Genomic DNA, 115,343 nt, shown 5'->3' on the forward strand with positions numbered 1-115,343 from the left:
TCATGGTTGGGGAAATCCGTGATCGTGAGACGGCAGAAACGGTTTTTCAGGCGTCGCTATCAGGGCATCTGGTTGTGACCACATTTCATGCGGGTAGCGCAGCTGAGGCTGTCAGCCGTCTATCAGATATGGGAATTGAGCCTTACTTACTACGTAGCGGATTATTAGCAATTCTAAGTCAGCGCCTCTTGAGGCGTCTTTGCTCATGTGCGCAATTTTCAGATAAGGAAGAGGATCGTCTGGGTTTGCATGTTGAGAAATGGAAAGTACCCTCAGGGTGTTCTGATTGCGGTCAGACCGGATACCTAGGTCGAGTTGTTCTGACAGAAATGCTTCAGCCGAATCACGTTGATGTGACGAATGCGATTTTAAATCGGGCAGATTCGTCTGCATTGCACCAGCTGGCGGTTCAATCAGGAATGCGCACACAGTGGGATCGTGCATTACAGGCAGTCAACCAGGGAATTGCAAGCCCTGCAGAAGTACGACGAATTTTGGGTATGACTCGCACGGAAACCTAAATGAGGTGACCTGATTAACAAACGGCAAAGAATAAAAACAGTACTGAAATGATCGTTTCTATCTAAGAGAGTATGAACATGAATTCGAGAGAAGGTTCAGAACCATCGAATCCAATGGAAACGAAATTTGAACTTGATGAATTGATTGCCTTGAATGAAGAAATCATTTCATTAGTTCAGGCAGGGATACCACTGGAATTAGGTTTGCGAGAAATGGGCAATGAACTTCCTGACCGCTTGGGAAAGATCAGTTCAAAATTAGCAAACCGAATGGAACGAGGTAGTTCATTATCTGAAGCGATGAACTCTGAAGGCTCTCAGTTTCCCAAAGTTTATCGAGTGATTGTCGAGGCGGGAATCAAATCTGGAAAGTTAACGGTGGCCTTGGAGGAAATGTCAAATTATGCCTGGGAACTGTTTCATTTAAGACGTCAGATCGGCATGGCAATGGTTTATCCGCTGATCGTATTTAGTCTAGTTTATGGTTTGTTTCTAATTTTTCTGTTCGAAATGCTTTCGCGCTTCAATATGGCTTATGAAATATTTCGGTTCGAACAATCTCGACCATTACATTTTTTAAATACAATGGAATCAACAATCATTTACTGGGGGTTAATTCCACCATTATTACTGTTTCTATTTGTCATCTTATGGATGCGAACAGGTAGCTCCCAGTTACTCAACTTTAAAGGTACCAGTCGCCTGGTCGGATGGATTCCTGGAGTTCATAAAATTGCTAATTATTATCGCTATGGCAACTTTTCGGAGTTACTTTCGCTCTTGATTCAACAGAATATCCCCTTTGCCGAATCCATCGTGTTGTCAGCGGAGGCAACCGGCGATGATCAATTGGTGAAATCTGCGAATCTTATGGCAGAGCGACATTTAAAATCTCAACAGGAAACAAGTGAGTCAGCAAAAGAATATGGCTGGCCACCACTGTTAACCTGGCTATTGACAACAAAAAATCAACAGGGTGAGTTAAGTCTCGCATTAAAAAACGCTGCAGATATGTATCGGAGAAAAGCGACCAATTATACACGCTGGTTCAGGGTCCTATTTCCTATTTTTACCGGAGCAATCATCGGGGGGGGAGCTGTTTTGTGTTATTCTCTCGTTTTATTTCTACCGTTCTCCGATATGCTTAAACAATTGGCAGAGCCTTGAAGTTCTAGATCTAAAGAAGAGTGAATTACTTTTAATTTTGAATATCGTGATATTTTATAACGATTATTCGTTTTCACGGGATTGAAAATCGATGGTTTGGTATCGTTACCAGGGAATCAATTTGAAAGGAAAAAATGTATCAGGCCGTATTCATGCCGCTGACCGGGATGAAGTGGCCAGCATGCTTCAAAATCAGGGTGTGAAAATTGAATGCATACAGGAAGAAGCGGCCGTTTATGCTACTTCTAGTGCAACCAGTGAGAATAGTATGTCAAATTTGTCTTCTGGTGATTTTGAAGTGATTTCGGAACATCTGTCTGATTTGACACGCGCTAAGCTGCCTTTGTCTGTTGGATTGGAGGCCGTTTCACATGAAATCGAAAATGCTCGCCTCCGTTCCGCAGTACAGAAATTGGCAGCACAGCTTGATGCTGGTAAAGATTTGGAAACGGTGTTATCAGAGTCTAAAGCACCACGCGAGCTTTGCGCTCTGGTTCATGCTGGTATCCGGTCAGGAAGAATGAGTGAAATTTTAGCCGATTATGTTGCTCACACCAGACAACTGGGTGAAATGAAAAGCCAGTTACTAATGGCACTCAGCTATCCTTTGATTCTAGTCGGCTTCGCATTACTGGTGTTGTTGAGCATGTTGATTTGGATCATTCCCTCTTTTAAATCGATCTATTTGGACTTTCAAATCGAATTGCCGGAAATTACTCTGAAACTTTTTCAAATGTCCGATTTTTTGTGTACTCAGTGGTGGTGGTATCTGCCAGCAGCACTGTTTGGAATTGCTGGCTGTCTGTGGCTTATGAAAACAGAAATTGGTCAAAGGGTGATACAGAAACTCATTTATCGCTTACCATTGGTAGGAGGGCTTTTAAGTGGGATTACAGTCTCTCGATTTTCTCATTTACTCGCCTTACTTGTTGATAATGACGTCCCTTTTATCGACGCATTGAAAATGACTGGTGAAAGCTCAAGCAACTATGAAATCCGGACTGCCTGCAGACAATTCTCACAAACCGCTTCAACAGGACAAGCTCAAATTTCATCACTGGAATCATTAAATATCTTTCCTGTTACTTTTTTGCAAACACTATCAAACCAAACAGGGACCTCTTCACGTATAGGACCAAAATATTCTGTTGAGATTCTCAATGCATTGGCAGACATGCTGAATAGCCAAACGAGGGTTCGTATCACGTTTTTTGCTTCAGTGGTGGAACCACTCATTATTATATTCTGTGGAATTTTAATGGGGGGGTTATTTATTGCCATGTTTGCGCCATTGATTCAACTGATGAACTGGATCGCTTAAGAATAGAGGTCCAATTCCATTTGAATCTTCTATCTATCAGACAGTAAGTGGAACTTGTTGAAAGAGATCATTAGTCAATGACCAAGCGGGACAGCTTCAATCAGTTCGAGCGATTATTGCGTCTGGAAAATAGTTCTATTTTGCGTGGATCGTTTTCTTTTTTAGGACGAGTGACTAAATCTCAACAAGTGGCATTACTACGTATTTTAGCGGTCGCTTCAGAAAAGCAGCTTCCGTTAATCGATGTACTGGAAGCATTCGCCAAAGATGTGCGAGGTCATTGGAGACATCAAATCATACGTTTAGTCGATTTGCTCAGAAGTGGGATCCCTTTAGCGGAAGCATTGGAGAAGATCCCGTCTGTCATTCCCACAAAAGCTTTTTTTCTGGTTAAGGCTGGGGCAGAATCTGGCACGCTCCCTTCAGCCCTGGCAATGGCTGCTGAAGTTTGTGCAGAACAGCGCAATGAACGCGATAGTCTACGCGCAGGAGTCTCCTATTACATTGTATCTGTCCTGTTTATCTTAACATTAATCCTAAGCTTCATCTGCTACTGGATTATTCCCAAAATGAAAAAGATTTATTTCGATTTTGAAGTCGAGTTACCAGCTTTAACATTGGATATCATTAGGGCTTCAGATTGGTTGGTAAGATACTATTGGATCTTTCCATTACTGCTTTTAACAATCTATTTACTACGTGCATTGTTAATCAAAACCGAATATCTCGAGTACAGAGGGAGACCGATGTATTTTTCAGGTATTTATCCGCGAGGAAGGGCACCTGATGTATTGCGGTTTTTACATGTCGTGACAGACTCAGGACGTCCTTTGATGGGAGCATTTGAGACACTAACTCATTGCACAAAAAATCGTTTTCTATCACAACGTTTTCGAGCGATTTTGGAAGACATTCGAAAAGGTAACGATTGTTGGACTTCCTTGCACGATTACAGCCTATTGACACCAGGTGAAGTACGCTTGCTACAGTCAGCTCAACGAGCAGGGAATTTGAGCTGGGCTCTTAAAGCCATTGCGAAAAGTATCGAACGACGCATTGATTACCGAATGGCGTTAATCAGGGAATATCTGGAACCAGCTTTGATTCTAAGCATGGGTTGTCTGGTCGGTGTGTTCGTAATCGGTTTATTTTTGCCACTTGTGGAACTTATGAATAATTTAGCATAAATGTTTTGTTTTGGTTAACACAGTGAAAAATAAATATCACATCAATCAAGAATTTCCCTTCGCTAAGAACCTGCAATGTATTCAGCGGGGATTCACACTTGTTGAAATGATGGTTGCCGGCGTACTGTTAATGACAGTCACGATGATTATTGTTCCAGCCATTTATTGGGTACACTGCGAACAAAAGCAAACAGAACATTGCCAAATTGCAATCGTCGAAGTTGAAAATCTGATGGAACGCATTGTTGCTTTGCCTTTTGATGACGTCAACCAACCAGCAGTAGATAAATTTGCTCTCTCAGAAAGCACATTGGGACAGTTACACGATCCTAATTTAGCTATTGAAATCACTGAATCCGGTGATCCTCCACTAATGAAAAAGATTCAGATAGAGTTAGGCTGGAAGGATCAGCATGGAGTGAATGTGGCACCTGTGCGATTGACTTCATGGGTGTGTCCCAAAGAAAGTTTGTAGTGATGCAGCGTTTTATTGTTAGTTCGATGAAAACACACCACGGAAGTGCTCCTGGTATTTCACTGGTGGAGGTAGTTGTTGCAATGGGAATTGCAACGGTGCTGATGGGTATCAGCATGACAACAATGAATACAGTCATGCGTACAGAACGCGAAACCAGTAAAGCGACATGGTTAGGATCGTCCTTTTATCGATTTTCTCGTCTCATTCGGTCTGATATCCATGCGGCTGACAGCTTGGACTTTCTGGATGAGGATACTCGTAACAGTCCTGAATTGACGATTAAAAAAGCCGGTAATGAAGTTGTGAAGTATCGTATCGAGGGCAGTCGTATTTTCCGTATCGTTACTCGGAAAGATCAGCAGGTTCATCAGGACGTATTTTATTTACCTGAAGGATCTCATGCTTATTTCTTTCAACGAAAGCGTTCAAATCAAGCAGGAATTTCAATCAATCGAGCACGTCAATTAAATTTACCAGCACAAAATGATGCCAATAAAAACGAAGCTTCAACCAGAGAATTGTCAATTATTTCTATAATAGGCCATGACCATCGACTGGCCTCAATCCGAAAAAAACAACCGGAAGAAGAAACAAAATAAAAGAACAGGCGAGGTCATTAATATGCGTAGTTCAGCAAATTCACAAGTATCACTCGGCAGAATAACGCCTCGCAGAGGTGCTGTATTAGTAATTGTTATGATCTGTCTCCTATTAATTTCACTTTTGATGTCGTCATTACTGAAATCTGCCTTATTACAAAGGCGACAAATCATAAGAGAGCAAAATCGTGTACAGGCAGAATGGATTTTGGAATCAGCACTGGAACGGGCTGCACAACAACGACTGGAAAACAATGAATACAAAGGAGAGGTCTGGGAGATTAGTCCTATGGACCTTGGAACGCGTTATGCAGGTTCTGCAGAGATAACGCTGAAAACTGAGGGAAAAGATGATCGTCAGATCTCGATCCAAGCGCGTGTGATTTATCCTGAAAATGCATCATTTTCAGTCACTCGTACAAAAAATATAGTTTTGTGATCTAATTTATATCAGAGATCCACCAAATTGATTTTATAATTCTTATTTGATTCTATTTTGTAAGCTATTATTGATTTTATATATTTGGAGAATGAAATTTATGAAAAACCCTCTTCTCAATTATCGAAGTCGGTCCAGTGGCGAACCCCATGGATTCACTTTGATTGAACTTCTTGTTGTGATTGCCATTATCGCGATTTTAATTGCACTATTACTGCCAGCAGTTCAACAAGCGCGCGAAGCAGCCCGACGCACACAGTGCAAAAACAATCTGATGCAAATCAGTCTAGCAATTCAAAATTATGAAATGGCATTTGAGATTTTACCCGCCGGAGTCTACAACCAGACTGGCCCTATAAAAAATGAACCCGTGGGTTATCACATGGGATGGTTGGCTGGTTTAATGCCTTATCTGGACCAGCCGATTTTGAATCGTTCAATTGATTTTAATGAAAGCGTTTATGCACCAGTGAATCAGCAAGCTCGAAAAGCACCTGTTTCGGTTTTACGGTGCCCTTCAGACCCGAAAGATTCGCTCACAATATCTAAAGCAGAGAATAACATTGAAGTCTATCAGACCAATTACGCAGTTTGCTATGACGCAATAGATACCCCCATCAATATTGATAATTCTGGCGTGATGTATTTAAACAGCAGCATCAGCTACGACCAGATTACAGACGGCAGTAGTAATACGATTTTTATCGGTGAGCATCTATTTCAAGATAATGACCTGGGTTGGATGTCGGGAACAAAAGCCAGTTTACGAAATACGGGTTCTTTCAATGCGGATTTACCGAATAATCTGAGACACTACAATAGACCCAATCAATCTTCGTCTGACGAACTGAATGAAGAAAAGATAGAACCAATTGATCCACTACTCAGAGTGGGAGGGTTTGGCAGTTACCACCTAGGTGGTGCCCAATTTGGATTCGGAGATGGCAGAGTCAAATTTATTTCGGAAGATATTGATGCTGCCTTGTTTGAACAATTAGGTAATCGCGCTGATGGCAAATTGATCATGAAAGAGTTTTAATTGAAGCCGACAAAGCGTGATTGTTTTACCCTCGCGGATGATACATCTGATGCACTGCTTTCAAGCGGCTGTGATCTACGTGTGTGTAGACTTGAGTCGTTCGGATGTTAGCGTGCCCTAATAGTTCCTGCAGGGCACGGATCTCAGCACCACCAGCCATCATATGTGTGGCGAAACTATGCCGCAATGTGTGAGGGCTGACCTCTTTACTGCAACCAATTCGGGCTGCATTTTTCTTAACGATATTCCAGACCATGATCCGTGATAATTGCTTACCTCCACGGTTGAGAAAGAGCGATTGTTCCGCCTGATTTCGTTTTATCATGTGCGGTCGTTCATGATTCAGATAGGCTTCAACGGCAGCTACAGCAACAGGATTCAGTGAAACGATTCGTTCTTTATTCCCCTTGCCGATACACCGAGCGTAGCCTTCCTCAAGCTTAACGGCACTTAAAGGTAGATTCACAACCTCACTGACACGACAGCCTGTGGCATACATCATTGCCAGAATCGCACGATCACGTAATGGATAGCGATCTCTTTTACAAGGAGCCATCAATAGTTCGTTCACTTTTTCAGGACTTATTACCTTAGGTAAGTAATTCCAGAGTTTGGGAGAGTTGATCAGGTCGGCAACACTCTCAGCCAAAATTCCTTCCAGAACCAAGTAGCGAAAAAATAACTTGATTGATGCTAAGTGACGCGCAATGGTTGTTGCTGCCAGTTTTCGTTTATTGAGATGTTGCAAGTATTCGGACAGAAATTTTAAATCAACATCACTGAAAGGACGTGGTTTCTGCTTACAATACCAATCTAGAAATTGAACAATGTCTGACCTATACGCTGATAGTGTATTGTGAGCCATTCCACATTCTGCCTCCAGATAATTCAAATAAGGCTCTAAATGCACTTTTGGATCAGCATTCTTACGGGCCTGAAATTTAGATTTTGCTGGTGGCTTTTTACGTGGTGGCATGCAAGGACCTATTGGCTACTGATCGCACAAAACTATTAAAGCGAACACGTTAGAACTGCTGGTGATTCCTCAGCTTGAATCGAGACCTGTATTTTATCGGTGGGAAACGAGGTGAGCCTTGAGCCTGGAGCCGATTAGCGCAGTCCCAACGGTTGTAATGGACAATGGGCGGCCATAAAGGTCTGACTTTCTTTCTCATTGTCAAAAATGACATTGACCGCTCGTTTTCGGGCATAACCACTCATTGATATGACTGTACCAACACCATAGCGCGGATGCCGTACACGCATACCGACTGAAAAACCTTGTGGAAGATCTGCTGCTTCTGGAGTCTCTTTCAAGAGATCTGCGCCTGTCATCAACAACGGGCGTTTTGATGTTGTAGCTTTCAATGTTTCGGAATCAACTTCACCACGTTTGACTGATTCAACAAACTCATCAAAGTGAGATTTCGAGTCAGATATGTGATCCGTCTGGTCTTTAACATCGACATCGATTTCTTTCAGGAAATCACTGGTAATGGTTCGCCAGGGACGACCTCTTAAAGAACGTTCTCGGGTTTGCGTCAAGAAAAGACGTTGTTCGGCTCGAGTGATACCAACAAAAAATAGTCGCCGCTCCTCTTCCAAACCGTCTCGATACTCGTCACGTAGAACACGCTCATGCGGAATCAGGTTTTGTTCGACTCCGATGATAAATACGACTGGATATTCCAGTCCCTTGGCAGCATGCAGGGTCATTAATGTTACGCGGCCAGCGGAATCATCTAATTGATCGGTGGCACTAGCCAAGGTACTCACTTCCAGAAATCCTTCCAGTGTTGTTTCTTCTCCGAAAATTTCATCATATTTCCGAGCCGTTGACAGCAATTCATTGACATTGGCAATCCGCTGTTGATCTTCTTCGTCAGGACTTTCTTTCCAGCTGTCGACCAAGCGTGTACTGTCGATAATCGCTTCCATTAAATGCGCAACTGAGCCAGAGTCGGCCATTGAAAAGCTGGAAATCATCTTGGCAAAACGGGCAACCATCGTAGAGGCTCGTTTGGAAAGAGTCGGACAGTCTGTAGCTTGATGAGCAGCCTCTAAGAGACGAACCCCTCGTTCATCCGCCCAGCGAATCAGCTTATTCTGCGTTGTCTTACCGATCCCTCGTAATGGTTTATTTACAATCCGAGAAAAAGCAATACGATCATCCGGGTTATTAATTAATTTCAAATAAGATAGCAAGTCTTTGACTTCTGTCCGTTCATAAAAGGCTACGCTTCCGGCCAATTGATAAGGAATTTTATATCGCGCAAGCGCCAATTCGAGTTCTCGGGATAGCGAATTCACCCGGTAAAAAATTGCGAAATCCGAGTAATCAAAGTCTTCCTGATCTATAGAATTACGAATTCGTAAGGCCACTTCATCAGCCTCTTGACGTTCATCATTAAAGCACAACAATTCAACGGGTTTGCCCTCTTCATTTTCAGTAAACAGAGTTTTGGCTTTACGTTTCTGATTATGTGAAATTAAACAGTCAGCTACGCGCAGGATTTCTTTTGTACTGCGAAAGTTTTGTTCCAACCGAATCGTTTTACAATCTGGAAAATCTCGCTCAAACTGTAAGATGTTTTCGATTTTTGCACCGCGCCAGCCATAAATGGATTGATCAGGATCACCAGTCACACAAAGATTCCGTGTGTTCAAAGAAAGCCCCATCACAATTTGATATTGCGCCAAATTCGTATCTTGGTATTCATCAACAAGAATGTACTGATATCTCTCATCCAGACTCTCCCGTAACTCGGGAGAGTCTCTTAAAAGACTGGCTACATGCAACAGTAAATCATCAAAATCAACGGCATTTGATTCCAGTAGTAATCTCTGATACACCGGATAGACCCGCGCGGCAACCGCTTGTAGGTGATCTCCAACAGACTCCTGATAAGCTTCAACAAACTGTTCTGCACTAATCAGATCATTTTTCGCGCGACTGATCATTGATCCAATCGTTGATGGATTGTAGGCAACAGTATCGATATCTAATTCGTTCAGAACATGACGAATGAGTTGTTGTTGATCAGTCGTATCGAAAATCGAAAAATTACTATCAAGTCCAACCACATTTCCATATCGTCTTAAGATACGAACACAAAATTTATGAAAAGTAGAGATTTCCACACGAGCGTTTGGGATCAATTGTTGGACCCGTTCGCCCATTTCATCTGATGCTTTATTCGTGAATGTGATGCCTAAAATTTGGTGCGGGGAAATCCCAGTATGAATCAGTGAAGCAATGCGGTGGGTGATCACACGTGTTTTACCGGAACCAGGACCAGCAAGCACTAAAAGTGGACCTTCATGATATGAGACCGCTTCAAATTGCGGTGAAGTCAGGACCTGCTGAAAATCCAAGAGAAATTCCTTTAGTGTCGTAAAGTTGAATTCAAACAGACGAAGTCATCAATGTATGTTGTGGACTCGGAAATTCCAAACCGAATGACCCGATTATCACACCACCCAAATGTGAACATATGTATGTTTTGCCTATGATGTGAATACAAGTTGCTTTGGTTGATTGCACAATATTTACGGGTCCACTAGACTGCGCAGAAGTGGTGCTATGACGTGCTTGGATATGTTGCAAAAAGAATAATGACTTTCTGACATTGTCGATACCGAGAATTAGGCTGTTTACCTAGAATATTCAGCCTGTAATTTTCTATCAAAAATGAACAAGTATTCTGTAAGAAAATAACAACATTGTTGAAACCTGCTTATAGGCAGGGTTTTGCAGATTTTGATGCTTTAATAGTTGAATGGTAGTGTCTATGTATTATTTCACACATACTCACTGCCAACAAATGACGATAATTTATTTTACAACGGTAGTCCCCACCTCTACCTAATTTGTAATACGGGCCAAATCTGTCCTGTGTACTTTTTAAACGGTGGCAGCCGTTTTTCAAATCCCTTTGCCGATGGAGTGCGATTAGACATGCTTCTAAAGGAATCAAAACCTTCCAGAAACAAACAACAGTATTTTGGTATGGTTAGTTTAGCAGTTTTAGGTATCGCCAGCTTGGCGTTGGTTGTGACAACCACAATGGCTGTCGAAGGAAAGCAGCCTCAAAAAGAAGACGTTGGTTTACAAGGCATCTTGCCTGCCGAAGTTCCTGAAGATCTCTCAACAGAGTCCTTAGAAGGCCTGAAAGGTAAATGGGCTCAATGGGAACAACAAGTTTCTGAACTGTTGGGAAAATTGTACGAATCAGATTTAACTCTGGATCAACAAAAACAGACATTAGCAGCTTTGCAGGCAAAAATTAAAGAGGCGCAAGGTCAAGCTGACTTATCGGAATACTGTAGTCGTCTTCAACGACGTATTGATATCGCTAATGCAGTTCTCAAAACACTTGGACAAGATTGGGGAGCTGTCAAAACTGCTCAAATGAAGTCAAAGCAAACCGAATTAGCAGCAGTTGCTAAGTCATTAAAGAACTACCTCAATTCGTTACAAAATGGCGATGGCTGGGTTGAATACCTACAGTTGAATGAACTGCAAAAGGAATTAAAAAACAATTACTCTGAAGTGGAATTGCTTGATCTTTTGAAATCACTGCAGGCCAAGTTTGAAGCTCGTGGCGCATTAAAAGATGCGGAACAGCGAAAATTCTTTAATCGAGAACAATTCAAGGACTTAGAAAAATCCGTTAAAGCGTTTTTAACCGAGTCTAAAGCAAGCACAAGTAAAATTGATGTTAACAAAATCCGAAAACAATTGACGGTTCTTGTGACTAACCTTGAAGAATATGAAAGCTCTCAAAGTAATAAGAATGCTTTTGAAGCGCGTAAAACCTACGCCCAATTACGCAAAGAATTGGGAAGGGGCTTACAACCTTTAACCACAGCTTTACGGAACAACTACTTTAATTATAACTTACGAGTGATGGTCGCCGAAGATTTCATTAACCGGTTGATCAATGATAGCACATGTGAAAAAGGCCCTGTAGTCGATTGCATTCTGGGAGCTTATGTTACTGGAAATCAAGCAACAACAACTGAGGTCGGAGTCGACTTCAAGCCCAGCGATTCCTCACTTCGATTCGATTTGACGCTGAATGGTGTTACAAACAGTGAAACCTCTGGTACAACAAGCCAGGCTGTTATTTATACTTCAGGCCATCATCAAATCTGGGGCGGGAAAGAGATTAACTTTGACGGTGATACTTTTACAACTCAACCTGCCTGGGTTCAGGTTGATGCACATAACACAACTGTCGGAGCCAGTACAAATTTGGATGGCATTCCTCTTTTGTCAGGACTCGGTCGTTCCATGGCCTATCGCCGTACAGCACAATTAAAAGGTGAAGCAGAAGCAATTGCTGCTCAACGAGTTCGTGATCGAGTTCGCCCACGTTTTGATGAAGAAGTAGATGATCGAATCACACGAGCCAACGAAAAAGTAGGCGGCCAGTTGAACAAGCGACTGAGAGATAACAATCTGTTTCCTTCAGCTAGAAGCTTTGCATCTACAGACAGCCACCTTTATATTCGCACTCGGCTAATGGATACGGGTGAATTGGCAGCCAACTCGCCTCCACTTTCGATCTCCTCGAAAGATAGTGTTGTTCTGCAATTGCATGAATCTGTCATTAACAACAGTTTGTCACGCATGGCCTTAGAAGGTCGTAAAATTTCTGATCAAGATTTAATCACAGAGTTTGAAAAGTCGATCGCCGATATTTTGGATCGTAAAGTCAAACTGGAACGTCCTCCTGTTGATCCTGATAAAGGTCCGAATATTCTCGCATTCGATAAAAAAGATCCGATTCGCGTTCAAATTAGCGATAACACAGTGAATCTCATTTTGCGTTGCGGGTTCGAACAAAAAGGCGAAACAGCAGTACCAACACAGATCATTACGGTTCCTCTGCATTTCAAAGTGGAGGGAGATAAAATCCATATCACTCGAGGAAACGTTAAGTCATCCCCGGTTGTACGGCCTGATCGGATTGCTTCACAAATCGCCCGTGCTGGTGTTGTAAGAAGCAAGATGGAAAAAGCTTTTCCGAATCGTGTTGAGCCTTCTCAGGTAAAAACGAAGCTGGAAAACAGAACCGTTTACTTACACATAACCGATATTTTGGCAAATGATGGTTGGTTAACAGTAACTGTTGGCAATGACTTGACTGTTGAAAAACATGATGAAGTTCCGCCGGCTGTAGAAGAAACTGCTGCGGTAAATTAGCCTAGTCCATTTATCCAATATTTTGTAAAAGAGGCGAATCATCTGATTCGCCTCTTTTTTTGTTCAGATTCACAAAATTTAGTCTTTAGGCATTATCTGACGAGTGCTTTCCTATTCTTATATCGTACTTGAATATGAGACTGAGTATGAAGAACCGTTTTGCATTATTGAATTGTGTTATCTGCACTTTCGCATCCACATTTCTAAGAACATCCAGTCGCTCATTTCATAGAAAACCATTACGGAACATCGTATTTTCATTGACGCTAGTAGCCACAATTGGCAATGCGGAATTTGCTTTGGCTGTCAATGAGTACGATGCGTTTCTAAGTTTTGTTCGCCTTTGGGTGCCTGAATTGCCTCCGTCTAAACAAAAACTTTCGATTCAAAAACAAGAAGAATTTAAGAATGTCTGGACTCAAGTAGGACTCGCTGGAGAAAACTGTGAGTCTGCTTGGGAAAACGCTTTACAAAGTGATCCGTTAATGAGGCGTGCTTTGAAGGCCTATGATCGTTTTGGCGAATTAGAAATTCAGTATAATGATTTACGAAACCAACTCAGATCTGAATATGGCAAAAAACAGTTTCGTGAGATGGAGGCAAAGAGAAACTCATGGTTAAGAACTCAGGAAAATGAATGGATCGATTTGGAAGATCACGACATGATTCGGCTGGCTGTTTGGGTCTTGAGTTATGGTGGTAATCAAAGCTGGCTCTATCAAAAACCATTTGCTCAAGCTGCCAAAGAAGTTATGCGAAATAAAGAAGGGCCCTTTTTAAAGTTTGTCAGGAATGCCATTCGAAACAAAGGGCACCAATTGAACACAGAAGAAATGCTATCTCAGCTTCTTACTAATCAGTATGGAGCACTAAGTGAGGCAGACAAGCAGGAAATCTATAAGAGAGGTGTACTATGGATGAGGCAACAAAATCGCAGCAAAAAAGAAAAAACTGATCTTCCCGACCTCATGCAACAATATCTGAGAGTACGGGCTGAAGCAGAATACTTATTCGAAATTGGTGAAACTTATTTAAGAATGGCACCACAACCAAAGGTGGAATTGGCGAAACAAGAATTCACGAACTTACTAAAAAAAGCTCACGCCATTCGGCCAGACCTTATAGACGTGTTAATTGAAGTTCATAAAAACTAATTTCCTCAATCAATTGAAAATTCTATACCTGAACAAAATCAGTAATCGATATCATCTGCCTCGACAGCTTCTTCCATAATGAGATCATAGCGAAGAGAAGGATCTTTCCCAAAGAGCTGAGAGAAGGTCGAATCCGCTTCTAATTGACTATCAATATCGACTTTCAATAGAACACGATGTTTCGGGTCCAGCGTTGTCACTTTCAACTCACTGGCGGTCATTTCGCCCAGCCCTTTAAAGCGACCAATTTCGTATTTTCGGTTGGCGGGCAACGACTCCACAATATCTTCTTTCTGAACATCGTCCTGTGCATAAAATTTTTCAGTTCCAACGGTGATACAGTACAAAGGTGGCTGTGCCAGAAACAACTTTCCCTGCCGAATCAATTCCATCATATGCCGAAAGAAGAATGTCAGCAGTAATGTGCTGATGTGATAACCATCACTATCAGCATCCATCAGCAGGATAATACGGTTATATCGCAGTTTGTGAATGTCAAAGTTAGCGCCGATACCTGTTCCCAATGTCTCAACCAAATCCTTGATCTCCTGATTTCCCATGATCTTGGAAACCGCCAACGATTCGGTATTTAACACTTTACCACGAAGCGGTAATACCGCTTGAATACGACTGTCACGGCCCATTGCCGCCGTACCGCCAGCAGATAAACCTTCCACAAGAAAGAGCTCCGACTCTTCGGGTTTGTTAGAGCGACAATCGAGAAGCTTCCCTGGCAAAGTCGATTTTCGATTCGTGGCAGACTTTCGGCGAACTTCTTTTTGTGCATCTCGGCTGGCCAAACGGGCACGTGCCGCTAACACAATACGACCAACCACTGCATCGGCAATACTTGGGTTATTATTCAACCATGTTTCTAAAAGTGGACGCACAATTCCTTCCACAAAACCACTCACTTCAGGATTATTTAGCTTTTCTTTTGTCTGGCCCTGGAACATTGGATCGTTATGGAAAACCGAAATCAAGCAAAGTACGCCTTCCCTGATATCTTCTGTAGTGATGGAAAGCCCTTTGTGTTTGATATTATGTACGTCCATGTAATTCTTCACTGCTTTGGCAATCCCGGAGCGCAAACCACTTTCGTGCGTTCCTCCAGCATGTGTGCGAATTCCGTTGACATAACTGCGAACTTGCTCATCAGTTGCATCAGTCCAACGCAAGACCATTTCAACGCGAACATTCTTATCTTCTTTTTCCGCGAAAAACAGCTGTTCGTGTACCGCCTTTTTCTGCTGTTCCTGAGTCAGTTTTTCCAGATATCCCCGAATTCCTTCCGGATGAGAAAGTTCATGAGTCTCTTTTTTGACTTCATCCTTAAACGTAATTTTCAATCCACCATGAATAAACGCAACATCTTCCAGATGTTGGCGGATCGTATCAGCATTGAAATGAACACGTCGAAAAATGGTATCATCGGGCCGGAAATAAATCTCTGTGCCATGTCCGCGTAACGGTTTTACTTTTTTGACAGGCGTAGTTGGTTTCCCTTTTTTATAGCGCTGGACATATTGATGGCCATCACGAACTACCGTAGCCATCATTTCAGAAGAGAGTGCATTCACAACTGAAGAGCCAACTCCATGTAAACCACCACTGCGAGCATAGTTTTTATCGGAAAACTTTCCACCAGCGTGTAATGTGGTCAAGATCAATTCCAGTGCCGACTTTTTGGTCTTAGAGTGTTTATCAACGGGAATACCTCGCCCGTTATCTTTGACACTGCACGATGCGCCGTCCTTATGGAGCGTAACTACGATTGTGTCTGCTTCCTTCGCGAGATATTCGTCGACCGAATTGTCAACAATTTCCCAGAGCAGATGATGCAGCCCCCGAATATCAACTCCTCCAATATACATGGAGGGTCGTCTGCGGACGGCTTCCAATCCTTCCAGGACTTCGATGTCGGCGGCTGAGTATTTCTTCGTGTTCGATGATTTTGCTGCGGTTGCCATAATAGATGTGATAAATTTCTCTAGATAAACTGCAAATATGAAACTGATGTTATCTCAAAGCCTCGACTGGCCCAAGATGAAAAAATGGAATGAGTCTACTCTTCATAGTCTCCTAGCTCATCCCAGTCAACAACTTCAATTGGTGGATACAATATTTCAGCAAAGCCACTTCTCTGGCTGGTTTTAACTCCTTTGCCACCTCGGGAAGTCACCCCATATTTCATTTGGCCAAACGTCATTTTCTTGCCATTTGTGTTTATCACCCGTAAACAGTCACTTGGACGACTCAACTGGAGCGCTCCAATGACAAAGTCATCTTTTTCAAGACGAATCCCTTTGACTCCCTTACCCGGATTGGAGAGTAATGCCGCTTCTTCAATCTCACAGTGCAACACTCGAGCATCATTCGTTGCAATAAACATTGTCTCTGCATCTTCGACCAAAGCCGCGTAGACCACACGATCGTCTTTACCAAGCCGACAGTATTTACGCCCCGCCTTTGTTGATGCAGTACGAAATGTACTGAAAGAGACCCGCATGATCTGGCCTTTTTCGGTGACAATCAAAAGATGGGGAGTGGGAATGGGCTTTCTGCGAGTCGACTTATCTTCAGGTGTGAACCGTGAATCAGTTGTGATAGCTGCAACCAGATTCACACCATCTCCCAGACGTGCATGTTTTGAAAGTGGTTCACCATATCCAGAGGAAACAGGTACCTGTTCGATGGGTAATGTATAGGCAACACCATCACTGGAGAAAAACACGACATGGTCGAGTGTACTTCCTGGTGCCACCGCTAACACACTGTCACCTTCTCGGGTGCGCGTTTTATCGAGTTCCCGAGTTTCCCCTTTTGTTTTGAGACGTCCTACCCTTTTGATCCAACCTTCTCTGGAGACAACGACATTTGTATTTTCCCTCACAATATAAGCCTGAGGGTCAAATTCGGTAATTTCATCGGAAGAACCCAGTTTGGTTTGACGTTTCTCAGGAAATTCCTTCCCAATTTCAACCAGTTCGTTTTCAACGACTTTCCAAAGTCTTCTTTTAGAAGCAAGAATACGGCGGATACGATCAGCTTCTGCCTGTTTTTCTTTTAACTCTTCTCGAATCGTGTTTATTTCCAGTTTGGAAATACGATAGAGTTGTAATTCCAGAATTGCCATCGTCTGAATTTCATCCAGACGAAAATTTGCCATTAGTTTCTTCGCGGCATCCTGCTTACCATTACTGGCACGAATTAACTTTAACGCTTTATCCAAACCATTAAAGATAATTTTAAAGCCTTGGAGAATATGAATTCGTCTTTCGAGCAATTCCAGTTGATACTCAAAACGACGCCGAACACTCACGAAGCGAAAATCGAGGAAGTATTGCAACATCTCCTTCAAATCACAGCGTTGTGGCACGAGCACGTCAGACTCATCTGGCACGAGACAGGTCAGATTGACCGAAAAATTCTGCTCCAGATGTGTATGCTTATATAAAAAGGCCATCACTGTTTCAGGATCAGCATCTGGCTTGATTTCCAGAACAATTTTCAGGCCATTTTTATCGTCTGTCTCATCAGCAACATCAACCAGTTGCGGAAGTTTTCTCGCTTCAACAATACCACCAATCTCTGAAAGAAGCGAACCCGTTTCGACCCCATAAGGAACGGAATAAATAATCAGACGGTTCATCCCTTTCGAACGCCTGTCAGTATCAGGTTTCCATTCACCTCGAATCTTTATGGGACCACGCCCCTCTTTATAAACACTTGTTAAAGATCGCTTATCAGTCACAATCCGGCCTCCCATAGGGAAGTCAGGACCTTTAATGTGCTTCATTAACTGGGCGACGGTTGCATTCTTGTTATGAATAAGATGTGTACAAGCCTTAATGACCTCACCCAGATTATGCGGAGGAATATTCGTTGCCATCCCGACTGCAATTCCATGTACCCCATTGACAAGCAGGTTGGGAAATCGCGCAGGTAGTACGACAGGCTCATTACGTGTACCGTCATAATTGGGACGCATCTCAACTGTTTGAAATCGCAGCTCATTCATGAGATGTTCTGCTATTCCAGTCAGCCTTGCTTCGGTATAACGTGCCGCTGCCGCAGGCAATCCCATAATAGAACCGAAGTTACCCTGACCATTGATCAGAGGATTTCTCAGGTTGAAATCCTGTGCCAGTCGTACAAGAGCGTCATAGACAGATGCATCGCCGTGGGGATGGTAATTACCCGTGGTATCACCACAAATCTTGGCACATTTACGCGGCTTCGCATTGGCCACGAGACGCAAGTCTTGATACATAACATACAAGATACGTCTTTGAACCGGTTTAAGGCCATCACGGACGTCTGGTAAAGCACGTGACGTAATAACAGACATCGCGTAATTCAGATAGCGTCTGCGTGTCACTTCACTAATAGGAATATATTCAATACGGTCGGTTTCACTCCCGACTTGTCCATTTGTGCCTTCGGTTTTGCCTTTTTTGGCTGATTTTCGTTTAGCCAAGAGTCTCTCCAATACATCTATGACTCAGCCGTATGAACGACGGGCTGAGAATCTACAATAGCCACATTGATCAATGGCTCTCGTTAAGAATTCGGGTGATCCCAGATGGTAACTTAAGAAAAATATGTCGATTTTGCCACTTAAACAAACACTAAGGATTGTATCTGTTGAAACGATTATTGAATAGATAAGGCCACTCGTAACCCTTTAAATAGACGATAATTCGGGAAAATAGGACGAATCGTCATTGTAGTTACAAAATGACTCATTCCGACGATTCCTGCCAGCCGAAATTTGAACTAGTGACTTTCGTTTTTGAGAATCACTATTTGGCGATTGAAACATACAAAAATGACCAGAGATCTGAAAAGTGAAATTTCGCGAAATTCGGATTTTCCTTCGGTCTTTATAAAGTGGCTTTGTCTCGTTTATAAGCCGACAAAGGTTCTGAAATTAGACAACTGATCATTCATATTGACTGGGAGAGTTGGACGACTCTCTAACACAGTCTAATTGGTGGATAAACCACAACAAAAATCCAGGGAGGGATTGTTATGGCTCGTTCGAGTCTCAAGGTAACCTTGCTTACCGGGCTGTTACCAGCATTTTTGCTGATGGCACCAGCGGTACAGGCAGCGGAAACAGGTGCTGTCAATAATGCTGTGATTCAGCAGGAAAGTCGCTCAAAAGCATCAAAATATAATCCGGTCAGTTGGTTGAAACAAAAATTATCCCGATCGGCTGGCAAGCCATCTAATATCAAGCAAGTCAGCCATGAACGAGAAGCAACTTCCCAACCACATAAGCAAAGTTCGTTTGCAAAACGACCGAAGCTGGGTCGTCGCAGTCGAAGTAGTAGGTATATTCAACAGGTCAGTAATCAGCCTCGAATGATTCAAGCAGCTCCTGCTCGTTTTGATCAATCACAGCAGGCACGACCAATCAGCTATTCGCACGGGCACTTTAAACATCATAAAAACTATAAAGCACCTCAACAGATCCGATCGACGGCGGGTATGAATGTATTACCAGGATATCCTCAACTGGGAGCTCCAATGTACCCTTCTCCCAAACCTGGTATTCCTAACTATGTCGGACGAACTATCATCACAAACCAGGCATTGGCTCCTCAGGAAATGTTATATCCACATGAGTACAAAGCCATGTATGGCCCTTATTACTACAACGTAAAGGGGGGCTGGATGTGGACACCATTCGGGATGCGATCTCATGAACGATGGAAGCTGGAAGGTACTCAGGTTCATGTAAAATACAAATCGGATTTCGGCTTCTTCCCAAGGTTCATTCCTCCGTTGGTAAGGTGACAGCTTAAGAGTAAACGGCTGTTGAGACCAGAAAACGTTTATCACTCTGAGGCTATTCGCTCGGAGATACCATCAGGAAAAAATATCATGCACAATTTTACCTATAAATTAACAGGACTCATTGTAACGACAGGGATCATTACAACCCTGTCGGTTCAGAGCCTGCAAGCTGGCGAACCAGCCAGTCTGAAACAGCACCAGAAATCAGGTTCTCCGATTAAACAAGTTGGGTTTCTAAAAGACAAGTGTGGCTGTAAACAAAACCATGTATATTCTTATTCGAATAGTCCTTCTTACACAAGCAACGGTTGCCCCCACTGTCGTGCTGGATCAAGAACTTCTGCTGGTATTGGGAAACGCGGTTCCTTACGCAACTTTTTCCGTTGCAAATTCGGTTACTTCATTCCTACCGGATGTGGTGGTAAAGGTTGTCCTCCCATCGGCCACTACAATATGACGTACGCCGTTGATCCCTACTCGTTCGATCAGCGGGATGGACGAATCTATGGTGCACAAGGTTACGGCGTTCCGATTGCTGTTCCACTGGCTCCTAATGTTCGACAGAGCTACAACTATGGTTGGGGGATTCCTTCAAGCCGTATTACTCCAATCTCTCGCATCGTTCAATAATTATAATATTATCCTCAATGAGGTTCAGGAAGATCGTTATGAGAATCTTAAACGTACAACTGCTTACTATTCTGGCAGTGACCGGTTTCGTGATCAGCACTACGTCAAATGTAAGCGCTGATGATAGAACCACAGTGAACGATGGAAACGTCCAACAAGTGGCCCATCACGTTCGCGGCGGTGGCTATGCTTACAATTGTCCTCCCGGGTATTCGAATCGCTATGATGGCGATGGAACTTACCGAAACTACACCTCACGAGAAGGCCGGGCCTTTTTAAGAAAGTGCCATACCTCTCCAGGTCATGGTTGGTGCCCTCCTTCTGCACAAAGTATTCAAAGGACTCCGGTTCAGTACCAACGTTATTACTCGAATCAATTTATGGGACAGCCAGGTCCCACAGCTGCTGTCAATTACCCACAGGTTTACATGCCAACTGACACAACGCAACTTGGTTTTTATTACCAACGTGTGCCAACCTGGCAACCACGTAGTGGCATGATTCCCCCACCACCAAATCCAAATATGTACCATACACGTGATTGTCGTTCCTGCAGAGGCCATGGTTGTCGACATTGCCGAGGACAGCACTACGGTGGACCAGTATATTATATCAATGAAAGTCCGGAAGCTTCTCAACCAGAGGCAGCACCAAAAACAGAAAATGCGAACCCACCGGTTCCTCCGTCACCTTCCAAATTAAATCAGGCTTCATTCGAAAAATAAATATCTTCCAAGGCAATCCTGTTTCCTGAGAAACACTTGTTAAACAAACAGAGTCGTTCCTGATAACCTTAAAGGAATGACTCTGTTTTTTCATGCGCAGAACAATCTTCCAATACTAAATTGCCCTTGACTAATTCAAGGCTTTCAAAACTTCCGTTTAATACCAATTAGCAGGTGAATATTTCCGACTTGACTCAACCGTGCCAAAAGACAAACTCCCTGTTTATGGCTCGCGCGCGAGAAAAAATTCTAGTGAATCTATCTACCTCACTGAAATTGATAGCACTATAAAACCTAACTGTTTTAACCAAAATTGACTCCAGAAGTTTAAATTTGCTTCCGTTTGTGCATGTCCCTATTTGCCAAAAAGTACCACTTTCGAGACAATAACGCGCAAAAGTAAATTTACGACTGACTATGCATCCAAACAGAGCAAACATAATAATTCTCACAAGATTCTTGATGAATACAACATGAAAGCGGACCTTGTACCTACACCATAGTTACCTGACTTATTAATCGCTGCGTAATAACTTGAAGGTAGATCCACAATCTGGCCTGACAGAATTAAACCCAGAAAAGATAACCATCACCGTTTCTACAAGTAAAACTTTCCCCGTCAGATTATATTCGATATCATCTATCTCATCGAAGATGAACATCAGCAAGCAGTGTCTAGCAGTAGAGCAGCAAAAAAATATCTGTGTGTCTCTCTCTAACAGAAAGAGTAGATCTGAATGGTGATCAAACAGAGTTCCGATCGTGGTCAGGGTATCAAAAACGGTTTTTTAAGACGTACCAATTTGCTCTTCTTTTTGACTGTTTTATCAGCCCCTGCTCAAGGACTGTGCGAGGAATCGAATTCCGAATTTCCGATTGTCAGTCGAAATCAGCCAATCCAGGCGTCATTGGATGCGCAACCGGGAAAGATGCTGTTCCTGCCTGCAGGAGATTACGAAATCTCGGCCAAAATCAGTATTCGCAGTGATGGTAGTGGTCTCTATGGACCAGGACGCATTATTCAAACCAATCCGGATGCACCTTTTATTGAAATCGAAAACCGATCCAGGGTTCAACTTCGAGACATCGTATTAACACGCCCTGAACAGAAACAGACAACGGCAACTGAAGCCATTAAGGCAAGCGGATGCCAGGATATCGTTCTCGATAATGTAACGGTCTTGAATCACAAAACACGTTCTGGCGTGTTTTACTTATTAAACTGCAAAAACACCACCATCCGCAATTGTACAATCACGAACTACATGCGCATTTCCATAGATGATCGAACTCAATCACCAGACTGGGGGTATGCGTTCCACTGTATTGATGGAAGTGGCATCGTCGTCAACGCCAGCACTGGAACGCGCATTCAAGGAAACCGCATCATCGAAAATGATCTGTTACCCACACAGGAAACACAGAAAAAATTCAAACTGGGTCAGTTTGTTAAGAAAAACAAAACCAAAGGAATTTTAACGAACCCCCAGGTCTGGGAGCGAGAGTCTGTCAATAATTGGCATCAGGGGTCCGCGATTGTTGTGACCTCACCCGCAATCAGTAATCAGACTCAAATTCTGGGCAACACCATTGAAAATGCGGCGCAAGGCATCGACTTGCATTCAGATCATGCAATCGTTTCACAGAATATCGTCTCTAACTGTTTTGTGGGCATGAAAGCCATGCATGGTTCCCGACACGTATTAATTCTCGGGAATCAGTTCATCAAAAACGACCTGTGGAGCATTGGACTCATGCCGGGTGCTGCCTCGTATGCGTCTCGTGAGGCTAACAAAGACCAACCAGCCAGATCCGATAACAGTGATGGTGGCTCCATCATTGCCAACAATATCATCTCAGAATTCGGTTATGGCAACGCCCATTGGATTTGGGGCAATAACGGAAACCCTATTTTGCTTGATTCCGGACAAAAACCTGAGAACACACCCCTGGCAGACGTGATCATTCAAGGCAATCTGGTACAAAACTCAGGCCGCCATTCAGCCTCAAAAGAGAGCCAGCAACCGCGTTATGTTTATGCGGTTCGCGTCGATCAGAAGGCAACCGGTATTCATTTCTCTGATAATATTCTAGACCCAGGTCGAGAGGGCATCAGCAATATTGAAATTAGGGAATAGAAATGGAATTGGAATGAGAGATCGGTGAATCATCGAATTTGTGGCCAGGATTCAGAGACAATGAAAGTGCGATTGATTTCGTGGCAAATCGTGTCTTGGCATGCCAGGACACTGACGAGCAAAGGTCGCTCTTCATTCAAAAAGTGCGCATCAAGCTGGCTTTTTAACTCTTCAAACGAGTTTAAATCTCCACTTTGAGAATGACTCACTTCAGGAGACAACCAATACGGTTTATGCAACACGCGAAACATGAGATGACTGTTCTGGTCATTGAGCCAGAGGATTTCTGAATGGCGTATCCAAGTCCCTTTCAAATGCGAGGCCGACATATTCTCAGGCAACTGGTGCGGACGGGCTACATGAGGGTGATAAAAAATATAACCTTTCACAAATGCTTGACGCTGAGTCACTTCCGGAAAGTATTTTTGACTGAATGGCAGCTGATGCTCCAATAAACGTTTGATCTTCTTTTCGAACGTATCTACAGCATTGGGGCCAATGAAGTGGCTGCCTGTTTCATTGTCTTCAGGAAAATGTAAATAGAATTTGACCGCGGTTTCCCAGTGAGTGAGAACACCTGTTTTGTCTTCAAAAAGAAAGTCAATCTCGCCGACCGTTCGGTTTTCCTCAAAGATTTGCTGTTGCTGTTTAACGATTTTTAGTTTGCAAATCGCTTCCAGCCAATACAAAACCAGTCCCTCAAAGTAGGTGCCCACTCGGAAATTTGAATACTGTTCTAGAAAGGCCGCCAGATCTTGTTCATCAATGGGCGTCTCGTCGATAAAACGGGGCATCTTGGCTTCAACGTTGGATCCTGTGATCAACGAAGGGCTGGTTATCGCCCATTTTAAATCACGGACGTATTGCGAATCCGATGTGTCCTGGGCTGGTTGGGATCCGGGTTCCTCTTTCATAAATTCAACAATGTCCTGAAACAAGCTACACTACTAATAACCGACGGCAACCCCATCTTTGCGTGATTCTGTCGCTCCTTTCAATACACCCGCTTCCCAATCAATCAAAATACCTTGATAGCCACCGAACTCACCCTTGGAACGCAACACATGGTGTCCCTTGTCCTGTAAGGCTTTGATCGTCATATCTGAAATCCCTGACTCCACCACGACCGTTCCAACACCTTGTGGCAGTTCACCTGTGGGAGTTGCATCTCCGAAATGTCGCACCCGGGCTGTGTCACCAGCCGCCTGCACGTTCATTTTGAAATCGATCAGGTTAACCAGTACTTGCACATGCCCCTGCGGTTGCATGTCGCCTCCCATCACACCAAAACAAAACCAGGGGCGACCATCTTGCGTCACCATTGCAGGAATGATCGTATGGAACGGACGTTTGTTTGGTTCCAGACGGTTTAGATGATGTTTGTCGAGCGCAAATAAGGAGCCACGATTTTGCATTGCAAATCCTAGATCGCCCGGTGTTACCTGCGAACCAAAGCCGAAATAATTACTTTGGATCAACGAACAAAAGTTTCGGTCTTTGTCAACAACAGATAAATAAACGGTGTCCCCATGTTTTAACTTAGGATCTCCTGCAGGAACATCGGCCGCTGCTCGATCTGGATTGATTCGCTTTCGCTGCCGATCGGCATATGCTTTTGATATCAGTTCATCAACTGGTAACTTCTCAAAATCAGGGTCCGCATAAAACTGCGCCCGATCGGCATACGCCAGTTTTTTTGCTTCCACCAATAAATGCAAATATTCGGCACTCCCCGGACCCATTGAGGCAAGATCATATTCCTCCAACAGATTTAACATTTCCAGAGCCGCAATGCCCTGCCCACTGGGAGGTAACTCCCAGATGTCATAGCGTCGATAGCTGGTAGATACAGGGTCAATCCAGTCATCACGATGGTCCGCCAGGTCTTGTAGCGAAAAGAACCCTCCATGATTTTGACTGAATTCAACCAGACGTTTGGCGATAGATCCCTGGTAAAACTCCTGCTTCCCTTTGTCTGCGATCAACTGATATGTGTGAGCGAGACGCGGATTACAAAATAACTCTCCCTCACATGGTGCACGGTGACCATCAATCAAAAATGTCTCTGCCGAATCGAGCCAGGCAGAAAGTTTTTTTTCTGAGTTCTTCCAATAACCGGCAATGATTTCAGTAACCGGAAATCCTTCTTCGGCCGTCTTGATCGAAGGACTCAGTAAGTCCGCCAGGGACTGAGTCCCGAATCGCGTATGCAATGTTTCCCAGCCACTCACACAACCGGGTACGGACCAGCTTAATAACCCGTGATCCGGAATGGATTTTAATTCGCGCTTCGAAAATTCATCTCGGGACAAACTGGAGGGGCTTCGGCCACTCGCATTCAGCCCCAACAATTTTTGTGACTTGGCATCCCAATAAATAGCAAAAAGATCGCCACCAATCCCACAGCTCATCGGCTCGACCACGCCAAGCATCGCATTCACGGCAATTGCAGCATCGACGGCGTTGCCACCTGATTTCAATACATCTAACCCTACCTGGGCAGCCAAAGGCTGGCTGGTTGCCACCATGCCATGCCGGGCAACAGCTATAGACCGACTTTGCTGTCGCAGACCATAGGGGCGATCGTAGCCACCTCCCAGTTGATCTTTTGACCGAGACTCCAAATCTTTTCTCATGATTACATGCTTTCAAAATGATCAGGCTTTTTCAGTCACGTTCTTTAGATGCCAGCTCGCATCGAGATTAAATAAGGAAAAACAAACAAATTATCGTAAAAAAGACAAAGATGAGCTAACTTGGTAGATGCAAAAGCACAGGATAGGAGAGAAAATCATAGAATTCCAGGCACGAAAGTTTCATTCTGTAATAAATCATTTTCAAAGTCATTGAAGTTTCTTATTTAATCACAAGGAAATTTGAATCATGGGGCAAGTTCAGAGCTGGATGATCCCGTTGGCAGTCATCCTGCTATCACAAGTACCAACGCTCGCAAAGGATTCTACCACTCAACAAAAACCGCATCCCGACGCTGTCGCAAACTCGCACGCGCCCGGCGAAGTCGATAAGCCGGAACTCGTTCCGTTCGTCGTGTCTGATCCTGCAAAATTACCTGGAATTGTCATCGATGAAACAGAGGCCCAATTAATCGGAACCTGGCAGTATTCAACTCATACTCCCCCCTATGTAGGACTCGGCTATCTACACGACCAGAAGAAAGGCAAAGGGAAGAAAGCAGTCGTTTATACGCCTAAACTTCCCAAATCAGGCCGCTACGAAGTACGGCTCTCACATTGTTATAACATCCGCAGATCAACGAACACTCCGATTACCATACATCATGCTGACGGAGAAAAAACAATACGCATCAATCAACAAAAAATTCCCGAATATAAAAAACTGTTCCGCAAGTTGGGAGTCTTTCGATTCAGAGCAGGGAAATCAGGCTGGGTCAAAATATCCAACGAGGGCACAGACGGAAAATATGTCATCGCCGATGCAGTCCAGTTTTTATATATGGGTGATTGAGGCGTTTGCTCACCCTGAAAAATCAGATCTGCCACAGGGATCGAATCGGATCGTGAATGTCTTCTGTATGTTCCAAGATCGCTTCAATGCCAGCTGTCATACCGGCAACCGCCGTTTCTTCGGACATACTTGGAGCACCCAGATGACATTCCATAGCGGCAACACTGGGAAGATGTGGCAGGTGAATCCAACCGGCTCGGATATTAAGATTCTCCGTCGCAATATGGTGCAGGATACCATACATCAAATGATTACAGACAAAGGTTCCCGGCGTATCTGAAATGTCAGCGGGAACCCCTGCTGCCCGCATTGCTTTCACAATCGCGCGAATGGGCAGCGTTGTATAATAACCAACGGGCCCTTCAGGATCGGTCGGCTGATCTTGAAGTCCGCAACCTTCATTATCAACAAGTTGGTAACGTGTGGCATCGTTAAAGTTATTCGCGATCCGCTCCACCGTGATCATGGATCGACCACCGTATTCTCCCAGCATTATGACTACGTCCGGCTGAATATCTGCAATCACTTCTTTGACATATTCAATCGATTTAAAAAAGGCCGCGGGAGCGATTTTGGCTATCACAGTCGCCCCGTTGATCGTCATTCCGTCCAGTTTTCTGGCAACACTTCCCGCAGGATTCACAGGAGTCGTTCCAAAGGCGTCAAATCCGGTTACAAGTACTTTTGTCATCAAACTTCAATTCAAAAATAGCAGAGTGCCTGCATCAAGTTCTAAAACCACTTTACTTAGCATATCGAGAACATTTTGAATGACCACAAGTAGAGATTTTTTTTGATCAAAGAATAGAATTACTCGAGCTCGAAGCAGTATAGCGGTAACGACTTACGTCTTTGTTAAAAACTCTAATTCACCTTTTTTTCTTGTCGTGTGAAAGGTTTCCTTTTGTGGTGGATATTTACTGGTAAGGAACGAGAATAAATGCATGGAATCACCAGTCCCTGATACTCGAAACAGCCTGATTCTGCGACTACCTGACAAACGAGATGTCGAGGCATGGGATCAGTTTGTATCGATTTATGAACCGCTGGTGTACCGGCTGGCGCGGGCAAAAGGTTTGCAGGATGCGGATGCCCGGGAAGTTGTGCAGGAAGTCCTTGTATCGGTTTCATGTGCGATTGAACGATGGGAGTTTGAACCGGAACGCGGTCGATTTCGTGACTGGCTGTTTCGGATAGCCCGCAATTTAATGATCAAGTATTTGACTCGTCGGAAGTACCGCTCGATTGGCACTGGGGACTCAGGCATGGCGCAAATCCTGGAACAGCAAGCCGACTCAGTCAGTGAAGAAGAAGAGTCAACTCATTTTGATTTGGAATTTCGACGTGAAGTGTTTCGGTGGGCGGCAGAACAGGTCCGGGAACAGGTAAAAGAGCGTACCTGGCAAGCGTTTTGGCTGTCGAGCATTGAAGGGCAAGAGACAACAGACGTCGCACAAAAACTCGAAATGAGCGTTGGTGCAGTTCACATTGCCCGCAGCCGCATTCGAAGTCGTTTGCGGGAAACGATCAAAACACTGGAACAGAACGAAGAAGAAAATTCTCATCACACCACGCGAGGTAAAGACCGTGACGAGTCATCTAAAACATGCTGACGATGCAGAGCTGCAAATTTTGCTCTATGGAGACGAAGACAGCAATGAATATCGCACAGCGGCAGCGCATGTAGAGAATTGTGAAGTATGTCAAAAGCGACTCAACACAGCTGCAGGACCGGCACAACTTGATGTGGAAACCAGAGAGTTACTCAGTGATTATCCCTGGAAAGAGTTATCAAACAGTCGCACAGGTTTTCAAAGTATCGATGGAACACACAACCAATCAGAACACCTGGCCTTTCTAAACCCACCGAATCATCCTGAGATGCTTGGCCGTCTTGGGCGATACGAGGTTGAGCGCGTGATTGGTTCCGGTGGGATGGGGCTTGTGCTAAAGGCCTTTGACTCTGAATTGAATCGCCCGGTGGCCATCAAAGTACTGGCACAGCATCTGGCACATAGCGGAGCCGCGCGACAACGTTTCGCCAGAGAATCACGGGCGGCTGCAGCCGTAGTGCATGAGCACGTCGTCGCGATTCATAATGTGGAAGCCGACGATGAGAGCCCTTTCCTCGTAATGCAGTATGTTGCAGGCGAGTCGTTGCAGGCGCGTGTTGACCGGGAAGGACCGCTCGACGCAAAAGAAATCATGCGCATTGGCATTCAGGCCGCATCCGGACTCGCAGCAGCACATGAACAGGGAGTGATCCACCGTGATGTCAAACCTGCAAATATCCTACTGGAGCAAGGCATTGAACGCATTCTACTCACCGACTTCGGATTAGCAAGAACCGTCGATGATGCCAGCCTCACTCATACAGGGATCATCGCCGGCACACCTCACTATATGTCACCTGAGCAGGCAAACGGCGACACAATTGACCATCGTACGGATCTCTTCAGTCTTGGGTCAGTACTCTACTTCATGGCCACAGGTCGGCCACCGTTTAGGGCCGAACGAGCAATGGGTGTACTCAATCGAGTTTGTCACGACACGCATCGTCCGGTATGGCAGGTCAATAGTGACATTCCCGACGACTTATCGGACATCATCGACCGACTGCTGGAGAAAAAGGCGTCGCGCCGATTTGAGAGTGCCATTGAAGTCCGGGAATCGCTGGTTCGATTGCTTGCCAGAACACAACAGTATGGAACACGTCACCGAAGCCATATCATGAAATTGATTCGACGGCGTCCGTTTCTTACCAGCGGAGCATTCTTCTGTCTGATCTCAGTCATCGCTATAGCGTCGATGTTTGTGTCACCAAAAGTGGTACGCACAGAAAGATCTTCGACACCGCCACCAGAGACCGTTGTATCAGAGAGTGACATTACACTGGCTCAGCAAGATCAAGCGATCGCCGCAGAGTCCGCTGCATATTCCGCAGCAGCCCATGACATTTCAGAACGCCTTCGGCAACTCGAAATCATCTCGAACGCAGGACAGTTTGCACAACCAGTAAATGATGAATTCTGGCACAACTCTGAGTCGATTAAAGCACATTTAGACCAATTGGAACGTGATGCATTCCGCGATCCTTTAAACTCTTCAATTAAGGAAGAATAATGAAAAAAACAAGCTCGCTTAGAATTAAACTCTCTTGTGGAATCGTAGCTGTTCTTTCCACAGTGTTGTTTGGCAATATCGGTTTTGCACAACGATCAACGACAAAGGCGCAACAAAAAACAAACGACCCATTTGGTCAGTCGCTTCAACCAGTCCCTATTCAGCAATATCGTCCAAGCCTCAGCAATCCGGCTCGTTCAAACTCCCGTTATATTGGACATTTGTTTGAACATACCATCTCGCAGAAACTCCAAAAACTTCGCCAAGAACTCAAGAATGCAAAATCAAATGAACAGAAAGAAGAAGTAGAAAAATCAGTGCGAGAAGCGCTCCTTGAATACTTTAACAAGGACATGAAACATCGCGAAGCAGAACTGGAGAAATTAATGTTACGCAGTTCCAAAATGTCAGCAGCACTTGAAAAGCGCGCCGCGGCAAAGGAACAACTTGTCGATTTGCAACTCAAGTCTTTCAAATATGAAATGGATGGACTGGGCTTATTTACAAAACAGGGGCTGACTTCCCAGTGGAAGTCAGCAACACGTGCTTACCCCACTTACACTATCGTGAATTCGTTTGACAGCGAAGGTCTATACTTGGAAGCAGCAAAACCGAAAGTTGACCCTTTAAAGACAGCAATGGACACTGTAAATACTATGCTTCAGAAACTACGAAGTGAGAAGTCGGATGAAGGTCGAACCAAAGCAACGAGCGAATTGCGTAAAGCACTCAGCAATTATTTCGACTTAGACCTGAAAGCTCGACAAAAGGAAATCGATAAAATTAATGCAGGACTCAAAAAGATGCAGACGGGACTCCAGAAACGAGCCGACGCAAAGGACAATATTGTTGACCTGCAGTTGCAAATTATTGTGAACGAAGCCAAAGGTCTCGGATTTTTCCGCAGCTCTGCATTAAATTCAGCTCAGCATGGAATTGATCTGAGGTTACCGGCCCTCGATAATTTAGGTCGATCAAAAAAAGATACGTTTTTCCTTCGTAGAAATATTTTACGCTAACCTGGAACGAAGTAGCTCGAAACCAGTAAAGAGACTTCAATTTGGTTACTTCTGACTGTAAAGCTAAGCTAGTCAACACTGTGTGAAGGAAAGCAATGAGTGGTTCGTATTTGACTGATTCTATTCGTTGAGAGTGTTTACACTTTGAGCCTTTTGGGATTTATTTTTCAAATTGGCGTGATATTGTCTAATTCTATCCGCCTATCAGGTAATTAGAACATTTTAACGCTCACACAACACAGAAAGTCAGTCACATGAGCCAACCATCTGCTACCACTAAAAAAACAGACAAGAAAACACTCATTCTGCCACTGCTCATCATCAGTATTGGCATCGGTTGGTTGTTAACAACACTAGGAATCGTTCCCGGTATCAACTGGATCTGGACGCTCGGTCTAGCGGTGGTAGGCCTGCTTTCCTTTGCCGTCAGTGGTATCGATAAATCAACGGTGGTTATCGGCCCCTTTTTTCTCATCTCCAGTTGTCTGTCTGTTCTACGTCAAACAGGGCGAATCACATTAGACGTCGAGGTGCCTATTCTTGTCATCGTAGTCGGCTGCCTACTGTTGGTCGCCCGAAACAAGTCAATTCCGATTCCTGACTGGGTTGTCTTAGAATCCAAAGAGAAAGCTAACAAGTAGTCTCTCTACTACTTAAAACAAAATTTGTGCTACCACATTCAATCCGCTATTATCTCTCAGGTCAGAAAGATGAATCAGGAATGAATACCTTAGAGATCAGGCACCATTCAAAATGCATGGAACCGAAACACAACAACGCATTTTTAATGAAATTGTTGAACCATTGGAAATCGATTTTGATACGGAAAGTCCCCTCGAAATTATCCAGAAACCGGGATATATCGATTCTCCGGTTGCGACACATGATTTCGCAGCGGCGGCACTAGGAGCATTTGGAAAAGCAACCGCTACGATCGGTCAGATGAGAGGACTGGGCTCACAAGCGATTCGTGTCGATCGTCGGCATGCGGGATTGATATTAAATTCGGTTGCCTATCATTTTCAAGAGGGTTGGCAGCTCGATATCTCTCCCGTACACACGCCTGTGAATAACTTCTTCCAAACTAAGGATGGTCGGCAAGTGATGTATAACGGAGCTTACACGCACTTACGGGAAGGAATTCTCAAGTTTCTGAACTGTGTGGGAGCGCATGACGCGATTGCCCAGGCAACCTTACAATACGACGCGCAAGACCTGGAAGACCAGCTTTCCGAACTAGGGCTTTGCACTTCCATCGTTCGAGACAAGGAAGAATGGCTGGCTCATCCACAAGGCAAAGCCATTGCTACGACACCTGTGATTGAACTGAGGAAAATTGCCGATGGTCAACCGGAACCATTTACAGAAGATGTCATTCGTCCGCTGGAAAAAACGAGAGTACTTGAATTCGCACGAGTGCTTGCAGGACCAACTATAGGCCGTAGTCTGGCGGAACAAGGAGCGGATGTCATCCATGGACGCCATCCTTATCTGGATCACATTTTCCCATTTGAAATAGAAACCGGTTGGGGTAAGAAGTCCGCGTATCTGGATTATCAGTCCCAGCGCGACCGTAACCATATTTTCCAATTACTCGCAACCGCAGATGTATTCATTGATGGTCTTCGACACGGCGCAATGAAGCAGGCAGGCTTTTCGATTGAGGAATTGACACAACGAAAAAAAAATTTGATCATTGTCCAATTAGACTGTTATGGATTTCAGGGACCATGGGCAGAGCGGCGTGGCTGGGAACAGTTGGCACAGAGTTGTACGGGCCTTGCCAAAATCCACAGTGCAGGAAAAGAGCGACTTAGTCTCATTCCGGCTTATTTCAACGATTACGGTACAGGAATTTTGGGAGCTCTGGGTGTGACGGCAGCACTCATACGTCGTGCTACAGAGGGAGGAAGCTGGCTCGTCCGTGTGGCTCTCGCCAAGACCGCAATGCTGGCAACCCGATACCACAACAATACAGAGTCCCCTGTGCCGATCAGCCAGGAAGACCTTGAAGCATATCTGATCGATCAGGATAGTCGCCTTGGTCTGCTGACACGGGTAGCACCGCCGATCCAATTCGAACGCACCCCTTCATTAAGCGCCCGAGCAGGTACTGCTCCAGGTTCAGACACATTGAACCTCGATTGGGACAATACTTTTTCAAGTTCACAAGAGATTCCCCATCGCCCCACAGAAATTTTCAGGCAGAAACAAGTACACTGGAAAGCAAATCAGACTTTGTAAAAAATCAAATTTCCGCTCAAACTAATTTGGTTGTTTCTTGTCATCCATCAACCGCTCGGTCTCCATGAAACGGTGCTTAGGTCGCTCGAACCAATTGCGTGTCGCGGGAAAGAAAAACCAGACGAGTACAAATACCAACATTAATACAGTCACGCCGCCGACAATCAGATTGACGATCATTCTGAATCCTCCTGCTGGCTCTTATTTTTTAATACTTTCGCACGATCTTGAGTAATCTGCGCAACATTGACTGCTTCATCGTTCGTTTTATCAGACTGATAAAACGAACGGACATAGCGCACCAGCACAGCTTGTTCCGCTTCAGTCAGCTTGTCATTCCAGTGCACCATTGCAGTGCCCGGAATTCCAGACTTGATTACATCAGCCGCGTATTTGAGTGTGGGCAGTTCGTCATAAAAACTGGTTGGTCGTGGAGCAAGTGCAGCAGCCGATATTCCCTCTCCCCGTCCCTCCTCACCATGACACAACGCACAATGTGTGTTATAGAGTTTTGTCGCAGTGATGATTTCATCTGCAGACAACTGTTGCGGAGATTTATATTTTGGTTTGGAGATTTGATTCACAAAGGCAGCCAGCGCCCGTAAGTCTGATAAAGGCAATTCATGCCACGCAGGCATTGATGACCCAGCGACACCATTCCACAGGACGTCGCTTAAAAGCGCGTCAGACAGCATGACAACGGTTAAATCTTTAGGCTTCGGAAACAGGCTCGCTGCTCCCGGGGCCACACTGCACCCGCAATCCGAATGACAACCCGAACAGTTCGCGATAAACAATTTGTGTCCATCATTTGCCAGTGATGTTCGCTCGCGCTCCGACCATTTTCCCGCCAGCATTGGAGCCGGGCCGCGATCCATGGGAATGAGAGATTCATCAAACCCACCCGTGTGAGCATTGCCTGCCGTGATGACTTCACCTGTAGTCAGTTCAATCGTGGAAGTGGACTCAAGCCGACTACGTCCTAGACCGGCAAGAACGCCATTGCGACCAAGCGACTCCAAATACGCAACCAGATTGAGCGCGTCCTCAGTTGGCGAGTCTGGCGAACCATTAAATAACCATTGATAACCGGGCATCATCGATTCGGGAACCACATAGCGCGGATTGTAGAGGTGGGTCAGTTGCCAATCCGTGGGACGCCGTCTCGTTTCTCGCGCCAAGTCAGGCCCGACGCGCCGCGTGCCCCACATTTGTGGATATTCATCCTCAGTTTCCCAGGCACGACTTACGGGGCCGAAACGCCGTGTGTCAAATTCAGTTGATCGTACCATTTGGGTGTGACAATAAGCACAGCCTTCGCGTGCGTAGATCGCTCGACCTCGCAATTCACTCTCTGTCATTGGAACTGCGAAGTGTGGTTTCGTCTGAGCAATTGTTCGAGCCAATTCCTGATTCGGCCAGACAGCCAATACCAAAAATGACATTGCAAAACAACCAATTCCAGCGACACCAGTCAGCACATAAACACTACTCAGCCATGCGAACTTGCCTGCTTCATCTGGTACTAATTCTACTGGTTGCACGAGGCTGGTAGGTTCAATGAACTCGTCCGACGCGTCTTTTACCTGAGTTGCACCAACTCGCTCACCTGTGATCATCGCCATACAGAGGCAGATAAACCCTGCTAACACCGGAATCGATGACAGCGTTCGTGTCATCCAGAAGATACGAGACGCATTAACCGACTCCATCCATGTGGCCGAAGAATCCCAGAGTTGCCCCTGTACAAGACCCCCGATCGTCAGGTCGACGAACATCAAAAATAAGCCTATACTCAGCAACCAGAACGACCAGTTCGCTGCCCGCTGACTATAGCGGACACCAGACGTATTTTTCCAGACGTGCAGCATTCCTCCGATTGCTACAAAACTGGCAAAACCAAGTAACGCCAGATGCGAGTGAGCAATGACCCAATCTGTAAAATGCACCAATTTGTTGACCGGCATCAACGCTTGCGCTGCGCCCTGCAAACTGACAATGAGATAGATCACAATGCCTGCCCAGATAAATCGCAGAGACACGTTCGCAGCAACCTTGCCCGCGCTGCCACGTAGCGAAAGCAACTGATTCGTCACGACAAGAATGACATCCATGCCCAGATAAACGGAAGCGACAATCGCCCCTATCTGGGCTTCCATTGGTATCGATGAAAAAATGTAGTGGTGCGTTCCATTGAGTGGATAAACAAAGAACAGCAGCCAAAAGCCGATCATCGACAGAAAATGACTATAGATCGGACGGCCTGTCGCCGCGGGTATCACAAAATAAGCGATACCAACCGCCAAAGGTGTCACCCACAAACCAATCGAATCGTGAATCCACAATCCACTGTAACTGGCACCACGGGCTCCGGGTACAAATTCGGGTACCAGATTACCCACTGGATAAGCCAGCGTGGTAAACATAATCGCGCCTAGAAAGTACCATCCGGTGACATACAAATCAGAAAGTTTCCCCCGCATGAACGGCACAACAAACTGTAAATTCAATAACACGAAACAAGTAATAACGACAATATCAACGATAATCGGGAATTCTGCCCATTCCAGTGGCTGACTGAACCCGTGCATCATCAGCATCCAGCCGGGGATTACCATCACGAAATTCCAGACAATAAACATCAGCCAACCAAGCGAACGGTTGCTGACCGGCTTCATCGCCAGCCGGGGTACAGAATAATAGAGAAACGCCAGAAATGCATTGCCCAGCCAGCCAAAGAAAATACCTTGTGTGTGGCAATACCGTAGACGCCCCCATGTCATGACAGACGAGCCGCCCAGAAACTCAGGCCAGTTAAATTTCATTGATACTGCGACACCAAATAAGGCAGAAATGACAACCATGATCAATGCCATGTAACCGTGGGCTCGAATCAATCCATTTTCAACGCGCGGCGTCGTAAGAGCTGTTGTTGATTCTTTGGGGATGTTATTCATGGTTGAAGTAGTTTCTGTTGAGCTTATTCTGTTTTACCGCGAATCGAAACAAGATATTCGACAATCTTCGGCTGATCTTTTTTGTAAACGTGACCGCCAAATGTCACGACCATCTTGTTCACAATCTCTTCCCACTTCTCCTGTGAAAAATGTGGTTGGTCAATCACGAGACGTGGCGAATGACAAGTAATGCAATTTGTCATAAACACCTCACGGTGTGGCCCCAGAGGCATGATCGGTTCGAAGTGTGGCAACACGATCTCATCAACGGCAATTGATGCCAGGGGTATATGATCGATTGTCTCCGCATCCTCACTGGATGTAATAGACGGTGTTTTACTGGTCACAACCATTTCGTTACCGGGGCGGATTCCATACCATGAAATCGCACCTGCCAGGATTGCCAGCACGATAATGAGAATCACCGTGGTTCGTTGAGCGCGATGTTGCTGGTGTGTATCGGTTTGTTCTGATTCCGCCATAAACTACTCGATCGTGCTAACTAGCTTCTACGGTCACTTCTTCGATTACATTACGCATATAGCCGCCAGTGTTCCATTTGGATTTCATTGGCTGTGTCTCGCCCTGATTGTTGGTTGCACGGACAAGCAGTCGATAGCTGCCGCGTTGGGTCGGAGTCCAATTAGCTCGCCAGCGACGAAACGAGTATCGCCCCAAATCGGCTTCGAGAGAAGTTCCCTTCCAAGTCTTCCCGCCATCTACAGAAAACTCAACCTGTTTGATCCCTGCACCCGCATCGAAGGCGATACCTTCCAATGGAACAGGTTGGCCAGTCAAAACTCGGTTGACGTCGGCTTCCGGATTCGGATTCACCCACAATGAACGCACATTGAGCAGGCTGATCGGTACTTTTTGTTTAGCAAGTTCATCCGGTTTTTCAGATCCATCCGCATTGTCCGGGATGTGGTAGGCCTTAGCCATCCAGTAACCGGTAAACTTTTCAGGCAGTACATTGATTTCCCAAATGGATTTGACCCAATAAGTCGCATACCATCCGGGCACGACCAATCGAATCGGAAAGCCGTTGAGCAATGGAAGCGGTTTGCCGTTCATTTCGTAAGCTAATATCACATCGGGTTGCATGGCATGGTCGATTGCCAGTGATTTAATAAAGTCAGGGGTGGCTGGTAGCGGCCCCGTATCAAGCCCATTAAATGTTGTATCGACTGCACCTGCTTTGACACCGGCCCGTTTCAGGATGTCTCGCACGCTAACACCTTTCCAGCGTGCATTACCCATAGCACCATCAGCCCATTGACCACCGGGAACAGGGGGATTAAAAAATTTTCGCGAGTTGCCCGAACACTGACAGACAGCAACGAATTCAGTCGGCTCCATCTTTCGTAATTCATCCATCGATAATGCCAGCGGCTTATCGATATGACCGCCAATCTTCAATCGCCATGTTTGCAAATCGACTTTGGTCGGAATCGGCTGTAAATGCCAGCGGACAAAAAACGCTTCATTTGGTGTTAGGTCCTCAGCAAAATACTCGCGCGGTGTTTCCAATTGCGGTGCACGATCATTGATCAAGTGCATCGGAACTTTCTCTGGAAAGCGTGCAATTGGTTGATCAAACGAAGGTAATGAACTTAAGTCACTCGTTTCCGACGAACAGCCACTGGGAAGCAACCCCGCCACACTCGCCAAGCCAGCCCACTGCAGTAACTGCCGACGGGAAATATTGTCTTCTCGCGGCAAGCCGCTCGATTTGTTCATGAAATAATCCGTTGTTGCAGCACTTGCCAGTAGTTTTGAAATAAAAGAATAAATCTCAAACAGGAAGAGTTGCTGTCTGTATTTGCTATCGCTGTTGTACTGCCCGCAAGTCGCTATACTTTTTATCAGTCAACTCAGGCTACGTCAACACACAGAAGTTTATGGTTCCGATTTCTTTAAGAAGGAAGAACTTTTACTTACTTCTTCTTAATGGTCAACCATAGATAAGGCAGTTTGAGATCGGGTTTCGGGCGGGCTGTGTTGCGTTTGGGGCTGATGCCTTTGATGACAGCACTCGCGATGCGCACTTTTGTTTTGTCTTTCAGGCTGATACCTTTGATTTCGATGGGTCCTTGAAAGACCACATCGTGTTTGGCTTCCAGTTTCAGTTTGACTGATTTTCCCGTCTTTTCTTTGACTTTAGAAACGACTGGTTTACAAGTCGCCCCTTTTGGTAAACCGGCCAGGCTGATTTCAATATCATCGTTAAAGCGGGGGCTCAGACGATTGATCGTGACTTCAATCTCTAAAGGTTTTCCGCCCGTCGTTAATGTGTATTGTTCTTCGGGCGTTTGCAGTTCGAAATTGGCCTCGGTCGGGTGAATCGATAACAAGTAGACGTGGCGAAACCCACCATGTTGATATCGATCAGTCACTTGCAGACGATATTCACCATCTGCGGGAATGCTATAGTCGAATCGCGCGTCAAAATGATTTCGCACGGGATCATCAACTTCTTTCAAAAGCTTGCCTTTGGCATCAAACAGTTTCAAATGGGCATCCAGAGGATAACCCATTGTATGCGAGTCTACTTTGAATGTTAGCTTCTCACCTTTCTTAGCAGTGAAGTGATAAACATCGATTTCTTCTGGTTTCGATATTTTCCCAGTGATACTTGTGGGAATGGAAAGTGGCTGCCCTTTTTCCTGTTGGCTCTCGTTTGACTCCAGCAGAGTCGGCGTTGTGCTCATAGGAATTTTTAACCAATTCGCTAACTGAGGATTGCTGATCAAAGCAGTCGAATTGGTTTCATCTTTGTTAGGTTGATGTGACTTGAGATGGTCGGGAAGATTCCAGCCTTCCAGTCTCACTGGTTTGGAAGCTGACTTATGATAGGCAAGTGGCAAGCTATGATCGACAAAGGGGCCAGTCGAAAAAGTAAGGCGATAGATGTAAGAACCACTACCTGCAAAACGGATGGTACTGTTAGGATCAGCGGGAAACGCAAACGTCCTGATATAATAGGTCCCCTCTTCAGGAGCAGTAAACACAATTCGCGGATCAAACCAAAGTGTATCATCAATCAAAGACAGCACAGTCCCGCGATGATTGAGAATCTGCAATACTCCATCCATTGGTGAACCAAGCTGTTCATTGGCAGTTTGAGAGACCACCAGAGTTTGTCCCTTTTTCAATACAACGGAATAAGTATCAACGTCTCCACTTTTCGATAACACACCGTTGATGGTAACAGCAGGCTGTGGGCATTTTTGTGCATGAGCCAGATCATTGTTGGGCTCGGTTTCTGATTGTTCGGGAAGTGTGCCAACAAGGAACGGTCGAATTCCAGAGGCACCTTCTGCATTATGAAATCGTAACCAATACAATCCGGGCTTTGCAGCAGCATCAATTTGAATCGTAATCTGTTTTTCTTTGCCTTTGGCCGGTTTCTTCGGAATCATCACCTTTAAGCCAGGAGCAGAAGTCCAAACCGAGACCGGTAACGTTCCCAGGTTTTTGTCAATGGTCACATCTACTTTCTGACCGACTTGCCCTCCCGCCGGATTCAAATAACGAATGTCAGGCGGTGCTGCCATAGAAGAAGAAAACAGACCGAGCACACATGATATCGAAAGGACAACAGGCAAAATCCGCGCGGTAGATGACATCGGTAAGATCATTCTCAGTCAGGATCAAAATTTTTATACAAATAGCTCGGGAATCGGAGTCGGGTCGCTCACCAAGTGCGAAGGACGTCCCTCCGGTGTATACAGGACTTTGTCAGGATCGATGCCCATCTTAGTGTAAATGGTTGAGACAAAGTTTTCAGGGGAGAGTACACGTTCGACGGCAGAGTAACCGGCTTTGTCGGTTGCCCCAAGTGCCAAGCCACCGGGAACACCGCCACCCGCCATCAAAACTGACATCGCATTCGACCAGTGATCACGACCGCCGCCTGGATTGATTTTGGGAGTACGCCCGAATTCACCTAACGCCAGTACCATGGTCGTTTCCAATAAACCACGCTCGTCGAGATCTTCAATCAGAGTTGCGATGGTATTTTCGAAGGCAGGCATTCTTGAATTGAATGTCTTAAACAAACTACCATGATGGTCCCAACCACCCTCATACAGGGTGATGAAGGGCACGCCCGCTTCTGAAAGACGACGGGCTAGGAGAGCGCGCTGACCAAAAGAGGTGCGCCCATATTTGTCACGCAGTTTGTCTGACTCACTCTCAATTTGGAACGCTTTTTGAGCTTCGGACGAAGCAACTAAACTAAAGCCCTGTTCGTAATATTCGTCCAAACTCGCCACTGGATCTCCAGCGACTTTATCCTTGATCCGTTTGAGTTGATCAACCTGTTCCCGTAAATTACGACGACCTTCGTAACGCTGATCAGTTAACCCGCTAGGCAACGCTAAATCTCGAACGCGAAAGCCTTTGCTGTTTGGATTGTCAGAAACGACAAATGGTGCATATTTAGCTCCCAGGAAATTGGGTCCACCGGAACGCGACATACGCGGCATTGAAAAATATGCAGGTAAATTATTCGTCGTTGGTTTTTGATGCGCGACGACCGAACCCATACTGGGATGGAAACTGACAAAAGAACCACACCCTACAGGAATACGCGGTGGTGCGCCAGTCATCATATAGTGATTACCGGCACCGTGATTTCCCTGATTGTGACGGATCGAACGAATCACTGTATATTTATCGAAGATCGAAGCCAATCGCGTCATATGTTGCGAAAACTGAACGCCGGGAACTTTGGTCGCAATCGGATTAAATTCACCACGGATTTCCACGGGAGCCTCTGGCTTAGGGTCAAACGTCTCATAATGAGTCGGACCACCGTCCATCCAAATCAGAATCACACTCTTGGCTTTCGCCTTCGGTTGTTGAGCAGTGGTCCCTTTGGCGAGTGACTGCAAACGCAAGAGATCGACCATTCCCAAGCCTGTCAGCGCACCCAAGCCCAGTTGCAAACAATTCCGTCTAGTGATTCCATTGCAATTTTTTGAAACGTTTTTCATTTCTGGTCCTGTTACTTTTGTTGTAAGTCAACCATTCACTGTAAGAGTAGGGGACTCTAGTTTTTGAAAAGGTACTCCGGAGTATTCAATAAAGCCCACATCAAATCTTCAATCACTTGCTGACGATTCGCCCCTTCTTTTTCGAAAAGGGAACGTCCGAGTCGTTTTTCTTCTAATGTCGGATAGCGCGAATAGGCCGTTAAATATAGCTCTTCCATAATTTGATCGGGAGTCATTTTGCTCTTGGCCCACTTGTCACAATTTCCTTTTGATGACTGAATGCGAGAATATAACTCGCGTGAATTCATCATATGCAACACCTGCACCACTGTTGTTTCTGTAGTCCGTTCACAGGGAGGATCCTGATTGGGGTCGGGCCGTCCAAACGAATCCAGGAATACTGAACTCACACGATGTGTCCAAAGCTGCTTAGCCGTTGAATTGGCGGGCATCGCTACAAATGAATCAGGAACACCGATCAATTCACTAATGCTATCCAGCAAAACTTCTGCTCGCAGACGTTGACGGTAATATCGCGAATAATTGCGTCCATCGCCTACATTGGTTTCATTGGGTAGCGAACTCAAACTGTAAACGTACGAACTAAGAATCGCTTTAATGTATTTTTTTTGATCAAATTTCTGGTCTCGGAAATACTGCCCCAACGCCTTTACCAGTGGTGCATTAGAGGGAGGATTACTTTCGCGAAAGTCATCAATCGGTTCTACGATTCCGCGACCCATCAGATCAGCCCAGATACGATTCGCACTCACTTCTGCAAAGTAATGATTCTGTGGCGAAGTGATCCAGTCAGCTAGCACTTCTCTAGGATCCTGATCCGGTTTTATTTCAGGAACTTCCCCGAATAAGGGGCGTGGCTCAAGTACAGCGTTGGTAAGTGGATGCTTGACACTTCCTGAATTCGCAGTAAACACAATTTCTTCCGATCCTGAGATCGGTGTCGAGATTCCACGACCTTTGCGTCCCACCTTTGCAAAGTAGGCAGCGAAGCTGTAGAAATCATCCTGTCCCCAGATTTCTGAAGGATGATGATGACATTGTGCACAACTTAATCGGATTCCAAGAAAGATCTGACTGACCGCTGTCGTTAGCTCCTTTGGCTCACGTCGATCGCGAAATAATGTTACCGCGCCATTGTGCCAGGTTCCCCCACGAGCTGTTAGTAATTCACGCGTGAATTGATCCAGGGGCTTATTCTGGTGAAACGACTCTCGAATCCAGGCATCGAAGTTCAGCACGGTTTTGATACCAACCCGGTAAGGGTTCGGTCGCAACATATCAGCCCATTTGTTGGCCCAATGATCGCCAAACTCTGGTTGCTCCAAATAATAATCAATCAATCGCTCTCGTTTTTTGGGAGAGGGGTCTTGTAGAAATGCCCGTGCTTCTTCTGCGGTAGGAGTTCTACCTATGGTATCAAGGGCCACCCGCCGTAAAAATGTGGCATCATTCACAGGCTCAGAAGGTTTGAGTCCATATTTCTTGAGCTTGTCCCAAACCAGACCATCAATAAAATTATGGCGCGGCAACTTTGCATAGTAACTATCGGGCACAGAATTCTTTGAGGGAACTGTGACACTCAGTGAAGCAAAGTTCCCCATAAAGCGGGCCATAATGGAGGCTTCACCCATCAACGAACCAGCGGTCACCAACCCCTCTTCATTCACCGAAACATAGACACTGTCACTCGACATGTATTCTGCAAGATCGGTGACATCGCGTGTGGAGCCATCGCTATAATAGGCAGTGACTACCATTTGTTGTTTGGTTTTAGGCTGCATGATACGCCCAGTGGGCTGTGCCGAAATCTTAACGAGTTTCGGTGCATCCGCGACTGATCGGGTGGCTCCTTCTGTGATCCATTGTTGCATAAGCTCAAAGTAAGGAGTGCCTGCCAGTAGTCGTTTGCCACCACCATGGGGAATTTTCCCAGCTCCCTTCTGCAACACCAGGCTCTGTTCGGGCGCCAGGGGAAACGCGCGTCGTCCGCGCGATTCTTTAGTCAGTGCATTAAAATCAAATTCTGGATCGAAGGCGAACATGGATAATTGAAATCCACCCTGACCGCGTTGCTTTCCGTGACACGAACCACCATTACAGTGAAAACGGGAAAACAGTGGGTGCACATCACGCTCAAAGTCGATCAAAGTTTGTATATCAAACTCTTTTACTTCAACAGGTACTTTGATTTGTTGATCGCCATCAAAAATCGTGACTGTGGCAGAGCCGTTAGAAAGAGGCTGAATCACTCCCGCTGTAGATACCTGAATGACATTGGTCTGATCAGATTGAAACCGTACGTCTCGTGTTCGGTCAACAGTCTGATCATTCTTGATACGAGAAACGAGTAACTGCTGGCGAGATCGTTTGCCGGTAAGCACGACCTTTTCGGGATGAACAGAAAGTGAGGCTGACTTTGGTCGTACTTCCGCTGCGTGTGCAGAAAGAGCGGAAAGTAAAATCATGCAACCAAGGCATTGATAGAGTAGAGACTTCATCTCGAGGTTCTATCCCAAAATCAAAAGGAAGGATACGCTGTGAGGTTTGGTGGTAGCAGTGCTACGGGGAAAGTTGGGAAGGTAGTAACCGCAGACACTAAAAACACAAAAGCAGTCCCAATAGCACTGTATTTCGATCTTCTGTGTGCCTACTTATATATTCTCTCTTATATATCGTATTCGTCAACTTTCATTTGACAACTTTATTTATGAAACCCTTTTTAGGATACCTTATCTGAATAGTAAAAACTACCTTTTCTTTCAAAAACAACCCATTTGTACACATTCCTTGAATCTTCTTCTAATGATCGTAGCATTCAAACCAGCTTCTGAAGCTCTGATTTGAGGTAACTGATCTTATCCTTGATCGCGAAATTCGCATTCCAAGGCTGTGGGAAAAGAATTGCCTGACCACCATGCTCACGAAACAGATCGATATTTTTATGCTGATCGTCCACGAGCACTACATCTGGTTTTGCCAGAAGGTACTTTTGCGTACCAATCATAAAATCCATGAAGTGTGGCTCATCGAAATGATGTCGCAACCATTCGACTTTGGCTGAAGCACAAGCTGCACTACGACTTGGTGAAGTACTGATGGTAAACGGAGCCGTTGCTCTCAGCACAGCCAGTAACTCTTTGAGCCAGGGGTAAGGAGGAAAATTTTTCCAAAATTGCCCTCCCAAAGCATCGACGGGTTTCCAGAATTCATCTTTCGTCATACCCACAACACCTGCATAATCAGCTTCTCCCTCGGGCCAATTATCGGCCAAATGTTCCTGACCATGTAGCTCCAGGATCGAACCCATAAAATCGGCGATCACCCCATCCATGTCTAATAAAATATGTCGCACAGCCATTGATTTTTTCTCTACATACAGAAACTTTGGTGATAAAACAGTATAATTACCAGTTGTGTTTCTCATAAAATTGTATAGACAAGCTTAGCCGCAATGTCTCATTTTGACCATGGACCAATATAAATGACTAACTGGATTCCACTGGGAAGTGCATCAGAAATTTCTCCAGGCAATCGTAAAGTATATGCGCTTAAGGGAACTGAGATCGCAGTTTTCCATGTCGCCAATAAAGGGCAGCCAGGGGAATTCTACGCCATTCATGACTGTTGTCCACACCAGGGAGCTTCTCTGGTCGAAGGAGAGGGCACGGGAACGGAAATCGCTTGTCCGCTCCATGACTGGACTTTTGATGTTGCTTCGGGAGAGTGCCATGACTTTCCAGAGTTTCCTTTGACTCGCTATGAACTCAAAGTAGAAAACGACAACATTCTGATCGAGGCATCCGCATTTGAAGAACTAGACATTCAAGATCATCTTTTCCTGGTACGATATGGAGCGATGGGCTGGATTGATCACTTCTCGGCAGAAGAAGATGCCGCTTTTTCACACCGTGATCGTATTATTTTAAAAACAAGTCGAGGTGAAGAAATCGGAGAGATTCTTTCGAAGGCCATCAATCAGGATAACTCGATCACTCCTGCCGGGTCGATTCTGCGCATGTTTACTCCTACAGACCAGCAAAAGTTATTACAGCAGGAAGATATTACAACGCACGTCTTACAAGATTGTCAAAGTTTGATACAAGAACGCGGAATGCCCACCGAAATCATAGACTGCGAGCAATTATTTGATCAACAAACGGTCGTATTGTACTATCTGGGGAATCGTATGCCTGCTTTAGAAATACTCGCTCAAGAGCTTAATGCCAATTATGCCTGGCGGATTGTATTCCATCCCGTTGACGAAGCCCCCGCACCGTCGGGCTGTTCAAGTGGCGGTTGTGGCTGCGATCAAAAATGAGCGAACCTGCAGAATCGTATCTGATAACCTACCACACCAACCATCCTCACCAATGGAATTCAACATGAAAAACCCCGTTAACCGCCGTTCGTTCCTGGGTACTTCACTCGGTATCGCCGCCACGAGTCTGGGCGCAGCGAAGACATCTAATCTAACCGCGGCAGAAAAAGAAGTAACTGCGACAAAGACACCAGTGAAACCCAAACCCATTCAAAATGAAACCATTCTCCATGCACGAAAAGTCGCATTGGAGATATTGAAACCGACACCAAAGCAATTGGAACATGGGCTAAAACTACATGCGGATTCACTAGTATTCGACGCTTACGGATTTGCACCGCGGGCCGCCGTTGATGGCGATCAGTTAGCTGCGGCGATTAAAAAACATGCTTCATCAGCTGAGCTCAAGGATTTAAGAGAAGACATGTCAATGACGCGCTGCGTGACCGACCCAGCAGAGCAACGGGAATTCAAAGAGGCATTCGACGCGGCCGGAGTAACCTGTGTCTTCCAAAATGCTGGCGAAGAAGGGCAGGACCCCTTGCGACTCATCAAACGACTGGCTCGGTTCACTTATACAACAGACATGCTATCCGATTTTGTTTCCAAGGCAGTCACCCCAGATGACATTTTGCAGGCGAAACAAGACGGACGTCATTGTTTATATCTGACAGGCAATGGTGTTCCTTTAACTCAGCAATGGGTAACAACCACCGATGAAATGAAATATATGCGAATCTTTTATCAGTTGGGAATTCGCATGATGCACATGACTTACAATCGCCGTAATATGCTCGGCGATGGCTGTGCAGAACCCGCTAACGCCGGTTTGAGTGACTTTGGTCGGGAAGTGGCCGCTGAAATGAACCGGTTGGGAATTATTCCGGATGTCGCACACTCCGGCTGGCAAACGAGCCTGGAAACAGCTCAGGTCTCAAAGCGGCCCGTTGTCGCCAGTCACACTACCTGTAATACGCTGCACCACCATATTCGCAGCAAACCGGATAATGTCATTAAAGCCATCGCTGATACGGGAGGATTAATTGGAATCTGTTGTATTCCCCGTTATCTGGGTGGGAAGGGAGATATCAGTGCGTTACTGGATCAGATCGATTATGTTGTGAAAAAGTTTGGTATCGACCATGTGGCAATCGGGACCGATGTTTCATACACATCGCGCAACAGTGCTTTGGAAAACAAAAAAATACCCCGCACACCACGCTCTCGAAAACCATGGCGAAGTTTATGGCCTGCGGATCCGTTTGTAGAAACCCCTGAAATGCGAACCAGCATCGCCTGGACGAACTGGCCTCTGTTTACTGTAGGTCTCGTGCAGCGGGGCTACTCCGATACCGACGTACAAAAAATCATCGGCGGCAATATCCTGAGAGTTTGCCAGCAGTCATTTTCCTGAGAACAATCCTGAGTCCTCTTTCTCTAAATGAGTACCCTGAAATGAGAGTGTTAATCACAGGCGCCGCTGGTTATGTTGGTAGATATTTCGCGCGCCACTGGCAGACTAATGACGAACTGATTCTGGGAGACATTCATCCCGACCGAAATGATTCCCGATTTATTCCACTGGATATTACTGACTCCAAACAAACGCGTGCTGCGTTACAGGGCATTGATGCTGTCGTCCATTTGGCAAAACAGGCAGATGAAGGCCCGATGGAAGGTGATGAACTCAATGGAAAACGGTTTGATGTCAATGTAAAAGGGACGTTCAGTCTATTGGAAGCCGCACGTGACGCCGATGTGAAACGATTCGTTTTTACGAGCAGCATTATGACCGTTCAAGGCTATCAGGCTCCACAGCAGGTTGAATCTGACGCCGAACCGCGACCTGTAGGATCGTATGCACTCACAAAACAACTTTGTGAAGTCATGTGTGCCCATTATGCGCGTGAATATGGAATGTCTATTGTCTGCCTGCGAATTCCTAAACCGATTGACCTCGAACACCCTCTCTGGATAACACACCCACTCCGACCACAGTGGGTTCCATTCCCCGACCTGATGCAGGCGTACCAGAAATCACTGAGAGCACCAATTGATGGTTGCGAAGTTATCACGATCGTGGGAGAGAGTTCGAAACGTCGCTGGGATCTAAAAAAAGCACAGGAAATACTGGGGTATCAACCCACTATGCTTCCCGAAGAATTGGGATTTCAATTAGGCAGCGAGGATGAACCCATTCCTGACGAATCAGCTTATTCCTAAATAGATTCGCGCCGTAGACAAAAACCGAATTTCGTCGTATTGAGGAAAATCAGATCTCGATTATCTCTCGATACGGCAATACGGAAGCCCTTTTTCGAGTTTGGCAACACCCTCTTCTGTGATTTCAGTCCCATCAATGTAAAGCGTACTGAGATTTTTCATCTTTTTGAGAGAAGGGATGCACTTATCCGTCACACCGGTATTTCGCAGATTCATATCCACGATGTTCTCAAGAGCCTTAAGCTCCGTGATTCCCGCATTGCTAACCTCGGTATCATTCAGTTCCAGCCATTCCATATCTTTCATTTTTATCAGATACTTCATACCGGCGTCTGTCACTTCCGTATTCCGCAACCATAATCGCTGCAAGCGAGTCAGTCCCTTAATGTGTTTTAACCCATCATCAGAAATATGTGTATCACGCAATAAAAGGACTCGTAGTTTTTTCAGCCCCTTGATGTGGGCCAGCGCTTCATCAGTGATCTGTGTTTCAGATAATCCGAGTGTTTCCAGACTCTTCAAACCGGAAATGTGAGCAAGCCCCTCATCAGTTATTTCCAGGCCTGTCAGAAAAAGTTCTTTTAGATTTTCTAAACCTTTCAAGTGCTTTAACCCAACATCAGTGATCTTGGTACGTGAAAGATTGAGAACTTCCAGGTTGGTCAATTTTTTGAACTCTGCCAAGCCCACATCAGAAACCGGGATCCCGTGTAGTGTAATTTCGCGCAAGCTCTTCAAGGGTTTGATATGAACCATCCCCTCATCAGTCACTTTTGAGCCTGAAAGATCCAATTTTCTCAATTTTGTCAGGCGACCGAGATAGACTAACCCGGCATCCACTAACTTCGAACCTGAAAATGACACTTGCGAGATATTACCGTTATAGTCCATTTTCAAATTAGCACTAATTTCCTTTAGCGCTTTGATATCGGTTTCCAACGTCGATTCCTGGGGAACTTCTTCCTCTGAATCCGTGGCAGCTTTACTCATTTCAATAACCTAATTAGGAATAGCATGGTCTGACATGATGAAGGCCCATCCATCACCAAGCTGAACTCAACGTTCGTTTTCCACATAAATTGAAATGCGAAGCCTCTACATCTATCCATGAGTATAGGACCTCGCATTTACTTATAACAATTCGCAATTGTAATATACACATTAATTACACAATTCGCATGTGAACGAACGCTTTTTATTCTGGAATTTCTAACCGGCAGAAACGGGGAATATCACTTATTTTTTGGTGGAGACCAATTCAAGTTTCGAAGAATAAATGCAAATGTGTCTTTCCCATTAATGGTATGTGGTCCATCGAAATATTCAATTTCAGTTCTCTCCCCAATCCCCATTTGTACGTAAAACCGTCGTACTTTTGCGTATTCTGCAGCGACCCATTCGTCGGGGGCCACACCATCATTATGGCCCCGTTCAACCATGAAAGGACGTGGTGCCATTAAATAAGATAACTCTGCATAATTGGCAACATGCCCCATATTCCATTCGAAAATTTCATACTCACCGTGAAACACATAACTATAACGATGGGCACTGTCCGCATTTTTTCGCACCCATTCGTTGAAGTCACCAGAGCAAATTGAAAAGACATATTTTTTCACAAAAGGAGGGACGCGCACCGCCGTCTTACCTCCGTAGGAAAGCCCATAAAAACCAATACGATTTCCATCTACAAAAGAAAGTGAATCGAGCCAATCCAAGGTACACTCATGCTGTGGGATGATGTAGCTGTAAAGTGACCGCTTCATCGGGTTCGATTTACGCTGCAAAGTACGGAAGCGGTCTCGGCCACGGTACGGATTCTGCGGTGCATAGACGATTAAACCCAGCTTCACCAACTGCTCACTAAATGCTTTGTAAGCACGAAATCCTTTAGATTTTGGGTCAATCGTATCCATGGGTGTGCCTTCTAAACCATGCTGGCAGACAATCACCGGACGTTTTTCTCCCGGTTTCATGTCGGAAGGGATCAATAAAATTCCACCGGCTACAATGTCCGGCATTACATCCAGCATGACTTCGTATCCCTGATATTGTTCGTGATCAATCACCTTTCGTGACCGGACATTTAAGGGAACTGATTTCTCAGGTTCGGGAAGTCGGCCAATCAATTCGTTATAAACTTTCGTTCGCAGACCATCAGATACTTTTTCCCAAAGTTCAACCGATTTATATTTGCCAGGCTGCCATTCTTCATCACGATAGCGAGATGACTTATTCAGTAACTCCTGGGTAAACTCATTCATTTCATCAAACTGTTGCTCTTGTCGTGAACTGGGATCAACCACGACTCCATTGGCAACCAATTGTAATTCGACAGTCGGTAGACGTTTTTTATCCATTCTGACTCTTAAGCCAGATAGGAACTGTTGACGCGCTTTGTCTGAACCCGCAGGATTGGTCCCATCACCATTTAACACAAGTGAGAGATTCTCCTTGAGACCTAATTGATCAAATACCGGAGCTACGCGTTGGTATTCAGCACGTACGGATTCAGGAGCCGCGACCTTGATCACACCAGGTGCAGCCGAAGCTCTTCTACCCGATTTCGCTCGAGGGGGGCCATCGACTGTAGGTACAGAGCATGCTTCAATCACACAGGTACGCAGAGCAATCATCGAAGCGATCTCTGCATCGCCAAATTCGGTTAACTGACTCCAGACATTACGATAAATAGGTTCCTGCCAGACATCTTCCCGCCTTTGAAAGTAGCCCGCAACCCAAGTGGAATTGATTCGATGGTCAGAGGCTCCACTAAATAAAGCCAACAACCCTCCTTCCCCGACACCCACTACTCCGATCGGTAAAATTCGCTGATCTTTTTTGTTCAATCGTTCAAACTGGTCTACGGCAGCCATGACTTTCTGCACTTCATAGCCAATGATATGACGCCCCATTTCAAACGCCATACGGTAGATGTATTCACGATGTGGCTGATTCGTAAAAAATACTTTCGGATGTCCCGAAAATCCGGACTCCCGACTAATGAGAGTCGGAATTAACACTTGCACTCCTGAGGCAGCAAGTTTCAAAGGAATCTGAGCGGATTCAGGAACACCCGGCTTCAAACCGATAAACATCTCCGGAGTCCAGTCTGCATCAGGTAAAGCGACCACGCGCGCCTTGATCTGTCCCGTTGGTTGTAATAATAGTCCTGCAGCTGTCATGCCCTCTAATACCTGCCACTCTACAACGTGGACTTTAAATTGAGGACATTCTGCAATGACAGACTGGTTCTCTGTGGTCGTCAATAACTCAAAACCGGGGCCGGCAACACGAGGATCAACGACACCAATAATTGTTTTGAATCGCTTTCGATTCTCCTTGATACTTTCAATATAAGCAGCATGGCTGCCAAAATCATAGTTCCATTTTTGTGGGCGTAGTTCCGGAGACATGGCCAATGCTTTTAGAGCATAACGATCAATACCCGCGACCATATGTTCGTCGAGAGGCATAGTTAGTTTCAAGTTTGTTGTTCCCGGTAAGACTTCAGGAAACTCCAGAGTCTGAGCCGAAACTAAGGAAGGAAAACTAATAAACAAACTTACGAGGCATAAGGAGGACAGGAATCGCATCGTTTATTCCTATGTTGATTGTTGATGAAAAGAAGTTGGCAGGACCTATGAAGAACTCTGGTAAGAATCCGTTACTACTTTACTTTTTTGCCGAACAGAAGAATCTCATCAAAGTTACCTGTATCGTCAAATGAGCCTATCCCGACTCGACCCGATAAAAAAGTTTTGTCGTTGGCTGTCATCACCGGCTCTTTCATATTATCAAAATAGATTTTGATCGAGCCAGATTCCGTATTGCGCACAACACGTGCGTGGTGCCATTCATCATCCCAGTTGGTACCAGGTGTTGTTTTTGTGGAAATTTTGGTACGCGGTTTATTATTAACGATAAAAATCTGGTTGGCATGATCATCCATCTTCTTACCGAAATGCACATAATAAAAATGTGCGTCATCCTGGTATCCAAAAAACAGGCACAGTGACCGGTGTCCATAATCGGGAATCGTAGATTGCAATTTGACATCAAAAATGAAATCGCTGACGGATATGTTTTTCAATAAGGCACGATTATAAGGCGAGCGAACCGGAGGCTCATAATTACTTTTTTTCTTAATGAGACTAAAGGCATGATTGTCTCCCTGATGGATGATTTTCCAGGCTTTGTCATCCGTCGGTTCCCAATGTTTTGAGTTTCCAGCCTCAAAATTCTCATGAAACAGCAAGGGCAGGCCCTGCATATTTTGGGGTATCTCGCTTTTATCAAGCGTTTTCAAAGGCGCTGGTTCTTTGGCCTTAACAATACTGAAGTCTATTGAAGTAAACAGCATAAGCCCTGTCATCAGGCATGCTGAGATAAGTGAACGCAACATGGGATTGCTCCTGTTTCAATGGAAAATCCCAGCCGTGAAACCTCTTTACATCAAAAGATGTGTAGAAATATTTGGCTGAAATGTGAGATTCTGATCTTGGTACAGAATCTATGAGACAGCATTTCGGCCTGATTATCAAGCATCAGGCCTGTCTCGCCTCTGAACTCCTGGTCTTCGTTCTGGTTTCCGACCAGGGAAATTGCGATCTCCACCCCCTTTGGGACCATTCAAGCGGCGGTTTTTTCCATCCTGCGCGCGGTCTTTTGTTTCTCTTCGGCGGCTTTCAGGTCCCGGCCACTTAAAATCCGAACCTTGACGTAATTGAACTGCCAAACGAATGGCTTCCATACCTTGAAAGCGAAGAGATGTCTGCACATCTTTGGGTGCATTTTTTAGAAAGTAATCGTACATCAATTTTTTCTGCATCTCATCAGGTGGATATTTCAATAAATTATCCCTGGCTTTATGATCCAAGGATCTTTCAAAAAACTTCTGTAATTCCTCATCAGAAGGTTTAAGTTCATCCACTTTTAGTTGGACAGATGTGGCTAACTCCCCCATAAGTCCTCTTATCAAAAAAATTGTAACAATGGCCCTGGGCTGGGCTTTTTTAGCAAAGGATTTCAATTCTCGCGGGCCTCGCAATTCAAGGAATGAATCATTTTTTCCTTGGATTAAATCGTAGACCTCTTCAACAACCTCTGGAGAAGGCCAATAAGTTTTTTGCTCTTTATGTTTATTGCCTTTTGATTTTACGCCCGATTGTAAAACAGCCAGAGAACGCTCAAAATCGGATAACTGATCTTTTGGCTTAGGATACTTTACTGGAGCAGGCAAACTCTGTTCAATGATATCAATCACTCGTTTAAAGAGATCCGGCGGTGGAGGTGAACTTAAAAAATACCTATACCTAGGATCTCTAATCCCGAGAATGTTTAACATCTCTGAATATTTTAGGGCATTACTATGGCGACTTGAACGACTATGTCGAGAACGAAACTTGCGAATTAACTCAAGTCGCTGGCTCTTATCTTTCGCATTACGAAGCTCTTCCTGTTCCCAAGGCGTTAATGTTTTGACCCAATCGCAATAAGAGCGCATGACACGATTTAGTTCTGGCTGGCTGCGTGTTGCACTATGAAGCTCTCGAAATCTCTGCTTTTCTTTAGCAGAGAGTTTTTGGAATTTTTCATAATTGCGTTTTAATTGTGCACGCTCTGCTGGCGTCATCGCTTCTATTTTCTTGCGATTTTCTGTTTCCTGGTCTTCATTCTGACCACTAGCTCCCAACAGAACCATTACACAGATAACTGTCCCAATTCCAAAACCAACAGCGCGCAACGACCGAGACCACAAAGCCGGTTGTCGGCTTGCAGATTGAGAGGGTTCTTTGGACCGCCTCTGATTATTTTTGCTGCTGCGCGGTTTCATCAAATGTTCCCGATTGCTGCAAATCTTTCAGAAATTCCAGGCTTTGCACTTCAGAGTAGGTATCAAGGTTTTCAATAAATGACAATTCCTTGAGTAGAGGCTCTGACTCGTCAGGCAGCCACTGGTTTGTAACAACATATCCAAGGAATATGGAACATGCCAGACCGATCATCCAGCCACCCGCGACAGCCACTTTCCAAATCTGCTGTTGCGATTGCTTACTCAATCCCAGACCTGATCGATCTTGTGATTCATTTGCTTGTGCTTCCAACTGAACAGTTTTGATCGTCGAAAGAGTTTTGTTCGTAAATTCATCAGATGCTTTGGTAATCGGCAGTTTGTCTAACAATTCCCAGGTGCGCTCCAGACCATCCACATGAGCGCGTGTCTTTTCATCATTTGAGAGAGATTGCTCGACCTCGATCGCTTCCTGATCACTCACCTCTCCATCGAGATAAGCAACCAGCTTTTCGAGTTCTTGTTCTTTGCTCTCTTTTTTCATTGTGAGACTCTACAACGATTTTTGTTTTTAATTAACTACAAATATGCTTTTCGAGTTGAACGCGTAAATTTTCTCGGGCACGGGATAACAATGATTTCACAGCCGCTTCGGATAGCTTCATAGCTGCTCCAATATCGGCATAACTCATTCCTTCAAACTTGTGTAATAACACTGCCATTTGCTGGCGTTCATTCAATGTTCCTAATGCCTCACGTACAATGGCTTGTGTTTCCTTCAAACCGATCTGTCGAGTCGGCATCAATCCTGACTTTTCCACCAGTAACTGCTCTTCAGGTCTGATACCAAGTGGACCGGAGTCTTGTGGATTCAAGTTGACCTCTTTGCGTCGTCCTTTATTTCTACGTGAGTTACTGGCCAGATTATTGGCAATCCGAAATAACCATGTTGAAAATTTTGCCTTGGCCTGATAATTCGCTCGTGAGCGATAAATGCGTAAAAATACTTCTTGAGCCAAATCTTCTGCCGCTTCCTGATTTCCCAGTAAATGACAAAAAATCCCCACGATTCGATCCTGGTAGCTGGCAACCAATTCAGTGAACGCACCTTCATCGCCTTCCTTCGCGCGCAACATCAATTGCACGTCAGGATCTCGCAAATAAGGCGAATTGAAGATTTGAGTTGTAACCACGACTGACTGCAGACTCCCATGTTTCAGGGTGAATTTTCCACAATGACTAAACACTCAGCATACCAGAAAGTTTCTGCCAGAGTTTGTGAGAAACTCACTTTTTGTCTGTTTTCATACAAGATGCTAGCCGTTATCGTCGCTAAACTTACAAGTTAACACAAGTTGTATTTGACAGAAAAATCATCCCAAAACCACAATCTCACCAGCGTATTCTGTTGGGAGGTAGTCCGCTGGTTAGTCTTGGTTATGATAGTATTAGATGAGAAGTCTCTGCTTCACATTTTTTCTATTGACTGTCAACCTGAATCGCCTCTGAGGAAGTTCCATGACGCTAAGTTCTCTGCCATTGAGTTATTGCACCAACGTGCATCCAGGATTAACTGTTGCGGAGATTTTGCAAAAGCTCGATGAATTTACGGTTCCCATTCAAGAACAGTATGCAGCGCCACTTGCTGCCGGACTCTGGCTGGCTGAACCGGTGATCCAGGAGATTCTGGCAACTGATACAGGACACATCCATTTTGCCGAAGAGGTTCGGAAAAGAAATCTAATCTGTTACACACTGAATGCATTTCCCTATGGAAATTTTCACAATGATCGCGTTAAAGAAAATGTTTATTTACCCGACTGGTCTCAGCCAGAGCGGCTCGAATATACGAAAGGCTGTGCCCGAGTACTCTCCGCATTACTACCCGATGGAGCAGAAGGTAGTATCTCCACAGTCCCTTTAGGATTCAAACAGTTTGAGCATGCCGCTGATTTTGGTGACACATGCATCGAACAATTAATCGTACTGGCAATCTATCTGAAACATCTGAAAGAAGAAACAGGTAAAACGATTCGGTTGGCAATTGAACCAGAGCCATTTTGTGTTATCGAATTTACACACGAGTTGATTGTCTTCTTCGAACGGCTTTATCAACGGGCTGCGGCGAAACAATTGCTTGGAATAGTAAAGGAATTTCTGGGAGCCTGTTACGACATTTGTCATCAGGCTGTTGAGTTTGAAGATATACCCGGTTCGATTCGGCAAATCACACACGCTGAAATTCGGATCAATAAAATTCATATTTCGAATGCCATCGAACTTGTGAATCCGTGGGAGAATGAGGATGGTCGCACTCAGCTTGCAGAATACGCAGAACCCCGGTATCTACATCAGACAATCGGAAATTTAGCATCGGGTGATCTTTATCGGATCGTGGACCTCACAAAGAAGTTTTTACTGGCACCAGATCCACGTATTAAGGAAACGGAAAAGCTCCGGGTTCATTTTCATGTGCCCATTGACGCCCAAACACTCGGGCCATTAGGAACCACCTACCAGGAATTGAAGCACGCTTTAGCAACTGTGAAAGAGCTCGACTACGCACCACATCTGGAAGTTGAAACATACACTTGGGAAGTCTTACCTGGCAATCAGAAGCTGGGTCTGGTCGACGGATTGACGCGTGAACTTCAAGCTGCCCGTAGTCTATTAGATACACTTTAAATAATCGATCAAAGTAAACGACCATGCGTGATTTGTTAGTCGAATTGGGAAAAGCAGTCCAACAAAAGAAATCCGTTTGCTATACCTGTCTGGTTGAAACCCGCGGATCCACTCCACAAAAACCGGGAGCCGCCATGCTCATCTTTCGAGATGGCTCTCAAATCGGAACTCTCGGGGGCGGTTGCGTGGAAGCGGAAGTGAAACGCCGCGCATTAAGACTGATCGATGCTGCTACACCTGAAATTATGACATTTCAACTCGACAGTGATTATGGTTGGGATGACGGACTGATTTGTGGAGGACGGATGAAAGTTCTCGTCGATCCAATCAATACTGAAGAAGATTTATGTTACTTCCAATCCATGGCTCAACTGTTGGCAAGTGATCAGGGTTGCACCGAAGCAATTGTGATTAACCCTGAATCAGCAGAAGGCGGAAGTGAAACAGATCGCTTTCTGATAGATGCGAACTCAACAATTATTGCCCAACGTGGTCAGCAAGAACCGCCGTCTCAATTACTAATGGGTTTGAAGCCGATCCAGAATCGACCTCGCCCCTATCTTAAAGCGGGTATTGCATATCTCACCTTTCATCAGACATGTGAGCTTGTGATCGTTGGCTGTGGTCATATTGGCCAGAAAGTGGCAGAGTTGGCCAGCGATGTCGGATTCGAAATTATTGCCGCCGATGATCGTCAGGAATATTGTAATGTCGAACGATTCCCCACAGCAAAACATTTAATTGTTGGCAACTTTGATACGGCTCTTTCAGATCTTTCCATCACCAGGGATACGTTTATCATCATCGTCACCCGTGGTCATAATCATGACGAAGAAGCCTTGGGACATTTGGCAGAGTCACCAGCGCGTTACATCGGTATGATAGGCAGCAAACGAAAAGTGAAACTGATCTTTGAAGACTTGCTACGAACCGGCACACCCCGTGAGGCACTTGCGAAAGTTCATGCTCCACTTGGTTTTGACATTGGCTCTCAGACTGTTCCGGAAATTGCGCTAAGTATTGTCGCGGAACTAGTCGCCTATCGAAATCTGGATACCATTCCAACAGGCTATCAACGATCTAGCCTGGTAGAAGAAATTAAGGCTGTAAACTGAAATGAATAGCCTGTGAACAGGACGCTTTCAACCACCATTTAGTCGTCCCATTCTTCTGGATCATCTGCGTCCATCTCTTCAGCTGACCGGATTTCATCGATCTTCGATTCACCACGGCGGAATACAGCAACGACATCTTCGATAGGTACAACGAATAAAACATTGTCCGGTTCGAAATCCACGGGAATCGCATCACTCGGGTTGAAAAGCACTTTATCGTACTTCTTAATTGGAAAGTCATCATCCCGCTCGATCTGCACGCTGATTTCAACAACACGACCGGTAATATTCGGAATTTCTGCCTTATCGGGAAGTACAATACCCCCGCGCGTAGTATGTCGACTCTCATCTTTACGAATGAGAATCCTCATTCCCAGAGGTTCAACCCAGTTTGACACTTAAATCTCCCAATTCTCTACTAAAAATACAACACAACGCAATTTAACAAAATAGCCAAAATTAGGGGCTATTTACAATCATAGTCCATGACCATCAAGAAAAGAACCCCGAATTTGAATCTCAAAAGTTGGATCAGATGACTTATTTCTCCGAATAGTGGCAATTTCAATTACTCTTAATCCTGACAGGTTCAACAATTCAGGCGTTCCCCTCATCACCGAAATTCTTTTAATTAGCACAGAACACCAAGGTATTTTCATTTCGCCTTCATTCGCATATAGTTGCAAAGTGTGAGTGCTATTCTATAAAAGTAATACCCAAACCCATTGGCGAGAGGATCACTAAATGATCCAGCCAATTCATTCTTCAGGAGCGAAACATGGACAAGCAAGCGATGATCACTCATCTGAATCAGGATTTAGCAAACGAGCTTTCAGCGATCATTCAATATACTACATATGCTGCGAAAGCAACGGGCCCTTATCGACCACAATTGACACAGTTTTTTCTGGCAGAAGTACCCGACGAACAATTACATGCCCAATATCTGGCTAATAAAATCGTAGCACTAGGTGGTGAACCAACGACCGTTCCCACAAAAGTTGCCGAAGCACACACCAATCGAGAAATGTTAGAAGCCGTGTTAGCGGCAGAACAAGCGGCAACCGTAGGTTATACGCAACGTGCCAAAGAAGCAGAGGAATTTGGCGATAAAGGCATGGCCGTTCAACTGGAAGATATGGTTCGAGATGAAAGTGGCCATGCAGAAGAGGTAGAACGAATTCTCCGCGACTGGCCTTTGTAAGAAATCGAATTTACTGAAGTAAAGAGAGCTAGCCTGAATCGAATTCAGGCTAGTTCGTCAATGTCCCGAAAAAGAAGGGCATGAGTTGATGACCTTTGGGAAGCAGTAAATTGCTCTTTCCCGCCGCAACTTCATCATAACTGGTTGCCTGATCGGGACGTACGTGCGTGCCACAAATTCCAAAAGGCACATAGCCATGGCTATGAGTTTTCGTTCTCAAAAATGTGGGATGATCAGGGCAAACTAAGAAACGGTACTCGCCTTGCTTTTTTAAGTAATCATGCACAGGCCCCACGATGTGCTCATCGATCATTTCCAGGGCTTTGATTTTTTCCTGTACCTCACCTTCATGTGAAGCTTCATCTGTGGCCTCTACATGCACGACTACAAAATCTGTCTTCTTCAGAGTTTCCATTGCAGCGCGGCCTTTGGCTGCGTAATCGGTATCAGTATAACCGGTGGCCCCTTCCACTTCGATTACTTCCCAGTCAAGTAAACGCCCCAAGCCTCTCAACAAATCTACTGCTGTGATCACAGCCCCTGTTTTACCAAATTGTTCATGAAAGGGTTTGAGCGCAGGTCTGCTTCCCTGCCCCCATAACCAGATCTGTGTTGCCGCTGGATGTTTGTCAGATCGATTTTGATTTTTTGATGATTTTGAAAACAGTTTCTTGCTGCGTTCCATCAGGTCGAGCATTAACTCACTTCCTCTGCCTGAGGGAAGGTCATGCTGAATTGGTTGGTCGGTTAAATCGTGAGGAGGAACTGTGAGTGTCCCTGAATCAAAAGGGGCATCATCTCCACTCTGCCCTCGATAGATCAATAAATTGCGATAGCTGACGCCTTGATGAAATTCCCATTGCGGATCATCGGCAGTTTCCTCTTGAAGCAAACCAACTAATTCTTCACCAACATCATTGGGAAGTTGAGATGCTGTGAAACTCGCCATGTTTCCCTCAGCAATCGTGACAAAATTACAACGGATGGCCCAGTCGTGAGCGCCTAACTCGATTCCCTGTGCGGCCGCTTCAAGAGGAGCGCGACCAGTATGATAAGTCAGAGGATCGTATCCAAAGAGACTCATTGTTCCCACATCACTGCCGGAGGGCATTGATGCAGGCACGGTATCAGTTCTCCCGAGAATCCCCTGAGAAACAACGGCATCCATATGGGAAACCTGGGCCGCCTGCAAAGGCGTCTTGCCACCTAATGTTTCTTGTGGCTCATCCGCACAACCATCTGGGATTACGAGAACATATTTCATCTTATTGACATTTACTCTCAGGTAGGATCAGGGAACGAAAAACGAAAGGGCAGCTACTTGCTTACTATCCTGAATTTAGGATCTTCCTGCAAGTAACTTGAGTTAGGAAATTATGTCATGCTCCTTTTCAAGAAGTGTCGTAGTTGATCTGGAGCAGAAACCTACGCTTATTTAGGTTGAGGATCAGACTCAACAAAATCGCGAGGCATTGGGATATCTTTTGTAATGACGTTCCAAGAGGCACCCATTTCGCGGAATTGATTAAAATTCTTAGGTTTATATGAAAACTCTAATTGTGGAGTTTTCATCTTCGCTTGTCCTTTTTCGAAATAGGAATGCATGGCAGCATCCAACACTCCAGTCATCAATAATGTTCTTTCGCAGGGATACGGTTCCTTCTTATGCACAAACAAATATTGAATCGCGTTTGAAAATGCCCGGAACAGATTGCGATTTCCCCAGGGACCAGGGAAAAACGTAGTCGCCTTGGGCTTTGATTCACCTTTCACACGACAAGCAAAATTCCAGCGAACGCCATTTGAACCAATCTTAAGCATCGTCGCACGAAAACCATCTTTATATTCCAATAGGATTCCATGAGGCTCTGACGTACCCTCTTTCCCAACCTTATCAAAGAGAGACCGCTTCTTACTTCCTAGCTCCGCCTGCATCGCTGCCTCAGCGAGCTTCATTGACCAACGTCCTTCACGGCCCGCCTTGATCAATTCATCTCCCTTCAAAAATTGAACAGATGAAACTCCAGTCTCTCCCCCTTTGCGAAATTCCACCATAGACTGCAAAACTTCTAACCCATGAATATCATATTTTTCAATGGGTCCGCCATGAATTGAGACTGCATCTTTTAATTCCGTTCCATAAGGTATTTCTAACGGAATGGTTCGTACTGCCAGAGGAACCGAACTACCAACCATCATCGGAAACTCATATTTTCGAGAGGTGTCATACATCTCGCGCGCCCAATCCCAACGATAAGAATAATGCTTATCACTGAAAACAGGTACAAATCGTTTCGATTGTTTCATCACATCGACGATCTCATCGAAAAAACGTTTTCGGGGATACATAGTCTGACCATATTTTGTATCAGGATAAGTACCATGCTCACCGATAGAGAGAACAGCATCGACCGCTAACTCCTTGCCTCCTAAGCATAATGCTTCACGAATTGTTTTATAAATCGGAATATTATTTTTTTTTGCAACACCCCGCGAAAGATCTCGATCTGTAAACTGATCACCATAAAAAGAAACGACATCACACTGTGGTTGTAGCAACTTCCCATTAAAAAGATACGGCCCTAAAAAGGGATGCAAAATGTGATAGGCATGAGAAATGTAAAAAAATTCGGTATAAATGGCAGCTACCTGAGGACGCTTTGATTCAGCTGCTTCCGAAGCGAGCTTTTGCCAATTCAGACCGGTAGAACCAGCAAATGTTGCCGCACTCATTTTCAACAGTTCACGACGTGAAAGAAAATGGTTCGTCATGAGGAAGGCTCCTGTAGTAGGATCAATTTAGGTGGGATAAGTGCCTTCATCGTATCAAAATTGATTGATCTCTTCACCAATTTTATATATTGATTAACCAATTCTTACAAATATTTATAAACAGATTACGTAAATTGCTATTGTGCATATAGCACAAAAAAACTGCGATTCGACGCACTTTAGTATGTCGAATCGCAGTTATCAATTTGATAGAACAAATGCAAATAGATTATTGCATTTTGCGACAGATCGCGTCAGCCATCTCCTGAGTTCCAACGGCTGTAGGATCATTTCGATCGTCTTTGAGATCATAAGTCACATCTTTGCCTTCAGCTATCACATCGGCAACAGCCTGATCCAGCTTTGTTGCCGCATCGTGTTCACCCAGATAATCGAGCATCATCTTTCCAGATAGAATCAAGGCAACGGGATTGACTTTATTCTGTCCTTTGTATTTGGGAGCAGAACCGTGTGTAGCTTCGAAGATAGCCGACTCAGGCCCAATATTCGAACCAGGGGCAACACCCAAACCACCGACCAGACCAGCACACAAGTCGCTCAGAATATCGCCATACAAATTAGATGTGACAAGTACATCATATAACTCTGGTTTTTGCACAAGTTGCATGCACATGTTGTCAATCAGGCGTTCGTTGTATTCAATATTGCCACCACAGTCCGGTACTTGGCCTGCCAGTTTTGCATCAGGCTCAACACCTTCAGCGAGATCTTCCCACTCAAATTTGGCACCGTAGGCCTTGGCGACCGCACGCGTTTCGTCATACCACAGACCATCTGTAAATTTCATAATGTTTGCTTTACAGATTGAAGTAACTGCTTTGCGCTTGTTATCGACAGCATATTTAAATGCGTAATTACAGATATCGCGAGTTCCCTGATACGACATCGGCTTGATACTCACACCCGTCTCATTAACAGGAGTATTAATTTTTTTACCGGTTGCATATTCGTTAATCGTGTTGATTAGTGCGGCCGTGTTTTCTTCACCTGCTTGAAATTCAACACCCGCATACAAATCTTCCGTATTTTCACGAACGACGACCAAATCGACATTAGATTCAGAAAAGTAAGTCCGCACCCCTTTGTAAGTTTTGCAAGGACGAATACAGGCATATAAGCCCAGCTCTTGTCGTAGAAATACATTGACACTACGGAAACCTTTTCCGATCGGAGTCGTAATAGGTGCTTTCAAGGCGACTTTGTTGGCCCGAATAGATTCCATGACTCGATCAGGGACGCTACCTTCAGCCTCTATCACTTCGATTCCACATTCCTGAACGTCCCAGTCGATTTTCACGCCAGTAGCATCAACACACTTACGTGTTGCTTCGGCAATTTCCGGACCAACTCCATCTCCCGGAATTAATGTGACTTTATACATCGTTTCCTCAAATACTTCTGATAAAAAAGGGCATGTAACCGGGAACTCAAGTTCGTGTAGCAATCCGAAAGGAGTATGCTGACTCTTGAAACCAAAGGCCACACTGGTTGATACTGAATAGACAGTGCACAAGCAAGCTGTGACCGTATCAAAACAGAAATCGCTTTTCAACTATACGCGATGAACGGCACTTACTTTTCAAGCCAATCGGATGAATTCAGATGATTCAACGCTTTTTCAGCAATTATTTTCTCCGACACCAAAACAGGCTCAATCAAATCCTGCATATGATTGGAGTTCCGCTGACATTCGGAGGATTGATTGGATTTGGATTAGCCAACCAGTGGGTTTTGGCCGGAATCGCGTTCTTTGCGGGATACGCTTTACAGTTTTTGGGTCACTTTATTGAACAGAATGACGCGGGAGAAGTCATTCTACTAAAGAAAATGCTGGGAAAGCCTTACACAGAGTTCGGGCCAAATGCACAAAAACATATGAATTTTGACCAATCGTCAAAAAAGTCAAGTTGTAACGATTAAACAGCCGATATCGAAAATAGTGATTTTACCAAACGGGCAGCTTGTGCTCCGAACCATTGTTTCACACACAAAATTGGTTGTCAGCGCGCATTGGTGAATTCTCCCAGAATTACTATCGATTATGAACCCTAAGTGGTTATGAAAAAACACTTTGTAACCATAATCGACGTTCATGTCTTTAAGGATGGATACATGAACCTTCGTCAGAAGTTACACCAATTTTTCTGTGGTTGTCTGATTACCAGCCAATTGGTTGGTTGTCATGGCCTCGGTACCGATACGGATCTGCATTACCTCGGCGACAAAGAACTTCAATATTATGAAGATGTCGCCACAAAGATCGAATATCCGGCTGTGTTCGAGGAAACTCCAGAAGAAATTACGTTTTCTGGCAAACCACGTACGTTGGCAGATCGTTCGCAGGATGAAATCTGGGACTTACCTTTGATGGACGCAATCCACTTGGGTCTGTCGAATAGCGAAGTCATCCGTGTCGCTGGTACGCTGGGGACAAATGGAAACGGGCTACTGAATAATCCGGATGGAACTCCATCTGTTTATGACCCATCCATTCAGGAAACCAATGTGCTATTGGGTGGTTCGCGTGGCGTTGAAGCAGCCCTTTCTGCCTTTGATACTACTTTCACTGCAAATATGTTATGGGGCCGCTCAGAACAGGTTCAAAACAGCCCGTTTTTTGGTGGAATTCCGGGCGGTACTTTGACTCAGGAAACGGGACAATTTCAATCTGGTCTTTCCAAAACATTTGCAAACGGCGGACAATTTTCCATCAATCATAACTGGAATTACCAGGGTAGTAATGCGACGAGCCAATTATTCCCTTCCAACTATACTGGCAACTTTGGTGCTTCCTATCGTCAACCATTCCTGGCAGGAGCTGGAGTTGACTATACCCGCATCGCAGGTCCGATTGGCTCTGGATTCACTGGCATCACTGGTGTCAGCCAAGGTGTCGTCATCGCGCGTATCAACAACGATTTAGTACTCGCGGATTTCGAGAGAAACGTTCGCAACCTGGTCTCAGATATTGAAGAGAGCTATTGGCAACTTTATCTGGCTTATCGATTGTATGATACACAAGTCGTGGCCCGTAATTCTGCATTACGTAGTTGGCGCGAGGCACATGCAAAGCTAGAAGCCGGTGGTACCAGAAACTTCAAACCAGCTGACGAAGCACAAGCCAAAGATCGTTTGTTTGAAACCCAGTCTTTAGTCCAGTCTACACGGAGTGATATTTATACCGCTGAAAGCCGTTTCCGTCGACTTGTTGGACTACCCGTTAATGATGGCAAAATCATTCGTCCAATTGATGACCCTGTTTCAGCCGAGTTTACACCAGACTGGAGTATGTGTCTGACTGAGGCGCTGGTGCATCGAGTTGAACTTCGAAGACAAAAATGGAATATTAAAAGCCTCGAATTTCAGCGTTTAGCTGCTACCAGCCTGACCCGACCACGACTGGATCTGGTATCCAGTTATCAAGTGAATGCATTCGGCGATAGACTGCTGAGTCAGAGAAACACAGATGGCATTACCGCTCAAGGCTTACATAGCGCCTATGGAACACTGATGCAAAACGATCAGGATAGCTGGACGATCGGCTGGGAATTCAGTGTTCCACTTGGTTTTCGGTCAGCTCATGCTCAAGTTGAAAACTTGGAGTTTCGAATCTCAAAAGCACGAAGTGTGTTACAAGCGCAGGAAATGGACGTCAGTCAGGAACTGGCGATTACCTTCCAGGATCTGGCTAAAAACTACGCTACAGCGCAATCGAATTTCAATCGTTGGCGTGCAGCTAGAAGACGAACCGAGCTATTTGACGCAGAAGTCCAGGCAGGAACCACTACACTCGATACCTTGTTACGTGCTCAATCCAGTCTAGCAGCCGCCGAAACAGAATATTATCGATCGCTGGTCGCTTACAATGTAGCCATTAAAAACCTCTACAAATGGAAAGGAACCTTGCTGAAGCACAACAATATCCATCTGATGGAAGGAGAGTGGTCACCAGTCGCATATCAACAGGCAATTAGACGAGCCTGGGCCAGAACTCATGGTATCGAAGCTCATAAACTGCGTAGCAAACCAGAACCGTTTGTTGCGGCAGGGTATGTGGGCGAAGTTGGCTTGATGCCCACCAAAGAGGGAGAAGCAGAGATGATGGAGCAACAAGATGGCCTGACGCCAAGCGTTTTACCTGTTCCAGAACCAGAAACGTCTCCCGATTATGCACCACCGGTTCCAGAGGCAAATGAACCAGCGGCCCATTTAGAAAGTTCTGATATTGACGTAAGAAATCCGTTTGTTTTATCCGATACAGAAAGAACAGTCGAGTACATACTTGACTCAGACGAGACGCAAAACCTTGATGACATAGCACCGGTTTCAGCAACGGAACATGAGGCTTCAACTTCAGATACTGAACAAATAAACGAGCTTGAATTATTACCTGCCTCGAATTTTGTGGAATGAAAGCACCTCGGACAATACTCATGTTATTCCGATAATACAGCCTTCGCAGGTTAGCGAATTACTCATTCATTTTTTTTAAAATCGATTTTGATTTCTGAGACTCTTTGTCGTAAGTACGAGCTAGATTTAGACAAAGCTTGTGAGTGAAAAGCCTACTGCTGCTCATTTTCGCTCACAATACGCTCGTATCGATGCCCATCTCCATCGATTGTTATTTCCAAGTGTTGGTTTGCATCACTTGTTACCGCAATTATGATGAATCGTGGTACTACAAGTGCAACTCAACCTGAGTATTCGGGTTTGAAAACCCGCCACTAATCAGGCTTGTGGAAAAGCATTCAAAAGATAATCTATGGTAGCTGGACGAATTCATCGTCTCCTAAAACTGATCGCTTTGTTACAGTCGGGGCGAGTTTATAACTCTGCACAACTCGCTACCGAATGTGAAGTCAGTCGCAGGACGGTATTTCGAGATCTAAGTACATTACAAGAGTCAGGTATCTATGTCCTGTATGACGAAGAAAGGCAAGGATACTCTCTTCCGTGGCGGACAATCGTTCCCTTCAAAGATTTGACCTTTGAGGAAGTTCTCGCATTACTCGTTTTATGCCAGAACCTTGATAAAACTATTGTCGGACTTCCGATTCACCAATTTGCAAGATCAGCGTCTACTAAAGTTTTGAGTAGCTTGCCAGATCAATTGCGTGAAGATGTCATCGACGCAGCACAACTGATCTCCATCTGGTTCCCTTCTACAAATCCACATATACGTAATGTAATTCATCACAAAAATCTGTTCAAAGCGGCAATAGAAAAAAGAAATGTGCGCATCCAACATGCTTGTCCTAAAGAACAGAAAACCATCTCTACGATGTTGAGCCCGTTTCATATATTATATTCCAATCAACAGTGGTATGTTGTAGGACGATCTTCTATTGATAGAGGAATAAAAGTATTTCCACTTCAGACGATTGTAAAATCAGAACTATTGGATGAAACATTTAAAAAGCCATCTCGTTTTAACCTTAATCGTTACCTTGGTAAGTCATGGAACCCCATAAAACATTCTCGCAAATTGCAATCGGTTAAAATTCACTTTGAACGTAATGCCGGTGAAAAAGTTTCCCTGGTTTGCTGGGATCAATCGCAAGAGATCAAGAAGCTGAAGGGAGGCACGATTGAATTTCGCGCGCAAGTTGACAGCCTGGACTGCATTTCCGATTGGGTATTGAGTTTTGGAGATCAAGCAGAGGTTATCTCACCTCGTCCCTTTCGCAAACTGGTAAAAGAGAAAATTTTACGCATGTCGCAGATATATTCAGCGTAATCAAGCTTTGATTCTTTCGTGACATATTCCGCGAACTTTTTAGAGCAAAAAACGTCTCTATTAAATCAGACATTCTCTCACAACTCGGTTAACAGTTTGTTTGAAGATTGCGCATGTATACTGTTTTTATCCTAAAAAACGATTATTCTATGAATCCTCTCGAAATCTCCTCTGAAACTACTGACCTGCCACACCATTAGGTTTACCATTTTAAGAGCAGGAAATCTCGCGATTTCCGCTTGAAGAACGCCTCAGATCATGTGTCTGGCATCAAGCTTTGATTATGATGTACTCAGCCGCATTGCTTTTCCTGAGAAGATCGATAATTGGTCGATTCATTTAGAGTTTTAAGTCCCATATAAGTAGTATTAAGTGGGGAACTTCTCCACAGATTAGATAAAGATTGCATTGAAGTGAGGTAAGAGAAACATGTCAGATGGTATTCAATTCGCTGAACGGACTTCAGTCGAGCAGGTTGAAGAAGGAACAGAACTGGCCCCTAAGTTTGATCAGGACGGTTTGATTCCTGTCGTGACCACAGATTTTAGTTCTGGTGAATTGTTGATGCACGCCTATATGAATGAGGAAGCGCTCAAGAAAACGATCGAATTGGGGGAAGCCGTCTATTGGAGCCGAAGCCGTCAAGTGCTCTGGCACAAAGGAGCCACGAGTGGGCTCGTTCAAAAAGTGAAAGCGCTTCTGATCGATGATGACCAGGATACCATCTGGTTACGAGTCGATGTTCAAGGGGGCGCCAGTTGTCACGTCGGTTATCGGTCCTGCTTTTATCGTCGTGTTCCGGTAAGCGAAGAAATGAATGAGAAAGGCCTCGGACTTCAATTTACCGAAACGGAAAAAGTATTTGATCCCAAAGAGGTCTATGGAGACGCTCCGAACCCAACCAAACTGTAAGGTGTATAAACACCCCTGAAGGTGAATCATGAGCAATTTCAGTCGACGCGATTTTCTTGCTGCTTCTTTGGCTGCTACGGGTAGTACGTTTTCTCTCAGTGAATGGTCTTTCGCAAACCGTGAAGAAACGGCTGCGAATCCAAATCTGCACCTTGCTCCGTTTCGCTTCGACGTTTCACCTCCCAAAGGTCATTCATTGTGTGGTGGCTGGATTAAGCCGGTGGTTGGCTATGATGATTCACTGGAAGCAATTGGATATGTTTTACTGGGTGCTGGTAAGCCAATCGTGGTTTGTGCGGTTGACTGGACAGGCCTGTTAAATGATGCACATATCGCCTGGCGAAAAGCATTAGCAGACGCAGCTGGTACAACCATTGATCGAGTCGCCGTACAATGTGTCCATCAGCATAACGCCCCGTTTGCATGCTTAAATGCTGAGCAGATCGTACTCGAACAAGGTGATTTGCCACATATTATCGAACTGGACTTTTTCAATTCTTGTCTGGAGAAAGCCCATAAAGCAGTGGCAGCAGCGATTCCCAAAGCAGAACCTGTGACACACATCGCACATAGCCAAAGTAAAGTCGATAAAGTCGCTTCCAACCGCCGTATTGACCGGGATAAGAATGGAAAAATTAAACGCATGCGGGGAAGTAGTTGTAAGGATGAATCACTTCGAAGTATGACGGAAGGAATCATTGATCCCTGGCTGAAAACAATTGCCTTTTACAACAAAGATAAGAAGCTGGTTTCCTGCCATTATTATGCAACGCATCCCATGAGTTATTATGGCGATGGACGTGTCAGCAGTGACTTTACCGGCATCGCCCGCAAGCAACGGCAAGAAGAAGAGCCAGGGTGCACGCACATTTATTTCACGGGGTGTGCAGGTAATGTGTCAGCCGGTAAATACAATGACGGCTCTCACGAGATGCGTAAAATTCTGGCACGTCGGATTTATGATGGCATGATTGCATCTGAGAAACAATTAAAGCCCGAACCCATCGGGCAGATTTCCTGGAAATCACATGACATTCTACCACCGGTAAGAAACACTTATCAGGCAGCTGAGTTAAAGAAGAGGATTTCGAATAAGGCCAATCGAGTCGTAAATCGGAATCGGCCTTCTTATACTCTAGCCTGGCTCGAACGCGTTGAGAAAAAGATTCCCATTACATTAAGTTCTCTGCAAATGAATGACATCAAAACGCTTCATTTACCAGCAGAAAGCTTCATCGAATACCAGTTACGTGCTCAAAACATGCAGCCTGATCAATTCATCGCGACTGCCGCTTATGGTGATGGCGGGCCATGGTATATTCCGATCGCAGAAGAATACCCCGCGGGCGGCTATGAAGTAAGTGTTGCCTTTTGTGATCCAAAGGTAGACACCATTATGACACAGGGTATGAAATTCCTACTGAGTTAGAGAGCAAGTTTTTAGAAGCATTATCGAGAAAGCCTATTAAGAGGACGAGTTGATATCATGGGTATGACAATTATGCGTCGGGTCAAGTTTAATGCAGGACACCGATTATTTCGCCATGAAGGGAAATGCCAATTTTTTCATGGCCATAATTATGTCGCAGACTTTTATGTGACCGGCCCGGAAACTGATGCCGTGGGACGAATTATCGACTTTGCGCATCTCAAATCCCTGCTGAAGGGCTGGATTGATGAAAACTGGGATCATGGATTTCTACTCAATATCGAAGACGAAAATGGCCTGAAAGCCATCCGCATGGTGGAACCCACCAAGTATTTTGTACTTCCCTACAACCCAACTGCTGAAAATATGGCAAAGTATTTACTCGATGAAGTCTGTCCTAATCTGTTAGGCGAATTAGGGGTGCAGGCTGTGAAAGTCGTGATCTGGGAAACAGAAGAATCCTGTGCCGAAGCTACTTTGGACCAAAAACACAAGTCGGATTATGATCTGTTAGATGAATTTCAAACCGACTCCTTCCCGACCGGATTCAACTGGTAAGCGTCTTCTGGAATTACAACTTCTACTCCTTCATGCCATCAGTCTCTCTCGAAAGAACTCTGAACTCATGCTTCTTTAAGGAAATAAAAAAGGCTCTGGATATTATCCAGAGCCTTTTCATTATGAATTCAGTGAATTATGCCGCTTATTAGTCTTCAGAAACGTGAGACAACAAACCGATAAAACGGGCTCTCAAGACAGCACGGCGAACTGCTCGTTGATAAAGAGCAGAGGTACCAGTACGACGGCGAGGTAAAATGCGTCCTTCACGATCCAGAAGAGAACGCAATGTTCTCAGATCCTTATAATCGACATAAACGGGACGCGGGATGTTTCCATCCGGACAGAATCGACATTTGAGCTTCTTTTTCAGGCGTGCTCGTTTTTTCCGTCGTTTAACAATTTCTTTTCTAGATAAACCGACTGACATTTTGTTTTTTCCTATTTCATGCGTCGTGACTGGGGACACCCAAATTGGGGCGACGCTATTTTGTAAATTGCTGGCTTAAATCGAAGACCAACCTTCAATCCGTTGATACTACCAGCTTGATTTCTTCATACCTGGAATCAGGCCATCTAAAGCCATGTCTCGTAATGCAATACGGGAGATCTGGAACTTACGATAGTTACCACGGGGGCGCCCTGTTAGCTGGCATAAACGACGAAGACGTGTTTTGCTGGAATTACGAGGCAGTTTCGCCAGTCCAGCGTAATCGCCTTTGGCGATCAACTCTTCGCGTTGTGCAGCATATTTTGCAACGAGTTTTGCGTTTCTCTTTTGCTTTTCAATTTTTGCTTTTGAAGCCATCTATATACCTTCTCCGAAATTCCAAAAATGGGAACGACAGTTATACTGCGATTTGCGATAGATCGTCAACTTGCTGAGCTCTGTTCAAAACAAAATCAGCTAAAAAAGCGGATCGCAGAGGACAAACCGAATTTGAATCACATTAGAATGTGTTCTTTTGTGCCCTATTTCTTGTCTTTTTGTGGCTGTGGACGGAAATATTTCATCGACTCGACCACCACTGTCCTACGCGTCGCGATCCGCACCAACAACGATAAGAAATAATTACCCCAACCAGAAACCGCGTATTGCCGCTTTTTTTCAACAGCTTTCAGACCTGTTTTGACCACCTGTTCCACAGTCTGGAATCGGTGTTTTTTTAGCCATCCTTCGACACCGGCAACGTCGAAAAATTCGGTTTGCGTTGTTCCCGGACACAGGGCGGTGACTGTCACTCCTTTGTCGCGTGCTTCCGCCCATAATCCTTCACTGAAATGCAATACATAACTTTTGCTGGCCGCATATGATGACATGTAGGCTACTGGTTGGAAAGCAGCTACTGAGGCAATATTGATGATGGCGCCATGCCCGCGTTCCATCATTTCAGGCAAATAAAGATACGTCAGTTCGGTTAATGCTCCCACATTCAGCCGCACCATTTGCATCACTCGTTTGGCGTCGGTAGAGGCAACATCAGAAACCACACTAAACCCAGCATTATTAATCAGCAATTCAATCTCGATGCCACGCCGCTTGACCTCATCGTATAGCTTCTGAGGAGCTTCCTGCTCAGAGAGATCTAATGTGATGACTTCAGTCTTTGTTCCATGACGAGTTAATAATTCTGAGGCCAGGTTTTCCAGATGCTCCTGGCGACGTGCGGTCAGGACCAAGTGCATACCTCGTGCAGCCAGTCGGTGCGCAAATTCCAAACCAATCCCTGATGAAGCGCCCGTGACCAGAGCCCATCGGTTAGAATATTCATCTATCACAGCTGACTCTCCAGAAGTATCCTATTGGAGACTAAGAATTTCCTATTTTGAAAAGAGATCGGGAAAACATGCCCGCATCATGTAAGATCGTAATTTAAATTCCATCAGGTGAAAACCCCGTAACCACTGTTTATAAAATTACTTTGAGCGATTTTTTACTATTTTTAACTCTATTTGCATACCCCGAATTCACAAAACGAGAATAAAAATGGCCCATCATGAACGACTAAGCCGGAAAGCAGTTCGGAGTGTAGACCAACGCACGGTCGAAGAGTTTGGTCTGCCTGGAATTGCACTTATGGAAAACGCGGGGCGAGGCGTGTTTGAACTGCTAGTATCACTGAAAGTAAAAGGACCCGTCAAAATTTGTGCTGGTAAAGGCAATAATGGCGGTGATGGGTTTGTAATTGCCCGACATTTGGATAATGCTGGTATTCCCGTGCAAATTTATCTATTGGCAGACCCCGAACAACTTAAGGGAGATGCTGCGATAAATTATCAAGTGGCTTTAAGGATGGGTTTAGTAATCCACTGTGATCCCAACTTAGATTACCCTGAAGAATTTCGGACATTTCTAGAAGAAGCTGATTGGATCGTAGACGCACTGTTAGGAACCGGCATTCAAGGTACAATTCGCCCGCCATTTACAACCGCGATCCAGATTATGAACCAATCTCAGGGAAACAAATTAGCGGTAGACCTTCCTTCTGGTCTTGACTGTGATTCAGGATTGCCATTGGGAGATTGTGTCGTCGCTAACCATACTGCAACGTTTGTAGCTGAAAAAAAGGGATTCGCTCTACCAGACTCGAAGCAATACACGGGAACGATCTCTGTTCTGGACATAGGTGCTCCTCGGAAAGTAGTGACTGAGCTTCTAGAAATATGATCATTTTCAATTAAGTCATATGGCACGAAATCGGTTTACCTGCAATCACTTAAGAGGAAAAATTCGATGATTTCCTGAGATGGGGGTTCTCAAATGGACTTCGGAACCTCTATATTATTATCATCCCACTTGGTACTATTAATACATTCAATCATTCGATTTGTTGCAACCGACTACATAATACTTGCCACCTCATATTCTTCTTCTCTGGAATATGGATAAGGTTCATCTGTATGGACAAAAATTTCTGGTACTTGAAGAACTGTGATTTGTTTGAGCGGCTGAGCCAGGATCAAATCGCGGATGTCGAAAGGCACTCTTCCGTACGGCAGTTCGGTCGAGGAAATCTGGTGTATCTCCCGACGGAAAGTAGCGATTCTGTATTCCTCGTGCTTACAGGGAGAGTCAAGCTCTATCATATCACAGGCGAAGGAAAACAGGCCCTTCTGGCGTTGATTGAACCTGGAGAACTCTTCGGAGAATTAGCCATCCTGGGGGGTGGCGAACGCGAAGAATATGCTGAAGCAATGCTGAAATCCACAATTATTCGTATTCCCGGACAGGTCATTCAGGATCTGATGGAACAACATGCCGGTGTCTCTCTAGGTGTAACAAAACTGATGGGGCTGCGACGTCAACGCGTCGAGCAAAGATTAAAATCGTTACTGTTTCGCTCAAATCGTGATCGACTTACTCACTTATTACTCGACTTAGCTGAAAAATATGGCCGTTTTACCCCACAAGGGGTTCTAATCAATATCAAACTTTCTCATCAGGAACTGGCGAGTATCATTGGCAGTACGCGAGAAACAGTGACTGTTCTGCTGGGCGAGATGCAGGACGAACGGACGATCGATGTGCAAAAACGACAAATTATCTTACGAAAGGCTCAGCATCTGGCACATTCGATTGATTTTAAACTCACTCCCGCTCTCCTAACCAAGCCAGACCAGTCAGGAGAACATTTATTAAGAGGCGCAGAAGCATAATTGTTTCGTATTTTTGGTCAGAAAACGTATATATGTTCGAACTGTAAGCTATTTCACAGACTACATCAGAGAAGAATTCGATAATCAATACAGGGGTACTATCCCCAATATTACAAAGGCTCAATTCCTACTGATTCAGGTAGGAGGTTTTGACATGAACAAAAACAATCCAACCGAACAACATCAGGATTCTGAAACTAAGTGGCAGCCTTGCGCTTCAGGTGATTTAAGCCAATTTGTGTCAGTCATGAAAAAACGCAAGCAAATCAGTCGTTTCATTACTGGTGCGGAGATCGTAACTGCTTGTCTGATCATAGGTATGGTTGGTTTTTTTGGTATGAATCAGCTCTCGGGACCTTCCAGTCAGACTATTCAAGTCTCAACAGAGGATTCGGAAAAGTTTTGTCCTGGAGGAATTTACTGTCCTGAAGTCATCGATCATGCCAAAGATTATGTGTCAAATCTGTTAGACCAGGAACTGACCCAGAAAATCGAGGCTCATCTCGTGAATTGTCCTCATTGCCAAAAAAAGGTTGATCAACTTAGGGCAAACATGGACAATAACGCAGCCGACCAGAAAGCCGCTTTACTGAAGCAGGCTAAATGGGAGGCCTATCTACTGGCGTTAAATCAGTAGGAGCCTTTTGCTTTATGATGCACATCAGCCATCTTGCCGTTCGATGTCTGATTCCCTGAAAGGATTGAGGGAATGTCCCCGGAAGAAGAAACACCTGAATCCAATGAAACAACCATCTTCAACGAAGATGATTTTCTGGCTGCATTTGCATCGAACGGCGAAGTCGATGAAAAATTAGATGCCGATTACGAGCGCGCCATTGAAGCGCTTGAAGCAGTTGAACGCGATCTGGAACTCCCGGAAGTCCAGAACGGTATTGATAACAACGAAGCGCTTCAATCAGAGGCATCTGCAAATAAACAACAGGCTGGTTCTCTAACCGAGTCTCAGAGGGAAGCACGAGTTCCTCCCAGACAGATCATTGAAGCCGCTTTGTTTGTGGGAGGAGAACCATTAACAACTAAGAAATTGTGCAATCTTCTGAATAGTGAATTTTCTTCTTCCTATGTTGACGATTTACTGGATGATCTCAATCGTCAATACATTGATGAAGCACGACCATATGAAATTCGCATGGAAGAAGGCGGCTATCGGCTCGTGCTACGTCACGACTTCGAACGCATTCGAAACCGGGTATTTGGTTTTGGCCCCAAAGAAGTCAAACTTTCACAGGATGCGCTGGAAGTGCTCGCACTCGTGGCTTATCACCAACCTATCAGCAAAGACCAAATCATCGAAGCCGGCAAGGAGAAAGCTGTGGGTGTTTTACGCCAACTGTTAAGGCGCGAGCTCATTGCCATCGAACGCGAAGCAGAAGGCAAATCAGATGTCAAATACATCACCACTGCCCGCTTCCTGCAAGTCTTTGGTTTGGGGAACATCGAAGAACTCCCTTATAGCGAATCATTGAGTCATAAGTAGACTTCTTCTATTGGCATCACTATTGAGCGCACTTTCAAATGCGATACTGTGCCATTACAACAATGTCTTGATAATCTCCATTAAGGCATCGTGCATATCTTTTGATGCCCTCAACCTGATATCCATATTTTTTATAAAGATTCATTGCGATTTCATTGTCAGAGAAGACCTCTAGCTCTAAACGTTTTAAACCCTGCAGCCAGGCGTGCTCAATCGTTTTTTCTAAAAGTCGTTGACCTATACCCTGACCCCGAAATTCTGAGATTACCCCGATGCCAAGTGAACCAACATGTGTCATCGATCGACGAGTGAACGGGATAATATCCGCCCACCCAACAATGGTCTCATTTGACTCAGCTATGTACTGGGCATGATTATTTTCGACATTTGTTTTTATAAATGTCTGCGTGCTTTCAAAAGGTGGCGGTTCTAGCGTCAAAATGTATTCCTTCTCAGCAGCGACACTCGAGAGCGCGTTGTAAAAACCTTCTGCGTCTTTAATTTCGATTTGCCTGACCGTAATACTCATTTTTCTTTTTACTGCTCTATAGTTCAGAATAACTATTTCAAACGTGATCACTCTTAGACACAAAATCTTAAAGAGTGTTCGTTTTAAGAGAGACGTCAGAGTATTTGAACTTACCATATTTCGAAAATGACCAGCATCAAAGCTACGATTGCAATCAGGATCGCTACCATCAGGATTGGCAAATAGATACGAGGAGAGATATTTGAGGGATCTTCGTCGGCAACGATCTTTCCGCCACTGAGAATGATGAGCCATTTAGGGAGTTCACCATAGATCGTATAAACGGTTCCCAGCACAACACCAATACACAACATCACCTGAATGCGAAGGTCATCAACACCACCAACGAAAGTCCAACCGAACAAGACAAGCAAAATCAGCGAAAGCAAACCAGAAGTGATACGTTTTGGTGACACGAAGTACTATCCCCTCGTCAGAAGCTGACTGAGTATCGGTACTGACTTACTTGTCATTCGTCAAATGCGATACTCTGAGCTTGTAACCCGACCACAGCGCGATCAAAGCCCAGGCAATAGACGTCGTTCCCATGTATCGATACATCGCCAATCGACCAAGGTTTCCACCAGGATTGTCTGGCATAAACATCTCTGCGACAAGCACTCCGGAAAAACCAAGCAGGGCACAGAAACCGAATACTATCAGGAAAACCCAGTGCTGCTTACTATTAATTTGGTAATTATTCATCTCGTCCTCAATAACATATTTATTCAATATTTTAACTGATTGACTGATACTTCATCCAGACATATTCTACCGGTTGCCTCTGATTAAATGTTTTCTGCACATCAGCTGGAAGGACCTTAAAGCCCGACTTTTGATAGCAACGAATTGCAATGGTATTTTCAGGCAAGACTCGCAGAAAACGATCCACTAAACCAAACGTTTCTGACTGAGCAACTAAGGCTGTCACAAACATCTGACCAATTCCTTTGTTCCGATGTGCCGGATGCACAATGATTCTAGCGAGTTCGATCTCCTGTTCTGATTCATCGATCCATAATTCCTCATATGCGACTAATTGACCTTTATGTCGGCCAATGAAAGGGTGTATCTCAGGATCATCATGCCAGATACGAAATTGCTCCGATTTGAGAGGAAAAACAGCATCTGCTCCTGCCCATGTCTTGAGTTCGTTGGTATCGCGAGGCCAGCTTGCAATTTCAACGGAATCATCTTCTGAAAAAGGTAAAAGTGTCAAACACATTGAACTGAACCGAACTTGAAAATGATCGCTGGCCCCCTTCTCGCTATGCAAGATCTTTCATGAAAAAGTGCTTGTCATGTCCGTGCGAATCCCAATTGGGCAAACATCCTACTTCTCGGTATCCAAGTCGACGATAAAAATCGGGTGCCTGGTAAGACATGGTAGCTACATAGGAGGATCTGCATCCGCGATCAACGGCCATACGCTCAGCTTCCGTAACAAGGAGGCGACCTACGCCCATTGATCGATAATTGGACGATACCGCCATAACGTCTATTCTCAACCATTGATGTAAAAAGGAACCCTGCAAGCCTCCAATAACCTCGTCGTTAACGTCCCGTGCAGATAAAAACAGAGGAGGCTCTTGCCCTCGATCAAGCGATTCCATGAATTCACCATTCTGCTGATAATTGAAATCACGAAGCCATGTGAGCATCACTTCCAGTTCACTGTCACTCTCCTCTACGATAACTTTTATAGAATTCATCGTTGGAGCTCACTTGTGATTCAACTGCATGACTTGATCCACCTAATCTGCCTCTGCGACTCAAAGTCATGTAATAGGTTCGCGTTTAAGAGAAACTGTTACAGTAGATTCATTAACCGCAATACGAAACTCACTAAAACAAGCTGAAACGACGAAGAATACATTGTATGAATGTCTTTATTTAACTAAGTTCTTTCCTGATCTCATTATAAACTGAAGGTGGCACAATATTTTTTTGAACTACATCCAACTCTTCTTGCGAAAACCATACCACCTTAAAACGTTCACCATTCGATTCGATTCCTTCCGACGGGAGGGATTCTCGAACAATGTCTTCTATGTGACATACATAGTGAAACATAATCTCATGTTCTGGAATCCCATTAAATTCAAACAATGATTCATGGAAATTAATGAATTCTAACTCTTGGTCTTTAACACCTAACTCTTCAGATAGTTCACGCTTTGCAGCAACATAAAGCATCTCGCCAAACTCAACTCCTCCACCCACAGGAATATAGAACTTAAAATCGCGTACGGAATCATACCCTTCCGAAAGTAAAACCTGCTTCCGATTAATTAGCGAGATAATTACCTTTGTTCGTATTTTCATCGCTAGTACTATTTTATCATTTTCAGACTCCAAAAACTTCTTCGAGCGCGGCGCGCATGACACGTGGATCAGGTTCAACGCCGGTCCAGAGCTTGAAACCGATCACTCCCTGGTTGACAAGCATGCCCAGTCCATCGAGGGTAGGGCAGCCTGCTTTGGCGGCTTCGCGGAGCAGATGAGTCTGGGGTGGATTGGGAATTACATCTGAAACTATCATATTTGGTTTGAGAGAGGAATCATCGATGGGGAAAACGGCATCCACATCAGGAAACAAGCCGATGGATGTAGCGTTAATTACTACATCAACATCTTCTGAAACTGAGTAGTTTCCTTCCCATGGCACAAAGGTCACAGGTACGCCGGTTTTTTCTTTTAACAGCTCAGCGAGTTCTTTCCCGCGCTGGCTATTACGATTTACGATCGTGATTTCAGCGGCTCCCGATAATGCCGTTTCGACGCCGATCGCGCGGGCCGCACCACCAGCGCCAAACATCACAATTTTTTTGCCTTGAGGATCGGTGAGTTCTTTTAGCGATTGTACAAAACCTTTGCCATCCGTGTTCTCGCCAATGAGTTGATCATCTTTTCGCACTATACAATTCACGGCCCCCATCATGGCGGCGGCATCACTCACACCATCCAGATATTGAATCACAGCGACTTTGTGCGGAATTGTTAAATTCGCACCGCGAAACCCCATCGCTCTTAAACCGCCGATAGCCTGCTCCAGATTTTCCGGTGCGACTTCAATGGTTTGATAACGCCACTCCAGACCACAGTCTTTGTAAGCTGCTTCCATCATGCACTGCGATGGGTTTTCTGCTATGGGTTGCCCGAGTACACAAGTCAGTTCCTGTTTGAAATTAAGTGGCTCACTCATGCTGTTCCTTATTTATCTACTTCTTGATTGAGTCTGACTTACTTGATAACAGTGTTGCTTTTATCGCTTGTGAAAACCGAGTGCCTCAAAAATACGTTTGCAGGCGGGTGATCGATTCAGAGCATAAAAATGAATTCCGGGCACGCCATCATCAATTAACTCCTGGCATTGTTTGATGGCGTATTCGACGCCGATTTCAAATTGTGCTGTAGAGTCGTCCTGTACAGACTCCAGCTTGCTCTTAAGTTCCACTGGTAACGTTGAATTGCACATCGCCGTGATACGCTGAATTCGTTTGAATTCCGTGATGGGCATGATACCGGGAATAATAGGACAGTGAATTCCCGCCTGCACACATCGTTCGCGAAAATCATGAAAACAGGAATTATTAAAAAAGAGTTGTGTATAAACAGCGTCTGCTCCCGCATCGACTTTTCGTTTCAAGTTTGCCAGATCCGTTTTCGCATCTACTGCATCGGGATGAACTTCCGGATAGCCGGCGACACCTATTCCCATCTTAGGAAAGTGCTCCCGAATCAAAGCAACGAGTTCATTTGCATAACGTAAGCCTCCGTCTGCGGGGATGAAGGTTTCCTGCCCCTCAGGCGGATCGCCGCGTAAAGCCATGATGTTGTTGATACCAGCTTCAGAAGCATTTTTTAACCACTCAATCAGTTCTTCACGCGTAGAAACCACACAGGTAAAGTGTGCGGTGGCTGAAGTTTGGAAGCGCTCTTGAATAATTTTACATAATTCTATGGTCCGCTTACTGGTTGATCCTCCTGCACCATAAGTACAAGAGACAAACGCTGGTTGATAGCCAATTAATTCTTCCAGCGTCTTGAAGAGATTAGCATCGCCTTTTTCACTTTTAGGCGGAAAGATTTCCACAGACAGGTCGAATGTTCCTGACTGGTATAATTCACTGATCCGAGTCATATTTTGTTTTCTTATTCATATTGAGAGTTTGAAATGAGCAAACCATGGCTGAATCATAGTGAAAGAGACAGACATAGTGTATAAATTATGCATTTTGCAGGTCAACAAATCTGGATTTTCTATTGCCAGTATGAGCCGATTTACCTATCTTGCATTCAGCAGAGGTACCAGATTACTTGTCATAGGTAAAGCCTCTTGGCCTGAGGTATATTGCGAAGCAGATCAAAGACCCGCTGATAAACAGAGCTTGATACCATCATTGAGAGAGGCAAAAGCCTTAGGTTCGCTGTAAAACATCAGAGAAAACCAACTACAGAACTGAAAAGGCTTTCTGGGATATTTCGTAAATCCCATGGTATTTCTTGTGTCTCAATTTTGTCAGCCGATATAAATCAACTATAATACCAAGATTCAAGTCGTTTTCTGCTTGAATTAAATTCAACCCCCCTTTTCCAATTGAACAAAAAAAGGACTGAGAATGTCGACCGAAACTAACTCCCTGCCGTATAAAGTAAAGGACTACAGCGAAGAGGAATTCCAAAAACTGGCTGCCTGGGGTCGTAAGGAAATTGAACTCGCAGAGACCGAAATGCCTGGTCTCATGGCGTTGCGGGAAAAATATGGCAAAGATCAACCACTCAAAGGCACTCGTATTGCCGGTTGTCTGCATATGACCATTCAGACTGCTGTATTGATCGAAACATTGACCGCCTTGGGAGCTGAAGTTCGCTGGTCAAGCTGTAACATCTTTTCCACACAAGACCATGCCGCCGCTGCAATTGCCGCAAGTGGTGTACCTGTTTTCGCCTGGAAGGGGATGAATGAAGAAGAGTTTGACTGGTGTATCGAGCAAACACTCTTCTGGCCTAACGGCGAATCACTCAATATGATTCTTGACGATGGTGGTGACTTAACCGTCATGGTGCATGAGAGGTATCCCGAACTTCTAAAGAGCATTAAAGGCCTCACCGAAGAAACAACTACCGGTGTACATCGTCTGCATCAGATGCACGAAGCAGGGAAATTGGGTGTCCCCGCCATTAACGTCAATGACTCAGTCACTAAGAGCAAATTTGACAACCTGTATGGTTGCCGCGAATCTTTGGCAGATGGAATCAAACGTGCCACCGATATCATGATCGCCGGGAAAGTGGTTGTGGTCTGCGGCTATGGCGATGTCGGTAAAGGTTGTGCCGATGCCATGAAAGGTCTGGGTGCACGTGTTCTGGTAACAGAAATCGATCCTATCTGTGCTTTGCAAGCCGCTATGGAAGGTTTTGAAGTCACCACAATGGAAGAAGCGGCTGCCCGGGGCGATATCTTTGTTACCGCCACTGGTTGCTGTGATGTGATCTGTGGCGAACATCTGGATCAAATGAAAAACGAAGCCATCATTTGCAACATCGGGCACTTCGATTCGGAAATTCAAATCGCTTACCTCAAAGAGCGAAAAGATATCAAGCAGATTGAAATCAAACCACAGGTCGACAAGTTCGTTTATCCTGACGGCAAAGCATTGATCGTACTCGCAGAAGGCCGTCTGGTGAACCTGGGTTGTGCGACCGGTCACCCTTCATTTGTTATGTCAAACAGCTTCACCAATCAGGTGATCGGACAGATTGAACTCTGGAACGAATCAGATAAATATGAAATCGGCGTCTACATGCTTCCCAAACAGTTGGATGAAGAAGTCGCCCGCTTGCACCTGGATAAACTGGGAGTAAAGCTGTCGAAACTCTCCGATCAACAAGCTGATTATCTGGGCATTCCCGTCGAAGGACCTTACAAACCAGAATACTATCGCTATTAAAAGCGAGGCTGTTTTGTAAACTTCAGCATTGAATTTCCTCCGAATCGCCATCCTGGTGATTCGGAGGTTTTGTTTTTTAATGCTTTCAGTACCTTGATTGTTTCCTGAAGATTGAGTTTTTATAATCCAAAAACTGTTTTGATGTGAGCATCTATCCTGCAATTCCATTAATCACAAAGAAAGATCCTTTTATGACTCCCTTTTCTTCTCGCCGCGACTTCCTCAAACAAACTACCGCATTTTCTGCTGGACTTGCGTTTTCCAGTTGGGCGGGTTCTACCTTTGCTTCTACTTCACTGAATCAGCCGTTGTTCAAAATTTCTCTGGCGCAATGGTCTCTGCATCGTGCACTTAAAAGCGGCAAGATGGACAACCTAGAATTTGCGAAAGTTGCTAAAGACGAGTTTGGAATTTCTGCTGTCGAGTATGTCAATCAGTTCTTCAAAGACAAGGCCAAAGACGCAAAGTATCTCGCCGAGATGAATCAGCGGGCCTCTGATGCAGGTGTGAAAAATTTACTAATCATGATCGATGGAGAAGGGGCACTCGGCGACCCTGATCCCCAAAAGCGAACGCAGGCAATTAAAAATCACCATCAATGGGTAAAAGCTGCTAAAACATTAGGTTGCCATTCAATTCGGGTGAATGCTCGTAGTAATGGCAGCTACAAAGAACAACAAAAACTGGCTGCTGACGGATTACGTCGCCTCACTAAATTTGCAACACAATATGATATTAATGTACTTGTGGAAAATCATGGTGGCCTGTCATCAAACGGTGCCTGGTTGGCGGGGGTCATGAAAATGGTCAATCTTCCCAACTGTGGAACACTGCCTGACTTTGGAAACTTTGTGATCAACCGCAAAACCGGTGAAGAATATGATCGCTATAAAGGGGTCAAAGAACTCATGCCTTATGCGAAAGCAGTCAGTGCCAAAACGCACGACTTTGACAAAGACGGTAATGAGATCAACACCGATTATGTGAAGATGATGAAAATCGTTCTCGACGCCGGTTATCATGGATATGTTGGCATTGAATATGAAGGCAGGAAGCTCGACGAATATGCGGGAATCAGGGCCAGTAAAAAACTGTTGTTGAAAGTGCGCGATGAACTGACGCCGGTTGCTGAACCTTGTCCTCAACCCGTGCAGGAAGAATGTTGTGGTCGCACCAGACGTGGCCTGTTCCGCAATCGCCGTTTTAGAAGATAAGACAGCTCGATTTCGGACGTCTATAGAGAGAATTAAAAACGCCCCATACTTATTAAAAATGTATGGGGCGTTTTGATTTTCAAACATCAGACACGGTCTTATGCCTGATGAGGCTTTGCAACATCGCGATCAGAAAGAATTTCTCTGGCAACGTCTGTCACAAAGTTATCTGCACCTAACCATTTCTCTTTTTTGGGAGCAGGAGCTCCCGCATTCATACCGACTCCCGGATTCCAAAGCGCGGGCAAGGTATGTCTAATGGCAGACATATAGGTTGTAAAGACAGGGTATTTTGTGTCAGGATTTTCGTCCTGATAAGAGTCCATTTTCTCGACAAGCTTATTGTGAGCAATTTTGGGGTGTCGATGATGGGGACCATGTACGAAAATGTCGAAGTTGATATATGTGCAAACCCGAGTAATCAGATTAGAACCGATGACGGTTCGTGTTCCCAGCAAAGGATCGTAACTTTGCATTCCCAGGTGTTCTGTGAATTTACGAAATGTCTGAATGACACTGGCAACCCAATGCGGAATGACCCAGGCAACGAGAAAAGGAACCCAGAGAGAGAACCAGGCAACAGTACCCAAGATCAACGCCCAGACCGCTGCCATGGCTGCGTATTCCATCCGCATGGCTTTCATGATTGCAGGCTTTTTCACCGGTGTGTTCTTACTGAAACACAGGCGACTGTAAACTAAGGGGGAAGTGATAAACCCAAACGGAAATTCCATCCAACAGAAGATACGACGGAAGTTCAACGACGTATTAGGGTCGGAATAAGGCCATAATTCCCAGTCACCTGGCTTATTCAAGTAAGCATGATGACGAATATGAGCTTCGCGATAAGCGGTATAGGAAACAAACAGCATGGTGCCAATGGCGCGACCTAACCAGATGCTAACCCAGGGTTTTCCACATATTCCCTGGTGGGACGTTTCATGAAAACAGCTCGACCAGCAAAACATGCTATACGCGGCGATAAGCGTCCACCCTATCTGGAAATACCAGGCACTAGTGGGCCATTGAAAGGCCAATGCTAATATCGCTGCACTGCCAAACAAGGAATGTAAAAACCGGGGAGTCGTTGACTTCGTCTCGAGATCGCTGATCTCTTTGGCGGTGTAATGAGTAACAGACACGGCACGTACCTCCTGGTTGTGCTCAAACTTTCAAAACGATTCGTTAAATTACGTATCGGAAAGGAGAGCCTATGTTCCATCAGGGGAAATGCAACATTTTGTCTGGTTCACATTGAGTTTTACCAGACTTGAGTTTCTTCACTCAAACTTCCCGATACTACTAAAGTAAGTCGGTAAAGGAGTGATGCATAATTGAAACACTCAAACAAAACAGATAATTAATAGAGCGTGCAAAAAGATTGCCGATTATATCGATTTCAGTGATTAAAACACTGAAATGATGACATGACATACTTCAGGTACGAAGGATTGATGCCATACCGATGGTCATTACTTTTTGGATGGTAAATACAGAGACGAATCGGGAAATAATTTTTTGGTCATCAGTATTGTTTTTGAATTGCCGCCATTCCAGATATCCCATTGAGGATCCGCGTATTTCGCAAAGAATTGATCCATTCTCTGTTTGAGTTCGTTGCGAGTCCTATTGAATTTAGAATTTTCAATCAAATTTGTTCGTTCACCAGAGTCTTGCGTCAGATCATAAAGCTCGTTTGGACTCTCGCGAAAACGTTCGATGTATTTCCAGTCTTTCGTACGGATGGCACGCACATTTTCAAACTCATAAAAGACGACTTCAGACCAGGGAACCTGTTTACCTTTCAAAACCGGTGCAAAGTTTCGACCGGGTGTTGCTGGTTGAGTGGGAATTTTGTCCTGCATTCCCAAATAGCTCAACAATGTGGGATAAACATCATAATTGGCAACCATCATATCTTGTCGAGCTCCCGATACTATTTTGCCCGGATGAGAAAAAATGAGCGGGATACTGATTGTCCAGTCAAATGCTGTGAGAGGCCTGGTATGATCGCCCATACCCCAATAGCCACTATGACCGCCGGCTAAGCCCTGATCTGCAGTAAAAATGACCAACGTATTCTCACGCAATCCGAGGTCTTTTAGTGTTTGCATGATTTGGCCCACACCATCGTCAACCGCAGAAACCTCTGCAGCATATTTTCGAATGATGTTTAAATCACCAATCCAGTCACCATAGTTGAAATTCCAGGGCTGTGCTTTTTCTCGGGGAAAAGAGGGAAATGTCTTTTTTTCGTATTCATCCTTAAACCGATTTTTGATCGGTTCCTTCATAGCAGCCCCCAAACCATAAGGGCCATTGTAGGTCAGAAATAAAAAGAACGGTTTATTCTGGTTTTGTTTGATGAATTTGATTCCATGCTGTGTCCACAGATCTGTCAGATAGGTCGGTTCATCACGAATTTTCTCGTGCTCGATTACTTTCTGGTTATAAAAACCCGAACTGGCACCATGCGGCTTCGTTATCCAGTATGAAAATCCTTCCTGAGGATAAAGATTATCACCCAGATGCCATTTTCCCGACAACCCACAAACATAGCCTGCATCATGCAATACCTGCGGAATCGATTGAAATTCTTCCAGTGTGTTAAATGCATCAGGTCCGGTTTGTATGCGTGGTCTGAGATAACAGTGCACCCCATGCTGGCAGGGCATTAACCCGGTAAGAAATGTGGCTCGGGTGGGAGAACAGACGGCATTATTCGCGAAAGCGCGTGTAAATAAAGTTCCTTCTTTCGCAAGGCGATCGATATTCGGCGTTTTAATGTCGCGGTTTCCATAACAACCCAAAGTCCATTCACCGTGATTATCAGTCATGATAATTACAACATTCGGCTGCTTCTGTTCTGCAGCCGCTAGCAAATTGATTCCAGAGGAGCAAAACAAAGAAAACAGGCAAACACGAAACATCAATGAAATCACCTGAGACATGAGTAAAACCCTTCCGGAATTCAGATAAGATATATGACAAACACTATCTAATAAGATGAAGCATCAGAATGGCTTTTTCAAGCTGTTCATTTCCGAGAACATTAGATTTTTAAATGGTATTGGAATTAATAACGTGAGATTGATAAACCATTGTTGAAGGATATTAATCAATAATGTGGTGGTTTTTCCTGATAAGAATCAGGCCCTTCCTCTTCTTCCTCTAGCATTCCAATGCGAAAATCTAACTGTTTCATCGACTTCGTAATGGCATCAACAACTCTGCCTTGTTGCAGGATTGCTTCATTTAACTGTTCGATATCGTGCTGGATATGCATTAACACGGACTCTAGTCCGTTAAGGCGAGATAATAATTCTTCCACCTTGGATGTATGATCATTCATTTTGGACTGTGCCTTTCGCTTAAGCTTCTTTTTTGATGATGCATCTCGGTTGGTAATCATATAGAATTTTAGTTGACTTTTGATACTTATTTAAACAACTTGAGGCTAGACTACCAATGATTCAACGATTTCGAATAAACATGTCTACTTTTTATTTGATGTTTCTCTTCTTTTTTTTGCTCTTCACGGAGCTGCCTGCTTCCGAAAACGCATTTCAAGTCAGCTTTACCAAATCAATTCATCATCAACCCTTTACTGGTCGCGTTTATTTGATTTTTACACAATCCCATCGGGAACCTCGTTTGGGACCATCCTGGTTTCAACCGGAATCATTCATTGCTCAAGACGTTGTCAACTGGAAGCCCGGGGAGATTCTCGAGTTCACACCTGAGTCAAAAAATTTACTCTCGTTTCCAATACCGTTTTCTGAAATGAATTTAGACCATTACCGTGCGCAAGCTGTGGTACGTTTTAATTCGAATGAACCAAAAATCGGGACAGCACCCGGAAATGGATTCAGTCAAGTTATCGCCATCCCCAAATATGCCGGTCTAAAAACACCAATTTTGACAATCAATAAACTCGTCGTTGAAAAAACATTTAAAGATACCCAATGGAGCAAACTCTTTAAAATTCGTTCTGCATTATTATCGAAATTTCATGACCAGGACACCTACTTCGAAGCCACGGTTATTTTGCCCCAGAGTTACTATCAACAGAAACAGCGAAAGTACCCTGTCATTTTTTCGATTCCTGGTTTCGGTGGTGATCATTTTCGTGGACTAAGAAACACGCCTGTTTCCGAGCAGAATGAAGGTCATGTCGAATTTATTCGTGTTGTCTTGAATCCTCAATGTCGTTGGGGACATCATGTTTTCGCTGATTCAGCCAATAACGGCCCCGTGGGCGAAGCATTCACAACAGAATTTCTGCCGGAACTCGAAAAAGCTTATCGCGCAATTCCACACCAACGCGCACGGTTTTTAACTGGTCATTCCTCGGGGGGCTGGTCTTCCCTCTGGTTGCAAGTCACATATCCAGATGTCTTTGGTGGTACCTGGAGTACAGCACCGGACCCTGTTGATTTCCGTAACTTTCAACAAATTAATCTCTATGATTCTTCCAGTAACATGTACCGAGATGCAATGAATCAAGCCAGGCCGATTGCCCGCAGAGGACAGACTCCGATTTTATGGTATGAGCCATTTTCTAAGATGGAACATGTACTCGGGCATGGTGGTCAACTACGGAGTTTTGAAGCTGTGTTTAGTCCCCGTGGAAAAGATGGCACACCATTGAAATTATATGATCGGGAAACCGGCAACATTAATCCCGAAGTAGTTGAAGCCTGGAAAGCCTACGACATTCGACTAATACTTGAAACAAACTGGAAAACTCTGTCTCCGAAACTGGCAGGAAAAATTCATGTCTTTATGGGAGAATTGGATACCTTCTACCTGGAAGGAGCAACCATTTTGCTCAAACAATCGCTGGCTCAATTAGATAATGAAGCCGTTGTTGAGATTCATCCTGGAAAAACCCATTCTTCGCTTTTGTCCAAAGAATTGATGTTACGAATTCGTAAAGAGATGGTCCAGACTTTCCTGGCTCATCGGGATGAAATCAAATAACCTGTAGAGGCCGACTCTTAAAACAGTCTCTTTTTACACTGACTCGCTTAACTGCCAATGTATCGGGCATAGATCGTCTTTGCTGTCGAGGGATCATCGGTACCTTTAATGATAGCACGCCCGTCTCGAAACAAGCTGATTTCATAATCCGGGTTTCTCAAGTTCAGTCTGAGGAGATAGGGGTTGAATTCTACCTCTCCTGAATTCTGGAGCTTTTCTGCCAAATCTTCGAATGAGATGCGGCTCTTCTCAGCAGGAGAAATCTGGACGGCGTTTCTACCACACAATTGTGTCGTGCGTGAACCTTGTTCCCCTTTTAACCAGACTCGTTCTCCCTGATGACAGGCTTTGCAACCAGCTTTCTCTCTGAGGTCAGCAACACTCATCTGGCGAAATGAGCCATCCCATACATCCACAACGGTAAGGACCGGCTTGATCAGGTGAGTGTTTCCTGAAAGGATTTTTATAGCATCGACGGCTTCGAGGGAAGCAATCACATTCACTGTGGGTCCTAAAATTCCCGCAGTATCACAGGTTTCGGTCGTACCTGGTTCGGGTGCCGAATCGATGAGACATCGCAAGCATGCCGTTTGACCAGGTAGAATCGTCATCGTCTGGCCTGTGCTTCCGATACACCCACAGTAAATCCAGGGAATGCTCAGTTCCAGTGATACATCATTGATCAGGTAGCGCACTTCAAAGTTATCCGTGCCATCCAGGATCAAATCGACACCCTCAGCCAGCGCTAGAATATTGGTATGATCAATGTCTTCTACAATAGGCTCAATCTCAACATCGCTGTTGATTTTTTTGAGCTTCTCAGTGGCGGCTATGGCTTTGGGAAGCTTGGCAGCGACATCAGTTTCATCAAACAAAACTTGTCTCTGCAAATTACTTATTTCAACAAAATCCCGATCAACGATCCTTAGATGACCAACGCCTGCCCTGACTAAGATATCTGCCAATACCGTTCCCAGCGCACCACAACCGCATAGCAAAACGCGGCTTTGCATCAAGGAGGTTTGGCCTGTTTCGCCAAGTTCTGTGAAAAGTACTTGTCGAGAGTAACGTTCTAGTTCCGGTTTCATTTTGTTGATCGCCTGTTCCCGCTTCGTGATTCAGGTACCTCATCTATTTTAGCAACCAAGGATCGAGATAACAGAGATCAACACATAGAACCCAATAGATCCATCAAAGCAAAAAAGGCCCTGATGGTTTTACATCAGGGCCTTACTCAATATTCTCGCTGATTAAAACATATCGCTAATTAACATTGACTTCCTGCAAAAGGGTGGAAAACTGTGGTTTAATCAACCGATGATTTGTATCTGTCCAGCCTTTCGATTTCACCTTGAATGTGATTTTTGGTTTCACCCAGGTTGCTCGCTGTTTTGTTTTCACGAATGGTGCCGATTGCTTTAACGCTGGCAATTGCGTCTGCCATTCTTCCAGAATATGTTTAGGAACCTTTTTAGTACTGATCGTTCCTGCATAGACAAGTCGTTTGTTATAAGAAGATGCTATTAAAACCGAATCAATCTTACCAGTTGAGAGTGTCGTATATCCTATCAGTAAACAATCGAATTCTGGTAGTTTGAGTGCCGGTTCAGCTTGTGAATCTGGAATTCCCGCTTTCTTTGCTTCATCACTGCCGCCAGCAAAATCGTTCAGTGCACCTTCCAGGTTATTCGCTCCCCCATCCGTTTCTTTGGCTTGATCGACGATAGAAGCCACAAGGTTGACATCGGCAGATTTTCGCACACCCCAATCTTGGAACAAAGAATTAAACTCAAATCCACCAACAATTACAAAGGCACCAACCATCAATGTCAGTCCCCATACTGCCAGATCCAATTTCCAGGCTCCATAAGGGAAGCGACGAATGGTGGGTCGCCAAATTTTAAGTGGTGTCAGGATAATACTCATCAATCCAAACTCAACCGACTTGGAAACCGCGGTCAAATAAGCAAGGATATGCCCAAATAAAAACATAATCAAACCAACGCTTGCCTGCGTTAATGTCCAAAGGCACAATTCCGCTGAATCTTTGCAAAAGAATCGTCCACCAACGCTCAAACCAATCGCTGCAATCGTACCGATTGCCAGGACCCAACCCCACTCGGGAATTAATTCCCAGACCGTTTGAGGTTGGGGTTTTGTTTCCTCTTGTTCATGCAACTCTGGTTGGCCAACACATTTTCCCAATGCGGGATAAAAGCCACATTGAGGGCACCATGAAGAAAGCCCCCAAGGTTCATAAGAACCGCATTCAGGGCAGGCCGGTTTAACCTGGGATCCATTCATTTCCTGTAATATTTGGTTGTTATTATGATTCATACCTGACATGGCCCAATTTCTTTGTACTAATTAACAGAGGAAAAATACGGGGTGTTTTATGTAACTCTCTGTCTAGCTTAGCTCATAAAATAAAAGCTCTCTGATCTTTGAATCTTATTAATCACAAAATTGCGATGGAAAGCCTCCTACTATAATCGGCAAAATCAGCGTGATCTGTATGGTACGTTCCGAGTGCCGCTCAACACTTTTTGAAGTCTACCTCATAGTACTTATCATCATAAATTCAAGAAAAGCGCATAAAAAAGGCCGAAGCATGATCGTTGCATCGGCCTGAGAAGTCGTTAATTTGAGTCTTTTAAACTAGTTTACCTTGAGCAGTTCGATATCAAAGATGAGAACTTCGTTGGGTCCGATGTCAGGACCAGAACCTCGTTGGCCATAGGCTAAGTCGCTGGGAATGAAGAGTTGCCACTTATCGCCCTCTTTCATCAATTGTAATGCTTCCGTCCAGCCACTGATCACACCATCGACTGGAAATGTCGCTGGTTGATTTCGTTTATAAGAACTATCGAACTCTTTTCCATTAATCAGAGTTCCTCGATAGTGGGTAGTCACCTTGTCTTTTAATCCAGGAGTTTTCCCCTTACCTTGTTTGATGACTTTATATTGCAGTCCACTTTTGGTGGTCTTCACGCCTTCCTTCTTGGCATTAGCTGCTAGAAACTGTTTCCCTTTTGCAATGTTCTCAGCTTGCGCCTTTTTCATCTTTGCTTCTTGCTTTGTACGCAATTCCTGCTGGAACGCGATCAGCGTTGAGCGAATTTCATCCTCAGTCATTTGAGGTTTCTGCTTGGTCATGGCATCCATAATGCCTTTTACCAAAACTTTTGGATCAAGATCTAATTGATCTTTCATCAGGTTTTGGCCTAAATTATAGCCAATTCCATAGCTGACCTTTTGTTTTTGATCTTTGAGTGAAGATTTACCAGAATCTGCTTTTTCGGTCTGAGCGGTCGCCAATTGGGAAAATCCAAAAAACGCAATACATAGACAGGCAGTAATGTGCCATTTAGACATGGGAAGAACCTTTCGGTGAACAATGGAAACTAATTTGAGAAGGTGTGACCATACGGGTCGGCGAGACCCGGATGGCATAAACTGCCATCCGAATTAGCAGATGGTGTATTGCATGGCGTCCTCTGTCACAGAGGATCTTTGACTAAAACAAGGAGCTAATTATAAGAGAGTCTCCTAGGGAGTGTCCACATAAAGCATGACTGATATAGCATGATTGGCCTTGAAATCAGGGCCATTCTTTCAGCCGAATGGTTCACTTTCACTCACCTGATCAGCTCACGACGTTCTGGAATCGGGTCACTGCTTCGTTGATATTATCTCTGCTATTGAAAGCACTTAGACGAAAATACCCTTCTCCAGAAGCACCAAAGCCACTACCCGGTGTGCCCACCAAATGTGCTTTTTGCAGTAATTCATCGAAGAAGTCCCAACTTGTCGATTCGCCAGGAGTTTTGAGCCAGACATAAGGAGCATTCACGCCGCCATAAACAGTAATTCCCACCGATTCCAAACCTTCCCGTAACAGATGGGCATTTTCCAGGTAGAAGTTGATTAACTCCTTAATCTGTTGCTTGCCTTGTTCAGAATATGCGGCTTCTGTTCCCTTCTGGATGATGTAAGAAACACCATTGAATTTTGTGCAATGGCGGCGATTCCACAGTGAATGGATTTCTGCTGGTTCTCCTGAAGCAGTTTTTCCTTTTAACTGTTTGGGAACGACAGTGAAGGCACAGCGAGTTCCGGTAAACCCGGCATTCTTGCTAAAGCTGCGAAACTCAATGGCGACCTCTTTAGCACCATCTATTTCATAAATGGAATGAGGGATTTCCGGGTCTGTAATAAATGCTTCATAAGCAGCATCAAACAAAATGATCGATCCATTTGTTTTGGCATAATCGACCCACTGTTTTAGAGTATCTTTTGTGGCAACGGTGCCGGTTGGATTATTCGGATAACAGAGATAGATCAGATCAACGGGCGATTCTGGTAAGGCGGGAACAAAATTATTTTCTGCTGTGACAGGTAAGTATGTCAGGCCTGCGTAGCGACCACTTTCGTCAGCGACTCCCGTACGACCAGTCATGACATTAGTGTCGACATATACTGGATAGACAGGGTCGGTAACCGCGACCTTATTATCAGCCCCAAAAATATCAAGAATGTTTCCGGTATCACATTTTGAACCATCTGAGACAAAAATTTCGTCTGCCGAAACATCGATGCCCCGCGATTGAAAATCATGCTTGGCAATCGCTTCACGCAAAAATGCATAACCCTGTTCGGGGCCATATCCACGAAATGTCTCACGATTGCCCATTTCATCGATGGCCGCATGCATGGCTTCCCTGATCGCTGCCGGCAGTGGTTCGGTTACATCGCCGATTCCCAGTTTGATAACAGCAGCACTCGGGTTCTGTTCACAAAATGTATTGACACGGCGACCAATTTCAGGAAACAGGTAACCCGCTTTCAGCTTCAGGTAGTGGTCGTTAATTAAAGCCATTTTTCGCCTCAAATTATAAAAAAAAGAACTTACGTTGAGATATCCCAATAGATCGTATTTTCCAAAACCAGAAACGCCGTTTTATTTTGAATTAGGAAGAAATGCAACCGACGCACACAAAGGAGACTACTTTTAATCGAAAAGGTTCGACTCTTCATCGATCTCAAATTGACGGGGCAAGGCGTTGAACCAGAAGCGGTTTGTAAGCTTTTCGACTTGATTTAAGCCAGTATAATCATTCATTTTGCGTTTGCCCGTAAGCCGATTTGCGGGTCCTTCCAAGAGAAGCTTGATTTGTGGCAAATCGTTGCTTTTTTGTTTCTCATGCTCCAGAGTTCTCCCCACTGCAATCGCAACTCCTAATTGAAAGCGGGCTTGTGGATAAACGGGAACACCTAACTCAGCCAGTGACCAACGATCAACGCGCACTCGGCACCAGCGACTGAATGGTTGCGGTGGACCTACAAAAGGTCGGAGTGAACTTGGCAGATCTGATTTGGCGTCTTCGTCAATCAGCAATGTCACACGATCATGGTGACTAGCATACAAACCCCAGGCAGGCCAATGATCATAATAGCCCGTTGGCTCGAATAGAGGTGCGAGTATCGCAAACCAGGCAATTAACATAACTGCTCGTTCCCATCCGACAACACTATTGAACGAAATACTTTGATCAGTATCTATACTGTTTGAATCTGTTGCTCCCTTCTTTTTGAGTACAGGGACTCCGTTAAATCGCTTGTGAAATAGAAAACAGTCCTGCAAGATGAAATAAGTATTCCAAATAAGAACCCCCTGATGATGATCCAGACCCCATGGCCCCACGGCGATGATAAGACAGACATGCATGAATACTGCTCCCCAGAACGCCCATTGTCGGGTGCGCGGAATTAATAATCCCAGTGCAATCAAGAATTCCGCAACCGGGAACGAAGCAGCAATCCAAGATAGAGTCTGATCTGACCAGTATTCCGTTGAAATACCAATCCCCAGAAACAGTCCCTCCACTAACTGCCGGCCTAAAGTCTGGACAAAACTGAGATCACATTTGGAGAACGCAGAATAAAAATAAATGCTGATCACAAAAAGACGAAATACACGGATAGCACGCGGTGGTTTGAGAAACATCAATATCAAAAATCCCAGCGCAAACTGATACGCCCAGGGTTGAATACGGTGTTGATCAAACGTGATCGAAATCAGGAACGCCAAAAAAAAGAGCCCGGAACAAACTCGTTGACATAATTGCCAAAGCTCCCGATTTTGAACCTGAAAGATTACCGAGCCAAGTACAGTTCCTAACATACCAGCTGAAGATATCAGCATAAAGCCGAACGTTAGCCAGTCAAACCAGGTGGGAAGGGCTAAAATCCATGAAAATAAAGGGACTTGTGGAAATAACGTTTGGGGAACCCAGAGTTCCCAAGTCGTCATCAAAAGTGCTAAAGAGAAAAATGCTAGATTAATCTTCAGAAAGCGTAATTGTAAATGAAGCATTTTGCTGGATGGAGATTGACTATTACTACTCATCGGCTCGCCGTTTTTCATTGATTATAATAGGCGTCGATGGCTTTCACTGCTCCCCAGTAAAAAACATTGCAAAAACACAAAGATCAGACTCGTTAATCAAGAGATGTAAAAATGGTGCCTGTCACTTCCTGATGATCAGAAACAATCTGGACTACTGTGCCCGGCTCATTCGAATCACGACGGATCATCGCCATCGCTACTGAAGGAAATTTTCCGAAAGATTGAGCGGAAGAAGTAATCGTGCCGACTTCCATAAGTTTATCTGGTTCTCCTGCCATTACTTTGGAACCCACAGGAGGAACCCACTTTTGTTCCATCCCGATTGCTCTTAACTCACGATTTACATGTCCCAGCGCATCAATGCGGGCAATTGGTTCTTGTCCTAGATAACAACCTTTTTTGAATGAAATTGCTTGCTCTGTTCGGTTGGCCTCTTGCGCCAGGTTTTCTTCGGTAAGATCCACTCCATAGATGGGAAACAATGCTTCAATCCGTAAGGCGTCGAATATGTTCTGACCTGCTGGGCATGCACCTGCTTCCACCAGACTTTTCCAGAACTCTGAGATCTTTACATATTGCAGACAACAAAGATACCCCGGCTGATACAACCAATCAACGCGCCGAATTGTAAGTTCAGAATTGGAACTCTTACCTCGCAGTTGCTGGTTCACGGAAAGCGTCTTGACATCGAGACCTATTTGATTAAGCAGATCCGATGATTGTGGCCCAGACAGATACAAGTTACCATACTCCGGCGTACGCTGTTTGATATGTACATCTTCCAGAATCATATAGCGATCCAGATGATTGATAATCGACTCACTCGTCCCGGGCGCCATATCAATCCACAGAGAGTCTTCGTGGTTGAAAGCAAACACATGCCCCAAAATGCGGCTTTGGACGTTTGTTATGAATGCTTCACAACCCTGATCGGGCTGTAAACCTTTGATATCATTTGTACAAAAGTTGTGCAAGAACTTATCGCGATCTTTACCACTAATTTCGATCTGATCACGAGTACTTAGATCGAATAGTACAGCTGTTTCATGAGCATTTTGATATTCTTTCTCCGGGGATCCAAAGTGAGAAACAACCGGGTACGCCTGATCGAGAGCGGAAAAGACAGCCCCCCAAGATTCCTGGAGTACTTGAAACTGACGTAATGGCATCCTATTTCCATGTATTAAAAATAAGTAAGAATATGCATAGAGATTGAGAGCGCATTTACGATAGCGATGCTCTTTCTAAATAAAAACCATTTAATTAAGAAGCCATCCTATCGTAGGAGGGTTATACCTTAATTCATTTTCCATCAAGTAGAAACGGGAATTCATTGGTTTTTAATGATTTCAGAGATGTGAACTTCACTGGTGCGTATTTTAAGGCTCGTGACGTTTGTTTGTAAATGAAGGGTTTTGGTCGTTAAAGCAGGTCATAGACTCTGTTACTAGTTCGTCTTTTCAATTTTAAGGTCGTCTACTTTTAATACCCCCGTTCCACCATTTAATCCTACCTGAATAATCGCCTCTCGAGTCTGAGGAGGTACTGAAATCTTTTTTGTTTCCAAATGCCAGTCACGACTTCCAATCCAAGGACCGATATAAGCTTGTCCGATATTTCGGCGAATTTTGTCATAAAAATGAATAATGAACCCAGGTTTCTGAATGCGTTTCACTCCCTGATTCGTATTGAGATAACTCACTTGGAGACTAATTTCGAGTGTGCTCACTTTTGAGCCATCGAGGGCCATGCCTTGTAAAACTTGAGATAATCCTCCTGGTGAATCATTTTCAAACTGTAAATAAGCGGTACCTACTCGAGCCCCCGTATTGACCCAGTTTACCCGGCGTTGATAATGCCAATTATCAACTTTTTTATCTCCATTGGCATCCACTTCAAAATCACCATTAATGATTTGTGGATTGAGAGGGTCGGGTTTGATCTCACGTTTTTCCTCAGAACGACCGGTCATTGGTACAAATAAAGTTGGGATCAGCCGTTTTTGCTTTAGTTTCCCATCCTTTTTCTGAAACAGATGGAAAACCTGTTGATAACGTTCTCCTAATGGGATGAGTAATATTCCCCCTTCTTTCAATTGATCAATCAACGGCTGAGGAACTTTTTCGGGTGAGCAAGTCACAATGATTTTGTCGAATGGCGCTTCTTCCGGCCAACCAAGATATCCATCGCCGATTCGAGTATGTACATTATTATATTTCAATCGCTTCAAACGCGTTGCAGCCTGCTTTCCTAAGCCTTCTACAATTTCAATTGTATAAACGTTCTTGACCAATGCTGAAAGAACTGCTGCCTGATAACCACTGCCGGTTCCAATTTCTAGAACTTTATCCTCTGGCTGTGGATTAATGGTTTCTGTCATGTAAGCCACAACAAAGGGAGGAGAAATGGTTTGTTTATAACCAATCGGTAATGCCAGGTCCTGATAAGCCAGGTTTTTCATGTTGGAACTGACAAACTCATGACGAGGAACCTGCTTCATTGAAGAGAGCACTCTTTGATTTTTGATTCCCTCCCCCTCGATATAACGAGAGACCATCTCATTTCTTTGATTACGAAAGTAGGATCTACTTTGCGAACATGCTGGTTTTAATGAATACACTACCGGCACACAAATAATGATACTCATTAACAAAAAATCCATAATCCGCTTCATGAAATTTCCTCGCTGCAGATTTGCGTTAAGTCACAAGCCTTAAAATTATGAGTATAAATTATAGCACTGCTGGCTGATCATCGTTAATGTTGATTTTTCAATAAATCGCTCGAATCAGGAGATTGTTTCTGATACTGGTATTCTCTATCCACATAGAAAAGAGATTCCGCTATGATTTGGTAAAGACATCTGTTTTTAAATGATTTGTGGGAGAATGGACTCTAGAAACATGCAAAGTTTTAAAGTAACAAGTGTTGTTTGTGCGTTTTTTTGTGTCTTGATACTTCAAGGATGCGGATCTTCTGACACTCCCTCAGATCAGGCTTCTGAGGGAGCCTCTCATAGTCAAAATGAGCCGGCGACTGTTGATCCGCAAGAAACATCAAAATCATCTCAAAGCATAGAAACCACCAATACACAACCTGTTGATCCTCAAATGGAAGTGAAAGCGGTCTTTCAAAAACTGGTAGCAATCCGTAACGAACCTGAACCTGATGAATGGTTGAAAGCAGATAAACAGTTAATCGCATTTGGAAAAACCGCGGTACCAACCCTGATCACAGAATTAGAGAGTTCTGAATTATCTGCACGGGAATTGGCTAGTATGTACCTGGCAGGACTTGGACCAGAAGCGAAGGAGGCAGCCCCAGCACTTGAAAAAGCGCTCGAAGATGATTCTCCTTTTATTCAAGTCAATGCTGCTTCAACCCTCACACACTTTCCTGAGTATCAAAGTAAGGCGGTCCCTGTTTTGATAAAATTATCAACACATGAAGATCCCAATACACGCCTTACCTCCATTTATGCATTAGGAAGTCTGAATCCTCATTCTGATAATCAACTCAACGCCATCAAAGCAGCTCTGAACGATTCAGATGCTGATGTGCAACTTGCGGCAATCAAAGTTCTGGGACAGATTGGTGACCCAGCAAAACAGACATTAAAGGATCTTCAAACGCTGATTGATGACTCTAATACCAATGAGCTATTGCGAGAGGCAGCGCTTTCATCCAAATCACTCATTGAAAAATCCAAACAGTAAATGCTGAAATAAACTGATTTCAGCCCCTCATTACTACGGATCTGAATGTGCCAATTGTAATGGTCCTTCTGATAACTCTATCTTCGGAGCATCGCGCCCCTTCCGAAATATATCGGAGAAAATCTATTTTCCAGAGATCTTTCCCAATTCCGTTTGACTAATGATCAACGTGACCTAGCTTTTGTTGACAGAGAGGGACTAATAAACCTCTCAACAAAACAACCAATTATTTTCCTCCGCCTCAAATCGAGGCGAGGATCTACAGTGCGGCAAGGAAAGCTGGGAGCTTTGAGGGGACCTTGCCGCACTTTTTTTCTTTGAACCATCCTAACTTGATGGTGCTTGAAATACAGATACTGCATTGGACGCTTGGAAAGGCTTCTAGCACGATGCAGTTAGGCACCCTCAAGCGGAATTAAAACTGGAACAGCTCATGGCAACCAGAAAAGTGTGGTTGCAGCGATCCCGCCGCACCGGATTTACTCTGATTGAATCTTTAGTCGCTGTGACAATTACAGCGATCGCTGGAGCTGCGCTGTTTTCAGCCATCGGTTCTTCTCTTGGATCTACCTATTCTGCATTAAATAAAACGATCGGTACTGGGCTGACAGACCAATTGCTGAATGAACTCGCAGCTGTAAGATTTCCCACATCCAGTGATACACGTCCTGCCAGAACCAGTTCACGAAAAGATTTTGATGATCTGGATGATTATCACAACTGGTCTGCTTCACCGCCGGTTAACAAGGACGGGTTCGCTTTAGGCAACGAACCAATCACAATTTTGGAACGCTATCCTATTGCACGTCCCAGCATCCTGATACCAGATACAGAGTTTTTAAGCAGACTGACACGAGAAGTGACCGTAGAACGAATCAGACCAGATAACGTTGCTGGCTGGATTGTCACCACCGATGAAACAGACTTTCGCCGAGTCACAGTAAGAACCAAATTAGCGGTCAGTTCGAGTGCACCGAGCCACACAATATCAGAAGCAACACGAATTTTTAGTTATGTACCACTTTCTCCCTGACAATTTGAGCGCAGAATCGTACAAACATTCAAATAGCCCTCTCAAAATTGAGAAGGGCTGTGTGCGTTCATGCGTCATTAGTTCATGGAATTTTCGCAGAGGTTTGACACTTGTTGAATTGTTGATGGCGATGGCCATCTCATCTATTTTGATCGTGGCACTTGGAGGCATTGTGACAACCACACAATCAGCCTGGAGCCACACTAAAGGCATTGAAGATTCTCAAGCGCAGGTCACTGCGGCTTTTGATCGTATAAAAATGATGGTCTCGCAAGCAGGCGTTTATCAAATCAGTGGACAACCTCCTCAAGTAGGATTGGCAGTCGTCACCCACTCCTGGAACAGTATGGACATCGCAAACACACTTGTAGTCTGGACTGGTGGTCGCAATGGAGGCATCAGTAATACTGGCGCGCTGGCACGGCTTCCCAGCATCAACGAATTACTAATTTATACCATTGATCCAAATGATTCTCACAACCTGGTGGAGATTGCATTGCCCAGTGTTAGTTCCACGATTGATTTTAACAGTCCTTCATTCAACAGCACGATCCGTTCTGCCATTCTCTCAAACTTGGCAGAATCTGCGTTGTTAAGTAACCGTGTGAAAAAGACTCAGTTTATCTTGTCGGGAAGCCCGTGGGGGCCTTCTACCGGTAACATTCGATTTGAAATCGTTAAAACTCCTTCTGACGCCAGTTTGAGCGGAGTAAGCCCTGGAACCAGTGCATGGATGGATCTTTCCTGGCCGCAGGGAACAGCGAGTGCCAACAGTGGATTACGTCAGGTCACCATCAATTATGAAATGCAGTTCGAATCAACAGAGCGCACATCACTAAACGACCTTAATTCGTCAACTGCACTTCCTTTTTTTGGATCAAGCTCGAGATACTATGCGCATACACCATAAGAAACGGATCAGAAAATCGCTCGACGATGTTAGAAAACATAGTCTGTCGTACAGACTGCGCGCATCGCGGTCGGGTCTATCTTTGGTTCTGGTCATGTTTACTTTAAGTATGTCGTTGGTTTTGACTTACTCTTTTATTCAAACCCAAAGTATACTCACGCAAATCTCTGAAAATGGCTCAAAGCATGATCTGGCGATGAATGCCGCCCGCGCTGGTATCACTGATGCACTTAACCGGATGAACTCGCTTGACTGGGCAGGAATCCGTGATCAGTATCAACGTACTTTTCAATCTGATGCTGATGGAAGCAGCACTTATACCGTCTCGTTTGCTGCGTCTGGTAATACTCTCGATTCTGTTTTGGAACTTGAAGTTCATTCTCTGGGAGTGTGGACGTCTGCGACAAATAATAACATGCGGTCTGAATACCAAATCACAGCGAAAGTGAAACTGGTACCTCGATTGGCTGGAAGAACAATACTGCCGGGAGATTCTGCTGACGCGAACGATTCGGTTCCGAATGCCGGCCACTTCGATCTCATTACACAATACGCTCTGTTTGCAGAACGCGGTACGAATTCACTCATCCTCGATCCCTGTGATCGGATTGACGGGAATCTCTGGCTAGATGATCGTTTGAGTATGTACAACGATCCCACATGGAGTTCGTCCATCCGTAGGACATTTATGCAGGATCTAGGAAATCGGTTCGTGACATTTCCCGATGGTTCAACAAATGTCTCTGATGCGACGGTTCACTATCCTCATCCGGTTGCGGGAAATATTACATTTTATGATTCGCCTTCTTCTTCAGTTCAACAGGACCTTGCGGATCTCAAAGTAAGCTGGTCAACCACTGATCAAGCATTGACTATTCCCAGTCCGGACTATTCTCATTTTTCCACCTACCGACTCTATGCTGGTGGCCCGGAATATCAGGCTGTTGCACTTGGTTCCTCATTACATAATGTGACTCTAGGTCCTACTCCAGATAATCCATTGGGAATTTTTTACCGGAGTGGCAGTCTCTATGTTTATGACAATGTCATTGTGCAGGGAACACTCGTCTCTACATCTAGAATCACTTTTTCTGGAAAAGGGATTTACATCACTGCCTTCAACTGGAAAGGTATGGATGGCACACCAATCATCGCAGACTCAGATCTCTGGCCTCGACTTCCCACACTGGTTGCTGACAAGATTGATTTTGAAAGAGAAACGCAAACAACGATTGAAGGCGCCATTGTCTGCCACGACGATTTAGATGGGGGCGGAGGTTCTGTCGCTTATCCGGATGCTTCTGATATTCAATTCACGGGAACTGCAACCGTAAGTTCGATAGAACAACCTCACAGTATTGTCTCACTTCGTGAAAATCAGTTCCTCGGAAATTTGACCGCTGATGGAAACTATGCCATCTGGCTAAGCACATCGGGGTCAGGAAATACGGGAACAACAGGTACATGGTACCCAATCGTCGGTGTTGATAATCAAAATCAGCAATTAACGATTCGAGGTGAAATCAATCATGTGACACCAACCGGTTATCGAATCAGGCTACATAAACAGGAACTTTCACAGATACGTGGCCCTGTCTGTGCAGAAAGATTTAACTTTAGGCGCTTGAACGAATGGGTTTTGTCTTCTTCGCTTTGGAATAATAGAGCATATTTCTGGGACTTGGAAAATCAAATCAGAGTTATTTTAGGATATTCTCTCATTGGATTCAGCGAATGGCTCGAAATTCCGCTGAATTACCCTGGTTGGGATTCCTATTATCAACAACATGGATTGAACCTCGAACCTACACTGCACATTCAACATCTCGTAGATCACGAATACCGATGGGAACCACCTTTGTTCCAACCATATGATGGCGGAGAAGCCAATGCGGACTATTCCGGATACCGCTGGTCACTGATTGATTGGAGTGAATCTCCCTAGAACACTAAATAAAATCTTATGCAGAAGTTTCATCAGAATAAATATCAATGGCTGAAAGACACGCCTGCTTCAATACGAAGAAGGCATGCGAACTTCCTGCGCGCAAATCCATGTCATTCATTAAAAAGAGCCGCCTTTACGCTGGTGGAACTACTAATCGTCATTATGCTGATCTCGATTTTGCTCTCTGTCGCTCTCGTTTCCACAGAAACCAGTCCGTCGCATTCACTGGAAACGACTGCCCGTGCGGTGGCTGCCGATTTGCGTTTGGCACGCAGTTATGCCATTAAATTTAACTCGGAGTACACAGTCAACTTTAGTCTGGATTCACAATCATATGAAATCCAACATACGGGACCTGGTAATCTGCCTGTTCCGCAAGATCATCTGGCAGGTACAGCCGCTGCATCTGATAAATATATCAAACAATTTCAAATACAATCTATGAATCTGCCAGACCAGGTTTCTCTCAGACAAGTCCAACTAAAAACATCAGAAACTAATGTGAGTGACCTTGCATTTGGACCTCAGGGAGGCACAGGGCCAGGTCGAAATGAAGATACAGTTCTTATACTGTCAACAGTCAGAAATGGAACTACTTTTTATATTCCGATTACGGTTTCCTGGATCACCGGGCAAGCATGGATTGAAGACATACAAATATAAATGAACTAATCGAGCCATATTAACTCTGAGAAAATATCATGATCTCTATACAACGTTCACAATACAGTCCGATTGGCTTACAACTGGGGCCCAGCTCAGCCACTCTGGTTCAGTTAGCAGGCTCGCGCCAGAATCGCGTCGTCCATGCCATCGCACAAGAACAATTCGAATTAGATGAAACACTTTCAATCGAGGAACGAGATGCGAACATTGCTGCCCAGATACGTCAGATTTTATCTGACCATCATTTTAAAGGGCGTAACGTGATCAGTTGCCTGGGATCGCAGGAATTATTTATCCAGAACGTCAGACTACCCCAGCTACCTGTGGATGAAATTGCCAAAGTTGTGGCGTGGGAAGCAGAGGAGCGACTGCCTTATCCGTTAGCAGAAGCTGAGTTGCGTCATTTACCGGCCGGCCAAGTTCGTCAAGAATCAAATACCAAACAGGAAGTCATTCTTCTAGCATGTCACTCTGGAATCCTGCAACGACATCTGAACCTATTAGAGCAAGCCGGTTTGACTGCGGTTGCCATCGATGTAGAACCATCTGCAACACTCCGGTGCTTTCATGATTCTTCAAACGACGTGCAAACGAATGCAACCAATTGCTATCTCAATTTTGGTGATGCCGCCACAACTGTGATTTTTGCGGATCAGCAAAACGTATTGTTTCTGAAATACATTATGCAAGGCAGCAACCACCTCGACCATGCTGTTGCAGAAAATCTTGACCTGCCATTGAAAGAAGCAATTCGCCTTCGAAAGATCGTTACCAATTCACCAACATTAGATGCCAGCGATGAATTGCACCGCTCGGTTATCGATTCAATTCGTTCCATTTTGGAAACGATCAGTACAGAAGTTGAAAACTGCCTACGGTATTACAAAGTTACCTTCCGCGGGAAAAAACTGGACCAACTCATTGTCACTGGAAATGAATCAAGTCCGTGGTTGATTGAATTCTTGTCGGATCGTTTAAGTACAGAATGCAACATGGGCAATCCCTTTGAAAGTCTGAAATGTTGGCCGACATCAACTTCGATTTTGGAACGTCCTGGTAGATGGACTACGGCGATGGGATTGGCCATGAAAGAAAAAAGCAATTCATGATTTGACCATATTGAAATAATGCATACCGAAATTCACTTTTTTACATAACACCGGACGAAACTGAGATATCCGGAATGAGCCCGCAAAGGGTAAAACCATGATACCTGAAATAGATTTTTTACCAGCAAGTTATCGCGAAGTACGAAGACGTCACCGTAATCGAATCTGGCGACGGACTATCGTTCTGATTTTCCTTGTCCTGGTGACTTTGGGAACAGTACGCCAAAGAGAAATTCAACATAATCTTCTTACACAAAAAAAAGATCTGGAAGAACGTGCGCGCCTTATGAACGCACAACTGGAAGACCCAGATCAACTCAATCAAAAAATCAAGGTAACGGAGATACGAGCTAACTTGCTTGCTGCTCTTCAACTGGATGAATCACCTGCGCAACTGTTGTCCATCATTAGCAGTACGCTTCCAGAGTTTGTTTCTTTAGATGAATTTCACTTCTCGTTTGAAAAAGTCTTTGTCAAAAAGAAATCAAAACCTGATAAAGTTCCAGATAAAGACGTAACCGAAATGATACCTGCCCTGGTAGATCTGCAAAACTTGAAAGAACAGCACGCACGAGAGAATTTAGTCATCAACGTACAGGGAATGTCTCCCGATCATCTTTCGATTTCCCACTATATGTCAAATCTGGATCAGCTGGGATTATTTCGAGAAATCGATCTCGTTCAATCAAATGAAATGGTCTTTGAAGGTCAACCTATGCGTGTATTCCGTCTTCGAATCGTCGTGAATGCACCAGGAATGTATGTTCCACAGGTCAATCATCGAAGTACTGCTGGATTGGACCTCTCAATTACAGGAGGATTCAAAAATGAATGAAAAATTACGTCGCGATAGTTTAATTACAATTATCAGCCTTGCTGTAGTAGTTGCTGTTTTTACTTTTGTTGTCTATCTACCAGGTTTGAAAAATAAACAACAACTGCAAAAAGAAATCACAGAGATTCAACAATCAATTAGTGAAATTCCTAAAAAGGTTAAACACCTGGAACAACTTCATCAGCAGTTAAATCAGCAGCAAGCATTTATTGACAGGCTCACAAAACGTATCCCGTCAGATAGAGATACACACGAAGTATTACAAAGGGTTGCGTTACTTGCCAAACAATCCTCCCTGACAGTTTCGGAATTAAATCCAGGAGAATTTGTTTCACAAGAGACCTATCTCAGACAACCTTTTGTGTTAGATGTCACAGGTCCCTATAGCGGCCTGGTTCATTTTTTGAATGGGTTAGACCAAGAGCAACGTTTGTTTATCATATCAGATGTCTCTATTTCAAAGCAAAATGGGGCAAATGAGGAATTTATTAAAGGAACTATAGAGTTGTCGGTCTACGTATTACGCGATAAACAGACAGATTTTTCGGATTTTGACGAAAATCGGATTAGTAATGCGTTTCTTTCAGCCGATAAAAGATAATGCCACACTCCGATTCAAGTTTCTTTAGATTTCATTTTCAGGAAGAAATTCGTTCCGAGATTCAAGATATTCAACAAACTTTGGTCCTGCTGAGTTCATTTCTTTGAAGTAGTAATCAAACCGTGAAATCGTTCAGTCAACAATTATTACATGATTTAAAAGTAAGCTGGCAGAAAACATTAATGCTATGCCTCTTATTTTTGGTTGGATTGTATTTCTGGATTCCACCTCTTTATCGCGCAGTTCGCGGGACCTCTGGCTCTGCCATTGTTCCTGAAAAAGTGAAATCCGTCGCCGTCCCACCACGTCCTCCTGTCAAAACAGAAATGAGTTTCGCACAAAATGATGAAACGGTGGAAGAAACAAGGCATTCCTGGGAAGAGTTTGACTCATTAATGCAGTCAGATCCATTAGTTCAATCAGTTCAAATGGGAGCCGTTCAGAAAAATCCCTTCGCTGTCAATCGTGACCAGTTTTCTCCGCCTATTTTATTTGCGAAAGAACCTGTTCAAGCTAAGAAGGATGTAAAACAGCAAGTCAAAAAAGAAGTCCTTGTTCTACCAAAAGATCTTGTTCTGAAGACAACCATCATCGGAAAAAACCGACGGGCAGCCATTATTAATAACAAAATGCTCTACGAAGGCAAAACATTCGAGCATAAAAATGTGAAATACATATTAGAGCGAGTAGCAGCCCGAAATGTGACTTTAAGACAAGGTGAGCAAAAATTTGAACTAAAAATTCAAAACGATTCTTCAGCATTTATCAAATTTGCACAATAAACAGTTCGCATCACTGGGCTAGTTAAAACTGATTCGAACGATCATGGATGATGGTCGAAACATGAAAAGACAATTTTTTATACCGGCATTCTGGGCAACATTAACTGGGCTATCGCTGCTATTGATTGCCGCTATGACCGACGTCAAAACTCCTCATTCTTTATTTATTTCCCCTCACCATCAGGCGAAATCACAACACGTTGAGGTTGAGCCTGTTGTCAGCAAAACGATAGCGTTGCCAGAAGCGGAACCGCAATCATCTGTTTCAAATCCAAAAGTGAGCTCGAAAGCAATTCCACAGCAACAGATTCCGAAAACGGCATCGACACATCCAGAGGCTCAAACACAAACGGTTTCACTTCAAAAGAAAACACCCCGTTCGCGGATTCTGGTTGAACCTGGAATCGAAATCTCCACTGATCCTGAAACAGATGTGAAGCATGTTCGCTCTGTGCAATTTAATGTGGCTTCTAATTCGGACTTGATGACACGTGAGCCAGAGCCTTCCAAAATGGAACTGCGTTTGGCAAGTTTGACGAAAAAAGTCGATCGACTGGCAAATTTGCAACTCCAATCTCGACAACAATCCAACATGGAATTAGCACAGAATACGGACCGACTGGAACAAGCTACAAAGCTCCTTCAACAGATGCAGCAAATGAATCAGTTGCGTGATCTAGAACGGAAGCTGGACAGTATGCAGCAAAAACCGACAGCGAAAGCCACAGACACAGAGAAAAAAACGACGCCGCAAAACACAGAAGCACCCCAAGCGAATCAGACCAATACTACAACTAAAAAACAGAATAAGCCACTTCTTAAAGTAAGCCCTAATAACGATTCAAAGGAAACGTTTTCTTTGCAGATTCAAGATGCAGAGATCATGCAGGTTCTGGACATGCTTGGCGAACTTTCCGATACAAATATTCTGGCGGGGCAGGGAGTGACGGGCACAATTACCGCTAATTTAAAGAACGTCACTCCCGGACAAGCTCTAGATGCGATTTTGCGTTCGCGCGATTTAACTTCTGAAAAAGAGGGTGAATTTATTTACGTGATGACACAAGCAGAGATGGAGCAGAAAAAAAAGTCCAACCGCAAGGTGATCACGAAATTATATACTCCTTTCTATGTGAGCGCTAAAGAATTACAAAACCTGATTACACCTTTATTGACAGAAAATGTCGGGCTTGTTTCATTAACTACTCCCAGTGAAATCGGTATCTCGCCTGATGCAACGCAAGCCGGCGGTGACTCATTTGCACAGAATGACTCCATTGTTGTTCGCGATTATCCTGAAATCATAGAAGAAGTCGACCGTTTACTCGAAAAAATGGACGTACCTCCCATGCAAGTTGTTATCGAAGCGATGATCATCAGTGTGCTGCTTACTGATGACATGCGATTCGGCGTGAACTTTGCCATGTTGGGAGATAGTGGTAGAAGCTTGCTTGTCGATGGCAACGGTCAGACTTTGAACAATTCCAGTGGTTTTCCAGGCTCTGGAGCGAGTTCTATTGTTCCACCGACAGGACAGTTTATAGCTGATGTAGCTGGCTTGAAATACGGGTTTTTGCGCGGTGATATTAGCGGATTCATCGAAGCCCTGGAAGACATCACCGAAACGAACCTGATCGCATCACCTCAACTACGTGCTTTAAACAAACAGAAAGCCGAATTGATCATCGGCGATCGAATCAGTTATTCCACCATCACACAAAATGGAAACACTTCGATCCAGAACGTTAACTTTCTGGACTCAGGTATCGTTCTCAACATGCGCCCCTTTATTACCCCCGATGGACAAATTCGCATGGAAATTCATCCGGAACGAAGTACAGCTACAATCAGTGAGGTAACGGACCTGCCGGATTTACAAACAACAGAGGTCACTACCAATGTCATGGTTCGCGATGGTCATACTGTTGTCATAGGTGGTTTAATCGAAGAACGAGCCAATAACACAAAAAATCAGGTCCCTTTTTTAGGGGCGATTCCTGTGATTGGCAATGCATTTCGTCTTCAAAGGGAAACACTCAGACGTACGGAACTAATTATTCTGATTACTCCCCGCATCATACATGCTGAGGCAGCTCGGGCTGAGGGAGAAACACTAGAGTATGAGGCAGCAGAACGCATCGAAGCGTTTAAAGAGAACTTCCTGCCCATCAATCAGGTACGCATTGTTCAATCACACATCAAGCAAGCCAAAAAATATCTGAGAATCGGCAACTTGCCTAAAGCAAAGTTGCACATCAATACTGCAGTTCGCCTCGATAAGAACAATATCGAAGCGATTCAATTACAAAAATACATCAAAGAAGCATTGAAAAATCGAAATCGAAGCCTGATTGGTCTACCCCCTACACAAGCGACAGAAGTACATATTCCTTCGCTGGAGGGAGATCCTTAAATATGGCTTCCTATAACTGTTCCTATTTACGATCTCTGTTTCGACTGTTTTGCTTTGCTCCGCTTCTCTGCTGCGGTTGTCAGCTCGTTCCTTTTTCCACTTCGTCTTCTGTAGTGAATCAGGCACCAGAAACTAAGGACTCTCAGCAGGAAAATCTTACCGTAGAAAAAACGAGTGATTCTCCTTTCGGTCTGCAGGCAAACGAACTCGTCCAGCAGGCGCTAGGTCATTATTCGAATGGTGAATTAAAACAAGCAAAAATTCTTCTGGCATCAGCTCGAGAGATAGACCCAGGTCATATTGGTACATTCGAAATCGAAGCACAGCTTTCGTATGACATGGGAGATCAAAACCAGTTTCTACAGTCATTGCGTGCGATTCGTGCAGCAAGCCCACATGATTCCGAAAAACAGAGTGCCATTGGAACTCTGTTTTTTCAGGCGGGACAGACCGAGGAGGGTATTTCCTGTCTGAAACGCGCTATTGAGTTAAAACCATATAATGAAGATTATGCTCTCAAGCTGGCGGCATTCTATGAACAAACGGGGATGACTGGCGAAGCTCAGAATGTACTTTTACGTGCTTTACACACCACGCCGGGCAGTCGTCGGCTTCCCATTGCTCTGGGTCGTGTTTGTGAAGCAAACCAGCAGTGGGACCAGGCGAGAATCTATTATGCCATGGTTGTAAATCACTTCCCCAAAAATCATGTCTGGCGGAAGCACTTTGCTCGATGCCTGTACCATTCGGAGCATTATTCCGAAGCATTTGAACAATTTTCCATCTGTCAGAAAAATGATCCAGAATCACTCTCACTATCGGAAATGATTGCGTTCGGAGATTCAGCTCTGCGAATTGGGAACCTTGAGAAAGCCCAGCATGTTTTTGACGAGATCTCTGCTAACCATCAACGCCAATTACTCCACGTGGAAATATTACGAGGATTATGTGCGATAAATCGCGGTCAGAATATCAGTGCAAAAACTATTATCGATACAGCCCGTACAAAGTGGCCTACTGACCCTACTCTATTGCAAGTCGCATCCTTGCTGCCCTCTTTATAAGCGTATCTCTTGCTTAATGCAGAATATGAACAAATCAGTACTTCTTGATTTGTTCATTCCATTCTCGATTACAGAATTGGACAACCTGCATTTTGTAACCTAGATTTAGGTAGTGAGATACCTCCACCTCTTATCGACAGAGGTCTGAGAAGCGATCTCTTAATCTGGAAGGCGTTTATGTGTTCTTCGTTTTTCAGTAGGACGTAGAAACTACTGAGAAAGTAACCGGCAATGAAAAGCTATAGTAAATACTGGTTCCTCGTATTGCTGCTGTTAGTAGTGAGCTGTATAGATAGCCTTTTGATATCTAGTCAGTTTGTTAGCCCGGTATTTGCGCTTGTGATCTCGTTGATTGCATCGTTAGCCGGTTGGTTCTGGTTGGTCAAAACGATCGAACAAGACCGTGATCAAATCGCTTCCTATTTAAGAAACCCTGACTTAATACGCCCGGGTTTCCAACGTAAAAACTTCTTCGGAAACGTTTTTGCCGAAGCGATTCAAAAAATCGAGGATTCTGATAACGATTTAATTTCCACAAAACAAGTTAAAACGATGCTTAAGGCACGTTTGAATACTTCACTCAAAAGAGAACTTTTAATGGAATCCGTGATCAAGCACCTGGATTACGGAATCTTGATTTTTGACGCACAACATGAGCTTGAATTTTCGAATTCTGCTGCTGAACTATTTCTGATAGATCAGGATGAGCAAAATCAAAACTATTCAGACTCAAGTTTATCGCTCAGCAAAGCATTAATAAATCATGCCATTATACCCGAGCTTGCCGAACTACTCACAAAGACGATCGAACGTAGAGACGCCACGCTTCGCAGACGAGCAGAATTTGAACTCACAACCAATGATTCTAGCAGTTACTACCGCGCTGTTGCCACCAATCTCTGGGATGAGAATCAGTCGATACTGGGCACAATGATTGTAGTTGAAAATATTGGTGAAGAGCAGAATGAAAAAGCGAGACACGCTGAATTTGTGTCTTCAGTAGCGCATGAGTTAAAAACACCGATGTCGGGAATCAAAGCTTATGTAGAAATGCTTCTGGATGGTGACTGTGATGAACAGGAAGCACAAGAACTATACGGATTTATGAATGATCAGATTGATCGTCTCACGCGATTGGTAAACAGCATGCTTAATCTCGCGAGAATTGAAAGTGGTGTCATTGAAATTAAGCGACACGACCATGAGTTAAACGACATTTTGAAAACAGCCGCAGATGTGATTTCGCCCAATGCAGTAGAAAAAGACATCTCATTTATTACGGAATTAAGTGACCTTTATTTACCCGTGCATGTAGATAATGATATGTTAGGTCAGGCGATTATCAATCTTCTATCGAACGCAGTTAAATATACACCTAACGGACACGAAGTACGCCTGCGAAGTCGAATGGAAGATTCTTCTGCTGTGATTGAAGTTCGCGATACGGGAATGGGTATACCGGAAAACTCCTTACCCCATATTTTTGACCGATTCTATAGAGTTCCCGAAAACAATAGTTCGGCAGCCGGGACCGGTTTGGGGCTGGCATTAGTCCACTTTATTGTTACTAATGTGCACAACGGCTCGATCTCAGTTCAGTCCAAGGTAAATGAAGGAACCTGTTTTAATATTACCATTCCGCTGGGTCACCAGGAAAAGAAAAAAGTAAGGCAGGTCGCCTCACCAGTGAATGTCTGAGGAACATGGTGCAAACAAGTTCCAAGTGAAAACAATTATTTGACAAAGGAAGTAAAAATGGCTCCTCTCATTTATGTTTGTGATGACGATTCACATATTGTTCGAGCAATTTCGATGAAGCTCAAAAAAGCAGGTTTTGGAGTTGAAGGCTTCCGTGATGGATTCTGTTGTTGGGAAAAAGTTCAACAACAAGCCCCCGATATGATTATCACCGATTTACAAATGCCACGTATGAATGGATTGGAACTCTGTGGAAAAATTCGCACTTTTCCAAGTACACAAACCATTCCTGTTACGTTATTAACCGGTAAGGGTTTTGAATTCGATCATGATGAATATATGCAAACATTAAAAATAAATAACGTCATGGTGAAGCCATTTAGCCCCAAAAAATTATTAACACAAGTCCAGGAAAGCCTCAACATCACTGATGATGTGATTGCTTAGACTCCCAACAACATAAACTTACTGAAAAATAATTACCATGCGAAATTATTATGCTGCCATCCAGTTCTGGTCTTACGCACTGTTGGTAGTCTGTCTCTGTCCACTCGCCGTCTTGCTGGGTACATACATGGATTGGCCACTGGGTGCAGCTCCGTTGCTGCTGCTCACTCTACCTACGATTCTGGCAGCAGTATCTTCACCACGGATCTGTTACTGGACAATTACCGCTCTAGCCGTTTGTGCATGTTTTGCTGAAATCCTTTTCAGAACAGACATCAGTGAAGTTAATACCACTTATCTTTTCAGCATCTTGAGCGCTGCCGTGCTCGTAGGAATGACATTATTAATCGATCTCTATATTGGCAAGCTGCGAGGTACCATTTCTCAATTTGATGCACAAAATGATGAATTGGTTCGTCGACTCTATGAATCTCAGAAAGAACCCACGTCCGGTTTCGATAATATCAGCTCAGACTCTGAAACAGAACCAGATGAAACATCTGACACGGACTCTGCAGAGAAAGATGTTAACTATCCGTTATTATTATTGACGCTGCAGGATATTGGTCGACGTATTTCTACCAACCAATCTAATGAGTCATTGATTCCTACAGTCATCAGCACCGCTAAAGCTTCTTTGCAATGCGAACACTGTCAGGTGTATCTATGGGATAGCAAAGTACGTGCCCTGAAAAATCCGCTCCCTGCTCGATCGCGTGACAAACTGGATTACCGACCAGATCCAAATCAAGGAGTTGCTGCGTGGGTGATCGAGAATCGTCAGATCGTGATGCGAAACGATGCAGATCAGGACTATCGACTGAAAAGGATTTTGGAAGAAGATCCTCATATGCCGGATGCTATTGCTCCTTTGACAGTTGGTTCAGAATTAATTGGCTTGCTGATAATCGACAAGGTCGATCTTGACTCTCCTACAATTGGAAGATTGATTTACATTCTTTCGAATATCTATGCCTTGGGAATTAAGAATTCTCAGTTATTCAAACGCATTGAAGAAATGGCGAGTCGCGATGGATTAACAGGATTGTTTAATCACGCTACATTCCAGGAAAAATTACAACAACTGACAAAAACAGCGGACGCACAATCGACTACACTCAGTATCATCATGAGTGACATCGATCATTTTAAATCATTCAACGACACGTTCGGTCATCAGGCAGGAGATTTTGTTTTAAAAGAAGTGGCCCGCATCTGGAAGACAGTGATGCCGGAAAATGCCATTGTTGCCCGCTACGGTGGTGAGGAATTTATCGGCGTCCTGATCGATCACGAGTACTCACAGGCAATGCAGATTGCTGAAGACTTACGAGAAACACTGGAAAATTGTCCTATCTTGTTTGAAGGACAACAACTTCAAGTAACAGCCAGCTTTGGAGTGACGGAATATAAACATCCTGCTTCCAATACCAACGAGTTCGTTCGAATTGCAGACGAATATTTATACAAGGCCAAAGAAAACGGTCGAAATCGAGTGGTCGGAATGGCTCCAAACTCGACAAGAAAACCTAGTTCATAGACTCGAATACTATGCAGATTACAACAGAAATTTTTGGAACAGTGTTGGTTGCTCACACACCAGATGAACTGACGGATGATACATCCACAGATTTTGTGAATGCGCTTTCCGAAGCCATTAATGATCAACATTTTCAGGTTGTACTGCAAATGGATCGCAGCGAATTGCTGGACAGTGCGGGTTTGACTGCATTACTGGATTTACAAGACCTGACACGCGAACGAGGTGGAAATCTCAAAATTAGTGGTCTGGAAGACCCTGGGAAAAAAATTCTGGAAATGACACGGCTTGATCAACGATTCGATCTTTTTGATTCAGTAATTGATGCCGTCTCCAGTTTTCAATAAATAAACTGTGCTTCGATATGAATAATAATTCCTTATTACAACCAAAAATGAGACTCGGTGATCTACTCATCTATAGAGAGTATATTACTCTCGAACAGCTAGAGTCTGCGCTTGACGAACAAGCAAAGGGAGATGGAAGCCAGTTACTGGGTGAATTACTCGTCAATAATGATTATTGCACAGAGGAACAAGTTTTAGAATGTTTGGCTCTGGAGTATCGGATTCCTTACGTCCAGCTCGATAGTCGGATGTTTGACTCAAAAGTATTTGATGAACTTCCACGCGAATTTGTGGAAAAACATACGGTACTTCCCCTCTTTAAAGTACGAAATATTCTGACTGTTGCCGTTGCTGAACCTACGAATGTCTTTTTAGTAGATCAGCTAAGAGACTTAACAAAAGCAGAAATTCAAATTGTCGCTGCAAGTGCCAAAGAGATTCGGCGTATGGTGCAAACCTATATGCCGAATACGAATGTGTTTGTGATTGATGATATCATCGACGATGCGAATGGTACCAATGTTGAGCTGATTGAAGAGTCCATTGATGATATTGGTTTTGATGTCGAATTTGCCGGCCAAAGTCCAATTATCAAACTGGTGAACTACATTGTTTACAATGCTGTTCGTGAAGGCGCCAGTGATATTCATATTGAGCCTACTGAGCAACAATTACGAGTGCGGTATCGAGTGGATGGAGTCCTGCAACAGGCTCTTGAACCACCAGTGCATTTAGCTCCTGCTGTCTCTTCTCGCATCAAAATCATGGCCAGTCTCGACATCAGTGAACGTCGTCTGCCACAAGATGGTAGAATACATGTTCTCATGGAGGGACGTCCTATCGACTTACGTGTCAGTACGTTACCAATGCCCAATGGTGAAAAAGTCGTTATCCGTATTCTCGACAATCGAAGCGTTAACATTTCGCTGGAACAATTGGGATTCAGTTCAGAAGTATTAGAAAACTTTACCGAACAATTGGAAAAACCAAATGGCATTATTTTGGTAACGGGCCCTACAGGAAGTGGAAAGAGTACAACCTTATATGCCGCTTTAAATGCCGTCAGCTCAATTGAAAAAAATGTATGTACTGTCGAAGATCCGATCGAATATCAGCTTCCTATTATTAATCAATTTCAAGTCAATGAAAAAATTGGACTTTCATTTGCATCCATTTTGCGGAGTCTGTTACGCCAGGATCCTGATGTGCTGATGGTCGGCGAAATTCGAGATCAGGAAACAGGAAAAATTGCCATTCAGGCAGCACTTACCGGTCACCTGGTATTTAGTACGCTACATACCAACGACGCCATCTCAGCAATCACACGTTTAATTAACATGGGTGTTGACGATTATCTGATCGGAGCAGCGGTAAACATGGTTCTTGCACAAAGACTTTGCCGGAAAATCTGCCCCAAATGTAAAACACCATATGAATTACCGAAGTCGATGCAACTTGCCGTCGAACGCGCCGGTCTGGATCAGGGCGAATTTTATAAAGGTAGCGGCTGCAAACGCTGCCGAAATACTGGTTTCTCTGGTCGAATTGGAGTTCATGAACTACTTTCAATTGACGATCAACTGCGTGAAATAATCACAACAGATCCTACGGTAGCTAACGTGAAAGAGTATGCAAAAAACAGTGGCATGATTCCTCTAAGATACGATGCGCTCCGCAAGGCACAAGAAGGACTTACAACGATCGAGGAAGCACTCAAAGTGAGTGATGAAGCATGGGCTCCTCAACATTCGTTGATAAATCAATAAAAACACTTTTTCTACACGACTGAAACGAAATATTTCGAGGCCTGAGAAAGCGACTCAAACATGGAAATAAATGACCTTTTACACGCCGCCGTTGATAGTGATGCTTCAGATATCCTGTTGGTTACTGATGCGCCTCCTATCTTTCGTATTGATGGAAAGCTGGAGACCACTGCATTGGAACCGCTTGAT

General features: G+C 44.4%; 102 protein-coding genes (2 of these 102 only partly in view). 56 read left to right on the forward strand and 46 right to left on the reverse strand.

From position 1 onward, the window contains the following. The 8 genes from V144x_RS27700 to V144x_RS27735 all read left to right on the forward strand — a co-directional run. Positions 1-521 carry the 3' portion of a GspE/PulE family protein gene (locus V144x_RS27700; protein WP_144990392.1) on the forward strand. 697 nt of this gene lie to the left of the window's left edge, so the window shows 521 of its 1,218 coding nt (coding positions 698-1,218); its start codon lies off the left edge, out of view; it ends in the stop codon at positions 519-521. A 78-nt stretch (positions 522-599) separates the two neighbouring features. After that, positions 600-1,688, forward strand: coding sequence for a type II secretion system F family protein (locus V144x_RS27705; protein WP_197993117.1), 1,089 nt, complete (start codon positions 600-602; stop codon positions 1,686-1,688). Between the two features lie 91 nt (positions 1,689-1,779). Next, a complete protein-coding gene (locus V144x_RS27710; RefSeq protein ID WP_144990396.1) occupies positions 1,780-3,009 on the forward strand; it encodes a type II secretion system F family protein in 1,230 nt (409 codons plus the stop codon). Positions 3,010-3,086: 77 nt separating this feature from the next. Then, positions 3,087-4,196 carry a type II secretion system F family protein gene (locus V144x_RS27715; RefSeq protein WP_144990398.1) on the forward strand — a complete coding sequence of 370 codons (1,110 nt, stop codon included), beginning with the start codon at positions 3,087-3,089 and terminating at the stop codon, positions 4,194-4,196. 22 nt (positions 4,197-4,218) lie between these two features. Beyond that, positions 4,219-4,671 (forward strand): PilW family protein, encoded by a 453-nt coding sequence (locus tag V144x_RS27720; protein WP_197998673.1) that lies wholly within the window; start codon positions 4,219-4,221, stop codon positions 4,669-4,671. 2 nt (positions 4,672-4,673) lie between these two features. Further along, positions 4,674-5,273, forward strand: a complete 600-nt coding sequence (locus V144x_RS27725) for a PulJ/GspJ family protein (RefSeq protein ID WP_144990401.1) — start codon at positions 4,674-4,676, stop codon at positions 5,271-5,273. A gap of 127 nt (positions 5,274-5,400) precedes the next feature. Beyond that, on the forward strand, positions 5,401-5,712 hold the full coding sequence (locus V144x_RS27730) for a hypothetical protein (protein ID WP_144990403.1): 312 nt from the start codon (positions 5,401-5,403) through the stop codon (positions 5,710-5,712). 100 nt (positions 5,713-5,812) lie between these two features. Then, complete coding sequence (locus V144x_RS27735) at positions 5,813-6,751, forward strand: DUF1559 domain-containing protein (protein WP_144990405.1); 939 nt, start codon at positions 5,813-5,815, stop codon at positions 6,749-6,751. 25 nt (positions 6,752-6,776) lie between these two features. Here the strand turns inward: V144x_RS27735 and xerD are convergent, their stop codons facing one another. Together xerD and V144x_RS27745 are read right to left on the reverse strand one after the other, a co-directional pair. Then, complete coding sequence (gene xerD / locus V144x_RS27740; RefSeq protein WP_144990407.1) at positions 6,777-7,727, reverse strand: site-specific tyrosine recombinase XerD; 951 nt, start codon at positions 7,725-7,727, stop codon at positions 6,777-6,779. Positions 7,728-7,861: 134 nt separating this feature from the next. Continuing rightward, positions 7,862-10,126: an ATP-dependent helicase gene (locus tag V144x_RS27745; RefSeq protein WP_144990409.1), complete on the reverse strand. Its 2,265-nt coding sequence runs from the start codon at positions 10,124-10,126 to the stop codon at positions 7,862-7,864. A gap of 583 nt (positions 10,127-10,709) precedes the next feature. On the opposite strand from V144x_RS27745, the gene V144x_RS27750 reads away from it, so the two are divergent. Then, the gene (locus V144x_RS27750) at positions 10,710-12,962 is read left to right on the forward strand and encodes a hypothetical protein (RefSeq protein ID WP_144990411.1); all 2,253 of its coding nucleotides are present in this window, start codon (positions 10,710-10,712) and stop codon (positions 12,960-12,962) included. Positions 12,963-13,108: 146 nt separating this feature from the next. Continuing rightward, on the forward strand, positions 13,109-14,116 hold the full coding sequence (locus V144x_RS27755; protein WP_144990413.1) for a hypothetical protein: 1,008 nt from the start codon (positions 13,109-13,111) through the stop codon (positions 14,114-14,116). 38 nt (positions 14,117-14,154) lie between these two features. Here V144x_RS27755 and V144x_RS27760 read toward each other — a convergent pair whose 3' ends face one another. Together V144x_RS27760 and V144x_RS27765 are read right to left on the reverse strand one after the other, a co-directional pair. Next, positions 14,155-16,086, reverse strand: coding sequence for a DNA gyrase/topoisomerase IV subunit B (locus tag V144x_RS27760; RefSeq protein ID WP_144990415.1), 1,932 nt, complete (start codon positions 16,084-16,086; stop codon positions 14,155-14,157). Positions 16,087-16,181: 95 nt separating this feature from the next. Continuing rightward, positions 16,182-18,596: a DNA gyrase/topoisomerase IV subunit A gene (locus V144x_RS27765; RefSeq protein ID WP_144990417.1), complete on the reverse strand. Its 2,415-nt coding sequence runs from the start codon at positions 18,594-18,596 to the stop codon at positions 16,182-16,184. Positions 18,597-19,150: 554 nt separating this feature from the next. Here V144x_RS27765 and V144x_RS27770 point away from each other — a divergent pair. The 4 genes from V144x_RS27770 to V144x_RS27785 all read left to right on the forward strand — a co-directional run bounded on the left by V144x_RS27770 (position 19,151) and on the right by V144x_RS27785 (position 23,414). Further along, on the forward strand, positions 19,151-19,921 hold the full coding sequence (locus V144x_RS27770; protein WP_144990420.1) for a hypothetical protein: 771 nt from the start codon (positions 19,151-19,153) through the stop codon (positions 19,919-19,921). An 87-nt stretch (positions 19,922-20,008) separates the two neighbouring features. Next, entirely contained in the window at positions 20,009-20,551 is a 543-nt protein-coding gene (locus V144x_RS27775; protein ID WP_144990422.1) for a hypothetical protein, read from the forward strand. Between the two features lie 38 nt (positions 20,552-20,589). Continuing rightward, entirely contained in the window at positions 20,590-21,276 is a 687-nt protein-coding gene (locus tag V144x_RS27780; RefSeq protein WP_144990424.1) for a hypothetical protein, read from the forward strand. Positions 21,277-22,013: 737 nt separating this feature from the next. Next, on the forward strand, positions 22,014-23,414 hold the full coding sequence (locus V144x_RS27785) for a right-handed parallel beta-helix repeat-containing protein (protein WP_144990426.1): 1,401 nt from the start codon (positions 22,014-22,016) through the stop codon (positions 23,412-23,414). A gap of 29 nt (positions 23,415-23,443) precedes the next feature. Here the strand turns inward: V144x_RS27785 and V144x_RS27790 are convergent, their stop codons facing one another. Together V144x_RS27790 and ggt are read right to left on the reverse strand one after the other, a co-directional pair. Next, a complete protein-coding gene (locus V144x_RS27790; protein WP_144990428.1) occupies positions 23,444-24,328 on the reverse strand; it encodes a DUF1853 family protein in 885 nt (294 codons plus the stop codon). Positions 24,329-24,361: 33 nt separating this feature from the next. After that, positions 24,362-26,050 carry a gamma-glutamyltransferase gene (gene ggt / locus V144x_RS27795; protein WP_144990430.1) on the reverse strand — a complete coding sequence of 563 codons (1,689 nt, stop codon included), beginning with the start codon at positions 26,048-26,050 and terminating at the stop codon, positions 24,362-24,364. A gap of 247 nt (positions 26,051-26,297) precedes the next feature. Between ggt and V144x_RS27800 the strand changes: the two genes are divergently transcribed. After that, positions 26,298-26,900, forward strand: a complete 603-nt coding sequence (locus V144x_RS27800; RefSeq protein WP_197998674.1) for a golvesin C-terminal-like domain-containing protein — start codon at positions 26,298-26,300, stop codon at positions 26,898-26,900. Positions 26,901-26,922: 22 nt separating this feature from the next. Here V144x_RS27800 and pcp read toward each other — a convergent pair whose 3' ends face one another. Beyond that, positions 26,923-27,591, reverse strand: coding sequence for a pyroglutamyl-peptidase I (gene pcp, locus V144x_RS27805; protein WP_144990431.1), 669 nt, complete (start codon positions 27,589-27,591; stop codon positions 26,923-26,925). Positions 27,592-27,844: 253 nt separating this feature from the next. Between pcp and V144x_RS27810 the strand changes: the two genes are divergently transcribed. The 5 genes from V144x_RS27810 (at position 27,845) to V144x_RS27830 (ending at position 33,286) form a co-directional block, all read left to right on the forward strand. Further along, entirely contained in the window at positions 27,845-28,513 is a 669-nt protein-coding gene (locus V144x_RS27810; protein ID WP_144990433.1) for an RNA polymerase sigma factor, read from the forward strand. Then, the gene (locus V144x_RS27815; RefSeq protein WP_144990435.1) at positions 28,488-30,023 is read left to right on the forward strand and encodes a serine/threonine-protein kinase; all 1,536 of its coding nucleotides are present in this window, start codon (positions 28,488-28,490) and stop codon (positions 30,021-30,023) included. Before V144x_RS27810 ends, V144x_RS27815 begins: the two co-directional genes overlap by 26 nt. After that, entirely contained in the window at positions 30,023-31,042 is a 1,020-nt protein-coding gene (locus tag V144x_RS27820; protein ID WP_144990437.1) for a hypothetical protein, read from the forward strand. The genes V144x_RS27815 and V144x_RS27820 overlap by 1 nt, the downstream gene beginning before the upstream one ends. 254 nt (positions 31,043-31,296) lie before the next feature. Continuing rightward, the gene (locus tag V144x_RS27825) at positions 31,297-31,683 is read left to right on the forward strand and encodes a hypothetical protein (protein ID WP_144990439.1); all 387 of its coding nucleotides are present in this window, start codon (positions 31,297-31,299) and stop codon (positions 31,681-31,683) included. Between the two features lie 112 nt (positions 31,684-31,795). Further along, positions 31,796-33,286 carry a CoA transferase gene (locus V144x_RS27830; RefSeq protein ID WP_144990441.1) on the forward strand — a complete coding sequence of 497 codons (1,491 nt, stop codon included), beginning with the start codon at positions 31,796-31,798 and terminating at the stop codon, positions 33,284-33,286. 21 nt (positions 33,287-33,307) lie between these two features. Here the strand turns inward: V144x_RS27830 and V144x_RS28570 are convergent, their stop codons facing one another. From V144x_RS28570 to V144x_RS27865, 8 genes are all read right to left on the reverse strand, one after another. Further along, on the reverse strand, positions 33,308-33,466 hold the full coding sequence (locus V144x_RS28570; protein WP_197998675.1) for a hypothetical protein: 159 nt from the start codon (positions 33,464-33,466) through the stop codon (positions 33,308-33,310). Further along, positions 33,463-36,243, reverse strand: coding sequence for a cbb3-type cytochrome c oxidase subunit I (locus V144x_RS27835; RefSeq protein WP_144990443.1), 2,781 nt, complete (start codon positions 36,241-36,243; stop codon positions 33,463-33,465). Before V144x_RS27835 ends, V144x_RS28570 begins: the two co-directional genes overlap by 4 nt. Before the next feature lie 23 nt (positions 36,244-36,266). Beyond that, complete coding sequence (locus V144x_RS27840; protein ID WP_144990445.1) at positions 36,267-36,725, reverse strand: hypothetical protein; 459 nt, start codon at positions 36,723-36,725, stop codon at positions 36,267-36,269. Positions 36,726-36,741: 16 nt separating this feature from the next. Beyond that, a complete protein-coding gene (locus V144x_RS27845; protein ID WP_144990447.1) occupies positions 36,742-37,983 on the reverse strand; it encodes a molybdopterin-dependent oxidoreductase in 1,242 nt (413 codons plus the stop codon). Positions 37,984-38,180: 197 nt separating this feature from the next. Next, positions 38,181-39,872, reverse strand: coding sequence for a PPC domain-containing protein (locus V144x_RS27850; protein ID WP_197998676.1), 1,692 nt, complete (start codon positions 39,870-39,872; stop codon positions 38,181-38,183). Between the two features lie 33 nt (positions 39,873-39,905). Then, positions 39,906-41,243 carry a DUF1501 domain-containing protein gene (locus tag V144x_RS27855; RefSeq protein ID WP_144990452.1) on the reverse strand — a complete coding sequence of 446 codons (1,338 nt, stop codon included), beginning with the start codon at positions 41,241-41,243 and terminating at the stop codon, positions 39,906-39,908. A 56-nt stretch (positions 41,244-41,299) separates the two neighbouring features. After that, on the reverse strand, positions 41,300-43,762 hold the full coding sequence (locus V144x_RS27860) for a DUF1549 domain-containing protein (protein WP_144990454.1): 2,463 nt from the start codon (positions 43,760-43,762) through the stop codon (positions 41,300-41,302). A gap of 317 nt (positions 43,763-44,079) precedes the next feature. Beyond that, on the reverse strand, positions 44,080-44,622 hold the full coding sequence (locus V144x_RS27865) for a 5' nucleotidase, NT5C type (RefSeq protein WP_197998677.1): 543 nt from the start codon (positions 44,620-44,622) through the stop codon (positions 44,080-44,082). Positions 44,623-44,745: 123 nt separating this feature from the next. Between V144x_RS27865 and V144x_RS27870 the strand changes: the two genes are divergently transcribed. The 3 genes from V144x_RS27870 (at position 44,746) to V144x_RS27880 (ending at position 47,805) form a co-directional block, all read left to right on the forward strand. Next, positions 44,746-45,582, forward strand: a complete 837-nt coding sequence (locus tag V144x_RS27870; protein ID WP_144990458.1) for a Rieske 2Fe-2S domain-containing protein — start codon at positions 44,746-44,748, stop codon at positions 45,580-45,582. A 64-nt stretch (positions 45,583-45,646) separates the two neighbouring features. Next, a complete protein-coding gene (locus tag V144x_RS27875) occupies positions 45,647-46,996 on the forward strand; it encodes a dipeptidase (protein WP_144990460.1) in 1,350 nt (449 codons plus the stop codon). A gap of 41 nt (positions 46,997-47,037) precedes the next feature. Beyond that, positions 47,038-47,805: an NAD-dependent epimerase/dehydratase family protein gene (locus V144x_RS27880; protein WP_144990462.1), complete on the forward strand. Its 768-nt coding sequence runs from the start codon at positions 47,038-47,040 to the stop codon at positions 47,803-47,805. 60 nt (positions 47,806-47,865) lie between these two features. Here V144x_RS27880 and V144x_RS27885 read toward each other — a convergent pair whose 3' ends face one another. The 6 genes from V144x_RS27885 to V144x_RS27910 all read right to left on the reverse strand — a co-directional run bounded on the left by V144x_RS27885 (position 47,866) and on the right by V144x_RS27910 (position 54,792). Continuing rightward, a complete protein-coding gene (locus V144x_RS27885; protein ID WP_144990464.1) occupies positions 47,866-48,795 on the reverse strand; it encodes a leucine-rich repeat domain-containing protein in 930 nt (309 codons plus the stop codon). Positions 48,796-49,037: 242 nt separating this feature from the next. Then, positions 49,038-51,401 (reverse strand): alpha/beta hydrolase family protein, encoded by a 2,364-nt coding sequence (locus V144x_RS27890; RefSeq protein WP_144990466.1) that lies wholly within the window; start codon positions 51,399-51,401, stop codon positions 49,038-49,040. A 74-nt stretch (positions 51,402-51,475) separates the two neighbouring features. Next, positions 51,476-52,210: a hypothetical protein gene (locus V144x_RS27895; RefSeq protein ID WP_144990468.1), complete on the reverse strand. Its 735-nt coding sequence runs from the start codon at positions 52,208-52,210 to the stop codon at positions 51,476-51,478. A 135-nt stretch (positions 52,211-52,345) separates the two neighbouring features. Further along, positions 52,346-53,641, reverse strand: a complete 1,296-nt coding sequence (locus V144x_RS27900; protein ID WP_144990470.1) for a hypothetical protein — start codon at positions 53,639-53,641, stop codon at positions 52,346-52,348. Further along, positions 53,616-54,143, reverse strand: a complete 528-nt coding sequence (locus V144x_RS27905; protein WP_144990472.1) for an anti-sigma factor family protein — start codon at positions 54,141-54,143, stop codon at positions 53,616-53,618. The genes V144x_RS27900 and V144x_RS27905 overlap by 26 nt, the downstream gene beginning before the upstream one ends. Positions 54,144-54,174: 31 nt before the next feature. After that, the gene (locus V144x_RS27910; protein ID WP_232102663.1) at positions 54,175-54,792 is read right to left on the reverse strand and encodes an RNA polymerase sigma factor; all 618 of its coding nucleotides are present in this window, start codon (positions 54,790-54,792) and stop codon (positions 54,175-54,177) included. Between the two features lie 325 nt (positions 54,793-55,117). On the opposite strand from V144x_RS27910, the gene eboE reads away from it, so the two are divergent. Next, the gene (eboE, locus tag V144x_RS27915) at positions 55,118-56,284 is read left to right on the forward strand and encodes a metabolite traffic protein EboE (protein ID WP_144990474.1); all 1,167 of its coding nucleotides are present in this window, start codon (positions 55,118-55,120) and stop codon (positions 56,282-56,284) included. Positions 56,285-56,307: 23 nt separating this feature from the next. Beyond that, on the forward strand, positions 56,308-57,399 hold the full coding sequence (locus V144x_RS27920) for an XdhC family protein (protein ID WP_144990476.1): 1,092 nt from the start codon (positions 56,308-56,310) through the stop codon (positions 57,397-57,399). 38 nt (positions 57,400-57,437) lie between these two features. Here V144x_RS27920 and V144x_RS27925 read toward each other — a convergent pair whose 3' ends face one another. Beyond that, entirely contained in the window at positions 57,438-57,797 is a 360-nt protein-coding gene (locus V144x_RS27925) for a co-chaperone GroES (protein ID WP_197993124.1), read from the reverse strand. Positions 57,798-58,177: 380 nt separating this feature from the next. On the opposite strand from V144x_RS27925, the gene V144x_RS27930 reads away from it, so the two are divergent. After that, positions 58,178-58,603, forward strand: a complete 426-nt coding sequence (locus tag V144x_RS27930) for a ferritin-like domain-containing protein (RefSeq protein ID WP_144990478.1) — start codon at positions 58,178-58,180, stop codon at positions 58,601-58,603. 49 nt (positions 58,604-58,652) lie between these two features. Here V144x_RS27930 and V144x_RS27935 read toward each other — a convergent pair whose 3' ends face one another. The 3 genes from V144x_RS27935 to V144x_RS27945 all read right to left on the reverse strand — a co-directional run bounded on the left by V144x_RS27935 (position 58,653) and on the right by V144x_RS27945 (position 62,777). Then, positions 58,653-59,867, reverse strand: coding sequence for a cofactor-independent phosphoglycerate mutase (locus tag V144x_RS27935; protein ID WP_144990480.1), 1,215 nt, complete (start codon positions 59,865-59,867; stop codon positions 58,653-58,655). 167 nt (positions 59,868-60,034) lie between these two features. After that, a complete protein-coding gene (locus tag V144x_RS27940) occupies positions 60,035-61,375 on the reverse strand; it encodes a hypothetical protein (RefSeq protein ID WP_144990482.1) in 1,341 nt (446 codons plus the stop codon). Between the two features lie 229 nt (positions 61,376-61,604). After that, positions 61,605-62,777 (reverse strand): isocitrate/isopropylmalate dehydrogenase family protein, encoded by a 1,173-nt coding sequence (locus tag V144x_RS27945; RefSeq protein ID WP_144990484.1) that lies wholly within the window; start codon positions 62,775-62,777, stop codon positions 61,605-61,607. A gap of 221 nt (positions 62,778-62,998) precedes the next feature. Between V144x_RS27945 and V144x_RS27950 the strand changes: the two genes are divergently transcribed. The 6 genes from V144x_RS27950 to V144x_RS27975 all read left to right on the forward strand — a co-directional run bounded on the left by V144x_RS27950 (position 62,999) and on the right by V144x_RS27975 (position 70,035). Beyond that, the gene (locus V144x_RS27950) at positions 62,999-63,316 is read left to right on the forward strand and encodes an Mpo1-like protein (RefSeq protein WP_144990486.1); all 318 of its coding nucleotides are present in this window, start codon (positions 62,999-63,001) and stop codon (positions 63,314-63,316) included. A gap of 192 nt (positions 63,317-63,508) precedes the next feature. Next, a complete protein-coding gene (locus V144x_RS27955) occupies positions 63,509-65,809 on the forward strand; it encodes a TolC family protein (protein WP_197998678.1) in 2,301 nt (766 codons plus the stop codon). Between the two features lie 352 nt (positions 65,810-66,161). Then, on the forward strand, positions 66,162-67,136 hold the full coding sequence (locus V144x_RS27960) for a helix-turn-helix transcriptional regulator (protein WP_144990490.1): 975 nt from the start codon (positions 66,162-66,164) through the stop codon (positions 67,134-67,136). Between the two features lie 429 nt (positions 67,137-67,565). Further along, entirely contained in the window at positions 67,566-68,048 is a 483-nt protein-coding gene (gene hisI, locus V144x_RS27965; protein WP_144990492.1) for a phosphoribosyl-AMP cyclohydrolase, read from the forward strand. A gap of 28 nt (positions 68,049-68,076) precedes the next feature. After that, on the forward strand, positions 68,077-69,477 hold the full coding sequence (locus V144x_RS27970) for a hypothetical protein (protein WP_144990494.1): 1,401 nt from the start codon (positions 68,077-68,079) through the stop codon (positions 69,475-69,477). A gap of 57 nt (positions 69,478-69,534) precedes the next feature. Continuing rightward, positions 69,535-70,035 (forward strand): 6-pyruvoyl trahydropterin synthase family protein, encoded by a 501-nt coding sequence (locus tag V144x_RS27975; protein ID WP_144990496.1) that lies wholly within the window; start codon positions 69,535-69,537, stop codon positions 70,033-70,035. 148 nt (positions 70,036-70,183) lie between these two features. On the opposite strand, the gene rpsR is transcribed toward V144x_RS27975, so the two are convergent. From rpsR to V144x_RS27990, 3 genes are all read right to left on the reverse strand, one after another. Then, positions 70,184-70,465, reverse strand: a complete 282-nt coding sequence (gene rpsR / locus V144x_RS27980; RefSeq protein WP_144990498.1) for a 30S ribosomal protein S18 — start codon at positions 70,463-70,465, stop codon at positions 70,184-70,186. A gap of 108 nt (positions 70,466-70,573) precedes the next feature. Further along, on the reverse strand, positions 70,574-70,843 hold the full coding sequence (gene rpsN / locus V144x_RS27985; protein ID WP_144990500.1) for a 30S ribosomal protein S14: 270 nt from the start codon (positions 70,841-70,843) through the stop codon (positions 70,574-70,576). Positions 70,844-71,007: 164 nt separating this feature from the next. After that, the gene (locus V144x_RS27990; RefSeq protein ID WP_144990502.1) at positions 71,008-71,814 is read right to left on the reverse strand and encodes an SDR family NAD(P)-dependent oxidoreductase; all 807 of its coding nucleotides are present in this window, start codon (positions 71,812-71,814) and stop codon (positions 71,008-71,010) included. A 208-nt stretch (positions 71,815-72,022) separates the two neighbouring features. Here V144x_RS27990 and V144x_RS27995 point away from each other — a divergent pair, with 208 nt between their 5' ends. The 4 genes from V144x_RS27995 (at position 72,023) to scpB (ending at position 75,190) form a co-directional block, all read left to right on the forward strand. Further along, positions 72,023-72,703 carry an NAD(P)H-hydrate epimerase gene (locus tag V144x_RS27995; protein WP_144990504.1) on the forward strand — a complete coding sequence of 227 codons (681 nt, stop codon included), beginning with the start codon at positions 72,023-72,025 and terminating at the stop codon, positions 72,701-72,703. A 233-nt stretch (positions 72,704-72,936) separates the two neighbouring features. After that, positions 72,937-73,692: a Crp/Fnr family transcriptional regulator gene (locus V144x_RS28000; RefSeq protein WP_144990506.1), complete on the forward strand. Its 756-nt coding sequence runs from the start codon at positions 72,937-72,939 to the stop codon at positions 73,690-73,692. Between the two features lie 154 nt (positions 73,693-73,846). After that, positions 73,847-74,329: an anti-sigma factor family protein gene (locus V144x_RS28005; RefSeq protein ID WP_144990507.1), complete on the forward strand. Its 483-nt coding sequence runs from the start codon at positions 73,847-73,849 to the stop codon at positions 74,327-74,329. Positions 74,330-74,401: 72 nt separating this feature from the next. Continuing rightward, positions 74,402-75,190, forward strand: a complete 789-nt coding sequence (scpB, locus tag V144x_RS28010; protein ID WP_144990509.1) for an SMC-Scp complex subunit ScpB — start codon at positions 74,402-74,404, stop codon at positions 75,188-75,190. Between the two features lie 34 nt (positions 75,191-75,224). Here the strand turns inward: scpB and V144x_RS28015 are convergent, their stop codons facing one another. The 8 genes from V144x_RS28015 to metF all read right to left on the reverse strand — a co-directional run bounded on the left by V144x_RS28015 (position 75,225) and on the right by metF (position 79,863). Beyond that, positions 75,225-75,719 (reverse strand): GNAT family N-acetyltransferase, encoded by a 495-nt coding sequence (locus V144x_RS28015; protein ID WP_197998679.1) that lies wholly within the window; start codon positions 75,717-75,719, stop codon positions 75,225-75,227. A 110-nt stretch (positions 75,720-75,829) separates the two neighbouring features. Continuing rightward, positions 75,830-76,135, reverse strand: coding sequence for a hypothetical protein (locus tag V144x_RS28020; protein ID WP_197998680.1), 306 nt, complete (start codon positions 76,133-76,135; stop codon positions 75,830-75,832). Between the two features lie 46 nt (positions 76,136-76,181). Beyond that, positions 76,182-76,424, reverse strand: a complete 243-nt coding sequence (locus tag V144x_RS28025; RefSeq protein ID WP_144990513.1) for a hypothetical protein — start codon at positions 76,422-76,424, stop codon at positions 76,182-76,184. A gap of 31 nt (positions 76,425-76,455) precedes the next feature. Continuing rightward, the gene (locus V144x_RS28030; RefSeq protein WP_144990515.1) at positions 76,456-76,944 is read right to left on the reverse strand and encodes a GNAT family N-acetyltransferase; all 489 of its coding nucleotides are present in this window, start codon (positions 76,942-76,944) and stop codon (positions 76,456-76,458) included. 43 nt (positions 76,945-76,987) lie between these two features. Continuing rightward, entirely contained in the window at positions 76,988-77,380 is a 393-nt protein-coding gene (locus tag V144x_RS28035; protein ID WP_197998681.1) for a GNAT family N-acetyltransferase, read from the reverse strand. A 232-nt stretch (positions 77,381-77,612) separates the two neighbouring features. After that, positions 77,613-78,044: an NUDIX hydrolase gene (locus tag V144x_RS28040; RefSeq protein WP_144990519.1), complete on the reverse strand. Its 432-nt coding sequence runs from the start codon at positions 78,042-78,044 to the stop codon at positions 77,613-77,615. Between the two features lie 22 nt (positions 78,045-78,066). After that, complete coding sequence (locus V144x_RS28045) at positions 78,067-78,924, reverse strand: shikimate dehydrogenase (protein ID WP_144990521.1); 858 nt, start codon at positions 78,922-78,924, stop codon at positions 78,067-78,069. Positions 78,925-78,984: 60 nt separating this feature from the next. Further along, positions 78,985-79,863: a methylenetetrahydrofolate reductase [NAD(P)H] gene (gene metF / locus V144x_RS28050; protein WP_144990523.1), complete on the reverse strand. Its 879-nt coding sequence runs from the start codon at positions 79,861-79,863 to the stop codon at positions 78,985-78,987. 478 nt (positions 79,864-80,341) lie between these two features. Between metF and ahcY the strand changes: the two genes are divergently transcribed. Beyond that, on the forward strand, positions 80,342-81,673 hold the full coding sequence (gene ahcY, locus V144x_RS28055) for an adenosylhomocysteinase (protein WP_144990525.1): 1,332 nt from the start codon (positions 80,342-80,344) through the stop codon (positions 81,671-81,673). A gap of 191 nt (positions 81,674-81,864) precedes the next feature. Beyond that, the gene (locus V144x_RS28060; protein WP_144990527.1) at positions 81,865-82,887 is read left to right on the forward strand and encodes a sugar phosphate isomerase/epimerase family protein; all 1,023 of its coding nucleotides are present in this window, start codon (positions 81,865-81,867) and stop codon (positions 82,885-82,887) included. Between the two features lie 98 nt (positions 82,888-82,985). On the opposite strand, the gene V144x_RS28065 is transcribed toward V144x_RS28060, so the two are convergent. The 3 genes from V144x_RS28065 to V144x_RS28075 all read right to left on the reverse strand — a co-directional run bounded on the left by V144x_RS28065 (position 82,986) and on the right by V144x_RS28075 (position 86,239). Then, on the reverse strand, positions 82,986-84,029 hold the full coding sequence (locus V144x_RS28065) for a fatty acid desaturase family protein (RefSeq protein ID WP_144990529.1): 1,044 nt from the start codon (positions 84,027-84,029) through the stop codon (positions 82,986-82,988). Between the two features lie 330 nt (positions 84,030-84,359). Next, entirely contained in the window at positions 84,360-85,838 is a 1,479-nt protein-coding gene (locus V144x_RS28070; RefSeq protein WP_144990531.1) for a sulfatase family protein, read from the reverse strand. Positions 85,839-86,005: 167 nt separating this feature from the next. Continuing rightward, on the reverse strand, positions 86,006-86,239 hold the full coding sequence (locus V144x_RS28075; protein ID WP_197998682.1) for a SlyX family protein: 234 nt from the start codon (positions 86,237-86,239) through the stop codon (positions 86,006-86,008). A gap of 140 nt (positions 86,240-86,379) precedes the next feature. Here V144x_RS28075 and V144x_RS28080 point away from each other — a divergent pair, with 140 nt between their 5' ends. Beyond that, a complete protein-coding gene (locus V144x_RS28080; protein ID WP_197998683.1) occupies positions 86,380-87,870 on the forward strand; it encodes an alpha/beta hydrolase-fold protein in 1,491 nt (496 codons plus the stop codon). 47 nt (positions 87,871-87,917) lie between these two features. Here V144x_RS28080 and V144x_RS28085 read toward each other — a convergent pair whose 3' ends face one another. The 7 genes from V144x_RS28085 to V144x_RS28115 all read right to left on the reverse strand — a co-directional run bounded on the left by V144x_RS28085 (position 87,918) and on the right by V144x_RS28115 (position 96,953). Further along, positions 87,918-88,958 (reverse strand): ThiF family adenylyltransferase, encoded by a 1,041-nt coding sequence (locus V144x_RS28085; protein ID WP_144990536.1) that lies wholly within the window; start codon positions 88,956-88,958, stop codon positions 87,918-87,920. A gap of 175 nt (positions 88,959-89,133) precedes the next feature. Further along, the gene (locus V144x_RS28090; RefSeq protein WP_144990538.1) at positions 89,134-90,216 is read right to left on the reverse strand and encodes an ATP dependent DNA ligase; all 1,083 of its coding nucleotides are present in this window, start codon (positions 90,214-90,216) and stop codon (positions 89,134-89,136) included. A 312-nt stretch (positions 90,217-90,528) separates the two neighbouring features. Beyond that, complete coding sequence (locus tag V144x_RS28095; protein ID WP_144990540.1) at positions 90,529-91,245, reverse strand: FKBP-type peptidyl-prolyl cis-trans isomerase; 717 nt, start codon at positions 91,243-91,245, stop codon at positions 90,529-90,531. A gap of 271 nt (positions 91,246-91,516) precedes the next feature. Beyond that, positions 91,517-92,749, reverse strand: coding sequence for an LL-diaminopimelate aminotransferase (locus V144x_RS28100; protein WP_144990542.1), 1,233 nt, complete (start codon positions 92,747-92,749; stop codon positions 91,517-91,519). A gap of 132 nt (positions 92,750-92,881) precedes the next feature. Next, positions 92,882-94,279, reverse strand: coding sequence for a MauE/DoxX family redox-associated membrane protein (locus V144x_RS28105; RefSeq protein ID WP_144990544.1), 1,398 nt, complete (start codon positions 94,277-94,279; stop codon positions 92,882-92,884). Positions 94,280-94,371: 92 nt separating this feature from the next. Continuing rightward, positions 94,372-95,448, reverse strand: coding sequence for a CAF17-like 4Fe-4S cluster assembly/insertion protein YgfZ (gene ygfZ, locus V144x_RS28110; protein ID WP_144990546.1), 1,077 nt, complete (start codon positions 95,446-95,448; stop codon positions 94,372-94,374). A 278-nt stretch (positions 95,449-95,726) separates the two neighbouring features. Further along, the gene (locus V144x_RS28115) at positions 95,727-96,953 is read right to left on the reverse strand and encodes a protein-L-isoaspartate(D-aspartate) O-methyltransferase (RefSeq protein ID WP_315852404.1); all 1,227 of its coding nucleotides are present in this window, start codon (positions 96,951-96,953) and stop codon (positions 95,727-95,729) included. 229 nt (positions 96,954-97,182) lie between these two features. On the opposite strand from V144x_RS28115, the gene V144x_RS28120 reads away from it, so the two are divergent. The 17 genes from V144x_RS28120 to V144x_RS28200 form a co-directional block, all read left to right on the forward strand. Beyond that, positions 97,183-97,995, forward strand: coding sequence for a HEAT repeat domain-containing protein (locus V144x_RS28120; RefSeq protein ID WP_197998684.1), 813 nt, complete (start codon positions 97,183-97,185; stop codon positions 97,993-97,995). 433 nt (positions 97,996-98,428) lie between these two features. After that, positions 98,429-99,028, forward strand: coding sequence for a type IV pilus modification PilV family protein (locus tag V144x_RS28125; RefSeq protein WP_144990550.1), 600 nt, complete (start codon positions 98,429-98,431; stop codon positions 99,026-99,028). Positions 99,029-99,089: 61 nt separating this feature from the next. Beyond that, positions 99,090-99,938, forward strand: coding sequence for a prepilin-type N-terminal cleavage/methylation domain-containing protein (locus V144x_RS28130; RefSeq protein WP_197998685.1), 849 nt, complete (start codon positions 99,090-99,092; stop codon positions 99,936-99,938). Positions 99,939-100,032: 94 nt separating this feature from the next. Next, complete coding sequence (locus V144x_RS28135) at positions 100,033-101,883, forward strand: hypothetical protein (protein ID WP_144990554.1); 1,851 nt, start codon at positions 100,033-100,035, stop codon at positions 101,881-101,883. Between the two features lie 18 nt (positions 101,884-101,901). Beyond that, positions 101,902-102,549: a GspH/FimT family pseudopilin gene (locus V144x_RS28140; RefSeq protein ID WP_144990556.1), complete on the forward strand. Its 648-nt coding sequence runs from the start codon at positions 101,902-101,904 to the stop codon at positions 102,547-102,549. A gap of 38 nt (positions 102,550-102,587) precedes the next feature. Next, on the forward strand, positions 102,588-103,661 hold the full coding sequence (gene pilM, locus V144x_RS28145) for a pilus assembly protein PilM (RefSeq protein ID WP_144990559.1): 1,074 nt from the start codon (positions 102,588-102,590) through the stop codon (positions 103,659-103,661). Positions 103,662-103,758: 97 nt separating this feature from the next. Continuing rightward, positions 103,759-104,496 carry a PilN domain-containing protein gene (locus tag V144x_RS28150; protein WP_144990561.1) on the forward strand — a complete coding sequence of 246 codons (738 nt, stop codon included), beginning with the start codon at positions 103,759-103,761 and terminating at the stop codon, positions 104,494-104,496. After that, the gene (gene pilO, locus V144x_RS28155) at positions 104,489-105,097 is read left to right on the forward strand and encodes a type 4a pilus biogenesis protein PilO (RefSeq protein ID WP_197998686.1); all 609 of its coding nucleotides are present in this window, start codon (positions 104,489-104,491) and stop codon (positions 105,095-105,097) included. The genes V144x_RS28150 and pilO overlap by 8 nt, the downstream gene beginning before the upstream one ends. A gap of 122 nt (positions 105,098-105,219) precedes the next feature. Next, the gene (locus tag V144x_RS28160) at positions 105,220-105,879 is read left to right on the forward strand and encodes a hypothetical protein (protein WP_144990564.1); all 660 of its coding nucleotides are present in this window, start codon (positions 105,220-105,222) and stop codon (positions 105,877-105,879) included. Positions 105,880-105,940: 61 nt separating this feature from the next. Then, positions 105,941-108,292 (forward strand): type II secretion system protein GspD, encoded by a 2,352-nt coding sequence (locus tag V144x_RS28165; protein ID WP_197998687.1) that lies wholly within the window; start codon positions 105,941-105,943, stop codon positions 108,290-108,292. 2 nt (positions 108,293-108,294) lie between these two features. Beyond that, positions 108,295-109,356, forward strand: a complete 1,062-nt coding sequence (locus tag V144x_RS28170) for a tetratricopeptide repeat protein (protein ID WP_144990568.1) — start codon at positions 108,295-108,297, stop codon at positions 109,354-109,356. Between the two features lie 231 nt (positions 109,357-109,587). After that, positions 109,588-111,054: a sensor histidine kinase gene (locus tag V144x_RS28175; protein ID WP_144990570.1), complete on the forward strand. Its 1,467-nt coding sequence runs from the start codon at positions 109,588-109,590 to the stop codon at positions 111,052-111,054. Positions 111,055-111,111: 57 nt separating this feature from the next. Next, positions 111,112-111,501: a response regulator gene (locus V144x_RS28180; protein ID WP_144990572.1), complete on the forward strand. Its 390-nt coding sequence runs from the start codon at positions 111,112-111,114 to the stop codon at positions 111,499-111,501. Positions 111,502-111,538: 37 nt separating this feature from the next. Beyond that, positions 111,539-113,041 carry a sensor domain-containing diguanylate cyclase gene (locus tag V144x_RS28185; protein WP_144990574.1) on the forward strand — a complete coding sequence of 501 codons (1,503 nt, stop codon included), beginning with the start codon at positions 111,539-111,541 and terminating at the stop codon, positions 113,039-113,041. Positions 113,042-113,052: 11 nt separating this feature from the next. Next, positions 113,053-113,388: an STAS domain-containing protein gene (locus tag V144x_RS28190; protein WP_144990576.1), complete on the forward strand. Its 336-nt coding sequence runs from the start codon at positions 113,053-113,055 to the stop codon at positions 113,386-113,388. Positions 113,389-113,405: 17 nt separating this feature from the next. After that, complete coding sequence (locus tag V144x_RS28195) at positions 113,406-115,154, forward strand: GspE/PulE family protein (protein ID WP_144990578.1); 1,749 nt, start codon at positions 113,406-113,408, stop codon at positions 115,152-115,154. Positions 115,155-115,214: 60 nt separating this feature from the next. Further along, positions 115,215-115,343, forward strand: the beginning of a protein-coding gene (locus tag V144x_RS28200; RefSeq protein ID WP_144990580.1) for a type IV pilus twitching motility protein PilT. Its footprint extends 942 nt past the window's final position; 129 of the gene's 1,071 nt are visible here — the first part of the coding sequence; the start codon lies at positions 115,215-115,217; the stop codon falls past the right edge of the window.

Source organism: Gimesia aquarii, from assembly GCF_007748195.1.
GTDB classification, from domain to species: Bacteria; Planctomycetota; Planctomycetia; order Planctomycetales; family Planctomycetaceae; genus Gimesia; species Gimesia aquarii.

Bases quoted from the DNA above. Each gene is read 5' to 3' on its own strand.
- V144x_RS27825 (WP_144990439.1), top strand. From the start codon at position 31,297: ATGAGCCAACCATCTGCTACCACTAAAAAAACAGACAAGAAAACACTC.
- V144x_RS28140 (WP_144990556.1), top strand. From the start codon at position 101,902: ATGCAGAAGTTTCATCAGAATAAATATCAATGGCTGAAAGACACGCCT.
- V144x_RS28120 (WP_197998684.1), top strand. From the start codon at position 97,183: ATGCAAAGTTTTAAAGTAACAAGTGTTGTTTGTGCGTTTTTTTGTGTC.
- V144x_RS27835 (WP_144990443.1), bottom strand. From the start codon at position 36,243: ATGAATAACATCCCCAAAGAATCAACAACAGCTCTTACGACGCCGCGC.
- V144x_RS28125 (WP_144990550.1), top strand. From the start codon at position 98,429: ATGGCAACCAGAAAAGTGTGGTTGCAGCGATCCCGCCGCACCGGATTT.
- V144x_RS27810 (WP_144990433.1), top strand. From the start codon at position 27,845: ATGGAATCACCAGTCCCTGATACTCGAAACAGCCTGATTCTGCGACTA.
- V144x_RS27860 (WP_144990454.1), bottom strand. From the start codon at position 43,762: ATGAAGTCTCTACTCTATCAATGCCTTGGTTGCATGATTTTACTTTCC.
- V144x_RS28040 (WP_144990519.1), bottom strand. From the start codon at position 78,044: ATGAAAATACGAACAAAGGTAATTATCTCGCTAATTAATCGGAAGCAG.
- V144x_RS28005 (WP_144990507.1), top strand. From the start codon at position 73,847: ATGAACAAAAACAATCCAACCGAACAACATCAGGATTCTGAAACTAAG.
- V144x_RS27845 (WP_144990447.1), bottom strand. From the start codon at position 37,983: ATGAACAAATCGAGCGGCTTGCCGCGAGAAGACAATATTTCCCGTCGG.
- V144x_RS27870 (WP_144990458.1), top strand. From the start codon at position 44,746: ATGACTAACTGGATTCCACTGGGAAGTGCATCAGAAATTTCTCCAGGC.
- V144x_RS27855 (WP_144990452.1), bottom strand. From the start codon at position 41,243: ATGAAAAACGTTTCAAAAAATTGCAATGGAATCACTAGACGGAATTGT.
- V144x_RS28170 (WP_144990568.1), top strand. From the start codon at position 108,295: ATGGCTTCCTATAACTGTTCCTATTTACGATCTCTGTTTCGACTGTTT.
- V144x_RS27790 (WP_144990428.1), bottom strand. From the start codon at position 24,328: ATGAAAGAGGAACCCGGATCCCAACCAGCCCAGGACACATCGGATTCG.
- V144x_RS27780 (WP_144990424.1), top strand. From the start codon at position 20,590: ATGAGAATCTTAAACGTACAACTGCTTACTATTCTGGCAGTGACCGGT.
- V144x_RS28190 (WP_144990576.1), top strand. From the start codon at position 113,053: ATGCAGATTACAACAGAAATTTTTGGAACAGTGTTGGTTGCTCACACA.
- V144x_RS27880 (WP_144990462.1), top strand. From the start codon at position 47,038: ATGAGAGTGTTAATCACAGGCGCCGCTGGTTATGTTGGTAGATATTTC.
- V144x_RS27955 (WP_197998678.1), top strand. From the start codon at position 63,509: ATGAACCTTCGTCAGAAGTTACACCAATTTTTCTGTGGTTGTCTGATT.
- V144x_RS28180 (WP_144990572.1), top strand. From the start codon at position 111,112: ATGGCTCCTCTCATTTATGTTTGTGATGACGATTCACATATTGTTCGA.
- V144x_RS28075 (WP_197998682.1), bottom strand. From the start codon at position 86,239: ATGAATGATCATACATCCAAGGTGGAAGAATTATTATCTCGCCTTAAC.
- V144x_RS27705 (WP_197993117.1), top strand. From the start codon at position 600: ATGAATTCGAGAGAAGGTTCAGAACCATCGAATCCAATGGAAACGAAA.
- V144x_RS28195 (WP_144990578.1), top strand. From the start codon at position 113,406: ATGAATAATAATTCCTTATTACAACCAAAAATGAGACTCGGTGATCTA.
- V144x_RS27890 (WP_144990466.1), bottom strand. From the start codon at position 51,401: ATGCGATTCCTGTCCTCCTTATGCCTCGTAAGTTTGTTTATTAGTTTT.
- V144x_RS27770 (WP_144990420.1), top strand. From the start codon at position 19,151: ATGGCTCGTTCGAGTCTCAAGGTAACCTTGCTTACCGGGCTGTTACCA.
- V144x_RS28115 (WP_315852404.1), bottom strand. From the start codon at position 96,953: ATGAAGCGGATTATGGATTTTTTGTTAATGAGTATCATTATTTGTGTG.
- V144x_RS27950 (WP_144990486.1), top strand. From the start codon at position 62,999: ATGATTCAACGCTTTTTCAGCAATTATTTTCTCCGACACCAAAACAGG.
- V144x_RS27730 (WP_144990403.1), top strand. From the start codon at position 5,401: ATGTCGTCATTACTGAAATCTGCCTTATTACAAAGGCGACAAATCATA.
- V144x_RS28000 (WP_144990506.1), top strand. From the start codon at position 72,937: ATGGACAAAAATTTCTGGTACTTGAAGAACTGTGATTTGTTTGAGCGG.
- V144x_RS27850 (WP_197998676.1), bottom strand. From the start codon at position 39,872: ATGTCATCTACCGCGCGGATTTTGCCTGTTGTCCTTTCGATATCATGT.
- V144x_RS28015 (WP_197998679.1), bottom strand. From the start codon at position 75,719: ATGAGTATTACGGTCAGGCAAATCGAAATTAAAGACGCAGAAGGTTTT.
- scpB (WP_144990509.1), top strand. From the start codon at position 74,402: ATGTCCCCGGAAGAAGAAACACCTGAATCCAATGAAACAACCATCTTC.
- xerD (WP_144990407.1), bottom strand. From the start codon at position 7,727: ATGCCACCACGTAAAAAGCCACCAGCAAAATCTAAATTTCAGGCCCGT.
- pilM (WP_144990559.1), top strand. From the start codon at position 102,588: ATGATCTCTATACAACGTTCACAATACAGTCCGATTGGCTTACAACTG.
- V144x_RS28035 (WP_197998681.1), bottom strand. From the start codon at position 77,380: ATGCTCACATGGCTTCGTGATTTCAATTATCAGCAGAATGGTGAATTC.
- V144x_RS28165 (WP_197998687.1), top strand. From the start codon at position 105,941: ATGAAAAGACAATTTTTTATACCGGCATTCTGGGCAACATTAACTGGG.
- V144x_RS27930 (WP_144990478.1), top strand. From the start codon at position 58,178: ATGGACAAGCAAGCGATGATCACTCATCTGAATCAGGATTTAGCAAAC.
- V144x_RS27755 (WP_144990413.1), top strand. From the start codon at position 13,109: ATGAAGAACCGTTTTGCATTATTGAATTGTGTTATCTGCACTTTCGCA.
- V144x_RS28085 (WP_144990536.1), bottom strand. From the start codon at position 88,958: ATGAAACCGGAACTAGAACGTTACTCTCGACAAGTACTTTTCACAGAA.
- V144x_RS28045 (WP_144990521.1), bottom strand. From the start codon at position 78,924: ATGAGTGAGCCACTTAATTTCAAACAGGAACTGACTTGTGTACTCGGG.
- V144x_RS28105 (WP_144990544.1), bottom strand. From the start codon at position 94,279: ATGAGTAGTAATAGTCAATCTCCATCCAGCAAAATGCTTCATTTACAA.
- V144x_RS28070 (WP_144990531.1), bottom strand. From the start codon at position 85,838: ATGTCTCAGGTGATTTCATTGATGTTTCGTGTTTGCCTGTTTTCTTTG.
- V144x_RS28175 (WP_144990570.1), top strand. From the start codon at position 109,588: ATGAAAAGCTATAGTAAATACTGGTTCCTCGTATTGCTGCTGTTAGTA.
- V144x_RS28095 (WP_144990540.1), bottom strand. From the start codon at position 91,245: ATGTCTAAATGGCACATTACTGCCTGTCTATGTATTGCGTTTTTTGGA.
- V144x_RS27725 (WP_144990401.1), top strand. From the start codon at position 4,674: ATGCAGCGTTTTATTGTTAGTTCGATGAAAACACACCACGGAAGTGCT.
- V144x_RS27820 (WP_144990437.1), top strand. From the start codon at position 30,023: ATGAAAAAAACAAGCTCGCTTAGAATTAAACTCTCTTGTGGAATCGTA.
- V144x_RS27735 (WP_144990405.1), top strand. From the start codon at position 5,813: ATGAAAAACCCTCTTCTCAATTATCGAAGTCGGTCCAGTGGCGAACCC.
- V144x_RS27715 (WP_144990398.1), top strand. From the start codon at position 3,087: ATGACCAAGCGGGACAGCTTCAATCAGTTCGAGCGATTATTGCGTCTG.
- V144x_RS28135 (WP_144990554.1), top strand. From the start codon at position 100,033: ATGTTTACTTTAAGTATGTCGTTGGTTTTGACTTACTCTTTTATTCAA.
- V144x_RS27995 (WP_144990504.1), top strand. From the start codon at position 72,023: ATGGCCCATCATGAACGACTAAGCCGGAAAGCAGTTCGGAGTGTAGAC.
- V144x_RS28080 (WP_197998683.1), top strand. From the start codon at position 86,380: ATGTCTACTTTTTATTTGATGTTTCTCTTCTTTTTTTTGCTCTTCACG.
- ahcY (WP_144990525.1), top strand. From the start codon at position 80,342: ATGTCGACCGAAACTAACTCCCTGCCGTATAAAGTAAAGGACTACAGC.
- V144x_RS28025 (WP_144990513.1), bottom strand. From the start codon at position 76,424: ATGAATAATTACCAAATTAATAGTAAGCAGCACTGGGTTTTCCTGATA.
- V144x_RS28150 (WP_144990561.1), top strand. From the start codon at position 103,759: ATGATACCTGAAATAGATTTTTTACCAGCAAGTTATCGCGAAGTACGA.
- V144x_RS27750 (WP_144990411.1), top strand. From the start codon at position 10,710: ATGCTTCTAAAGGAATCAAAACCTTCCAGAAACAAACAACAGTATTTT.
- metF (WP_144990523.1), bottom strand. From the start codon at position 79,863: ATGACTCGGATCAGTGAATTATACCAGTCAGGAACATTCGACCTGTCT.
- V144x_RS27960 (WP_144990490.1), top strand. From the start codon at position 66,162: ATGGTAGCTGGACGAATTCATCGTCTCCTAAAACTGATCGCTTTGTTA.
- hisI (WP_144990492.1), top strand. From the start codon at position 67,566: ATGTCAGATGGTATTCAATTCGCTGAACGGACTTCAGTCGAGCAGGTT.
- V144x_RS27830 (WP_144990441.1), top strand. From the start codon at position 31,796: ATGCATGGAACCGAAACACAACAACGCATTTTTAATGAAATTGTTGAA.
- pcp (WP_144990431.1), bottom strand. From the start codon at position 27,591: ATGACAAAAGTACTTGTAACCGGATTTGACGCCTTTGGAACGACTCCT.
- V144x_RS27920 (WP_144990476.1), top strand. From the start codon at position 56,308: ATGCGTGATTTGTTAGTCGAATTGGGAAAAGCAGTCCAACAAAAGAAA.
- V144x_RS27800 (WP_197998674.1), top strand. From the start codon at position 26,298: ATGGGGCAAGTTCAGAGCTGGATGATCCCGTTGGCAGTCATCCTGCTA.
- V144x_RS27935 (WP_144990480.1), bottom strand. From the start codon at position 59,867: ATGAAATATGTTCTCGTAATCCCAGATGGTTGTGCGGATGAGCCACAA.
- V144x_RS28060 (WP_144990527.1), top strand. From the start codon at position 81,865: ATGACTCCCTTTTCTTCTCGCCGCGACTTCCTCAAACAAACTACCGCA.
- V144x_RS27895 (WP_144990468.1), bottom strand. From the start codon at position 52,210: ATGTTGCGTTCACTTATCTCAGCATGCCTGATGACAGGGCTTATGCTG.
- V144x_RS28030 (WP_144990515.1), bottom strand. From the start codon at position 76,944: ATGTGTTTGACACTTTTACCTTTTTCAGAAGATGATTCCGTTGAAATT.
- eboE (WP_144990474.1), top strand. From the start codon at position 55,118: ATGACGCTAAGTTCTCTGCCATTGAGTTATTGCACCAACGTGCATCCA.
- V144x_RS28570 (WP_197998675.1), bottom strand. From the start codon at position 33,466: ATGATCGTCAATCTGATTGTCGGCGGCGTGACTGTATTAATGTTGGTA.
- V144x_RS27945 (WP_144990484.1), bottom strand. From the start codon at position 62,777: ATGTATAAAGTCACATTAATTCCGGGAGATGGAGTTGGTCCGGAAATT.
- pilO (WP_197998686.1), top strand. From the start codon at position 104,489: ATGAATGAAAAATTACGTCGCGATAGTTTAATTACAATTATCAGCCTT.
- V144x_RS27710 (WP_144990396.1), top strand. From the start codon at position 1,780: ATGGTTTGGTATCGTTACCAGGGAATCAATTTGAAAGGAAAAAATGTA.
- V144x_RS27900 (WP_144990470.1), bottom strand. From the start codon at position 53,641: ATGAAACCGCGCAGCAGCAAAAATAATCAGAGGCGGTCCAAAGAACCC.
- V144x_RS28090 (WP_144990538.1), bottom strand. From the start codon at position 90,216: ATGTCAGGTATGAATCATAATAACAACCAAATATTACAGGAAATGAAT.
- ygfZ (WP_144990546.1), bottom strand. From the start codon at position 95,448: ATGCCATTACGTCAGTTTCAAGTACTCCAGGAATCTTGGGGGGCTGTC.
- rpsR (WP_144990498.1), bottom strand. From the start codon at position 70,465: ATGTCAGTCGGTTTATCTAGAAAAGAAATTGTTAAACGACGGAAAAAA.
- V144x_RS28185 (WP_144990574.1), top strand. From the start codon at position 111,539: ATGCGAAATTATTATGCTGCCATCCAGTTCTGGTCTTACGCACTGTTG.
- V144x_RS27885 (WP_144990464.1), bottom strand. From the start codon at position 48,795: ATGAGTAAAGCTGCCACGGATTCAGAGGAAGAAGTTCCCCAGGAATCG.
- V144x_RS27940 (WP_144990482.1), bottom strand. From the start codon at position 61,375: ATGACGAACCATTTTCTTTCACGTCGTGAACTGTTGAAAATGAGTGCG.
- V144x_RS27970 (WP_144990494.1), top strand. From the start codon at position 68,077: ATGAGCAATTTCAGTCGACGCGATTTTCTTGCTGCTTCTTTGGCTGCT.
- V144x_RS27760 (WP_144990415.1), bottom strand. From the start codon at position 16,086: ATGGCAACCGCAGCAAAATCATCGAACACGAAGAAATACTCAGCCGCC.
- V144x_RS27975 (WP_144990496.1), top strand. From the start codon at position 69,535: ATGGGTATGACAATTATGCGTCGGGTCAAGTTTAATGCAGGACACCGA.
- V144x_RS27875 (WP_144990460.1), top strand. From the start codon at position 45,647: ATGAAAAACCCCGTTAACCGCCGTTCGTTCCTGGGTACTTCACTCGGT.
- ggt (WP_144990430.1), bottom strand. From the start codon at position 26,050: ATGAGAAAAGATTTGGAGTCTCGGTCAAAAGATCAACTGGGAGGTGGC.
- V144x_RS27905 (WP_144990472.1), bottom strand. From the start codon at position 54,143: ATGAAAAAAGAGAGCAAAGAACAAGAACTCGAAAAGCTGGTTGCTTAT.
- V144x_RS27865 (WP_197998677.1), bottom strand. From the start codon at position 44,622: ATGGCTGTGCGACATATTTTATTAGACATGGATGGGGTGATCGCCGAT.
- V144x_RS27840 (WP_144990445.1), bottom strand. From the start codon at position 36,725: ATGGCGGAATCAGAACAAACCGATACACACCAGCAACATCGCGCTCAA.
- V144x_RS28100 (WP_144990542.1), bottom strand. From the start codon at position 92,749: ATGGCTTTAATTAACGACCACTACCTGAAGCTGAAAGCGGGTTACCTG.
- rpsN (WP_144990500.1), bottom strand. From the start codon at position 70,843: ATGGCTTCAAAAGCAAAAATTGAAAAGCAAAAGAGAAACGCAAAACTC.
- V144x_RS27775 (WP_144990422.1), top strand. From the start codon at position 20,009: ATGCACAATTTTACCTATAAATTAACAGGACTCATTGTAACGACAGGG.
- V144x_RS27785 (WP_144990426.1), top strand. From the start codon at position 22,014: ATGGTGATCAAACAGAGTTCCGATCGTGGTCAGGGTATCAAAAACGGT.